103 protein-coding genes, 6 tRNA genes and 1 other RNA gene (2 of these 110 cut by a window edge) are annotated in these 115,343 nt (G+C 43.0%); 60 read left to right on the top strand and 50 right to left on the bottom strand.

What is annotated here, in order from left to right; translation table 11 throughout:
- The 36 genes from dapA to ACFS6H_RS17370 form a co-directional block, all read left to right on the top strand.
- Positions 1 to 28, top strand: partial view of a 4-hydroxy-tetrahydrodipicolinate synthase gene (gene dapA, locus ACFS6H_RS17545; RefSeq protein WP_386102016.1) — the end only. 860 nt of this gene lie to the left of the window's left edge; only the last 28 of its 888 coding nucleotides appear in the window; the start codon falls outside the window, past its left edge; it ends in the stop codon at positions 26 to 28.
- A 234-nt stretch (positions 29 to 262) separates the two neighbouring features.
- Positions 263 to 715, top strand: coding sequence for a DUF4268 domain-containing protein (locus tag ACFS6H_RS17540; protein WP_386102013.1), 453 nt, complete (start codon positions 263 to 265; stop codon positions 713 to 715).
- Between the two features lie 106 nt (positions 716 to 821).
- On the top strand, positions 822 to 2,372 hold the full coding sequence (locus tag ACFS6H_RS17535) for a cation:proton antiporter domain-containing protein (RefSeq protein WP_386102010.1): 1,551 nt from the start codon (positions 822 to 824) through the stop codon (positions 2,370 to 2,372).
- Between the two features lie 249 nt (positions 2,373 to 2,621).
- The gene (locus ACFS6H_RS17530) at positions 2,622 to 3,617 is read left to right on the top strand and encodes an ABC transporter ATP-binding protein (RefSeq protein ID WP_386102007.1); all 996 of its coding nucleotides are present in this window, start codon (positions 2,622 to 2,624) and stop codon (positions 3,615 to 3,617) included.
- A 161-nt stretch (positions 3,618 to 3,778) separates the two neighbouring features.
- Positions 3,779 to 4,165, top strand: a complete 387-nt coding sequence (locus tag ACFS6H_RS17525) for a hypothetical protein (RefSeq protein WP_386102004.1) — start codon at positions 3,779 to 3,781, stop codon at positions 4,163 to 4,165.
- A gap of 163 nt (positions 4,166 to 4,328) precedes the next feature.
- On the top strand, positions 4,329 to 5,147 hold the full coding sequence (gene prmA, locus ACFS6H_RS17520; protein ID WP_386102001.1) for a 50S ribosomal protein L11 methyltransferase: 819 nt from the start codon (positions 4,329 to 4,331) through the stop codon (positions 5,145 to 5,147).
- 96 nt (positions 5,148 to 5,243) lie between these two features.
- Positions 5,244 to 5,906 (top strand): glycerol-3-phosphate 1-O-acyltransferase PlsY, encoded by a 663-nt coding sequence (gene plsY, locus ACFS6H_RS17515; protein ID WP_386101998.1) that lies wholly within the window; start codon positions 5,244 to 5,246, stop codon positions 5,904 to 5,906.
- Positions 5,907 to 6,009: 103 nt separating this feature from the next.
- A complete protein-coding gene (locus ACFS6H_RS17510) occupies positions 6,010 to 6,822 on the top strand; it encodes a M48 family metallopeptidase (protein WP_386101996.1) in 813 nt (270 codons plus the stop codon).
- Positions 6,823 to 6,993: 171 nt separating this feature from the next.
- Entirely contained in the window at positions 6,994 to 7,446 is a 453-nt protein-coding gene (locus ACFS6H_RS17505) for a hypothetical protein (RefSeq protein WP_386101993.1), read from the top strand.
- Between the two features lie 120 nt (positions 7,447 to 7,566).
- Positions 7,567 to 9,588, top strand: coding sequence for a site-specific recombinase (locus ACFS6H_RS17500; protein WP_386101990.1), 2,022 nt, complete (start codon positions 7,567 to 7,569; stop codon positions 9,586 to 9,588).
- A 154-nt stretch (positions 9,589 to 9,742) separates the two neighbouring features.
- Complete coding sequence (gene ftcD / locus ACFS6H_RS17495; RefSeq protein ID WP_386101987.1) at positions 9,743 to 11,419, top strand: glutamate formimidoyltransferase; 1,677 nt, start codon at positions 9,743 to 9,745, stop codon at positions 11,417 to 11,419.
- Between the two features lie 46 nt (positions 11,420 to 11,465).
- Positions 11,466 to 12,524: an arginase family protein gene (locus ACFS6H_RS17490; protein WP_386101984.1), complete on the top strand. Its 1,059-nt coding sequence runs from the start codon at positions 11,466 to 11,468 to the stop codon at positions 12,522 to 12,524.
- 128 nt (positions 12,525 to 12,652) lie between these two features.
- The gene (locus ACFS6H_RS17485; RefSeq protein WP_386101981.1) at positions 12,653 to 13,225 is read left to right on the top strand and encodes a pentapeptide repeat-containing protein; all 573 of its coding nucleotides are present in this window, start codon (positions 12,653 to 12,655) and stop codon (positions 13,223 to 13,225) included.
- Positions 13,226 to 13,505: 280 nt separating this feature from the next.
- Positions 13,506 to 13,578, top strand: a tRNA-Thr gene (locus tag ACFS6H_RS17480).
- A gap of 35 nt (positions 13,579 to 13,613) precedes the next feature.
- A tRNA-Tyr gene (locus ACFS6H_RS17475) sits at positions 13,614 to 13,696 on the top strand.
- 112 nt (positions 13,697 to 13,808) lie between these two features.
- Positions 13,809 to 13,881 (top strand) — tRNA-Gly (locus ACFS6H_RS17470).
- Positions 13,882 to 13,959: 78 nt separating this feature from the next.
- Positions 13,960 to 14,031, top strand: a tRNA-Thr gene (locus tag ACFS6H_RS17465).
- Positions 14,032 to 14,177: 146 nt separating this feature from the next.
- Positions 14,178 to 15,365 carry an elongation factor Tu gene (gene tuf, locus ACFS6H_RS17460; RefSeq protein ID WP_386101978.1) on the top strand — a complete coding sequence of 396 codons (1,188 nt, stop codon included), beginning with the start codon at positions 14,178 to 14,180 and terminating at the stop codon, positions 15,363 to 15,365.
- Positions 15,366 to 15,436: 71 nt separating this feature from the next.
- A tRNA-Trp gene (locus tag ACFS6H_RS17455) sits at positions 15,437 to 15,507 on the top strand.
- A 99-nt stretch (positions 15,508 to 15,606) separates the two neighbouring features.
- Positions 15,607 to 15,801 (top strand): preprotein translocase subunit SecE, encoded by a 195-nt coding sequence (gene secE, locus ACFS6H_RS17450; protein WP_386101975.1) that lies wholly within the window; start codon positions 15,607 to 15,609, stop codon positions 15,799 to 15,801.
- 6 nt (positions 15,802 to 15,807) lie between these two features.
- On the top strand, positions 15,808 to 16,389 hold the full coding sequence (nusG, locus tag ACFS6H_RS17445) for a transcription termination/antitermination protein NusG (RefSeq protein ID WP_386101972.1): 582 nt from the start codon (positions 15,808 to 15,810) through the stop codon (positions 16,387 to 16,389).
- A gap of 97 nt (positions 16,390 to 16,486) precedes the next feature.
- Positions 16,487 to 18,328: an LTA synthase family protein gene (locus ACFS6H_RS17440; protein ID WP_386101969.1), complete on the top strand. Its 1,842-nt coding sequence runs from the start codon at positions 16,487 to 16,489 to the stop codon at positions 18,326 to 18,328.
- 143 nt (positions 18,329 to 18,471) lie between these two features.
- A complete protein-coding gene (locus tag ACFS6H_RS17435) occupies positions 18,472 to 19,410 on the top strand; it encodes a PKD domain-containing protein (protein WP_386101966.1) in 939 nt (312 codons plus the stop codon).
- Positions 19,411 to 19,578: 168 nt separating this feature from the next.
- Complete coding sequence (gene rplK, locus ACFS6H_RS17430) at positions 19,579 to 20,022, top strand: 50S ribosomal protein L11 (protein ID WP_386101963.1); 444 nt, start codon at positions 19,579 to 19,581, stop codon at positions 20,020 to 20,022.
- Positions 20,023 to 20,076: 54 nt separating this feature from the next.
- Positions 20,077 to 20,772 (top strand): 50S ribosomal protein L1, encoded by a 696-nt coding sequence (gene rplA / locus ACFS6H_RS17425; RefSeq protein ID WP_386101960.1) that lies wholly within the window; start codon positions 20,077 to 20,079, stop codon positions 20,770 to 20,772.
- A 69-nt stretch (positions 20,773 to 20,841) separates the two neighbouring features.
- The gene (rplJ, locus tag ACFS6H_RS17420) at positions 20,842 to 21,375 is read left to right on the top strand and encodes a 50S ribosomal protein L10 (RefSeq protein WP_386101957.1); all 534 of its coding nucleotides are present in this window, start codon (positions 20,842 to 20,844) and stop codon (positions 21,373 to 21,375) included.
- A 236-nt stretch (positions 21,376 to 21,611) separates the two neighbouring features.
- Entirely contained in the window at positions 21,612 to 21,986 is a 375-nt protein-coding gene (gene rplL / locus ACFS6H_RS17415) for a 50S ribosomal protein L7/L12 (RefSeq protein ID WP_386101954.1), read from the top strand.
- 169 nt (positions 21,987 to 22,155) lie between these two features.
- On the top strand, positions 22,156 to 22,845 hold the full coding sequence (locus ACFS6H_RS17410; RefSeq protein ID WP_386101951.1) for a porin family protein: 690 nt from the start codon (positions 22,156 to 22,158) through the stop codon (positions 22,843 to 22,845).
- 260 nt (positions 22,846 to 23,105) lie between these two features.
- Positions 23,106 to 25,004 (top strand): DNA topoisomerase IV subunit B, encoded by a 1,899-nt coding sequence (locus ACFS6H_RS17405; RefSeq protein WP_386101948.1) that lies wholly within the window; start codon positions 23,106 to 23,108, stop codon positions 25,002 to 25,004.
- 31 nt (positions 25,005 to 25,035) lie between these two features.
- Complete coding sequence (locus ACFS6H_RS17400; RefSeq protein ID WP_386101945.1) at positions 25,036 to 25,347, top strand: four helix bundle protein; 312 nt, start codon at positions 25,036 to 25,038, stop codon at positions 25,345 to 25,347.
- Positions 25,348 to 25,428: 81 nt separating this feature from the next.
- On the top strand, positions 25,429 to 26,277 hold the full coding sequence (locus tag ACFS6H_RS17395) for a DUF1835 domain-containing protein (RefSeq protein WP_386101942.1): 849 nt from the start codon (positions 25,429 to 25,431) through the stop codon (positions 26,275 to 26,277).
- Positions 26,277 to 26,663 (top strand): SMU1112c/YaeR family gloxylase I-like metalloprotein, encoded by a 387-nt coding sequence (gene gloA2 / locus ACFS6H_RS17390; protein WP_386101939.1) that lies wholly within the window; start codon positions 26,277 to 26,279, stop codon positions 26,661 to 26,663. The genes ACFS6H_RS17395 and gloA2 overlap by 1 nt, the downstream gene beginning before the upstream one ends.
- A gap of 27 nt (positions 26,664 to 26,690) precedes the next feature.
- Positions 26,691 to 27,044, top strand: a complete 354-nt coding sequence (locus tag ACFS6H_RS17385) for a DUF4260 domain-containing protein (protein ID WP_386101936.1) — start codon at positions 26,691 to 26,693, stop codon at positions 27,042 to 27,044.
- A 22-nt stretch (positions 27,045 to 27,066) separates the two neighbouring features.
- Entirely contained in the window at positions 27,067 to 29,583 is a 2,517-nt protein-coding gene (locus tag ACFS6H_RS17380) for a DNA gyrase/topoisomerase IV subunit A (RefSeq protein WP_386101933.1), read from the top strand.
- Between the two features lie 44 nt (positions 29,584 to 29,627).
- Positions 29,628 to 30,272, top strand: a complete 645-nt coding sequence (locus tag ACFS6H_RS17375) for an MgtC/SapB family protein (RefSeq protein WP_386101930.1) — start codon at positions 29,628 to 29,630, stop codon at positions 30,270 to 30,272.
- A 111-nt stretch (positions 30,273 to 30,383) separates the two neighbouring features.
- Positions 30,384 to 31,574 (top strand): serine hydrolase domain-containing protein, encoded by a 1,191-nt coding sequence (locus ACFS6H_RS17370; protein ID WP_386101927.1) that lies wholly within the window; start codon positions 30,384 to 30,386, stop codon positions 31,572 to 31,574.
- 177 nt (positions 31,575 to 31,751) lie between these two features.
- Here ACFS6H_RS17370 and rpe read toward each other — a convergent pair whose 3' ends face one another.
- Together rpe and ACFS6H_RS17360 are read right to left on the bottom strand one after the other, a co-directional pair.
- A complete protein-coding gene (gene rpe / locus ACFS6H_RS17365; protein ID WP_386101924.1) occupies positions 31,752 to 32,399 on the bottom strand; it encodes a ribulose-phosphate 3-epimerase in 648 nt (215 codons plus the stop codon).
- A gap of 232 nt (positions 32,400 to 32,631) precedes the next feature.
- A complete protein-coding gene (locus tag ACFS6H_RS17360; RefSeq protein ID WP_386101921.1) occupies positions 32,632 to 33,639 on the bottom strand; it encodes a tetratricopeptide repeat protein in 1,008 nt (335 codons plus the stop codon).
- A gap of 165 nt (positions 33,640 to 33,804) precedes the next feature.
- Between ACFS6H_RS17360 and ACFS6H_RS17355 the strand changes: the two genes are divergently transcribed.
- Positions 33,805 to 34,914, top strand: coding sequence for a TolB family protein (locus tag ACFS6H_RS17355; RefSeq protein WP_386101918.1), 1,110 nt, complete (start codon positions 33,805 to 33,807; stop codon positions 34,912 to 34,914).
- Between the two features lie 5 nt (positions 34,915 to 34,919).
- Here ACFS6H_RS17355 and ACFS6H_RS17350 read toward each other — a convergent pair whose 3' ends face one another.
- Positions 34,920 to 35,585, bottom strand: coding sequence for a Crp/Fnr family transcriptional regulator (locus ACFS6H_RS17350; RefSeq protein ID WP_386101915.1), 666 nt, complete (start codon positions 35,583 to 35,585; stop codon positions 34,920 to 34,922).
- A 421-nt stretch (positions 35,586 to 36,006) separates the two neighbouring features.
- Between ACFS6H_RS17350 and cphA the strand changes: the two genes are divergently transcribed.
- From cphA to ACFS6H_RS17335, 3 genes are all read left to right on the top strand, one after another.
- Positions 36,007 to 38,652: a cyanophycin synthetase gene (gene cphA / locus ACFS6H_RS17345; protein ID WP_386101912.1), complete on the top strand. Its 2,646-nt coding sequence runs from the start codon at positions 36,007 to 36,009 to the stop codon at positions 38,650 to 38,652.
- Positions 38,653 to 38,781: 129 nt separating this feature from the next.
- A tRNA-Gln gene (locus tag ACFS6H_RS17340) sits at positions 38,782 to 38,852 on the top strand.
- 262 nt (positions 38,853 to 39,114) lie between these two features.
- Positions 39,115 to 40,455 carry an FAD-binding protein gene (locus tag ACFS6H_RS17335; protein WP_386101909.1) on the top strand — a complete coding sequence of 447 codons (1,341 nt, stop codon included), beginning with the start codon at positions 39,115 to 39,117 and terminating at the stop codon, positions 40,453 to 40,455.
- Between the two features lie 69 nt (positions 40,456 to 40,524).
- On the opposite strand, the gene sucD is transcribed toward ACFS6H_RS17335, so the two are convergent.
- The gene (sucD, locus tag ACFS6H_RS17330) at positions 40,525 to 41,400 is read right to left on the bottom strand and encodes a succinate--CoA ligase subunit alpha (protein ID WP_386101906.1); all 876 of its coding nucleotides are present in this window, start codon (positions 41,398 to 41,400) and stop codon (positions 40,525 to 40,527) included.
- A 302-nt stretch (positions 41,401 to 41,702) separates the two neighbouring features.
- Positions 41,703 to 43,679, bottom strand: coding sequence for an ATP-binding cassette domain-containing protein (locus ACFS6H_RS17325; RefSeq protein ID WP_386101903.1), 1,977 nt, complete (start codon positions 43,677 to 43,679; stop codon positions 41,703 to 41,705).
- Positions 43,680 to 43,846: 167 nt separating this feature from the next.
- On the opposite strand from ACFS6H_RS17325, the gene ACFS6H_RS17320 reads away from it, so the two are divergent.
- Positions 43,847 to 44,743 (top strand): cyanophycinase, encoded by an 897-nt coding sequence (locus tag ACFS6H_RS17320; protein WP_386101900.1) that lies wholly within the window; start codon positions 43,847 to 43,849, stop codon positions 44,741 to 44,743.
- A gap of 276 nt (positions 44,744 to 45,019) precedes the next feature.
- Here ACFS6H_RS17320 and ACFS6H_RS17315 read toward each other — a convergent pair whose 3' ends face one another.
- On the bottom strand, positions 45,020 to 47,746 hold the full coding sequence (locus ACFS6H_RS17315; protein ID WP_386101897.1) for a M16 family metallopeptidase: 2,727 nt from the start codon (positions 47,744 to 47,746) through the stop codon (positions 45,020 to 45,022).
- A 249-nt stretch (positions 47,747 to 47,995) separates the two neighbouring features.
- On the opposite strand from ACFS6H_RS17315, the gene rnpB reads away from it, so the two are divergent.
- An RNA gene (rnpB, locus tag ACFS6H_RS17310) (RNase P RNA component class A) lies at positions 47,996 to 48,363 on the top strand.
- A gap of 170 nt (positions 48,364 to 48,533) precedes the next feature.
- Here the strand turns inward: rnpB and ACFS6H_RS17305 are convergent.
- The 19 genes from ACFS6H_RS17305 to ACFS6H_RS17215 all read right to left on the bottom strand — a co-directional run bounded on the left by ACFS6H_RS17305 (position 48,534) and on the right by ACFS6H_RS17215 (position 59,467).
- On the bottom strand, positions 48,534 to 49,454 hold the full coding sequence (locus tag ACFS6H_RS17305; RefSeq protein WP_386101894.1) for a CPBP family glutamic-type intramembrane protease: 921 nt from the start codon (positions 49,452 to 49,454) through the stop codon (positions 48,534 to 48,536).
- A 143-nt stretch (positions 49,455 to 49,597) separates the two neighbouring features.
- A complete protein-coding gene (locus ACFS6H_RS17300) occupies positions 49,598 to 50,134 on the bottom strand; it encodes a hypothetical protein (RefSeq protein WP_386101891.1) in 537 nt (178 codons plus the stop codon).
- A gap of 1 nt (position 50,135) precedes the next feature.
- On the bottom strand, positions 50,136 to 50,375 hold the full coding sequence (locus tag ACFS6H_RS17295) for a hypothetical protein (protein ID WP_386101888.1): 240 nt from the start codon (positions 50,373 to 50,375) through the stop codon (positions 50,136 to 50,138).
- Positions 50,376 to 50,408: 33 nt separating this feature from the next.
- The gene (locus ACFS6H_RS17290; RefSeq protein ID WP_386101885.1) at positions 50,409 to 51,026 is read right to left on the bottom strand and encodes a hypothetical protein; all 618 of its coding nucleotides are present in this window, start codon (positions 51,024 to 51,026) and stop codon (positions 50,409 to 50,411) included.
- 20 nt (positions 51,027 to 51,046) lie between these two features.
- Positions 51,047 to 51,718, bottom strand: coding sequence for a suppressor of fused domain protein (locus tag ACFS6H_RS17285; protein WP_386101882.1), 672 nt, complete (start codon positions 51,716 to 51,718; stop codon positions 51,047 to 51,049).
- A gap of 44 nt (positions 51,719 to 51,762) precedes the next feature.
- Positions 51,763 to 52,104 carry a hypothetical protein gene (locus ACFS6H_RS17280; protein ID WP_386101879.1) on the bottom strand — a complete coding sequence of 114 codons (342 nt, stop codon included), beginning with the start codon at positions 52,102 to 52,104 and terminating at the stop codon, positions 51,763 to 51,765.
- Between the two features lie 3 nt (positions 52,105 to 52,107).
- Entirely contained in the window at positions 52,108 to 52,893 is a 786-nt protein-coding gene (locus ACFS6H_RS17275) for a hypothetical protein (RefSeq protein ID WP_386101876.1), read from the bottom strand.
- A gap of 32 nt (positions 52,894 to 52,925) precedes the next feature.
- Positions 52,926 to 53,648, bottom strand: a complete 723-nt coding sequence (locus ACFS6H_RS17270) for a hypothetical protein (protein WP_386101873.1) — start codon at positions 53,646 to 53,648, stop codon at positions 52,926 to 52,928.
- A gap of 33 nt (positions 53,649 to 53,681) precedes the next feature.
- On the bottom strand, positions 53,682 to 54,521 hold the full coding sequence (locus tag ACFS6H_RS17265) for a hypothetical protein (protein WP_386101870.1): 840 nt from the start codon (positions 54,519 to 54,521) through the stop codon (positions 53,682 to 53,684).
- Positions 54,522 to 54,906: 385 nt separating this feature from the next.
- A complete protein-coding gene (locus ACFS6H_RS17260) occupies positions 54,907 to 55,245 on the bottom strand; it encodes a hypothetical protein (protein WP_386101867.1) in 339 nt (112 codons plus the stop codon).
- Between the two features lie 33 nt (positions 55,246 to 55,278).
- Positions 55,279 to 55,557: a hypothetical protein gene (locus tag ACFS6H_RS17255; protein WP_386101864.1), complete on the bottom strand. Its 279-nt coding sequence runs from the start codon at positions 55,555 to 55,557 to the stop codon at positions 55,279 to 55,281.
- A gap of 16 nt (positions 55,558 to 55,573) precedes the next feature.
- Positions 55,574 to 55,933: a VOC family protein gene (locus tag ACFS6H_RS17250; protein ID WP_386101861.1), complete on the bottom strand. Its 360-nt coding sequence runs from the start codon at positions 55,931 to 55,933 to the stop codon at positions 55,574 to 55,576.
- A 15-nt stretch (positions 55,934 to 55,948) separates the two neighbouring features.
- On the bottom strand, positions 55,949 to 56,254 hold the full coding sequence (locus ACFS6H_RS17245; RefSeq protein ID WP_386101858.1) for a hypothetical protein: 306 nt from the start codon (positions 56,252 to 56,254) through the stop codon (positions 55,949 to 55,951).
- Between the two features lie 6 nt (positions 56,255 to 56,260).
- Positions 56,261 to 56,848: a hypothetical protein gene (locus ACFS6H_RS17240; protein ID WP_386101855.1), complete on the bottom strand. Its 588-nt coding sequence runs from the start codon at positions 56,846 to 56,848 to the stop codon at positions 56,261 to 56,263.
- A gap of 30 nt (positions 56,849 to 56,878) precedes the next feature.
- Positions 56,879 to 57,424, bottom strand: coding sequence for a hypothetical protein (locus ACFS6H_RS17235; protein ID WP_386101852.1), 546 nt, complete (start codon positions 57,422 to 57,424; stop codon positions 56,879 to 56,881).
- A 27-nt stretch (positions 57,425 to 57,451) separates the two neighbouring features.
- Positions 57,452 to 57,880, bottom strand: coding sequence for a hypothetical protein (locus ACFS6H_RS17230; RefSeq protein WP_386101849.1), 429 nt, complete (start codon positions 57,878 to 57,880; stop codon positions 57,452 to 57,454).
- Between the two features lie 4 nt (positions 57,881 to 57,884).
- A complete protein-coding gene (locus ACFS6H_RS17225; RefSeq protein WP_386101846.1) occupies positions 57,885 to 58,403 on the bottom strand; it encodes a hypothetical protein in 519 nt (172 codons plus the stop codon).
- A 61-nt stretch (positions 58,404 to 58,464) separates the two neighbouring features.
- Positions 58,465 to 59,022 (bottom strand): imm11 family protein, encoded by a 558-nt coding sequence (locus ACFS6H_RS17220; protein WP_386101843.1) that lies wholly within the window; start codon positions 59,020 to 59,022, stop codon positions 58,465 to 58,467.
- A gap of 46 nt (positions 59,023 to 59,068) precedes the next feature.
- Complete coding sequence (locus tag ACFS6H_RS17215) at positions 59,069 to 59,467, bottom strand: hypothetical protein (protein WP_386101840.1); 399 nt, start codon at positions 59,465 to 59,467, stop codon at positions 59,069 to 59,071.
- 242 nt (positions 59,468 to 59,709) lie between these two features.
- Between ACFS6H_RS17215 and ACFS6H_RS17210 the strand changes: the two genes are divergently transcribed.
- The gene (locus ACFS6H_RS17210) at positions 59,710 to 61,095 is read left to right on the top strand and encodes a UDP-N-acetylmuramate--L-alanine ligase (RefSeq protein WP_386101837.1); all 1,386 of its coding nucleotides are present in this window, start codon (positions 59,710 to 59,712) and stop codon (positions 61,093 to 61,095) included.
- Here ACFS6H_RS17210 and ACFS6H_RS17205 read toward each other — a convergent pair.
- Complete coding sequence (locus ACFS6H_RS17205; protein ID WP_386101834.1) at positions 61,090 to 61,542, bottom strand: hypothetical protein; 453 nt, start codon at positions 61,540 to 61,542, stop codon at positions 61,090 to 61,092. The two genes, ACFS6H_RS17210 and ACFS6H_RS17205, sit on opposite strands and share 6 nt — an antisense overlap.
- A 241-nt stretch (positions 61,543 to 61,783) precedes the next feature.
- On the opposite strand from ACFS6H_RS17205, the gene ACFS6H_RS17200 reads away from it, so the two are divergent.
- A complete protein-coding gene (locus ACFS6H_RS17200) occupies positions 61,784 to 62,263 on the top strand; it encodes a nucleoside deaminase (RefSeq protein ID WP_386101831.1) in 480 nt (159 codons plus the stop codon).
- A gap of 1 nt (position 62,264) precedes the next feature.
- On the opposite strand, the gene ACFS6H_RS17195 is transcribed toward ACFS6H_RS17200, so the two are convergent.
- Both ACFS6H_RS17195 and ACFS6H_RS17190 read right to left on the bottom strand, forming a co-directional pair.
- Entirely contained in the window at positions 62,265 to 62,633 is a 369-nt protein-coding gene (locus ACFS6H_RS17195; RefSeq protein WP_386101828.1) for a hypothetical protein, read from the bottom strand.
- Positions 62,633 to 63,220 carry an RNA polymerase sigma factor gene (locus ACFS6H_RS17190; protein ID WP_386101825.1) on the bottom strand — a complete coding sequence of 196 codons (588 nt, stop codon included), beginning with the start codon at positions 63,218 to 63,220 and terminating at the stop codon, positions 62,633 to 62,635. The genes ACFS6H_RS17195 and ACFS6H_RS17190 overlap by 1 nt, the downstream gene beginning before the upstream one ends.
- A gap of 140 nt (positions 63,221 to 63,360) precedes the next feature.
- Here ACFS6H_RS17190 and ACFS6H_RS17185 point away from each other — a divergent pair, with 140 nt between their 5' ends.
- Entirely contained in the window at positions 63,361 to 64,143 is a 783-nt protein-coding gene (locus ACFS6H_RS17185) for a C40 family peptidase (protein WP_386101822.1), read from the top strand.
- A 155-nt stretch (positions 64,144 to 64,298) separates the two neighbouring features.
- Here the strand turns inward: ACFS6H_RS17185 and ACFS6H_RS17180 are convergent, their stop codons facing one another.
- The 8 genes from ACFS6H_RS17180 to ACFS6H_RS17145 form a co-directional block, all read right to left on the bottom strand.
- The gene (locus ACFS6H_RS17180) at positions 64,299 to 65,276 is read right to left on the bottom strand and encodes a PhoH family protein (protein ID WP_386101815.1); all 978 of its coding nucleotides are present in this window, start codon (positions 65,274 to 65,276) and stop codon (positions 64,299 to 64,301) included.
- A gap of 291 nt (positions 65,277 to 65,567) precedes the next feature.
- On the bottom strand, positions 65,568 to 65,876 hold the full coding sequence (locus ACFS6H_RS17175; protein WP_386101812.1) for an HD domain-containing protein: 309 nt from the start codon (positions 65,874 to 65,876) through the stop codon (positions 65,568 to 65,570).
- Between the two features lie 340 nt (positions 65,877 to 66,216).
- Positions 66,217 to 66,822: a hypothetical protein gene (locus tag ACFS6H_RS17170; RefSeq protein ID WP_386101809.1), complete on the bottom strand. Its 606-nt coding sequence runs from the start codon at positions 66,820 to 66,822 to the stop codon at positions 66,217 to 66,219.
- 10 nt (positions 66,823 to 66,832) lie between these two features.
- Positions 66,833 to 67,351 carry a hypothetical protein gene (locus ACFS6H_RS17165; RefSeq protein ID WP_386101806.1) on the bottom strand — a complete coding sequence of 173 codons (519 nt, stop codon included), beginning with the start codon at positions 67,349 to 67,351 and terminating at the stop codon, positions 66,833 to 66,835.
- A 33-nt stretch (positions 67,352 to 67,384) separates the two neighbouring features.
- Positions 67,385 to 67,855 (bottom strand): DUF2059 domain-containing protein, encoded by a 471-nt coding sequence (locus tag ACFS6H_RS17160; protein ID WP_386101803.1) that lies wholly within the window; start codon positions 67,853 to 67,855, stop codon positions 67,385 to 67,387.
- 33 nt (positions 67,856 to 67,888) lie between these two features.
- Entirely contained in the window at positions 67,889 to 68,578 is a 690-nt protein-coding gene (locus ACFS6H_RS17155) for a hypothetical protein (protein WP_386101800.1), read from the bottom strand.
- Between the two features lie 60 nt (positions 68,579 to 68,638).
- Positions 68,639 to 69,160: an SRPBCC family protein gene (locus ACFS6H_RS17150; RefSeq protein ID WP_386101797.1), complete on the bottom strand. Its 522-nt coding sequence runs from the start codon at positions 69,158 to 69,160 to the stop codon at positions 68,639 to 68,641.
- A 97-nt stretch (positions 69,161 to 69,257) separates the two neighbouring features.
- Positions 69,258 to 71,741, bottom strand: coding sequence for a TonB-dependent receptor (locus ACFS6H_RS17145; protein WP_386101794.1), 2,484 nt, complete (start codon positions 71,739 to 71,741; stop codon positions 69,258 to 69,260).
- Positions 71,742 to 72,046: 305 nt separating this feature from the next.
- On the opposite strand from ACFS6H_RS17145, the gene ACFS6H_RS17140 reads away from it, so the two are divergent.
- Complete coding sequence (locus tag ACFS6H_RS17140; RefSeq protein ID WP_386101791.1) at positions 72,047 to 72,622, top strand: methyltransferase domain-containing protein; 576 nt, start codon at positions 72,047 to 72,049, stop codon at positions 72,620 to 72,622.
- A gap of 53 nt (positions 72,623 to 72,675) precedes the next feature.
- On the opposite strand, the gene kduI is transcribed toward ACFS6H_RS17140, so the two are convergent.
- The 4 genes from kduI to ppk1 form a co-directional block, all read right to left on the bottom strand.
- Positions 72,676 to 73,506 (bottom strand): 5-dehydro-4-deoxy-D-glucuronate isomerase, encoded by an 831-nt coding sequence (kduI, locus tag ACFS6H_RS17135; RefSeq protein ID WP_386101788.1) that lies wholly within the window; start codon positions 73,504 to 73,506, stop codon positions 72,676 to 72,678.
- 327 nt (positions 73,507 to 73,833) lie between these two features.
- Entirely contained in the window at positions 73,834 to 74,658 is an 825-nt protein-coding gene (gene panB, locus ACFS6H_RS17130; protein WP_386101785.1) for a 3-methyl-2-oxobutanoate hydroxymethyltransferase, read from the bottom strand.
- A gap of 52 nt (positions 74,659 to 74,710) precedes the next feature.
- Positions 74,711 to 75,589, bottom strand: a complete 879-nt coding sequence (locus ACFS6H_RS17125) for a Ppx/GppA phosphatase family protein (protein ID WP_386101782.1) — start codon at positions 75,587 to 75,589, stop codon at positions 74,711 to 74,713.
- Positions 75,570 to 77,657, bottom strand: coding sequence for a polyphosphate kinase 1 (gene ppk1, locus ACFS6H_RS17120; RefSeq protein WP_386101779.1), 2,088 nt, complete (start codon positions 77,655 to 77,657; stop codon positions 75,570 to 75,572). Before ppk1 ends, ACFS6H_RS17125 begins: the two co-directional genes overlap by 20 nt.
- A gap of 338 nt (positions 77,658 to 77,995) precedes the next feature.
- Between ppk1 and ACFS6H_RS17115 the strand changes: the two genes are divergently transcribed.
- The 6 genes from ACFS6H_RS17115 (at position 77,996) to ACFS6H_RS17090 (ending at position 87,580) form a co-directional block, all read left to right on the top strand.
- Entirely contained in the window at positions 77,996 to 79,201 is a 1,206-nt protein-coding gene (locus ACFS6H_RS17115; protein ID WP_386101776.1) for a redoxin domain-containing protein, read from the top strand.
- A 187-nt stretch (positions 79,202 to 79,388) separates the two neighbouring features.
- A complete protein-coding gene (locus tag ACFS6H_RS17110; protein WP_386101773.1) occupies positions 79,389 to 80,300 on the top strand; it encodes an SDR family oxidoreductase in 912 nt (303 codons plus the stop codon).
- A 609-nt stretch (positions 80,301 to 80,909) separates the two neighbouring features.
- Positions 80,910 to 83,609, top strand: coding sequence for an Ig-like domain-containing protein (locus ACFS6H_RS17105; protein WP_386101770.1), 2,700 nt, complete (start codon positions 80,910 to 80,912; stop codon positions 83,607 to 83,609).
- A 150-nt stretch (positions 83,610 to 83,759) separates the two neighbouring features.
- The gene (ku, locus tag ACFS6H_RS17100; protein ID WP_386101767.1) at positions 83,760 to 84,536 is read left to right on the top strand and encodes a non-homologous end joining protein Ku; all 777 of its coding nucleotides are present in this window, start codon (positions 83,760 to 83,762) and stop codon (positions 84,534 to 84,536) included.
- Between the two features lie 15 nt (positions 84,537 to 84,551).
- Positions 84,552 to 87,101 carry a DNA ligase D gene (gene ligD / locus ACFS6H_RS17095; RefSeq protein ID WP_386101764.1) on the top strand — a complete coding sequence of 850 codons (2,550 nt, stop codon included), beginning with the start codon at positions 84,552 to 84,554 and terminating at the stop codon, positions 87,099 to 87,101.
- 215 nt (positions 87,102 to 87,316) lie between these two features.
- Entirely contained in the window at positions 87,317 to 87,580 is a 264-nt protein-coding gene (locus ACFS6H_RS17090) for a CBU_0592 family membrane protein (RefSeq protein WP_386101761.1), read from the top strand.
- Here the strand turns inward: ACFS6H_RS17090 and ACFS6H_RS17085 are convergent.
- The gene (locus ACFS6H_RS17085) at positions 87,549 to 88,163 is read right to left on the bottom strand and encodes a TetR/AcrR family transcriptional regulator (protein ID WP_386101758.1); all 615 of its coding nucleotides are present in this window, start codon (positions 88,161 to 88,163) and stop codon (positions 87,549 to 87,551) included. The genes ACFS6H_RS17090 and ACFS6H_RS17085 overlap by 32 nt on opposite strands.
- 287 nt (positions 88,164 to 88,450) lie before the next feature.
- Between ACFS6H_RS17085 and ACFS6H_RS17080 the strand changes: the two genes are divergently transcribed.
- From ACFS6H_RS17080 to ACFS6H_RS17055, 6 genes are all read left to right on the top strand, one after another.
- Positions 88,451 to 91,555 (top strand): SusC/RagA family TonB-linked outer membrane protein, encoded by a 3,105-nt coding sequence (locus ACFS6H_RS17080; protein ID WP_386101755.1) that lies wholly within the window; start codon positions 88,451 to 88,453, stop codon positions 91,553 to 91,555.
- Positions 91,556 to 91,585: 30 nt separating this feature from the next.
- Positions 91,586 to 93,067, top strand: coding sequence for a SusD/RagB family nutrient-binding outer membrane lipoprotein (locus ACFS6H_RS17075; protein ID WP_386101752.1), 1,482 nt, complete (start codon positions 91,586 to 91,588; stop codon positions 93,065 to 93,067).
- Positions 93,068 to 93,202: 135 nt separating this feature from the next.
- The gene (locus ACFS6H_RS17070; protein WP_386101749.1) at positions 93,203 to 94,429 is read left to right on the top strand and encodes an alkaline phosphatase family protein; all 1,227 of its coding nucleotides are present in this window, start codon (positions 93,203 to 93,205) and stop codon (positions 94,427 to 94,429) included.
- A 586-nt stretch (positions 94,430 to 95,015) separates the two neighbouring features.
- On the top strand, positions 95,016 to 95,597 hold the full coding sequence (locus tag ACFS6H_RS17065; protein WP_386101746.1) for an RNA polymerase sigma factor: 582 nt from the start codon (positions 95,016 to 95,018) through the stop codon (positions 95,595 to 95,597).
- A 2-nt stretch (positions 95,598 to 95,599) separates the two neighbouring features.
- Complete coding sequence (locus ACFS6H_RS17060; protein ID WP_386101743.1) at positions 95,600 to 96,775, top strand: FecR family protein; 1,176 nt, start codon at positions 95,600 to 95,602, stop codon at positions 96,773 to 96,775.
- 27 nt (positions 96,776 to 96,802) lie between these two features.
- Positions 96,803 to 100,423, top strand: coding sequence for a SusC/RagA family TonB-linked outer membrane protein (locus tag ACFS6H_RS17055; protein WP_386103589.1), 3,621 nt, complete (start codon positions 96,803 to 96,805; stop codon positions 100,421 to 100,423).
- 152 nt (positions 100,424 to 100,575) lie between these two features.
- On the opposite strand, the gene ACFS6H_RS17050 is transcribed toward ACFS6H_RS17055, so the two are convergent.
- The 4 genes from ACFS6H_RS17050 to ACFS6H_RS17035 form a co-directional block, all read right to left on the bottom strand.
- The gene (locus tag ACFS6H_RS17050; RefSeq protein ID WP_386101740.1) at positions 100,576 to 103,743 is read right to left on the bottom strand and encodes a M1 family aminopeptidase; all 3,168 of its coding nucleotides are present in this window, start codon (positions 103,741 to 103,743) and stop codon (positions 100,576 to 100,578) included.
- A gap of 3 nt (positions 103,744 to 103,746) precedes the next feature.
- Positions 103,747 to 104,619 carry an ABC transporter ATP-binding protein gene (locus ACFS6H_RS17045; RefSeq protein WP_386101737.1) on the bottom strand — a complete coding sequence of 291 codons (873 nt, stop codon included), beginning with the start codon at positions 104,617 to 104,619 and terminating at the stop codon, positions 103,747 to 103,749.
- A gap of 76 nt (positions 104,620 to 104,695) precedes the next feature.
- Positions 104,696 to 104,902: a helix-turn-helix domain-containing protein gene (locus tag ACFS6H_RS17040; protein ID WP_386101734.1), complete on the bottom strand. Its 207-nt coding sequence runs from the start codon at positions 104,900 to 104,902 to the stop codon at positions 104,696 to 104,698.
- 1 nt (position 104,903) lies between these two features.
- Positions 104,904 to 105,422: a DUF2975 domain-containing protein gene (locus ACFS6H_RS17035; protein ID WP_386101731.1), complete on the bottom strand. Its 519-nt coding sequence runs from the start codon at positions 105,420 to 105,422 to the stop codon at positions 104,904 to 104,906.
- A 412-nt stretch (positions 105,423 to 105,834) separates the two neighbouring features.
- On the opposite strand from ACFS6H_RS17035, the gene ACFS6H_RS17030 reads away from it, so the two are divergent.
- Positions 105,835 to 107,259, top strand: a complete 1,425-nt coding sequence (locus tag ACFS6H_RS17030; RefSeq protein ID WP_386101729.1) for a serine hydrolase domain-containing protein — start codon at positions 105,835 to 105,837, stop codon at positions 107,257 to 107,259.
- 189 nt (positions 107,260 to 107,448) lie between these two features.
- Positions 107,449 to 109,734, top strand: coding sequence for a family 20 glycosylhydrolase (locus ACFS6H_RS17025; protein WP_386101726.1), 2,286 nt, complete (start codon positions 107,449 to 107,451; stop codon positions 109,732 to 109,734).
- Positions 109,735 to 110,067: 333 nt separating this feature from the next.
- Here the strand turns inward: ACFS6H_RS17025 and ACFS6H_RS17020 are convergent, their stop codons facing one another.
- The 5 genes in view from ACFS6H_RS17020 to ACFS6H_RS17000 are tightly spaced (at most 50 nt apart) and all read right to left on the bottom strand, a layout consistent with a single transcriptional unit that may run on beyond the window.
- Positions 110,068 to 111,492 carry a BT_3987 domain-containing protein gene (locus tag ACFS6H_RS17020; protein WP_386101723.1) on the bottom strand — a complete coding sequence of 475 codons (1,425 nt, stop codon included), beginning with the start codon at positions 111,490 to 111,492 and terminating at the stop codon, positions 110,068 to 110,070.
- A gap of 50 nt (positions 111,493 to 111,542) precedes the next feature.
- Entirely contained in the window at positions 111,543 to 112,673 is a 1,131-nt protein-coding gene (locus tag ACFS6H_RS17015) for a DUF1735 and LamG domain-containing protein (protein WP_386101720.1), read from the bottom strand.
- 41 nt (positions 112,674 to 112,714) lie between these two features.
- Complete coding sequence (locus tag ACFS6H_RS17010) at positions 112,715 to 113,716, bottom strand: glycoside hydrolase family 18 (RefSeq protein ID WP_386101717.1); 1,002 nt, start codon at positions 113,714 to 113,716, stop codon at positions 112,715 to 112,717.
- 29 nt (positions 113,717 to 113,745) lie between these two features.
- Positions 113,746 to 114,882, bottom strand: coding sequence for a DUF1735 and LamG domain-containing protein (locus ACFS6H_RS17005; protein WP_386101714.1), 1,137 nt, complete (start codon positions 114,880 to 114,882; stop codon positions 113,746 to 113,748).
- A gap of 36 nt (positions 114,883 to 114,918) precedes the next feature.
- Positions 114,919 to 115,343 carry the end of a SusD/RagB family nutrient-binding outer membrane lipoprotein gene (locus tag ACFS6H_RS17000; RefSeq protein ID WP_386101711.1) on the bottom strand. The gene runs 1,237 nt beyond the window's last position, so 425 of the gene's 1,662 nt are visible here — the last part of the coding sequence; its start codon lies beyond the right edge, outside the window; the stop codon is at positions 114,919 to 114,921.

Here is a 115,343-nt window from a genome sequence, read left to right as displayed (position 1 = left end):
AGAAGCATTGGTAAAAGCAGTATTATAAACTTAGCAATGTCCCAAGAGGTAATACACAATTACAAAAACTAAAATAAAGCCCAGGCATCCGCCGCCCCATTTGTAGGCAGCTGCGCCCGCCAGTAATGTTTTAAGCCAATTTTGCATAAGATTATTTTTGATTAAGTTAAGCTATTCAAATAAAATGCCAATTGCAATAACCGGGCTTAAAGGCTTGCGTGAAGATAAATTACCTTTATAATACAGTTAACGGTAACCGGGTATGTATACGAAACAGGAAGCCTCGCTAATTAAAAAGAAATTCTGGACCAGTTTTGGCCGCTACCTGCAGCCGGTGCCCAATGCCGAAGGTGAAAACATTAACTGGCTTAACTATAAAACCGGCATTCGCGATATTTTCTTTCGTATGGATGTGGATGCTGTATCGGCACAAATTGCCATCGAGATCAAACATACGGTCAATAGCCTGGACAATCGGTATTATGAACAGTTACTGGCCATGCGCACGATGCTGGAAAACACGCTGGGAGAAACCTGGCAATGGCAACCGGAGGTACAGGATGAATTTGGTGCTGTTTTAAGCCGTGTATATACCACTAAGCCGGGCGTTAATATTTTTAAAGAATCAGATTGGCCGGCCATTATCACCTTCTTAAAACCAAGGATCATTGCCCTGGATGAATTCTGGTTACAGGTAAAAGATGTATTCAGCTAAGTTTTTATTACGGCTAAAGTTTATATTTATAGGGCAATGTTGACAGTACAACAATTGCCCTGTTTTTTTGTTGTACCTCCATTATTTTTATTTAACCCCTGACACAATGGAAATCCTTTTTATCGCTATCGCCTTTGTCATCGGCTTTTTATTTTACAAAATAGGGCTACCGCCCTTACTGGGTTTCCTTACCGGGGGCTTTGTACTATCCGTATACGGTTATCAAAGCACTCATGCCCTGGACGAACTGGCGCATAGTGGCGTGATCTTTTTGTTATTTACATTAGGGTTAAAAATAAGGCTCAAAAACTTTTTGCAACCGGAGGTGGCCGTGTCCGGGCTCTTGCAAATAATCATCAGTGTGGCTTTACTCTTTGGCCTCTTCACACTTATCGGCATCAATGCAGGCTTTAGTACCAGTCAGACCATTTTACTGGGTATTCTCCTGGGTGTAGCCAGTACGGTTATAGCCGCCAAAGGGCTCGAAGATAAAGGAGAGCTTGATTCTTACCACGGTCGTTTGGCCATTGGTATCCTGGTAATGGAAGATATCATTCTCATTGGTATACTGGCATTTACCGGCTTAAAAGCGCCTTCACCCTGGGCACTCACTTTACTCTTGCTACCCTTGTTAAAACCGGTATTGGTAAGGGTGTTGCGCTTAATTAAAAATGATGAACTGGTGCTTTTATATGGTATTTTAATGGCTTTTGGAGGCGCCGCCTTATTTGAGTATGTTGGTTTGGGGGGCGAACTGGGGGCTTTTTGTTTTGGTGTACTGCATGCCGGTGAAGAAAAAGCCGGCGAGGTTTCCAAAAAGTTATGGTCGCTACGCGAAGCCTTCCTTACCGTATTCTTCTTAAAAATAGGTTTAACAGGTTTGCCTTCCTGGACCGATCTCCTGTATGCTATGATACTGGTAATCATCCTGCCATTTCGCGTAGCCATTTTCTTTAGTATACTATCCTTATTCCGTCTGCGTGCCAGAACCAGTTTCCTTACGGCAACCTCCCTGGCCAGTTTTAGTGAATTTGCTATCATCACAGGTGCCGTGGCTGTTACAGTAGGTTTATTACCGCCTTCCATGCTCATTACTTTAACCACCGTGGTGGCTTTCTCCTTTTTGGTAGGAGCACCTATTAATGCAAAGGCCAATCAACTGTTTAACAAACTGGAACCACTGCTTACTAAATTCGAAAGCAAGCGTTCCCGCAGCGATGCCGAACCTGTTAATATAGGTATTGCAAACTATCTCATCGTAGGCATGGGACGTGCAGGCACTTCTTCATACGACTACTTCCAGGAGAGAGGATTAAAAGTAGTAGGGTTTGATACCGACCCCGATGTGCTGGCCACCCAGCGTTCCAAAAAACGCCGGGTACTATATGGCGATGCTACCAGTAAATTGCTCTGGCAAAATCTTGATATTCAGCAGTTGCAGGGGGTAGTGGTCACCATTCCTGAAGAAGAAGCTAAAATGAATGTAGTGGAAGCCTTAAGGGCCCGTGGTTTCGAAGGGCATATCAGTGTAATGGTCGATTCGGAATCGCAGGCAAAACAACTCAAAAGCATTGGCGTAAATACCATCTGCAGCCCTTTGGTACAGGCAGGTGTGGAACTGGCCGAAAAAGTAGTGGCGGTATATAAAGCCGCCTGATAAAAGAGCATGCAGAAACAGGGGCTGTCAGCTGCAGGAACAATACCCGGCAGCAGTCCCGGCTTTTCGCTGCAAGTCCGGCACAACCCCTTGCACCCGCCTTCACCGGGCTTTCCGCTGCAATCCGGCAGCCCGTCATCAGTTCTTTGCTTTCAGCTTTGTGCTTTTAGCTCTTTGCTTTCAAATTCATCATTCATCATTCATAACTCATAATTTATAATTCATCATTCTCTCAGTAAGTTTGCACCAATGGATGAAATACTAAGGGTACAACAATTAACAAAACTGCTGGATGGCCAACCCATTGTACAGGATGTTAGTTTTGTACTATACAAGGGGCAAAAAATGGCTATCGCAGGTGAAACGGGCTCGGGTAAAAGCAGCCTGCTTAAAATGATCACCGGTTATATACAACCAGATAGCGGACAAACCTTATTTAAAAACAAAAGGGTGGAAGGGCCGCTGGAAAAACTGCTGCCCGGTCATCCGGGAATTGCCTACCTGAGTCAATACTTTGAACTCCGTAACAACTATACCGTATCCGAAGAACTGAGTTATACCAACCAGCTTAGCGATGCAGAGGCGGATACTATCTATCATATCTGCCAGATCGGGCACCTGTTACAGCGCCGTACCAACCAATTATCCGGTGGCGAAAAACAACGCATAGCACTGGCCAGGCAACTGGTAAAAAAGCCTGAGCTGCTGGTGCTCGATGAACCTTTTTCCAACCTGGACAGTATACATAAAAACACCATAAAAAATGTATTGCATAATATAACCGCCAGGTTGGGTATTACCACTTTATTGGTATCACACGATGCGGCCGATGTACTTTCCTGGGCCGATGAACTCTTGTTGATGAAAGATGGCAAAATGATACAGCAGGGCAAACCGGAACAGGTGTACAATCAACCGCTTAACCTGTACTGCGCGGGTTTATTGGGTGCGTATAACCTCATTACAAATCACAATACGGCTTTTACACAACTACAACAGCTTAACTGGCTTACGGGCAGCTTTATCCTCAGGCCCGAATACCTCTCTTTACAGCTAAAGAACCAGGAATTTGTAGTAGAAGGTAAAGTAGCCGGTATTCTTTTTTTGGGTAGCCATTACCTGGTACAGGTAACCGTGGCCGGTGAAACCTTGCTCAGTTACTGTATGGCCACAGACCTACCGGCTATTGGTTCAGTGGTCCGGGCAGGCTTTTCTTCCGGTAATATTGCCTTTATCAGTGAATAGCTGCCATTTCACCTTTAACGTATTGACGAAAATGGAAAATTGGTGCATTATTTGCTGCAAAATAATATTATCAGGTCTCAAAAAACGGTTGTAAATTACAGTTGCCATTTTCATTCACTTTCTGGGGATTTTAGTTTTTTAAACCTTTAAATCTATCTTCCATGATGAAAGCTACTGCGCAGTTAACGGAGGAATGTCGTCAATGGCGTTTTACGCTCAGGCATCTGCGTGATCAGTTCACCAATCACACCCACAAACTGGAAAAAAAAGTACTGGAAAAAAACCGGCGTTTGGCCATGTGGGAGGTGGAACACCTCTATAACCAGTTTTACATCCAGCTGATCAACATTCACGATCTCAAAAAAGTCATTAAACGTCATGCGGATAATATCAGCAAACAATCCATGCGGGGTGTATTGCGTGATGATACGGTAGCCTTGCACTGTTTTTTAACCAACGATGTGGAACGGTTGCAACATCGGTTAAAATCGATCAGTGATGAGTTTAAAATGTTTTTACGCAACTACCCGCCCGCTATATATGCTTAAAATATTTTTATGGTACGGCTGCATGTGCATTAAGTTTTATTAGGCTTTTGTTTCTATCCTCCCGTACACCTTTATCAGCCGCCCCCGGGCGGCTGATTTATTTTTTACTAAACACTAACGGTATGGTGTGGTATAAAATAACGTACTTCGCACAAATACATTTATGGCTTTTTATTACGAAGTACAGTTTAATAATATCTCTGCTGAAAACAGCGAAATCCTGATAGCCCTTTTATCGGCAACCAATACCAATGGCATTGAAGAACTGGATAACAGTTTAAAAGTATTTTTTAACGAAGCCGATTTTAAGGAAGAGGAAATTGCCGGAATGGCCGGAACCGTGCAGGCGGCCTATGAGGTTAAAAAAGTGGAAGAAGAAAACTGGAACCGTTTGTGGGAGTCTAACTTCAATCCTGTTACAGTAGAAAACTGGGTGGCGGTTCGTGCCGACTTTCACGAGCCTATCACCAACGTGGTACATGAAATAGTTATTACACCCAAAATGAGTTTTGGTACCGGCCATCATGCCACTACCTATATGATGCTGGAACAAATGCAGCAACTGGAAATGACCGGCAAAAAAGTATTTGACTTTGGCACCGGAACCGGTGTGTTGGCTATCCTGGCACACAAAATGGGCGCTACCGATATTACAGCAGTAGATTATGATGAATGGAGTATTGAAAATACCCGGGAAAACATCACCCGTAATCATACCGGGGGAATTAAACTCATTAAATCCGATACAGCCGAGCTGGACCAGCGTTTTGATGTAATACTGGCCAACATCAATAAAAACGTTATCCTAGATAATATGGAGATACTGGCCCGTGAACTGGAGCCCGGTGGTACCATCTTCTTCAGCGGTTTACTGATAGAGGACGAGCAGGATATTGTGACCGCCGCTCAAAAACAGGGCTTGCAGTTAGTGAAAATTGCCGAAAGGAATAAGTGGTTATTTATCAATATGTTAAAGCCATAGTGGAGAACTAGTATTAATTAATTGTTACCCGGTGGCAGGTTTTCTTTACCTTTGTCCTTCAACTCTTTACCAAAAAGTAATAGATTCCGGTTTCTTATGAATGGGCTTTTATTAATATTATTGGCATATCTGATCGGGAGTATCCCTACTTCTGTATGGGTTAGTAAACACTTTTTCAAAATTGATATTCGTGAGTATGGCAGCGGTAATGCCGGCGCCACCAATACCTACAGGGTATTAGGTCCCAAATGGGGTACCATTGTTATGATCGTGGATATGCTTAAGGGCATGCTGGCGGTAAAGCTGGCTTTCCTGGCTCCGGAGCTGCTGGATCATGAAACACGTTTTCTCAACCTGCAGATAGCCTTAGGCCTGGCTGCCGTACTGGGGCATATATTTCCTATCTGGGCCGATTTCCGCGGCGGTAAAGGGGTGGCTACCTTATTTGGCCTGGTGGTAGGCATTTCACCCTGGACAGCCTTAGGTTGTTCCGGCGTGTTTCTCCTGGTGCTTTATCTTACCCGCTTTGTATCCCTCAGTTCTATCTTGGCAAGTGTGGCATTTCCCATTTTTATCCTCATCATCTTTAACGTGGATAATCCTGTTTACAGGGTATTTGCCATTGCTGTGGCCTTAATGGTGATCCTTACACACCAGAAAAATATTACCCGCCTGTTAAAAGGTGCCGAGAGTAAAGTGCCTATTTTTAAAAAAAGAGATAAACGCAGGCAACGTCGCAGAGGGGATATGTCGTCCTGACTTCCTGTAATTACATTATTTTTGTTCCAGCCCTTACTAAGCCAAATACTCTAAACAAATTATTGGTATAGAGATTGATTTGCTAAAAGTAAAAAACAAACCCATGATAAGGATAATTTTCGCAGTATTTGCTGCTGCAACAATAGTGATTGGCTGCTCAACCAATGCGGTTACCGGGCGAAGCCAGATGAAACTATTACCGGAATCAGAACTACAATCGATGGCTGTAACGGAGTACCAGAGCTTCCTGTCCAGCAACAAAGTGATAAGCAGTGCTACCAGTAAGGATGCCGAGATGGTGAACAGGGTAGGCCAGCGTATTACGCAGGCCGTAAAGCAATACTATGCACAAAAAGGCTTATCGGCCGAACTGGATGGCTATAACTGGGAATATAAGCTGGTTGACAGCAAGGACGTAAACGCCTGGTGTATGCCCGGAGGTAAAATTGTGGTGTATACAGGTTTATTACCTATTACACAAAATGAGGCCGCTTTGGCCGCAGTAATGGGTCATGAGGTATCACATGCGTTGTTTAATCATGGTAACGAACGTATGAGCCAGGGTATGGTACAACAGGGTTTGGGTTCGGCATTGAGTGTTGCCCTCTCTAATAAACCGGCGGCCACACAAAACCTGTTTATGACAGCTTTTGGTATTGGTTCAAACGTATTGGGTGTATTACCTTTTTCGCGTAAACATGAGCTGGAAGCCGATCGTTATGGTCTTATCTGGACTGCTATGGCCGGTTATAACCCACAGGAAGCCATTAACTTATGGAAAAGAATGGAAGCAGCAGGCGGTGGCCAGGGACAGCCCGAGTTTTTAAGTACCCACCCGAGTGAGGGAAAACGTATCCAGGAGCTGGAAAAACACATGCCTGAGGCCTTACAATACTACAGACCGGTGTCAAAATAAGTGGCTTTTTTGCTGCCCCATCCCCTTTACAAGCACTGTAAAGGGGATTTTTATTGGCCTTACCCCAACAATACCACGTTTTTTTACTAACTTTGCACTCCCGACAAATGGAAACACAGTGTGGACAGGGTTTCGGCGTGTTCTTTTTAAACCTAAAAATGGCTTTACAGTATGCTTCCAACGGTTTTTGAAAAATTACAACTGGCAGACGAAAAGAATCTATTAATTCAGGGTTTACCTTCTTCAATCGAAAAACAATTCAGCAAGTTATCTTTCGCAAAAAACATGACTCCGCTGCTGAAAAACAGGAAAATTGACTTTGCTCTTGTTTTTGCAGTAAATGAAAATCAGCTCAATGGTATTTTAAAGGATGTTATGCCATCTTTAAAAGGCGAGTCCAAATTCTGGGTAGCTTATCCTAAAGCAACTTCAAAAATTGTTACCGATTTAAACAGGGAATGTAGCTGGAACAGGTTAACCTGCGAAGGGTACGAAAGTATTGAAAGAATAGAGTTAGATCATGTGTGGAGTGCCATGCGTTTTGTAAAAGGTGAACTGGAGCGTTCGGTAGAAACAGTTATCACGCGTAAGAGAGAAGCGGCACCGGTGAGTGCAGACGAGTAATTAACCTCAAAAAAATTGAATACAAATAGGCTGTCTGATAAAGGCAGCCTATTTTTTTTCTTATCTTTTCCGGTAACGGCTTATAATTGACCGGTAGGCATAAAAACTTATTTTTGTAACATGCTGATAAGAAAAAAGAAAACTCCTCATTTTTTTGACGTTGTTGTAACAGATGCAGATAGTATTGTATTAACGAACAGGGAAGAAGGGATTAACTTTTTAGTATCTTTTTTCAAAACCGTCAGGCCCGCCCGGAACGAAGAATATGAAACGGCCAACAATAAACTGCAGCTGGCCATGGTGGCGCTGGAGCAGCATAAAGTACTCAAACAAAAACTGCAAAGGGCCATCCTCTTACTCCTGATCAACACAAACCTTAATAAGGCACTCACTGAAAGCGGGGTTCCCCTGGCGGAGGGTTTCTGGCAGGAGCTGTTCGACCGGCTAAAACATAAAATGCTGCCGGCTATACAGGATCCTGATGATTTTCTCTATGTGATTGACAGGGTGTTTTATAAATCGGACGATTTTAAGTGGGTGGAAGCGATCACGCAGGAAAACTGGATCAGGTTTTTTACCATCATTCAAATGCCCATTGGTGTGCGGGATAAACGCCTGCAACAGCATGTAATGGCAGCCATGCGTATCCTGTCTTTCCAGGTGGCCCAAACAGGGCTCGAAAAAGAAGTGGCCGCTTATATTCCCGCAACGGAAACAGGGCAGGAAAGCCCTTTTGTAAAACAAAGTTTTTTAATACATGACCTGCAGGAAAAATTAACGCAGGATAGTGATAATGCCACAATTACTCATTGCTGTGCGTTGATCAAGGATGTGATACAGCAGTGTGCAAAGAACATTGATTATATACGCAGCCAGCAATCCACCAAGGGGGCCAGTTTACGGCAAACCTATACCTTGCTTATACTAAGTACCCGTTTACAAAGGATACTTATTTTAAACGATGTGCTCGACCGGGATGATCATTTTGATGTGGGCCGTTTTGTAGACCTGTTTAAGGTATTGGTAAGGAACGAGAACCGGAAAAACAGTATCCGTGAATTTGTTTCGCAGGGCATTGGCTACCTGGCTTACCAGATTGCCGAACATAAAGGTGATAAAGGTGGAAAGTATATTACTAGTACGGCCAAAGAATACCGTAAAATGGTTATCAGTGCCATGTGGGGTGGTTTTATCATCTGTTTTATCGCCGTATTTAAAAACCTGTTGGGCAAACTGGCTTTAGCACCCTTCTGGCAGGGCTTTATGTACAGTGTTAATTACAGTGCAGGTTTTATTGCTATTGAGGAAACAGGCTCTACACTGGCTACCAAACAACCCGCTTTTACGGCCAGTGCGGTGGCAGCATCTCTGGATACCAAAAAACAATCCAATCGCCCTGATTTAAATAACCTGGCCATTACGGTGGCAAAAGTATCCAGGAGCCAGATAGCTTCTTTCTTCGGTAACCTGGTCATTGTATTTCCGGGTACTTTTTTACTGGCCTGGTTATATCATCTTTCATTCAATACAAAAATTGCCGATGGCGATGCGGCTTACCAGTTATTGAGGGACCAGCATCCCTGGGAAAGTCTTTCCCTGTTATATGCCTGCAATACGGGCTTCTTTTTATTTGTAAGCGGCATTATAGCCGGTTATGTACAAAACAAAATAAGGTATGGCCGTATTGGCGAAAGGCTGGTGATGCACCCCATACTGCGTTTATCGATGGCGGAGAACCGGAGAAAAAAATTAGCTGCTTATATTGAAAAACATTCCGGGGCATTGGTGGGCAGTATAGCCCTTGGTTTTTTCCTGGGCATGGCAGGCATATTTGGCAAGGTATTCGGCATTCCTTTCGATATCAGGCATATCACCATATCGGCCGGTAACAGTGCTATTGGTGTGTATGGCGTAGGATTTGAAAATATAGCCTGGCAATACCTGCTGGTAGTGTTTTTAGGGGTACTGGCCATTGGCTTTGTAAACTTCTTAAGCAGTTTTGCCTTTGCTTTTTATGTAGCAGTAAAATCGAGAGGTATTCACCTGAAAGACTATCCGCAATTCATCGGTATTTTATGGCGTTACTTTATACATTTTCCTTCTCACTTTATTCTTCCTCCCAGAAACAAAGCCAATTCATAATTCATCAGTTCATATTCATAATTTATAATTCATAATTCCTCGTTCATAATTCTCTTTCTATTTTTGATTTTCTCTTACAATTTTGCTACCTTGTCTATTACCGGTTTTACCTGTAAAAAACCGCTTCAAACGATTTGCTCACAAAAAACAATCTATGCAGCCCATTATCGAGTGCGTTCCCAATTTTAGCGAAGGAGTTAACCTGCAAATAATAAAACAAATAACAGATGAAATTGAATCGGTAGAAGGTGTTCGGTTACTGAATGTGGACCCCGGTAAAGCAACCAACCGCACAGTGGTAACTTTTGTTGGCGAACCAGGTGCTGTGATAGAGGCCGCATTTTTAGCGATAAAAAAAGCGGGAGAATTAATTGATATGAGCAAACACAGCGGCGAACATCCGCGTATGGGCGCTACCGATGTTTGCCCTTTAATTCCCATAGCCAATATTACCATGGAAGAAACGACCCGTTATGCGCAACAACTGGCCAAAAGGGTAGGCGAGGAGTTAAACCTTCCGGTATATTTATATGAAGCGGCCCAGTCCAACCCTGCCCGTAAAAACTTATCAGTGATCCGTGCCGGTGAATATGAAGGCTTTTTCAAAAAAATAAAACAACCCGAATGGGCGCCCGATTTTGGTCCTGCCGAATTTGATGCCAAACGGGGTGGTACCGTTATAGGCGCACGTGATTTTTTAGTGGCGTATAATGTAAATCTTAACACTACTTCTACCCGCAGGGCCAATGCCATTGCATTTGATATCCGTGAAGCAGGGCGGGTAAAAAGAGAGAACGGTAAAGTGGTAACCGATGAAGCCGGTAAACCGGTAAACATTCCCGGTAGTTTAAAATCGGTAAAAGCCATTGGCTGGTATATTGAAGAGTATGGCATTGCCCAGATATCCATTAACCTGACTAACCTGAATATTACCCCCATTCATATAGCTTTTGATGAAACCTGCAAAAAAGCCGATGCCCGTGGCATAAGGGTTACCGGCAGTGAATTGGTTGGCCTTGTACCGTTGAAAGCATTACTGGATGCCGGTAAATATTTTTTACAAAAACAACAACGTTCTGTTGGTGTAAGCGAAAAGGAACTGATAAAAATTGCTGTAAAATCTTTGGGGCTGGACGAGCTAAGCCCTTTTAAACCCGAGGAAAGAATAATAGAATATATACTGGCCAGGCCGGAAGACAGCAGGCTGATCAATATGACCGTTGCCGGTTTTGCCGATGAAACGGCGAGTGAAAGCCCGGCCCCTGGCGGTGGCTCTATTGCCGCATATATGGGGGCTTTAGGCGCAGCGCTGGCCACTATGGTGGCAAACCTGTCATCGCATAAAAAAGGGTGGGATGAGCGTTGGCAGGAGTTTAGTGACTGGGCCGAAAAAGGTGAAACCGCTAAAGCACAGTTATTAAAACTGGTGGATGAAGATACGGCTGCCTTTAATAAAATCATGAACGCATTTGGTTTGCCCAAGGCAACGGAAGAGGAAAAAAAGGCCCGCACTGCTGCTATACAGGAAGCTACTAAATACGCTATTGAAGTGCCCTTAAAAGTAATGCAGGTGGCGTATGGCTCCATGGAACTGATAAAGGCTATGGCCGATACCGGCAATCCTAATTCTGTATCCGATGCCGGGGTGGGAGCCTTGTGTGCCCGTAGCGCCGTATTAGGCGCTTTTATGAATGTACGTATCAATGCAGCAGGCTATGATGATAAAACATTTGTACAGGAAGTGTTGAAACAGGGCCAGGCCATTGAACAACAGGCCATACAGGCCGAGCAGGAAATTTTACAGGTTGTCAATCAAAAAATTGGCCTGTAGCCTAACGGTGCAAACAATCGTCCACTAACATTATAAAAAACTACCCATGCAACATTTAAAATTGTACAGCAAGCAGGATGTATTATCGTTAACACTGGTAAAAAAATTTGAAACAAGGGTAGGAGAGCGGGTGCAGGCTTTGCCCGATCATACAACGGCGCCGGGCGATGCCCTGGCAGCCAGTAATGCCAAATACGTGGTAATAGGTATACCGGAAAGTATTGGTATCAGGGCCAACCATAGTACGGCTTTTGCCGATACATGGTGGGTTTCGTTCCTTCAATACTTTGTTAACCTGCAAAGCAATGATTTTTTTGACGGCAGTGATGTACTGATCCTCGGGCATTTTGATTTTGGCGATATACAATACCTGATTGATATTAATGCCAAAGGAACTGAGGAAAAGTTAGCAGCTTACCGCCATGCCGTACAAACGGTGAACGAAGAAGTTGAGGAAGTGATCAAACAAATTACAGCCGCCGGCAAAATACCCATTGTACTGGGAGGGGGGCACAACAATACTTATCCGTTAATTAAGGGCGCAGCAAAAGGCTGGCTGAAGTCGGGTAAACTGGCCCTGGCGCAGATCAACTGTATTAATATGGATACGCATAGCCGTTATCATGCTATGGAAGGGCATCATAGCGGTAACCCCATTCGTTATGCCGAAGAGGATGGTTACCTGCAGCGTTACTGTGTAGTGGGAATGCAGGAAAAACAGTTACCACAAAATGTATGGAACGATATGGTGAATAATCCTTTTATGGATTGCGTAACTTTCGAGGATATTTTTATCAACGAAAAACGAAGCTTTATACAGGCCGTGGATCATGCTACCGAATTTACTGCTGATACGTTAACGGGTATTGATATTGACCTGGATTCCATTCAAACCAATGCCTGCAATACCGGTATTTATGCCAACCATGCCCGCCGTTTTGTGGCCTACAGTGCTATGGTCAGTCAACCGGCCTATTTGTTTATCTGCGGCACTATTCCGCAGCAGCAGGGCACTTTAGATACTTCGGGGCCGGCTTCACTGGCCGCCTACCTGGTGGCCGATTTTGTACAGGCCCGCAACGAGTTAAAGAACGAAAATAAATAAGGAGTTTATCTTTCCAGCTCTGAAAGCCCGAACTTCCTGAACCTGCAGCGTTTCTTTTCCAAAAAGTAATTATGTTTGCCATGATGGTACCGGTGTATTAAAACCAACCCGGTACCATCCTGTTTACAATGAGTACCAATTATATTGAAGATCAGGTTTTTGAAAAGATCAATTACACGGTTGCGCCCTTACCCAGGGCAGAATATGATAACTGTACTTTTAAGAACTGTGATTTTACGCAGTCCAACTTATCCCAGATAGCATTTACCGAATGTGAATTTGACACCTGTAACCTGAGCCTGGCTTTACTGGGGCAGACAGCTTTTAAAGATGTAAAATTTAAGAATTGCAAAATGCTGGGTTTACATTTTGAGCATTGCAGCGACTTTTTATTTGAAGTGGGTTTTGAAAAATGCCAGTTGAACATGTCGGTGTTTTACCAGCGTAAAATGCCGAAAACGATCTTTGACCAGTGTACACTGAGCGAAGTTGATTTTACCGAAGCCAATATAAGTGAGGCGGTATTTACGGGCTGCGATCTGTCGGGGGCTATGTTTGACCGTACCAACCTGGAAAAAGCGGACCTGGGTACGGCATTCGGGTACACCCTTGACCCTGAGAAAAACAAAATAAAAAAGGCAAAATTTTCGGTGCAGGGAGCCATGGGCCTGCTGGCCAAATACGATATAAGGGTGGTGTAAAAATGGTACGTTGTAATAAAAAACTTACAGCAAAGGGGTACTTATTCACAACACGTTGATAACAAACAAAAAAAAAGTTTATTTAAAGTTTTTGCAATTATCAAATTCCCTTACCTTTGCCTTCCCAAAAACGACGGTACTGTCCGTAAGAAGGGAAAAAACTAAAGTTCTTTAAATTCTTTATACACCGAAAATAGCTCAGTTGGTAGAGCATCCCGGTTAACCACCGGGGAGGTCGCTTGTTCGATTTTTCTACTGATTGCTGTTAAATAGGTTAACCGCCGAAATAGCTCAGTTGGTAGAGCAACTGATTTGTAATCAGTAGGTCGCTGGTTCGACTCCAGTTTTCGGCTCTAAGGTATGGTTAGCAATAACGATACTTTGGTTTGGGTAGATGGCCGAGTGGTTAAAGGCGACAGACTGTAAATCTGTTCTCTTCGGAGTACGGAGGTTCGAATCCTTCTCTGCCCACGATCAATTAGCTAATTAGCAGATCTGCTAATTAGCTAATTTTATAAAGTTCTTTCTAAAAACAGACATGTTAGTACGTTGGTTAATAACCTGTATGATCATGGATATGTAAGCGGGAGTAGCTCATTTGGTAGAGCGGTAGCCTTCCAAGCTTCAGGTGGCCGGTTCGAGCCCGGTCTCCCGCTCTGGTAAATGACCACAAACAGTGATTGATGCTGAAAGATGTACATCAGTATAGCAACGGTCAGTGATCCAAGCAAAAAGCCGTTGTAGCTCAGTGGTAGAGCACTTCCTTGGTAGGGAAGAGGTCGTGAGTTCGATTCTCACTAACGGCTCTACTCTTGTTAAGGGATGGGTACCAACTGCTGAAGAGCGAACAGAACCCTGAACGGAGCGTCGCAAGTAAAGCTGATAGTAGTAATGCTGGCGGCTAAAACATAAATTTTTTATTTAGTTAAAACACAACTCAAAAACCGATAAAATGGCAAAAGAGACCTTTAAGAGGGAAAAACCTCACGTAAACATTGGTACCATTGGTCACGTTGACCACGGTAAAACCACTTTGACTGCTGCTATCACAGAGATCCTTGCGAAAAAAGGATTGGCGCAGGCAAAAAAATATGATGATATTGATGGAGCTCCTGAAGAAAAAGAGAGAGGTATTACTATCAATACTGCTCACGTAGAGTATGAAACTGCTAATCGTCACTATGCACACGTTGACTGTCCTGGTCACGCTGACTATGTGAAAAATATGATCACTGGTGCTGCTCAGATGGACGGTGCTATCTTAGTGGTAGCTGCTACTGACGGTCCTATGCCTCAAACTAAAGAACACATCCTTTTGGCTGCACAGGTTGGTGTACCTAAAATGGTTGTATTTTTAAATAAAGTTGACCTGGTTGATGACGAAGAGTTATTAGAGCTGGTTGAAATTGAAGTTCGTGAAGAGTTATCTAAGCGTGGCTTTGATGGTGACAATACTCCGGTTATCCGTGGTGCTGCTGCCGGTGCTTTATCTGGCGACGAAAAATGGATCAAATCTATCGAAGAGTTAATGGATGCAGTTGATAACTGGATTCCTTTACCTCCCCGCCCGGTTGATCTGCCTTTCCTGATGAGTGTTGAGGACGTATTCTCTATCACTGGTCGTGGTACTGTTGCTACAGGTCGTATCGAAAGAGGTCGTATCAAAACCGGTGATCCTGTTGAGATCGTAGGTTTAATTGAAAACCCTCTGAACTCTACTGTAACTGGTGTTGAGATGTTCCGTAAAATTCTTGACGAAGGTGAAGCTGGTGACAACGCAGGTTTATTATTACGTGGTATTGAGAAAACCCAGATCCGTCGTGGTATGGTAATCGTAAAACCAGGTTCTATTACTCCTCACACTGAGTTTAAAGGTGAAGTTTACGTATTAAGCAAAGACGAAGGTGGTCGTCACACTCCTTTCTTTAACAAATACCGTCCTCAGTTCTACTTCCGTACAACTGACGTAACTGGTGAAGTTAAATTAAACGAAGGAACTGAGATGGTTATGCCTGGTGATAACACTAGCATCAACGTTACCTTAATTCAGCCAATCGCAATGGAAAAAGGTTTGAAATTTGCGATTCGTGAAGGTGGACGTACAGTAGGTGCCGGTCAGGTTACCGAAATCATCAAGTAATTATTTGATATAATTCTTTGAAATAATCAATTAGCTAATTAGCAAATTTGCTAATTAGCTAATTGAATTTTACGGGCATGGTGCAACGGTAGCATACGGGTCTCCAAAACCTTTGATCTGGGTTCGAATCCTAGTGCCCGTGCGGATTGATGTTTATTGTTTAAAGTTTAATGTTTCAGTTGCTGAACTTTATGTATTTTTCACTTTAAACCTTAAACCTTAGACTTTAAACCTAATAGGAATGACAAAAATTGTTAATTATTTTAAGGACAGTTACAAGGAGCTTACTGAAAAAGTAACCTGGCCAAACTGGGATCAGTTACAGCAGTCAACCATGATTGTGCTGGTTGCTACCATCATTATCACAGCTATGATCTGGGTGATGGACTTTTTAACCGGTGGAGCATTGAATTTTGTTTATAAACAACTTTTCTAATTTGTAATGGAAGGAACTACTCAACATACACAACCAGCCGAACAAGAAACCAAGTGGTTTGTGCTACGGGTGGTTAGTGGTAAAGAACGTAAAGTAAAAGAACTTTTAGATAAGGAGATATCCCGTGGTGGCTGGAGTGAAATGGTAAAACAGGTTTTTTTACCTGTAGAGAAAGTGTATAAGGTAGCCAACGGTAAAAAAGTAATGCGTGAGCGTAACTATTACCCCGGTTATGTAATGGTAGAGGTAGTAGAGGGAAAATTATCCGATGACCTGCGTGATATGATCCGTGGTACTAACAGTGTTATTCACTTTTTAGGTAAAGATGATCCTATTGCATTGCGTAAGGCAGAGGTAAATAAGATGTTAGGTAAGATGGACGAGATGGCTGAGGCCGGTGGTGTTAGCATGAGTGAGCCTTTCATTGTTGGCGAAACCATTAAAATTATTGAAGGTCCGTTTAACGACTTTAATGGTGTAATTGAAGAGGTGAATGATGAGAAGAAAAAATTAAAAGTTACCGTAAAAATATTTGGCCGTTCAACTCCTGTAGAATTAAACTACATGCAGGTTGAAAAACTGAATTAGCCATATTGATTTTTCGTTTTCAAAAGCCATCCATAATTTTGGATGGCTTTTGAATTTTAAGCTGAATTGTTTGCCATAAAACAACTGCATTGTATTAATGAAAGATAAACTGAAGTTCCTGCTGCTGTACTTTTTGGTATGGCTGGTTATATTCTTTTTAGCCAGGTTGGTTTTTGTAGTATATAACCCGACACTTGCAAAAGAAGCGGGGGTTGCCAATATAGCACTGAGTTTTTTTTACGGGCTCCGGATGGATGCCTCAGCCACCGCCTATTTAATAGCTCCTGTATGCCTGATGGTGCTGTTGTCGCTGGTAATACCTTATTTTAATAACATAAAGCCGTATAAAGTATACAGTTTTATCGTGTTCTTACTGGTATCGTTTATTGTTTTATCCGATGGCTCCCTGTATGAAGCCTGGGGCTTCAGGATTGATGATGATATACTGGTATTTTTGGCAAATCCCAAGGAAGTGTATGCTTCTATCAGTCACCTGCCGCTGTTCTGGATCACTTTATTTTTCATTGCCATAGTAGCCCTTTGCTGGTACGGCTTTAAAAAGGTGCTGACATATATTTTTTTTCCGCCGCAATACCGGTTCAGGTGGGTTACAGCGCTTGTATTGCTGGCAGTAACCGTTTCGTTAATTATTCCTATACGTGGCGGCTTACAACTGGCGCCTATGAACCAGAGTTCCGTTTACTTTTCTACCAATAGTTTCGCCAATCACAGTGCCATTAATGCAGTATGGAATTTTGTACAGAGTACCGTTAAACAAAATGACCTGCAGGAGGAGAGTTACCATTTTATGGGTGATACCCAGATAGCGGCTTTAACCGATAGTTTATATGCCGCTAAAGGTGAACAGGAATACTGGATCAATACAAGGCCCGGAGCCCCGGTGAATGTATTACTGATCATTTGGGAAAGTTTTACCGAAAAAGCCATTCATGCAAAGGTAAATGGTGAAGAGGTTACCCCTAATTTTAACCGGCTGAAACAGGAAGGTATATATTTCAGTAATATATACGCCAGTGGTGACCGCACTTCTAAAGGCGTACCGGCTATTTTAAGCGGTTACCCGGCTTTGCCCGTAGGCTCGGTGATCCAGAATCCGGCCAAATCAAACAAACTACAGTTACTATCCGGTTTATATAAGCAAAGAGGGTACAGCACACCTTTCTTTTACGGCGGTGAGCCGGAATTTGCCAATATTAAATCCTACCTGCTGCATGGTGGTTATAATCCTATTATTGATAAATCGGCCTTTGCTGCCGCTGATATGAACTCCAAGTGGGGCGCTCATGATGGGGTGGTGGCACAGCGGGTATTACTGGAGCTGCAAAGGATCAATAAACCATTTTTCGGAACCTGGCTTACACTTTCCAGTCACGAACCTTTTGAAACGCCGGTGCCTACAGTTATTCATGGCGAGGATATAACTAATAAATTCCTGAACTCCCTGCATTATACGGATGCGGTGATCGGTGATTTTATTGAACAGTGTAAAAAGCAGGCCTGGTGGAATAATACCGTTATCGTAATGATCGGTGATCATGGCCATCCAAAACCCGAAACCGGCCACCGGGCCGATAATTTCAGAACCCCGATGTTGTGGTTAGGTGGTGCGTTAAAGCAAACCAATAAGGTAGTAACACATGTAGGGTCACAAATTGACCTGGCTACTACTTTGTCCTCGCAGTTCGGCATTGGTAAAGGCCTGTTTCCTTTCAGTAAAAACCTGGCCGACTCAACAGCGCTGCACTGGGCTTCGTTCAATTATAAAGACGGACTGGGTTTTGCCACCGATTCATCACGCTTGATATTTGATATCGTAGCCAAACGTATTGTGGAATCGATAGGGGATGCTTCTGATAGAAACCTGCAGCCGGCCAAAGCCATCTTCCAGAAAATGTATGAGGATTATTTGAAGAAATAGGATTTGTATTAAACAAATGTTAAAATCATTTTACTCAACCGTTATAAAATAGGTTTAACCGGTAAAAACAATAAAATTCTCCTGCGTATGTTTGAACATCTTATTCTAAATTATTAGTTTTGTTATACTTATAAAATACCACCATGAATTTCAAGCACATCATTCTTACCATCAGTACCGCTATTGTATTCTTTTCGTGTCAGAAAGAAAATGATTACCTGAACAACAGTGTTCCTGTTGCAAATGCAGGAGCCTCGCAAACAATTACCTTACCCACCAACACTGTTACCGTGAACGGCTCGGGCGCCGACGCCGATGGTGAGGTGGTGGCCTATTTATGGAGCCAGGTAAACGGGCCGAAAGAAACGGTTATTGTTAACCCCGGATCACCCTCTACAGTTATTAAAGATCTGGTAGCCGGTACCTATACTTTTCAATTAATGGTTACCGATGATGGCGGAGCCACCGGCGTTGATACCCTGAAAGTAAATGTACTGAACCCCGAAACCACCATTACTACGCTTACGTTAGCTCCCCGGAATAGTCCGGGTGATATAAAACTCGTGAATTATGATGGTGCGGACGAAACCTCGCCTGTAAGTCCCGACATTGCACTTGTAGCCTGGACAAAAAACGGCCGTCCTTACTCTGCAAGAGGCATATTAAAATTTGATTTAAGCAGTATTCCTGCTACAGCTACCATTGTTAGTGCAAAACTCCAGTTGTTTTCTTATCCGCCGCCCGTTTTAAACGGGAACTTGGTTGATGCGAATTATGGTGCCAATAACTCCTTTGCCGTACAGCAGGCTAGTGCCAGTTGGACTTATCCGGGTTTAACCTGGTTTAATCAGCCTGCCGGTAATACCGCTAACCAGGTAATAGTACCGTCAACCACTTCATCCAGCCTTGACGTGAATGTTGATGTAAAAAATATAGTGGCTTCAATGGTTAGTAATAACGCCAATTATGGCTTTTTACTGAAACTGGTAAATGAAACAATCTTAACAAGCCGCCTATTTGTTTCCAGTCATTCGCCTATTAACCAAACCAAGGTTCCTAAACTGGTGATTGAGTATCAATAAGGCCGTATTTAAAAGAATTTTTATAAAAATTGGGGGTGCAATAGGTTTTTTCTTACCTTTGCACCCCCAATTAGTTCTTTCGATACCTGTTGTAAACAGGCTGTGAGGAATTTGGGAGACCCGTTTCCAATTGGAATGGGTCGCTTGAACCAATAAATCTAAAACGAAATGGCAAAAGAAATCAGTGGCTATGTGAAGCTACAGTGTAAAGGAGGCCAGGCTAATCCAGCACCTCCCATCGGTCCGGCTCTAGGTTCCAAAGGTGTTAACATCATGGAATTCTGTAAGCAATTCAATGCAAGAACGCAGGACAAACCAGGTAAAATACTTCCTGTATTAATTACCGTATTCTCCGACAAAAGCTTTGAGTTTGTTATTAAAACTCCTCCCGCAGCAATTCAGCTGATGGAAGCTGCTAAAATTCAAAAAGGTTCTAAAGAAAGCAACCGTGCGAAAGTAGGCAAAGTAAACTGGGAGCAAATTGAGGCAATTGCTAAAGACAAAATGCCCGATTTAAACTGTTTTACTGTAGAAAGCGCCATGAAAATGGTAGCCGGTACTGCCCGCAGTATGGGTCTTAACGTGGAAGGTAAAGCACCTTGGGAAAACTAAGCATACGCTTGGTTCACACAACCAGTAACAAGAACTTTTTAAAACGAATTTATCATGGCATTCATTAGCAAAAAAAGAAAAGCTGTTAACGGAAAAGTTAACGCTGATAAAGCTTACTCACTTAAAGATGCTTCTTCTTTAGTGAAAGAAATCAACACCGCCAAATTTGACGCTTCTGTTGATTTACACGTACGTTTAGGCGTAGATCCTAAAAAAGCCGACCAGGCTATCCGCGGTACAGTAACCTTACCTCACGGTACCGGTAAAACCAAAAGAGTACTGGTTCTTTGTACTCCTGATAAAGAAGCGGCTGCTCAGGAAGCAGGTGCTGATTATGTAGGTCTGGACGAATTTGTAACCAAAATTGAAGGTGGCTGGACAGATATCGATGTAATCATCGCTACACCTGCCGTAATGCCTAAAATTGGTAAATTAGGTAAAGTATTAGGTCCTCGTAACTTAATGCCAAACCCTAAAACCGGTACAGTAACTAACGATGTGGCTGCTGCCGTTAACGAAGTAAAAGGTGGTAAAATCGCTTTTAAAGTTGACAAAACCGGTATCATTCACGCTTCTATCGGCCGTGTAAGTTTTTCACCCGAGAAAATCGTAGAAAACAGCCAGGAGTTTATCAACGCTATCATTAAAGCAAAACCTGCAACTGCCAAAGGTACTTACCTGAAAGGCATTAGCATGGCCAGCTCTATGAGCCCTGGCATTGCTGTTGATACAAAAGCATTTATTCACTAAGATTGTTGCCGTTCAATGCATGTTGAACACAACAAACCTCATTAACAGAACAGTCAAAATCTTAATAAAATGACTAAGCAAGAAAAAAACGAAGTGATTGAATTGCTGAAAGGCAAATTCTCTCAATACAATAACTTCTACGTTACCGATACTGAATCGTTAACTGTTGAGCAGGTAGGTAAATTACGCCGCGCCTGTTTTGACAAACAGGTAGAAATGAAGGTGGCTAAAAACACCCTGATCAAAAAAGCTTTGGAATCTATCGACGCTGAAAAATACAGTGGTGTATACGATTCATTAAATAAAGTAACGGCTTTATTGTTTTCTGAAAACCCTAAAGAACCGGCTTTAATTTTAAGTGCTTTCCGCAAAGAAGGTAACAAAACCAAACCTGAGTTAAAAGCTGCGTTCATCAATGGTGATGTGTACAGTGGTGATGAAAACCTGGTTACACTGACCAAAATCAAAACCAAAAACGAGCTTATCGGCGAAGTTATCGGTTTGTTACAATCTCCTGCAAAACGTGTACTGGCTGCTTTATTGCACCACCACGAGCAAAAAGAAGGCGCTGCTGCAACAACAGAAGCGGCTCCGGCAGAGTAATTTTTGTTACCGGCTTCAGTTCCCTGGTGGAGCTGAGGTTGCGACGCTCCGTTTATCGTTCCGTTCCCTGGTCAACAGGTAATGGTTATATAAACAAGAGGTGTCAGGCAAAATAAAATAATTAATCCGCTTATCCCTGGCGGATTTGAAAGGCCTTCGGGCCGGTTAGGGAGAACAAATTTTTTTAAACCCTCCGCCGGAGTGATAAACAATGAAGGCGGAAAAAATTTTACAAAATGGCAGACGTAAAAGCATTAGCAGAGAGCCTTGTAGCTCTTACAGTTAAAGAAGTACAGGAATTAGCTGATTTCTTAAAATCAGAATACGGTATCGAGCCTGCAGCAGCAGCAGTTGTAGTAGCAGCTGGTGGTGATGGCGGTGGTGCAGCAGCTGAAGAAAAAACTGCATTCGACGTAATCCTGAAAAACGGTGGTGCTTCTAAATTAAACGTAGTTAAATTGGTTAAAGACTTAACCGGTTTAGGTCTTAAAGAAGCTAAAGAGTTAGTAGATACTGCTCCTAAGCCTGTTAAAGAAGGTGTATCTAAAGCAGAAGCTGAAGATATCGCTGCTAAGCTGAAAGAAGCTGGTGCAGAAGTTGAAATCGCTTAATTATAGCTTATTCAACATATACAAACCCGTTCAGTTACTGAACGGGTTTTGTTTTTACAGGGCTTTTACGATGGGGATATAACTGTATAACTATTTTATTAACAAGCAATAAGACTTCTTCCCATCTTGCTGCTTCTTTACTACATTTGGCCAAACTTTTAACGGTTGTATGAGTATATTGTTAAAACAGTTATTACTAATTGGCTGTATCATTATTTCCACTACGTTACTGGCTCAAACCCACCCATGGCGTTTAGGTGTTAACGCCGGCTTAAACCTTTCCCGGGGCCATGAGAAGGCCGATTATATCCTGGCCGCCGGATCCGTAAAACCGGGCTTCCAGGCAGGTGCTACGGCCTCTTATACGGTTTGGAAGGGATTGTATGTAGAATCTGGTATGAGCATTACGACCAAAGGCATTAAACATGCTAAAGCAGATACATGGATCGGGGGAACCAATCCACCCATAACCTTCACCAATAGTTCGCTCAACTTACTATACCTGCAATTACCGGTCCGGCTGGGTTATGATATTACTATTTACCGGGAACTAAGTGCAACAGTTCATGCAGGCGCCTACCTGGCTTATGGTATTGCCGGTAAACACACGGTAAAAACAACCACTACCCGTAATGCCATGGAAGATACCAGGATTAAAACAAACAGTTTCAGCAGTGATGGTTATAAGAGGTTTGACAACGGTTTAAGCTTTGGCGGCGGGCTGCGGTATAAAAAATACACCTTATCGGTTGTATATGAACCGGGCTTACAGAATATCGGGCGTTCGCCGGCAAATACCACCAATACATACGAATACTATAACCGTAACCTGGGCATAATGGCAGGCTACCTGTTTTAAGGTATTTTAGCCGGGACAACTGCTGTCTGCATTAATAATCAACCCATGTTTTTCCACAAAAGTTGATAACTAAAATTGTTAGCATTTGGGGCGTATTTATTATATTTGCCTGATTGACCCGGTGTAACCATTCCCGGCGAAATATAGTACGGGCAAAGGTTTGGAAGAAATAATGAGTGTGGGCCGGCTCAGCGGCCGGAAAGAAGAAAAAGTATATAAAACCAGGTTGAAAAACCTTTACATAATTTAGAAACGACGATATGGCAAAAGAACAAGAAGCTGGAATGTTTAGTTACAACGAAGACAGTATCAAGAGCCTGGACTGGAAAGAACATATACGGTTAAGGCCGGGTATGTATATTGGTAAACTGGGCGATGGCTCATCACCGGATGATGGTATATATGTACTGGTAAAAGAGGTGGTGGATAACTGTATTGACGAATACACCATGGGGCATGGTAAGTCCGTAGAGATCAGTATTGACAATAAGCAGGTAACGGTGCGTGACTATGGCCGTGGTATTCCGTTGGGTAAAGTGGTGGATGTGGTAAGTAAGATCAATACAGGTGCCAAATACGATAGCAAAGCCTTCCAGAAATCAGTGGGTTTAAATGGTGTGGGTACCAAGGCTGTAAATGCCTTAAGCAACTACTTTAAGGTAACCGCAGTAAGGGAGGGTAAGGAAAAGACCGCCGAATTTGAACGCGGACAATTAACCAGGGAACATAAGGAAACCGCAACCAAAGAATCAAATGGTACCATGGTAACCTTTGTTCCGGACGATACCATCTTCAAAAACTTTAAGTTTCATCCTGAGTTTTTGGAAAACCAGATATGGAACTACTGTTTCTTAAATGCAGGGTTGAAATTTGTATTTAACGGTAAAAGCTATATCAGTAAAAATGGTTTGCTGGACCTGCTGCAAAAGAAAACGAATGAAGATGAGATACGTTATCCCATTATTCATTTAAAAGGCAACGATATTGAGCTGGCCATTACCCATAATAACGATTATGGCGAGGATCTTTACAGCTTTGTAAACGGTCAGCATACTACCCAGGGTGGTACGCACCAGCAGGCTTTCAGGGAAGCCTATGTGAAAACCATCCGTGATTTCTTTAAGAAAGATTATGATGCCTCAGATATCCGTACGGGTATTGTGGCAGCGATCTCGGTAAGGGTAGTAGAGCCGGTATTTGAGTCACAGACCAAAACAAAACTGGGATCTACCAATGTGGATATAAACGGCCCGAGTATGCGCCAGTTCATGATGGACTTTTTGACAAAGGAGTTAGATAACTACCTGCACAAAAATCCAACGCTGGCCGAAGCGTTAAAAAAACGGATCGAGCAAAGCGAACGCGAACGTAAGGATATGGCCGGTATTAAAAAACTGGCTAATGAAAGAGCAAAAAAAGCTAACCTGCATAATAAAAAACTGCGCGACTGCCGCTATCACCTGAACGATGAACCACCGGTTAAAAACAGGGAAGAATTTATTGCCCGCCAGCAGGAGACCACCATATTTATTACGGAGGGTGATAGTGCAAGCGGATCTATTACCAAATCGAGAAATGTAGATACCCAGGCGGTGTTCAGTTTACGAGGTAAGCCGTTGAACAGTTATGGTCTTACCAAAAAAGTAGTATACGAAAATGAGGAGTTCAACTTACTGCAGCATGCCCTGAATATCGAAGAAGGGATGGAAGGCCTGCGTTTCAACAATATTGTGATCGCTACCGATGCCGATGTGGACGGTATGCACATCCGTTTACTGTTAATGACCTTCTTCTTACAGTTTTTCCCCGATCTGGTAAAACATGGTAAGGTATATGTGCTGGAAACACCTTTATTCCGGGTGCGGAACAAACAGGAAACCATCTATTGTTTTGATGAAGCGGAGAAACAAAAAGCCATCAAAAAATTAGGTGGCAAGCCCGAGATCACCCGCTTTAAAGGTCTGGGTGAGATCAGTCCTAACGAATTTGCCCAGTTCATTGGCGAGGACATGCGTAAACAGATGATGCGTGTGGAGGAAGGCGATCATATCCAGCAATTATTGGAGTATTACATGGGTAAGAACACCATGGACAGGCAGGAATTTATTATCAATAACCTGAAGGTGGAGATTGATGAAGCAGTAGAAGAGGCTAATTAGCAATTAAAAATTAGTAATTAATAATTGCGTTATGAAGGACGATAACGTTATTGCCAATAAATCTTATGCATTTGGGTTAAGAATAATTAAACTCTATTTGCATTTGAAATCAAATAAAGTTGATCTGGCATTATGTTCCCAGCTTTTACGATGTGGGACTTCCATTGGTGCGAATGTGGAAGAAGCAATGGGAGGATCGTCAAAAAAAGATTTTAAACATAAACTGGAAATAGCTTACCGGGAAGCGAGGGAAACTAAATATTGGTTGAGATTATTAAATGATGCCGCAATGCTTGAAAATAAGCTGGCATTATCATTAATAACTGATTGCGATGAACTGTAAAGATCCTGACAGCTATTTTAAATACTGTCAAAGAAAAAGGAGATTGAATTATTAATTCTTAATTACTAATTATTAATTAGAATGATACACATTGTTTTTAACGAATCAGAAGTAGCCTTAATGCAGCAGGTGATAACACTGGATGAAACGCTTGCCGGCGATGTGGTACAGATCAAGGATGACTATGCGGTTGGGCCCATACAGGCCATTTATGAAGCCGAGGGTTACCAGTTACGCCGGGATTGGTGGAAACAGTTACTGGAGAACTCACCCTATGCGGAGCAGACGGATATTGTGGATGATAAACTGACCGTGCATAACCTGAAAAAACGCCTGGATGAAAATCCGGAGGAACACATATGGTTGTGGATGGGACAGAACCAGCATGATGTATGCGGGTACTACTGGCTGATGCCGCAGTTTAAGGAATACCAGGGGCGGATCATGGTGTTGTATATGAATAACCTGCCTTTTATTAACGAAAAAGGACAAATATTCTATCCTTCCTGGTTACACGAAATTCAGCCTTCTGAATTTTTAAAGGCAAAAAAATTATGCAGGCCCATTACCTTAAGTGAGTTTGAGGTAGACCCCGATGAATGGAAAAAACTAACAGAGGATAATGCTATTGTACGTTCGTTGGAAGGCGGTAAAAAAATTGCCAATCAGCCCGAAACATTCTATGATGCGGAAATATTGAAAAATATTACAGCAGAATGGCAAAAATCCTGGCGGGTGTTGAGCAATACCTTAAACCGTATGAAGATCAAAACGGGTGATGTGTTCATTATGTGGCGTTTAAAAACACTTATTGCTGAAGGTAAGGTGGAAGCGAATGGTGATGTGAACAAAGGCTGGAAGGATTTTGATGTAAAACTGGCCGGTACAGCAAAAACAGAGGCTGCAGCCAGCGCGGAAATTGCCGGGTAATGTTTATTACAGCTGTTCACCATATTGCCATTATCACTACCAACTACCAGGTTAGTAAAACATTTTACACCGAAGTTCTGGGGTTTAGCATCATAGCAGAAACCTACCGGGCTGAAAGGGATTCGTACAAACTGGACCTGGCCATTAACGGCCTGTACCAAATTGAGCTTTTCTCTTTCCCCGAAGCCAAGGAAAGAGCATCTTACCCGGAAGCAAAAGGATTAAGGCACCTGGCTTTTGCCGTAACGGATATTAAGGCGGTCTTCGGGCATTTGCAGCAAAAAGGTATAACACCGCAACCTATACGTGTTGACGGGTTGACCGGTAAAAAGTTCTTTTTCTTTTATGACCCGGATGGACAGCCATTGGAAATGTATGAGCAGTAAAATTTTATTTGTAAATAAACCAATACAATGAAAAAACTGGTTCAACTGGAAGAATTGGCCATGTGGGTAGCCAGCGCTTATGTGCTCTACCGGCTACAAGCTGATTGGTGGTGGTACCTGTTGCTGTTGCTGGGGCCAGACATCAGTATGATCGGTTATGCAGCCGGTAATAAAACAGGCGGCATCATCTACAACCTGTTTCATCATAAAGCTATTGCTGTAGCTGTAATGATAGGTGGGTGGATACTGGGTAATACAACTGTTCTTTGTATAGGATTGGTACTGTTCGGCCACTCATCCATGGACAGGTTATTCGGGTATGGATTAAAATTACGAGAAGGGTTTAAGTTTACCCACTTGGGTGAAATAGGTAAGAAATAATTAAAATATTTAGCGGAAAATAATGAGTGCTTCAAAAAATAAAGCGGTATTAGTAACCGAGAACAAATCAGGATTATATGGCCAGTACCAGAACTGGTTTTTAGACTATGCTTCCTATGTAATACTGGAAAGGGCCGTACCAGCCATTGAGGATGGATTAAAACCCGTACAGCGTCGTATACTTCATGCCATGAAGGAAATGGATGATGGCCGGTACAATAAGGTAGCCAATATCATTGGACAGGCCATGCAATATCACCCGCATGGTGATGCCAGTATTGGTGATGCACTGGTGAACATGGGGCAAAAGGACCTGCTGATCGATACCCAGGGTAACTGGGGCGATGTACGTACCGGTGATGATGCGGCAGCCCCCCGTTATATTGAGGCCCGTTTGAGCAAATTTGCCTTAGATGTAGCGTTTAATAATAAAACCACGGAATGGCAGGTAAGTTACGATGGCCGTAAAAACGAGCCCGTGACCCTTCCCATGAAATTCCCTTTGCTGCTGGCACAGGGAGCCGATGGTATTGCGGTAGGCTTGTCTACAAAAATTTTACCCCATAACTTTTGTGAATTAATTGAGGCTTCCATCAAATGCCTGCGCGGTAAAAAATTTGAACTGTTCCCCGATTTCCAGACCGGTGGTATGGTGGATGTTGCCGATTATAATCAGGGTAAACGCGGCGGTAAAGTAAAAGTAAGGGCCGTTATCGAAGAGGTCGATAAAAAAACACTGGCTATACGCAGTGTGCCTTATGGTGTTACCACCTCTACTTTAATGGATAGTATAGTAAAAGCCAATGACCAGGGAAAAATAAAAATTAAAAAAGTAACCGATACTACTGCCGCCAATGTAGAAATATTGGTTGATCTTGCTCCGGGCATCTCCGCCGATATTACGATTGATGCCTTATACAAATTCACCGATTGTGAGGTCTCTATTTCGCCCAATGCCTGTGTGATCGTGGACCAGAGGCCGGTATTCTTAACCGTGAATGAACTGCTGAACATCTCTACAGAAAATACAAAAAGTTTACTGGAGAAGGAATTGCAGATCAAACTGGCCGAGTTACAGGAAAAATGGCATTTTACTTCGCTGGAAAAAATCTTCTTTGAAGAAAAGATATATAAGGAATTAGAAAAGAAACATGAAACCTGGGACAAGGTGCTGGAAGCTATTGCCAAAGCCTTTGTACCGTTTACCAAACAGCTGAAACGTGATATTACCCGTGAAGATATTGTGAAGCTCACGGAAAAACCGGTTCGCCGTATTTACAAACTGGATATTGACGACCTGATCAACCAGATCAAAGGCCTGGAAGCCGAGATCAAACAGGTAAAACATGACCTGGCCAACCTGGTTGATTTTGCGGTGGCCTACTATGATAACCTGCTGAAAAAATATGGTAAAGGACGTGAACGTAAAACCGAGATCAAACAGTTTGAAGTGATCGAAGCCAAGTTTGTGGCCATTGCCAATACCAAGCTGTACATTAACAGGGAAGAAGGCTTTATCGGTACCGGTCTGAAAAAAGACGAACTGTTATTTGAATGTTCTGACCTGGATGATATCATTGTATTTACCAAGCGTGGTATGATGAAGGTGGTGAAAGTGCAGGATAAAGTGTTCATTGGTAAAGATATTATTCACGCGGCCGTATTCCAGAAAAATGATGAGCGTACTACTTATAACATGATCTATGCCGATGGTAAAGGTGGAGTGAGTTATGCCAAACGTTTCAATGTTACCGGTGTAACCCGTGATAAAGAATATGACCTGACCAAGGGTGATGATAAGAGCAAGGTACTGTACTTTACCGTTAATCCTAATGGTGAGGCGGAAGTGGTAAAAATATTACTCACCCCCGGCTCTTCTGCCCGGAACAAAGAGTTTGATTTTTACTTCGAAGAATTGGGTATCAAAGGCCGTAGCAGCATGGGGAACCAGGTAACCAAATACCCCATCAAATCGGTTAAATTCAAAGAAGCCGGGCGTGCAACCTTAAGTGGTAAAAAGCTTTGGTTTGATGATAAGTTCGGCCGCCTGAATACCGAGGAAAAAGGAACTTTATTAGGCAGTTTTGAACCGGATGACCGTTTGCTGGTGATCTTCCGTGATGGTAACTATATGATCACCGACCAGGAGATGACCCAGCGTTTTGATACGGAGAATATTGTGCTGATCGAACGTTTTGATGCCGATAAAGTAATTACGGCTATCTACCTGGATAAAAAGAACCTGCAGTTCAATGTAAAACGTTTTAAGATCGAGACCACCACGTTGAAGAACAAATTCATGTTCATTAAAGACGGGGATGGTAACTATGTAGAAGCTGTTTCTACTGCACCAGAGCCGGTATTAGCGGTTCAGTCGGGCAGGGGCGACCAGGTAAGAAAGGCCAAATTCAAAGTAGCCAAAATGACCGATGTCATGGGCTGGAAAGCGGTAGGCGCCAAGTTGGTAGATTATACCAAGACTGTACAGATGGAATGGATACAAGAAGAGACCAATAAAAACCAAACGGAGCTGTTTTAATAAAACTGGCGTCTTTATTGTGTTGAAAAGATAAAATATAGAATATGGCCGATCAATGGGAGATATGGGATGTGTATAAAGCCCTGTTTGCGTTAGCTGCGGGCATTATACTGGGCCTGGAAAGAGAGTTAAAGGATAAGTCGGCCGGGTTAAAGACCATTACGGTCATTTGCCTGGGATCGGCCTTATTCGCCATTCTTTCTTATCGTATTGGTGGTGAGAACGAACCTACCCGGATCGCCTCCTATATTGTAAGCGGTATCGGTTTTATCGGCGCCGGCGTAATTTTCAAGGATGCGGTCAATGTTTCCGGACTCACCACCGCAGGCATTATCTGGCTGGCAGCTGCGGTTGGCACTTCCATTGGCTTTGGCGAGTTTTACCTGGCTGCAACTTTTATGGCAGCCTCCCTGTTGATCGTGTATTTAAGTCCTTTCTTAAACAAGGTATTCAAAACCAAAAAACAAACACGTATCATCAGTTTTGTTATTAATAAGGCCGACAGACAGATAAAACAACATATCTACCGGGATATTAAACAACAGGGTATTCTGTTGGAGGAGCGCAGGATTGAAATGAAAGAACACCAGCTCATCGTTTCAGCCGAGATCATTATTGCGACACATGCCGTTGGCCGGCTGGAGAATTATTTAATAGAAAACGATCTCATCATATCATTTTCACTGTAATAACTGGTTTAACCAGGACAATATAAAAAACGGGGTAATCGCCTCGTTTTTTTATTTACGTTTTTTGATGACAAATTTACCGGGGCTACGATGTAAGTAAAAAGCCTCTTTATGACTACCCGTTCAACCGCAACTTACCTGTTCCTCTTTTTTATTTTTATTGGCCTGAGTAGCTGCTCTAAGAAAAAATCACAAGGACCTGGTGAACCGGGTCCGCCCGCCACACAAAAAGATATTGCCAGCGTGGATAATGCCCTCACCAGCTTTATGACCACCTATAATATGCCCGGCGCCAGCCTGGCCATTTCAAAAAACGGTAAACTGGTCTATGCCAAGGGTTATGGCTTTGCTGATAAGGAAGCCAATGAAGCCGTAACCACCAGGCACCGTTTCCGGCTGGCCAGCCTGTCTAAAACCTATACCGGTGCCGCTATAATGAAACTGGTGCAGGAGGGCAAACTAACATTGGATACAAAAGTATTCGGCACAGGCGCTATATTGGGTACGGAGTATGGAAACGGCACTTACAATACCAATGTTAGTAATATAAAAGTGCGTGACCTGTTACAAAATACAACGGGCTCCTGGGGCGCCAATACCGGTGGTGATGTCATTGATCAGAATGCTGCTTATACCAATACACAATTATTGAACTGGATATTAACTACCAGGAGCAACCCCAAAGCACCCGGCACCTTTTATGACTATTCCAATGTGGGCTTTTTTATTGCCGGAAGGGTGATTGAAAAAATCTCCGGTAAATCGTATATCAATTATATCAAACAGGATCTGTTGCCGGCCACCGGCGCAACTGAAACGGATATAGCGGCTAAAACACTGGCAGAAAGAAAAACAAATGAAGTAAAATACTACGGGCAGGGTACGGAATCTTCTTACCCTTACGTAATTGCGTTTCCCCGGCGCGATGCCGATGGTGGCCTGATCGCTTCGGCAAGCGATGTACTAAAACTCATCACTTCCATTGATGGCTTCAATACGCGTGCTGATATCTTAAACAATGCCTCCGTTACGGCCATGACAACACCGCCATCTTTTTCTACCTATGCCCAGGGTATTGCCATCTGGAAAGAACAAAACCTTTGGTTTAACTATGGCAGCTTACCGGGTACCCGCACTGGTTTTATGAAACATAACACCGATGGTATGTGCGTTGCCTTGTTATTTAATTCAAGGCCACCGGCAGGTGCCAGCGAAAATGTTTTTGCCGGCGCTATGCAAAACCTGATGTTGAACTTTTTAAATGGCAATCATAACTGGCAGGAAAACCTGGACCAGTTTTAATAAAATTTTTTGTTTACCGGCTGCAGTACCCTGGGCATCAACTGTTGCGTCGCACACTTGTACACCTGTAACTTTATTTAGCATTAAGATGCATCACATACATATAGTCACATTAAACCATCCTGTATAACAAAAGCCGCTGTAAAGCGGCTTTTGTTTATTAGTATATACCGAATATTAAAGTTTGCTCAAGGCAGCAATGGTGGCAATGGGATCAACGGATTTGAATACTGAGCTTCCTGCTACCAGCACATCTGCACCTGCTTCCACTATCTGTGCCGCATTTTCCAGGGTTACCCCACCGTCTACTTCAATCAGGGTTGGCAGGCTCCGGTCAGTTATCAGCTGACGCAGGTCCCTGATCTTTGTAAGCGAGTGAGGGATAAATGACTGCCCGCCGAAACCTGGGTTCACGCTCATGATGCATACAATATCAATATCATGTAAAACATCGTTTAACAGGGACACGGGTGTATGGGGATTAATGGCCACACCGGCTTTCATACCCAGGCTTTTTATCTGCTGCAGGTTTCTGTGTAAATGAGTGCAGGCTTCAATATGTACGGTTAAATGGTCGGCGCCTGCATTGCTGAAAGCTTCCGCATAATTCTCCGGGTTCTCTATCATCAAATGCACATCGCAAACCTTGGTGGTTGCCTTCCGGAAAAAATCGATCAGCATGGGGCCAAAGCTGATATTAGGTACAAAACGGCCGTCCATCACATCCAGGTGATACCAGTCGGCTACACTTTTGTTTAACATATCACATTCCGCCTGCAGGTTAATAAAATTGGCTGCTAAAAGGGAAGGGGCTACAATTGCCATGCTTTTTTATTTACAAAGTAAATGGTTTTGGAGGAATAGTTCATGGTTCATTGGAAGGTTCAAGAAGTTCAAGGTTCAAGCGTTCAAAGGTTCAAGGGCCCATAACAGTTCAATGTTAATGGTTATTGGTTAAGAAAGTTTAAGAAGTTCAAGGTTCAAAAGTTCAAGAGGTTAGGGAATCGCAAAATAATTCATAATTCATAATTCTTAATTCCTAAATCCTACTTCCTAACTACTTCACCGCTTCCGCCGCCTGTTTAGCCTCTGTAAAAGTTTTATCTAACTGGTAAGCTTTGTTGTAATAATCTTTTGCCTGTACTTTATCGCCGTTGCTTTCATAGGTTTTGCCGATCCAGAAATAAGCATCGGGAAAAGAAGGGGAGATGGTATTGGCCAGTTGGAAGGTTTTTAAAGCCTCGGCATTTTTTTTAGCGCCTAACAATATCTTGCCTTTTTCAATATAGGCGTTCAGGTAATTATAATCTACCGTAAGGGCCTGGTTAAATAAGGCCAGCGCTTTATCATTCTGTTGCTGGTTCACATAATACAGGCCTTTCACGTAATAGGGATTGGCGGAAGTTTTTTCTTTATCCAGGCCAATTAAGATATCGGCCAGCGTAAGCGCCTTACTGTTATTTGTTTCGGCATATTGATAGGACAACATGTTGATGATCTCCTTATTCTGCGGAGCCAGACTATAGGCTTTCTCCAGTACAGCAATAGCGCCTGCAGTATCCTGTTTACGTTGTAGCAGATCGTTTTTCAGCAGTAAGGCTTCCAGTTCATGTGGGTAATTGTTCAGTAAGCTGTCAAGCGTGGTCAGCGCATTATTAATATCGCCCTTTGCATCATAGGCATAAGCAAGCGTAAGCGGTAATAATTTACTGTTGTTTATTTTTTGGCGGGCCTGTAATAAAAAATGAATGGAGGAATCAGGGTTTGTCTCCAGCATTAAATTACCCACCGCCAAAGCATACTTTTCTTCACCGCTTAATTCCCATGCTTTTTTAAAATCCTTTAAAGCCAGTTCGGGTAATTCGTTTTTATTTAACAAGCCTCCCCGGCGGGCATACAGGGCAACATTCCCGGGGTCATCTTTTATACTGTCCGTGATCTCTTTATAAGGCGGGTTACCTAAAGTGGCCTGGTAAGGACTAACGGCTTCATTATTATTACAGGCAGGCAGCAAAAACATACAGGTGAAGCCGATCAGTAAATATAGGGGGCTGTAAAATTTCATATCAGGTAATTGTTACTATAACGCCTAAAGCGGTGAAACATTTTAAGCCGCAAAAATATAGTGCTTTACCTATAAAACCACCCCATAATTTAACCGGCATGACAAAATTGTGACAATACTGGTTTTCAGAGGAATTAACTTTGCAGCCCACAAATTCACATTGTTATGCTTAAACGTCTGTTTCTACTGGCCGTAGTGGCTGCTGCTATCAGTTTTGTTGCTTTCCGTTCTGTTTCCAATGCCCCGCAACAAGCTGGTGTGGCTGTTAATGATACTGTATTATATCCCGAAGAACATCATTTCAAAAATATCCAACAATTAACTTTTGGTGGCGATAATGCCGAGGCTTACTGGAGTTATGACAGCAAATACCTGGTATTTCAGCGCACCAGTCCCAAAGATGGTATTGCCTGTGACCAGATATTTATTGGTAAAGTACCGCAGAAGGCCGGCGAAAAGTTCGAGTATAAAATGGTGAGTAGCGGTAAAGGCCGTACTACCTGTGCCTTTTTTACAAAGGACAATAAACATATTATTTACGCCTCTACCCATTTAGGCGATACAGCCTGCCCGCCGGTACCTGACCGTGCCAAATATGGCAACAAATATATCTGGCCCTTGTATAGCAGCTACGATATTTTTATGGCCGACCTGAATGGTAAGATCGTTAAACAATTAACCCATTCAAAAGGCTATGATGCCGAAGCTACATTAAGTCCTGATGGTAAAAAAATGATCTATACCAGCGATAAGGATGGCGACCTGGAACTATATATCATGGACCTGAAAACCGGTAAGGAAAAACGTATTACCCATACTTTAGGATATGATGGCGGTGCCTGGTTCAGCCCCGATGGTAAAAAACTGATCTGGCGTGCTTCCCGTCCTAAAACAGATGCAGAAATAAAAGAGTATAAAGAACTATTGGCCCAGGGCCTGGTAGCACCTACCAATATGGAAATATTTGTGGCCAATGCCGACGGATCAGGTATCAAACAGGTTTCCAGCTTTGGACAGGCTAACTGGGCGCCTACTTTTATGCCCGACAGTAAACGCATTATTTTCGCCTCTAATCATGAGTACAAACGCGGCTTTCCCTTTAACCTGTACACTATCAATGAAGATGGTACCGGCATTACCAAGATAAGCCGTGATAAAGGCTTTGATGCTTTTCCGATGTTTAGCCCCGATGGAAAAAAGATTGCTTTCTCAAGTAACCGTAACAACGGCGGAACCCGCGATACCAATGTATTTGTAGCCGATTGGCAGGAATAAATGATTCAGGAAACGCTTGGCTGTTTACGTTTGTAACTACTACGGATACGGCTGAGCGTTTCCTGTTTTACACCCAGGAAAGAGGCCACGTTTTGTAATAAAAAGCGGTTAAATACTTCGGGTTTCATTTTAAGCAGGTACTCGTATTTGTTCTTGGTGGGCATTTTCAACAGCATGTTATGCTCATTAACGGCCGAAATTACATTCACCATGATCTTCATAAAAGCCCTGGAAAAATCAAGATTGGTCTGGATAAAATTGCTGAAATCCTCGTAGCTTACTTCCAGTGCAATGGTGTCTTCGGTAAACTTCATGTTCAGTGAAGTAGGTTGCTGGTGTAAAAAGCTGCGCAGGTCGGTAAAGAAATCCTCTTCGGTCAACAGCATCACGATATTATTTTTGCCATCATCCTCCACATAAAAAGCTTCCACTGCACCATAAATAATAAAACCCAGCTTGGTGCTTATCTCATTTTGCTGCAGGAAGTAAGTATTCCTTTTATAAATACGCGGTTTAAAATAAGAAATAGCGGTGGCGATCTTCCTGGAATCTGTTACGCCATAATGTTTAAATAATTCTGTAAGATATTTTTGGCCATTTTCAATAGGTTGTTCCTGAATGGTGGAGAGCCTTACAGACGGGTTGAAGTTTCTGACAAAAAAGTTAGCCATGTATTGTGTATAGGTTAGACAGTTCAGAGGGATTGTTATACTAATCAAGTGGAAAATTATATAAATAAATTTTAATTTGATTAAATGACATATGGTTTTTGACAATTGTCAAATGCAACTCCAACGCTTATATAATCAAATAGTTATGCAATCGTTTGAATTTGTTTTGCAATCGGTTTATATGTAATAACAAGTTATCGATTTTGTGATTTACTTTTTTAAAAAGACATCCCGAAAGCTGTTAATAAATAGAGAAATTTTGCTGTGCACCTGTATCATCACCTCCGGTTTTTTATCATCATGCAGGGGTTTGTTCATAGTGATTGCTGTATATCTTCAATCACTCTTTCACCAATTTAATGGTTCAAAATTGGCAGGCTGATCAAAAAAAACTAACTTCCAAACCTTAACTACTGCAACAATGAAAATACTAGAGATTAAGATTTTAAGAGGTCCGAATTACTGGAGTGTGCGTCGTCCCAAGTTGATACAAATGAGAATTGACCTGGAGGAGATGGAGCAGCAGCCTACCAATAAAATTCCCGGCTTCAGGGAAAGGCTGGAAGCATTATTACCCACTTTATATGAACATCGCTGCAGCGAAGGCGTGCCGGGAGGGTTCTTCAGCCGTGTGGATGAAGGTACCTGGATGGGACATGTGATCGAACATATAGCCCTGGAGATCCAATCGCTGGCAGGCATGAACTGCGGCTTTGGCCGTACCCGCAGCACCGGTGAAAAGGAAGGCATTTATCATGTGGTATTTGATTATATGGAAGAAGATGCCGGTTATTATGCGGCTAAAGCCGCCTTCCGCATTGCCGAAGCATTAATTGCGGGTGAAGCTTATGACCTGGAAGCCGATATCCAGGAAATGCGGGAGATCAGAGAAGATACACGCTTAGGCCCCTCTACCGGTTGTATTGTGGAAGAAGCGGCAAAACGCGGCATTCCTTATATCCGTTTAAACAAACAAAGCCTGGTGCAGTTAGGGTATGGCGTTAACCAGAAACGCATCCGTGCTACCATTGCCTCCACCACGGGTAATATAGCAGTAGATATTGCCTGCGATAAAGAAGAAACAAAATCATTGCTGGAAGCGGCCGAAATACCGGTACCCCGGGGTACTGTTATCCGTACTGAAGCCGGCTTACAGGAAGCCGTTGAAAAATATGGTTATCCGTTAGTAATAAAACCAATAGATGGCAATCATGGTAAAGGTAATACTACCAATATCACCACCTGGGAACAGGCCACCAAAGCGCTGGAAGCCGCTAAACAATATGGCCGTAGTGTGATTGTAGAAAAGTTTATTACGGGGTACGATTTCCGCTGCCTGGTCATTAACTACAAATTTGTCTGCGCTGCTTTACGTACACCGGCTGCCGTAACCGGAGATGGTGAGCATACCATACAATGGCTGATCGACGAAACCAATAAAGATCCGCGCCGTGGTTTTGGTCATGAAAAAGTGCTGACCCAGATCACTATTGACCAGTTTACACAGAAAATGCTGGATGAAAAAAACTACACTTTAGACACTGTTCCTGCAAAAGATGAACTGGTATTATTAAAACCTACCGCTAACTTATCAACCGGCGGAACTTCCACCGATGTTACGGATGAAGTACACCCGGCTAATATCTTCATGTGCGAACGTATCGCCAAGATCATTGGCCTGGACATTTGTGGTATTGATATCATGGCCAAAGACCTGCGTACACCTGTTGCGGAAAATGGTGGCGCTATCCTGGAAGTAAATGCGGCGCCCGGCTTCCGTATGCATATTGAGCCGGCTGTTGGTTTACCACGCAACGTTGCCGAGCCTGTGGTGGATATGTTATTCCCACGCGGCAGTGCCGGGCGTATACCCATTATTGCCGTTACAGGTACCAATGGTAAAACCACCACTACCCGTTTAATTGCGCATATAGCCAAGAGCGCTAATAAAAAAGTAGGGTATACTACCAGCGATGGCGTATACATTCAAAACCAACTGATGATGAAAGGCGACTGTACCGGCCCTGTTTCATCAACCTTTGTATTAAAAGATCCTACCGTTGATTTTGCCGTATTGGAATGTGCCCGCGGCGGTTTATTAAAATCCGGCCTGGCTTTTCAAAACTGTGATGTAGCCGTAGTAACCAATGTAGCAGCCGATCATATGGGCCTGGGAGGCATCAATACACTCGAGCAAATGGCCAAGGTAAAAGCGGTGGTACCTGAAACGGTATTCCCACATGGTTATGCCGTATTAAATGCCGATGATGACCTGGTGTATGCCATGAAAGAGGGGTTGAAATGTAATATTGCCCTGTTCAGTATGGATGAAAATAACCCCCGCATTAAAAAACATTGCGCAAAGGGTGGGCTGGCCACGGTTTTTGAGAACGGGTATATCACCATTATGAAAGGTACCTGGAAAATAAGGGTATTACCGGTAAAAGATATCCCGCTTACCTATGAAGGTAAAGCGGTGCATAATATTGCCAACTGTTTGCCGGCAGTACTGTCATCCTACTTGTACCGTGATATTACCATTGAGGATATCCGCTCGGCGTTGATCTCCTTTATTCCTTCTTCAACGCTTACACCAGGTAGGCTCAACTTTTTCCATTTTAAAAACTATACCATCCTGGCGGACTTTGCCCATAACCCGCATGGTCTGAAATTATTGTGTGAGTTTGTCAACAAACTGGATTACCCGCACTATGTTGGGGTGATCAGCGGAACAGGCGACAGGCGTGATGAAGATATCCGGGAACTGGGCGAGATATCCGCACAATACTTTAACGAGATCATTATCCGTTGTGATAAAAACCTGAGGGGGCGTACTGCCGATGAGATCATCGGTTTGCTGAAAGAAGGGATTGAAAAAGTAAATCCAAACCTGCCCGTTATCACTATTGCCAATGAAAACGAGGCACTGGAATATATTTATGCTAATCCCAAACAGGGCGCTTTATATACCATCATGTGTGATGTGGTAGCAGGTGCCCTGGACAAAATAAAACAGTTGAAAGACAGGGAAGAGCAGGAGGGCCCCATTGTTGCGCAACCTGCTTAATATCAACCCGCTTTAGCCGGTCACCATGCAAAAAAAGATGAAGTTTTTTTATAAATATTTATAAAATCCTTTGGCAGGAATTGATGCTTCCCCTATTTTTGCACTCCAATTGAAAAATTGGTTACGGATTGACCCATGGTGTAATGGTAACACTACTGATTTTGGTTCAGTCATTTAAGGTTCGAATCCTTATGGGTCAACAAAAAGAGGTGCAGATTTTCTGACACCTCTTTTTTGTTTTGGTTACCAGCTGCATTACCCTGATGGGGCTGTGGTTGCGTCGCACACTTCGGCTGCAGCAACACTGATCGGCAGTTTAAACCTATTCCTCGCTCCTCATTCATAATTCCTCATTCATAATTCATAACGCATAATTCCTCATTACACTAACACCCATAGCGATATTCGCTTAACTTTGTGCTCCATTATTGTAACCCTAATCAACCTTTCCTTCAAACCATCATGTCATTAACGCAACAAGAAACTTTAGCAGGCTGGGGGAATTATCCGTTTTCATCGTCTTACACTATACATCCTACCGAAGTACAAGAGTGGCAGCAGGCCGTACAGCAGGGTAATTTTATTGCAAGGGGTTTAGGCCGCAGTTATGCCGACCAGGCTACCAATAAAAACCATGTGGTAGGCATTGCTACTAAAATGAACCGCTTTTTACATTGGGATGCACAGCAGGGTATTTTACAATGTGAGGCCGGTGTAAGCCTGGAGGAAATTATCACGGTGTTCGCACCCCAGGGCTGGTTGCCGATGATCTGCCCGGGGACAAAATTTGTAACTATTGGCGGGGCCATAGCAAACGATATTCATGGTAAAGCGCATCATGTGGACGGCTCTTTCATGAACTGTGTACTATCCTTCACCATATTGCTGGCTAACGGGGAAATTGTGACCGCATCACGTACAGAAAATGCTGACCTGTTTATTGCCAACTTTGGCGGCCTGGGTTTACTGGGGGTTATACTTACTGCTACTTTACAGTTACGTAAAATTGAGACCACTTATTTCCGGCAGCAATCGGTAAAGGTGAAAAACCTGGATGAGATGCTGGCCGCTTTGGAAAAATATGCGCATTACAACTATTCCGTTGCCTGGATAGATTCACTGGCAAAAGGGGATCAATTAGGTCGTGGTGTACTTACGGTGGGCAATGCCGCCAGCCTGGCCGAACTGCCGCCGGCTTTGCAGCAAAAGCCTTTACAGCTGCATAAAAAATCGGTTCTACAGGTGCCGTTCTTTTTGCCGGGTTTTGTGTTGAACAATTTTACGGTCCGGATACTAAACAAGGTCATTGGTTTTGTACAAAACTCTCCCAAAGAGTTTATCCATTACGAAAAATTCTTCTTCCCTTTGGATGCTATTCATCACTGGAACCGTGGTTATGGTAAAAGGGGGTTTATACAATACCAGTTTGTTATACCCGAAGCGGGTGGTGAGCAAACCCTGCGGACCATTATGGAGATGATCGCTAAAAGTGGTTGTACACCTTTTCTGAACGTGTTTAAAAAAATGGGGCAGGGGCAGGGGATATTATCCTTTCCTTTTGCCGGTTATACCCTGGCTATTGATTTCCCGGTAACCAAAGGCTTAAAAGCCTTTACCGAAAAACTGGATAAAGTAGTGCTGGATGCGGGTGGCCGTTTATACCTGGGTAAAGATGCCATGCTGGAGCCGGCCATGTTTCAGCAGATGTACCCGCAGTTTACAGAATGGCTGGCCATTAAACAAAAATATGATCCTGAGAATAAATTTACCTCGGATATTGGCAGGAGACTGCAATTAAGCTGATAAGTATTACACAAATAACTGGCAGTATTGCCAAAAAAGAACCCCTCGTTTGAGGGGTTTCTTTTTAATTTATTTTCCTAACACTTCTGCCATTTTTTTACCAATGTCAGCAGGGCTTTTTACCACATGAATACCGCATTCGCTCATGATCTTCATTTTTGCTTCTGCGGTGTCATCAGCGCCACCTACAATCGCACCGGCATGACCCATACGACGGCCGGGAGGGGCAGTTTGACCGGCAATAAAGCCTACAACCGGCTTACGGTTGCCATCAGCTTTGATCCAGTTAGCTGCTTCTGCTTCCATACCACCACCGATCTCACCGATCATTACGATGGCATCGGTTTCAGGATCGTTCATTAATAATTCAACTGCTTCTTTGGTAGGAGTACCAATGATAGGGTCACCACCAATACCAATAGCGGTAGAAATACCTAAACCGGCTTTGGCTACCTGGTCGGCTGCTTCGTAAGTAAGTGTACCTGATTTTGATACAATACCGATACGGCCCTGTTTAAATACAAAGCCCGGCATGATACCCACTTTACACTCACCGGCAGTAATAACGCCAGGGCAGTTAGGGCCTATTAAACGGGTTGTTTTACCCTGTAAATAATTTTTAACTTTTACCATATCCTGAACAGGAATGCCCTCAGTGATACAAACCACTAATTCAATACCCGCTTCAGCCGCTTCCATAATAGCATCGGCAGCAAATGCAGGCGGTACAAAAATGATACTTACATTGGCACCAACTTTTGCAACAGCATCTGCTACGGTGTTAAAAATAGGACGGTCCAAATGTGTTCCACCACCTTTACCGGGGGTAACGCCACCAACAACCTGTGTGCCGTACTCAATCATTTGAGTAGCATGGAAAGTACCTTCGGTACCGGTAAAGCCTTGTACGATAACTTTTGAATTTTTATTGACAAGAACACTCATGTAGATATGTATTTTGGGTGAAAAAGTGGTGCAAAATTAAGGGTAAATGAGCAATTAGACAATTTGGGCTGTACACAATTTGACAATTTGATAATGAGCCAGTTAAATTGTAAGGGTTTGGGGACAAAAATGGACCTGAAGACAGTATTTTATCCATAAAAGGGCATACATCAACCACGGAGTTGCACAGAGGTTGTTCACAGATTGGCACAGAGAAAAACCTGCTTTTATGCAGTGACATTAACTTTTATTCTGTAGCATAAAAAAGCCCTCCATAGAGGGCTTTAAGCGGGGAATATGTTTTACCCTTCCAGTTCTACAATCTTCTCAAAAATTTGTTCATACTCTTTGTTCAGTGTCTGTAGCTGGGCGGCTATATTATTGTAAGCCGTTTCAGTTTGTAAAAACTTGCTTTTATCGGCATAGGTTTCCGGGTCGCTCATGCTTTTTTCCAGCTGATTTTTTTCGGCCTGTAATTGCTCAATTTTTTCTTCCAGCTGTTTAAAAATACGCTGTTGTTTCTGCAACTCCTTTTTCAGCTCTTTATTAATGGGCTGACCTGCGTTTGCCTGCGGTTCAGGTGTGGCAACAGGTGCCGGTTGCGGCGCTGGTTTTTTAGCCGGGGCCTCGGTAACCGCGGGTTTATTTTTTTGTGCCTGTTGCTCGGCCTGTTGCTGTTTGGCCATGCGTTCTTTCCAGGCTACCCATTCGTCATAAGGGCCTTTAAATTCCTTGATCTCGTTATCAACGATCTCCCAGATCTTATTCGCCGTTTTGGAAATAAAATAACGGTCGTGGCTTACCAGTATCAGGCTCCCTTCATATTTTTTCAGGGCATCGATCAGCAGGTCGCAGCTATGCATATCCAGGTGGTTGGTAGGCTCATCCAGCATCAGGAAGTTGGCCTTGCTTACCATGGTCTTGGCCAGGGCAACACGGGCTTTTTCACCACCGCTTAATACTTTAATTTTTTTATCGGCATCATCACCACTGAACAGGAAACAACCCAGCAAAGTACGCAGTTCCACATCGGTCATCTGGCTGCCGCATTCTTTCATTTCATCCAGTATGGTATTGTTCACGTTTAATACTTCCAGCTGGTGCTGCGCATAAAAGCTTTCTTCCACATTATGGCCCCATTTACGTTCACCTTCAAAACTCTCCACATCGGCTATAATACGCAACAGGGTCGATTTTCCCTTACCGTTTGCCCCGATCAGGGCAATTTTATCACCGCGTTCAATTTCGGCCTTGGCTTCATTTAAAATTACATTGTCGCCAAACTGTTTGTGCAGCTTATCCAGTTCAACAATCACTTTCCCCGGGGTTTTATCTACCCGGAAGTTGATACGGATATTGGGCCTTTCAATACTGGCCTCCTCGATACGCTCCAGTTTGTCCAGCTTTTTCATAATACTCTGCGCCATGGCCGCCTTGCTGGCTTTGGCCCGGAAACGTTCCACCAGTCTTTCATTCTGGCGGATATAATCCTGCTGGTTCTCGTAGGCTTTCTGCTGAAGATCCAGCCTTACCGCTTTTTCAGTTTCATAAAACTCGTAGTTACCATTGTAAATATGCAGGGTTTGCTGGTACAGCTCCACAATCTTGGTCACCATGCGGTTCAGGAAGTATTTATCGTGGCTCACGATCACTACCGATCCCTGGTAATGCAGCAAATACTTTTCCAGCCATTCGATGGAGGGGAGGTCTAAGTGGTTGGTAGGCTCATCCAGTAATAAGAGGTCGGGCTGCTGTAAGATCATTTTTGCCAGTAATACCCGCATACGCCAGCCACCGCTAAAGCTTTTATAGGGGCGTTGCAGGTCGGCATTACTAAAGCCCAGGCCCTGTAATATCTCCTCTGTTTTATGATGAATATTGTAACCACCCAGGGTTTCCAGCTCGTGCAGCCTGTCAGTATACTCTATCAGGATTTTTTCGTCCCCGGTACGTTCCAGCTCTTTGCCTATTTCTTCAATCTCCTTTTCCAGTTGTATTACCCGTTCAAAAGCCGAGAGGGCCACCTCAAAAATGCTGTCATTGGTATCAAAACTCAGGAGGTCCTGGTGTAAATAACCGATAGATGTGGTGCGGCTGCGCTCCACAGTACCCGAGGAGGGTGTATATTGACCTACCAATAACTTTAAAAGGGTTGATTTCCCGGTTCCGTTGTACCCGATCAGACCAATTCTTTCACCCGGTTGTATATGCCATGTTGTATCTTCAATAATAGCCCTGGCACCAAATTCAAACGTAACGTTTTGTAATCCTGCTAACATGCTGCAAAATTAGCAGTTTCCCTTCATTTGTAAATGGTCCTGTTGAAGAAACTCCCTTGTAAAAACGGATGGTTTGCGTTTGATCAACAGTTTTCAGCTGTGTAATTAAAACTTTTCCATTTTTTGGGTTTTCCTTTACATTTGTCACTTACTAACTAATCCATTGCATGAGTACACCTAAAGGAAAGTTGATAGCAATAGGTGGTGCCGAGGATAAGGGCACCGACCTGGAAAAAGGAGAGATACAAAGGAGTAACCTTAATTTTTTTGAACTGGGTATATTAAAACGTGTGGTAACGGAAGCCGGCGGACCTGCTTCACGTATTGAAGTAATAACTACCGCTTCCACCATCCCCTATGAAGTGGGTGAAAATTACCTGGACGCTTTTGGTAAAATAGGTTGCACCAATGTTGGTGTGATGCATATACGCAACCGTGCCGATACGGCCAATCCCGATTTTTTAGAACGCATAAAAGTCTGCGATGCCGTGATGTTCAGTGGTGGTAACCAGTTGCGCCTGAGCGCTACAGATGGTGGTACCGAGTTTTTGCGCATCATGAAAGACCGTTACCAGAACGACGAAAACTTTATTATAGCCGGCACCAGCGCCGGCGCCATGGCCATGAGCAATACCATGATCTACGAAGGCAATGCCGCCAGGGCGCATTTAAAAGGCGAAGTAAAAATAACCACGGGCTTAGGGTTTATTCACTCGCTTATTATAGACTCACATTTTGAAAAGCGCGGCCGTTTCGGGCGCCTGGCCCAGGCTGTAGCGGCTAACCCCGGCTGTATTGGCGTGGGACTGAGCGAGGATACCGGGATGATCATTACCGAAGGCAATAAAATGCAGGCCATCGGCAGCGGATTGGTAGTGGTGATTGACGGACATGATATTTTACATTCCAATATAGCCGATATACCGGATGGCAACCCCATCAGTATTGAGAACCTGAAGGTACATTTCTGTGAAAGCGGCAACGGGTACCTGATCAGCGAACGTAAATTTTTACCCGAAGCGGCAGAAGGTGCGTTGATCAAGAAACAGGTGGATGTGGAGTAGTGTAATGAATCATTAGTAGTTAATAATTAATAGTAAGGAACCGGACCAGGGTCCTTTTTTTATTATGCCGGCTTTAGTAATACTGCTGATCGTTCCTTGCGACGCTCCTTTCAGCAGTACCAATGCTTATGAGCTTTTATGTTTTGCTGAATAGTATTACCGGACGTACAAGTGTGCGACGCAACCATAGTTGAATAAAGCGGTGCAGCCGGTAACAAAAAAATCAAACCCCTTTCTTACTGGAAAGGGGTTTGAAGTATATAAAGGATTCAGTAATTAAAATCCTTTTTTCTTAAAGTCACCCGAGTTGATGAGGATAAGTTTCTTTTTATCGAAGTATTTTTTCAATGCCTCGTTTACAGCTTTTAACTCCAGCGCTTTTATCTTGTTCTCCATTTGAGTATACTCATCCAGGCTACGGCCCTGGCGCATGTACCGGTTAATGATAGCGGCCAGTACATTATTCATGCCTAAGGAAGTACGCTGTTGTTCTAACCAGCTTTCAATGGATTTGGAAAGCTCTTCCTGGGTAAAGCCGGCACTGATGGCCTTATCAATTTCCTGGTTTAAGGCCGAGTCCAGGCGGTCTTTATAATCGGGGTTATATGCTGCATACAAGCCCCATACGCCACCTGGTTGGTCATAATCAATATCCAGGTAACTGCCGGCTCCATAACTCATGCCCTCATTTTCACGCAGGCGTTGCGGTATACGTGACGATAAGAAAGAGCCGCCACCTAATAATTCGTTGGCCATATACACTGCCGGGTAGTCGCTGCTTTTTTCGGTAATGTTCAGGTTAATACCTCCCATTAACTGGGCATTGGTTTTATCGGTTACCGGTACACTGGCATTTGTGCCGCTCACATCAAAATACTGGCGTTTTATTTCTTTAAATGCGGCCTTGCTTTTCCAGTTGCCTAATGTTTTCTTCAACGCAGCCGTGATAACAGGTTTGTCAATTTCACCTACAAAAGTGCTATTGGAATTATTGGCGCCATAAAAGTTATTGTAAAAACTTTTTACATCCTCCGGTTTTACAGCTGCCAGTGCGGCCAGTGATTCCTGGGTGGTATTGGTATAAAAAGGATGTCCCTTAGGATATTTGGTAGACAGCTGCATTAATTTTTCGTATGCCAGCTGACCAGGCTCCTGGGCATTGCTTTCGTACTGTGTTTGTAAGGCCAGTTTTTCTTTTTCAAACTCCTCTTTATCAAATTTTGGATTATGTAACAGATCGTCCAGCAGGGTTAGTGCTTTGGATAAATTGGCTTTGTCGGTGCTGATAGAAACATTTACCCGGCCTGCAGAAGCATAAAAATTAATGTCCGTTTTTATCCTGTCCAGTTCTTCTTTAATTTGCTTCTTGGTCTTGGTAGTGGTGCCGTTTTTCAGCATACGGGCGGTTAAGGCAGCTACCAGTTCCTTGTTGGCCAGGCTGTTCTCGTCACCATACTGTAACACAATGGTACCGTTTATTTTGTCACCCTTTGTAGGTTTAAACAGCAGGGCATACTTGCCGCCGTTTGCTAATTTGCCGTATTCCGTATTTTTTTTGATGTTGGGAATAGTGGCCTCAAAAGCTGCTTTCTGTTCCCCAACTTCTTTGCCTTTATAATCTTTTAACAGGGCGGCAATATCCGGGGTTTCGTTTACAATGGTCCTGTCCGGTACACCCGATGGTACGAAATAGCCCACTGTGCGGTTGCTGGGTTTATAATACCTGGCAGCTATTGCTTTTACATGATCAGGTGTCAGCTTTTCCAGTTGGTCACGGTAGTGGAACCATAAACGCCAGTCGCCGGCGCCTACAATTTCGGTAAGCATAATAGCCAGCTCAATAGAGTTATTGGTGGTATTGGAAAAACGTTTCAGCAGGTTGTTTTTTGCATTGGTAACATCCTCATCGGTAATGGGAATATTTTTAATATTGTTCACTACTTCAAAGAATGCTGCTTTGGCACTGTCCAGGTTCTTATCTTTTGGTATCTGAACCTGCAACATGCTAAAGCCCGGGTCGTGCAGGGGTAATACAAAATTAGAAACACTGGTAGCCAGTTTTTTCTCTACCAGGGCCTTGTATAATTTACCGGAAGGGTTGTTGGTAATAATATTCAGGAAAGCTTCGTTGGCGGCAAAATCGTTATCTGCTGCAGGGGGTGTATGGTAACCCGCAATCAGGTACTGCACATCGCCATTGCGTTGTAAGAGCACCTCTCTTTGTCCGTCCTGGGCAGGCTCCACCGTATAGGTAGGCTGTAAAACGCGTGCAGGGCGGGGTATAGGGCCAAAGTATTGTTGCACATAATCCAGGGCCTTGGCCTCATCAAATTTACCGGCGATCATGATAATGGCATTATCGGGCTGGTAGTATTTTTTATAAAATGCTTTTAAATTCTCTGCTTTAACACGCTCAATATCCTCCTTGCTGCCAATGGTACTGCTGCCATAGTTATGCCAGAGGTACATGGACGAAACCACTCTTTCAAATAAAACACCGCCGGGGTCGTTCTCATTAATTTCGAACTCGTTCCTTACTACACTGAACTCCTTGGCCAGTTCGGTAGCCAGTATTTTGGAGTTCACCATACGGTCGGCCTCCATATCAATGGCCCAGCGCAGGTTTTCATCGCTGGCCGATAATACTTCATAATAATTGGTGCGGTCGTACCAGGTAGTACCATTGGCAAAAGCGCCTTTATCGGCAATGGCTTTTTTTATGTCCTCAAACTTTTCGCATTGTTTGAATAACATATGCTCCAGCAGGTGGGCCATGCCTTTTTCGCCATACCCTTCGTGACGTGAACCTACTTTGTATACAATGTTGATGGCGATATTGGTCTGGCTGGGATCGGGTATCAATAAAATACGCAGGCCATTATCCAATTCGTATTCTTTTAAGCCCTCAACAGCCGTAATAAACTTTGGTTTGTTCTGCGCAGCGGTGGTGATACCGGCCATTAGTAAGGCCATAAAGGCAAACAGCTTGGTCAAATTTTTCATACCGGGAATTTTAAATAAAATAGTGTTTTGTTAAAGAATCAGGTTAAAAATTACTGCAGCAAAGCAGGTTGCATATAGGTTAACATATGGATAAAGAAGTATTGGTAGTATTGGATGATACTGGTTCTAAGATAATGCAAAGCAGCTTATTTAAGCTAAAATTTCGGATAAGCGGGAAAAAAAATGGCAGCAAAGGCTGGTTTTTATCACGGGTGGGTCATTTGCGGCGAAGTAGGTATCTTTGCGGACGCTACAAGCCGGGTTATCGCTTTTTTGCTTGCAAAAGGGAGGAAAGTCCGGACAGCATAGGGTAATGTACCGGTTAACAGCCGGCTGCCAGTAATGGTAAGAGAGAGTGCCACAGAAAATTACGGCCTTTGTGCAAACAGGGGTTACGGTGAAAACGTGAGGTAAGAGCTCACGGCGCTGGTTGGTAACAACCGGGGCGGGTAAACCTTGCATGCTGAAATGCCACGTAAACTATCGGTAAGAGCGACCCGCTCATGTTTGCAGCAATGCAATGCGATAGAGGGTAGGCAGATTGAGTCCAGCAGTAATGCTGAGAACAGATAAATGATAACCCACGACAGAATCCGGCTTACAGGCTTGTAGTTTTTTTCTTATGCTTAAAGCTGAAAGCTAAAGGCCAAACGCTAAAAGCAGAACGTCTAACGCTAAACGCGTAATTCACCATTCATAACTCATCATTCATAACTCATCATTCATAACTCATAATTCATAATTCAAAAATCTTAAATCTTAAATCAAAAATCTTAAATCCCTCCCCCTACATCCTCATCAACCCCCAATACCCTCCCAGTTCCATCAGCCAGGCAATACCCACATGCACCAGTAAACCGCCTAAAACCGAGCGTGTATTAAACACAATGATGCCTAATAATAAACCTCCAAAATAGGAACTGATACATTCGGCCATGGGTTTGCCAAAATGAATGGTACAATAAAAGCAGGCCATGGGAATAATGGCATTCGGCCCGGCCCATTTCATAAAAGCCAGGATGAGAAAACCCCGGAAAAAAAGTTCAATACTGATAAAATCACTGCCATAGGACAGCTCAAATAATAATTTCTGCCACCAGCTTAATTGCGCTACGCCCTCAATACCGGCGATCATTTTTATTTTGGGATAGGTATGTAAAAAATCGGGTTGAAAAGATGCCCAGGTGATCAGCGGGAGCATGATCAGCAACATCAGGATATAGGGCTTCCAGTTCATCTCCCTTGTCTTAATACCATAAAAATTTTGTGTATCCCTTACCAGTCCCGATTTCCAGACTATAAATAAACAGGCAATGATAAATAATAACAACACCGGCCAGTATAATACCTGGTTCCAGTAACGGTTATAAAACAGGTTGTCTGTAATATGCGTGAATGTTACCCATTCCATTTTAAAGGCAAAGATGGCAGGGGCAATGAATAATAATACCAGGAATTTCGGCTTTCGTAAAAAGGATTGTTTTTGCCATAGGGCAATGATCAGGTAGGGCAGGGCAAAGGCGGCCAGGGATAGTATATACCGGTAAAAAAAAGCAGTGATTACGGATGATTGCCTGGCAATAAACCGGTCGATACCAGCATGGTAATTTAAAAAAACGGCAATGCCTAACAGTACGGTGCAGGTAATAAAACTGGCTATATGTAAACTCCTGGCATACTGACCAATGTACCCGAAAATCTGCTTCATGTGTTAAAAATAAACAGAAGAGAGAGAATTAGGTAATTTGGTAATCAGATAATTTGAAAATGAGATAATGATTGCTCCTTTTATAAATAGTCCAGCTTTTAAACCAGTATCGAAAAAGGTTCTCTGTTGCAGTTATTTTATTCTTATTCCCGGATCATATCACGGATAAAGTCTTTTGCAGAACCCATACCATGATGATCAGCATCATTGGCCAGGAATAAAAGTGTTGACAGGATTTTTTTCACATCTATATTGTTTTGGAATGCTTCTTTGGTACAATCTTTAAGTGCCAGTATCCAATCCCTGCTATCGACGCCCAGGTCGGTAAGTATAAAGAGCGTAACTGTCTTGCTGAAATTTACCTCCGTGTTGCAATGGGTGTATATTGTCAGGTGGTTTTTTAAAATTGTTGTTTGGCGGATCTCCTGCAGGATGTAATCCCTTGCCTGCTTGTTCCCGATGAGCGGAAATTCCTTTGCCAGTAAGTTGGCGCAATTAAGTATATGAGGTTTATTTCTTTCGCCAAAGATCTCCATTTTGCGCATTGCCAGTTGTTCCCAGTCCGGGCTATTTATGTCGATTTTCTCATCCAGGATCGGGGCATCTTCGTTTAACCTGGCCTCGGTTTGCTGAATACTATTAATTAATCTTTGGTATGGTTCATGTTGACCTGGTAACATCTTATTCTATAATTAAGCGTAGATTTCTTTGTAAAAACGCTTCTTCTAAAAAAGCATACAATTCTTCCTCACTGAGGTTAGGATAACCTTCATTTTCCTTCCAATGCAGCGAGTTTTTGTAAAGTACATATTCAGCTATTTCAGGAGCTTGTTTAGGCAGCATGGCTTCTCCTTTTATGCTTAATAAATGTCCGTTAACTTCAATGTCAACGCTGCCCCTGTCTATTTTTATTATTTTCATAAATACTCTTGTAATAAACAATAAGCCCATAATTTAAAATCCATAGTGTTCTATATATTTATCCCTGAACATAAAAGCCTCTGAGCTTTCATCGACAACGAAATTCACTATTTGTTTTTCCACTCCTCCGCTGTCGCCGCTATATTGCTGCGCATCAAATGATGCCGGGAAAGGGAATTGATTAATGGCTTCGAAGTCCATTTGCTGTTTGGCACTGTCCAGTTCCTCTTTACTTATTTTTTTAAAACTTTCTACCAGGTAGGAGCCAAACATATCGTACACAAGGTGAGCGTATTCAGCCGGTGTGATCAGCTCGTTAAAATGGTTGGAGTAACCGAATATTGATACTTCCTTTGTTGTTATTCCTTTGTATTTCCTGTCGCGGAATGCGGGTTTGAATTTTACCGTATCTGTATTGTAAACCGAATCATAGAAAAATTTATGGGTTTTCCTGATCGTGTCAAAGTATAATGTGAATTCATAATTCCCTTTTTGCATTAGTTTTTTCGGCAACAACAGATGAGTATGTATAAAATCGAAAACCAAGTTCGCAATCTGACCGTCCACACGTGGTCTTTTGAATAAAATAGCTGCTCTTGACATGCCCTCATCATCATTTATGCTCCAGAATCTTTCGATGGTTACTTTCATGTTTTTGGTGTTTTGTTGTGTTATACAAGGTGTTTACGCTGGTTATCAAACATCTCGGCTACATCACCGGCAGCCAGTAAGTCGAAAAATTTACTATAACCATTTTCAATTTTATAGGCCAGTTCATTTTGGTATAGGGGGAACAGGCTATAGATATTGATGGTTCTGTCGCCCACGGTTACCTGCATAAATTCCTCATCAAAAGTAGCCGACGGCAATAAAATGCAGCCGGTAAAAGAAGTATTCTCGTCGTATGGATCGGCTATATTGTTCCATGCCTGTAAAGTATGGCCCTCGGTTAAAAAAGTATCCTGGTGATGCGGGAACCGCGCCATATCTTTCATCATACCGATTATCCAGTCATGCTTATCCCCGCTGGGATATACTTTGCCGAATTCCACGCTTTTGGGCAGTATTAGCATGAGCTCAGCAAAAGCATAGTTTTCCCTGTTCTCAATACTTTCAGGGACCTGCATTTCCAGTAAGCTCATACCCACCGTGATCAGCAGGTTAAAGTCCCTGTCCTTCGGCCGGATAAAATAAACATCCAAATGAAAGTCCAGTGACAGCATCTCATGGAAAACGGTCATTTCATCACTGTCGAAATACTCATCCAGGTGCTTTTCCAGCGCTTCTATATTTTCATAATAATGCTCTCTGTCGTGTATTTTTTGCGTTAATTCCTTGTCCATATTTCTTACAGGGTTAATTAAATAATATTCGGTAGGTTCGATCGCTAGTCATTCAAAAAAGTGTCCTTACTACGTTGGTTATCATCAGCCTGCTCATAGTTTTTAATATGCGTACTTATTTTTTCATATATTCTTAAGTGACAGTTAACCAACAGTTTCTTTTTATTGCTGAATATGAAAACTAATTCTTCCGGTGTATATTCGAGCGTAATATTTTTAATGTACTCCATTCCCTTGAATGAAAATGAAGCGCCTGAAATATTAAAATTGATCTTTTCCGAAATAAAATCAATGGAACCGCAGGGGCTATCTTTGTTTTCTATGTAGCAGATCAGTTGTTTATTACTTATGATCTCAGTTGATTTAATTTCGATTGCTGGTTGCATAAGTTACTGACCGGTTATTTTTACTTTATAATATTCATATTCATTACCTTCCTCTTTGTATCGGGTGACCAATCCGAAGTAGAGGGTAAAATCATCTGTCCAGAACTCTTTTTCTACCACACAAAGCCATTTATTAAATTGCTTTTCAAAAGGTTTATTGAGTTCTACTATTTTTTGAAATTTATTTTGTTTTTTTTCCTGTAGGAAATGTTCAAAACATTCCTGCCCTTCAAAAACCTTGTTCAGCCTGTATTTACCGGTAGGGGAGGTTGTCACAAGACCGGGGTTGCCTGTATCATAAGTCTCTTTTCCGGTAGACAGATCAAAACTCCTGTCGGTGGTATGTCCGCATTCAAGCAGCAGAATATCTTCTGCCGGGAAATAAGCCTGGAAACTACATTCATCCAACTGGTCTTTATCGCCTGAAGTGGTCCCGTTACGGAAATTTATTTTTTTTACGCCCAGGTAATCGCCCAATGCTGCAAATTCTACAATTCCCGCTAATTGTTTTTGTACCAGCTTAAAATCTGTGATCTTCTCAACCGGTTTATTCACTTTCGCCTGTTGTTGAGCGGAGGCAAATTGTTGCGCATTGATTTTTTCTATTTGTACTTCCGTTTTAACCGGGGTGGGATTTGATTGGACACCCGGTTGCTCTTCAATAGTTTTGTTGTTGATGGTGTCTTTGGTCTCCGGTGCTGTATTCGTTTTTACTTCCTGTCCACACGAGACCAAAAACATTGATAAGAGAATAGTTGCGGATATTTTTTTAAATAGTTTTCTTTTCATATTAAGTGTGCTCTTATTGTTTTTCACAAATATTATAAGGATTTTAATATGGGTAGCGCATTCAAAAGCTTTTCCTGCTGTCCATTTTCTAAATATCGCGGCAGGATATGTAATTTCTGTAATTTTTTCAGGCCTAACAATGGCGTGATATCATAATTCTTTTTTTCAACATTTAAGATAAAAGCCAGGTATTTTAAATTGGTAAGTTTTGCTATTGGCTCCATACTTTTTACGGCTTGCCCTGTTCCGCTCATTTTGCCGTGGTCCAAGTATAGTTCTTCCAGGTTGGTTAAGGATGACAGGGGTGTTAAATCGTACAGGTTGTTTAATTCGTAAATGTACAGGGTTTTTAAATGGGTCAGTCCTTGTAGGAAGTTGATATTTTCTACTTTTTTAATGCCCGAAAGAATTAAGACTTCCAGGTTCTGTAAGCCTGCCAGATCAGGAATTTCATTTTGTTTGTTTACGCTGATATGCAGGTATTTCAGGTTAGGCAATGTTGAAAATACGGCCAGGCGTTCTTCATCCATTTCACCCAGACTGATGGCTTCAATATTGGGATTACCTTTTAAAGCGGCGAGATTGGTGTAAGCCAGCTTGAACTTTTTAAGCGGTGTAGAAAGTTCCAATATTTTCGTGTCTGCAGGAATTGTAGATAAATCAAAAATTCCGCTTACTGTTCCTTCCAGTACACCTAAATGGGCAAAGCCGGCAACCGGGCTTTTCTGTTCTGTCAAATAATTATTCCAATTCATTTTTTCTTTCTTTAAGCATACTCTTGTTTAGTATTAGCAGGGGAACCACCAGTGCATAAAATCTACTTTTCCATTTTTGAAAAATAGTTTGATATGCCCGTCAGCAATACCTTCTTTGTCTTCTCTTAGTTGAATCACCCAGCGGTTTCCTTCTTTGTCCATTCCCCGCCTTTCGTTTACAGCGGTGGGGAATAATTGTTTTATATTATTCATCGTGGTATTGGCATCTATCCTGGTTCCTTTATAGGTAATGAAGTTGCCATTTGAGAACGAGAACTCATCTACAGCCACCCGGTCCTTACTGGTTTCAAAGCGGGATCCGTCTTTGTACAAATATTTATCATCCGGGGCTTCGGTATCAAAAATGGTGATGCAGGGCGCTTCAGCTGACAGCAACTGTATGCTGTCGGGTTTGCCGAAAACTTTTTCAAATTCGGCCATTGTAAAAAATCTTTTCAGCTTCCCGTTAAACCTGATATCAGCTTCCAGCATCACATCTCTTTGTTCATTGTCCATGCCGGGTTTCGCAATAGCCCCGGTATTGCCACATAAGGCAAACAGGTCCTGTTGCTGCAAAAGGGTAGTGTCATACTGTAAAACCAAAGGTTTATCTGGGTCATTGGTAATATCAGTCAGCTTATTGGTTTGCCGGTAGAGTTCTAACCAGCCTACGGCGTTTTCTGTGAGTTTCTTAATAGCCGGGTCATCCGAAATATCACTGATCACATACAATTTAATCCTTGCTTTATCGGTTGTGAGGTATTCAAGGCTAGCCTTTACAAGCGTATCGCTGAAATGGGCAAATGCAACAGCATTACTTGATTTTACAATGGCGGACAGAAGTTCTTCGCAGGATAGCGTTGTATGTTGCATAACAACAGCTGTTTTCTGAACACCGGAACTATCTGCTGCGGGGGATGCTTTGTCAGATGTTCCCCCACATGAACACAAGGTAACGAACATAAAAAATATGACTATTCTTATCATATTGAATTTGGTGTTTAAATTTTGTCTTACTAAATGAACTAAAAAATTATCTTACCTGGCATCAGCTTTTATTTCTAACTGGTTCCCGAATATTTTTTTCAAATGATCTGTGAAGTTACCAGGTAATATTAAGTGCTCAATGTCAATAGTTATCTCACTACCTGAAACATGCAATATCATTGCAGTATTACTGATTGATATTTATGTGTAACAATTTACACATTGGTCGCCATTACAGTCAATAAAAATATCTTCCGGAGGTTTTAGTTTTTCAGCATCCATTATTGCTTACTAACACATTCATCGCTCTTGTTAATTTCTCAAAATCATCGGCCTCGTGGTTTACTACAAATTTTAAACCAGGAAAGTTGCGTTCAACAATTGGCTTCTCTATCGTAACATGCAGTGCCTTTGCGGTTGATTCATAGCCGAAATCGTTTTTGTCTGTACTTACATAATTAACCTGGTCGTTTAGCTCAATTTCTATCTCGTTTTCATATGTTAAAGAAAAAAGAGAAAGATACCGATCGTCATCGACAAAAGTGATGCTGACGAACTCATCCCAGTTGTCCTCAGCGCTGTAAATAATTTTTTTACTGTCAAATACCATGAACGTTTATTTATTATTTTTTTGATGAGTAGCTTACAGATCCATCCGCATTAACATTGTTCTCAACCTTTTTTGCAGTTTGGGATCATCCACGCAATCAACCGGGCGCAGGTTATCCAGGGCTGGTATTTTTTTGTTGATCCATTCCAGGGATGAATTTCCCAATATGCCTGCTATTACAATAGCAACGGACCGGTCTTTAAATATACTTTCCAGTTTGTTTGCTATAGCAGAGTCGGGTATATTCCTGTACAGGTCCGAAAACAGGATCCAGTCTTCCTCTCCCGGGTAATACTGTTCTAAATAAATCATGGCATGGCATTTTATGTTACTCCTCAAATAATAAGAACTTATTGCCTGATGGGTCCTCCAGGGCTATACTTTTACCTAAAGGATATTCAAAAACGGTGGTGCTTAATAAACGCCCCGGTGTGGTGAATGCCTTCCCTTTTAATGTATCAAATAGTGCATCACAGTTGTCCGTCTGCAGTTCAAAAAGGTATTCTTCCGTGAAAGGAACGGTCCCGGTTGTCAATAAAAGCATAAAACCCGGATTGTTTTTGGCCATTAAAGCAATGCTGCCCATACCATAATCCTGGTAAAAATCAAAAAGCTCCAGGTCTTTACAATAAAACAATTCCGAATCTTTAATGGAATTTGTTTTTAACCGAAGTATTGCCTTCATCATCAGGTATTGGTTATATTAATAATCATCTATCAAAACCACGTTGCGGTTGTAAAACACTTTATAATATTGTTCAATCAGGCCAACCACTCTTTTTCTTTCTTTGGGACTCATCTTTTTTTCAATACTATCCCATTTTTTTACCGAACGGGTAAAAATGGCGCCGTGTTCCGCATCTATCGTACAGATCAAACCTTTATCATTTTCCATAAAGAGCAGGTTTTCACCCCTTCCTAACACACGTATACCGTAACGGTTACCTGCTTCGTCGGTAACCCGGTGTATGTCTTCTCTTTTCATTAGTTCTTCGAGGTAGGTATCCATTGTTTTTTATTTTGACAGGAGTAATGCTTTCTGTTTATAATAAAGTTTGGAACATCTCCCGGAAAAATCAAAATAAACAGCATCACTAAACTCCGACAGGTATATCTTATTAAACCGCATTTTAGTTTTAATAGTAGGGATTTTTATTAATTCCCCTTTTTCATTATTGGCCAGGTGATCATAATAATTCCAGTCACCGATATAATCGCCGGTCAGCAGGTTAACGCTTGATTCACCGCTGCCATCATTGTTGGCCGGTCCAAATTCGTAACGGCTCATACCGATCAGCCGGATTTTTTTGGTTTTTGTATCGAACCGGAACTGGGCATGATACCCGGCGCGCATCCAGTGATTATAAAATTCAAAACCGTTTTTGGTGGCACTTATACCGCTTTGCTCGTTTAATACCTCTATTGGGTGACTTTTCACGGGCTTGTATTGTAACGAGGAAAGCCGGCATATAATAACCAACGCTTCGAGGTCTACATAAACGGTATCGTTCTTCCCGTCAAAATCAATGTCTTTGACAAGTTTGTCCTGGGCATTTACCTGAATAAAAAATAGTAAAAGAAGTATGGAGACTAAAGTTTTCATAAAAGTTTAAGATTGCCGCAGCATATAAATTTAAAGTGCCGTAAAGTCAACATTGTTATACCTTTCCTGGTAAACCGAAGTGGATAATGGTTTGTTGCTTTCCATTGTACTCAATATTTCAAGCTGGAACGCCAGTTCCTGTTCCTGTAAATTATTCCAGTATCCGGGTTCATCTGAAAAATTCTCATAATAATCCAGGGTATTAATTACGCCGGTAAATAAACTTACAAGGTTTGCCGCATCGGTATCCGCTACTGCATTATCCAACGCTTCCAGTATAAAAATATCCAGGGCTTCTGGTTCTTCGTAATCATCGGCATACTCGTCCATCTCCGCATTCGTTTTAGCAATGGCTGTTTGATAGCTTTCCAGGTTCCCGTTAACTATATCAGCAGTTAACTGGTCTTTGGTAATACTGATCTTAATATATTTCTTAATCACGGCTTCAAATCCGGGTAACTGGTAATAAAAACCCATAACGGCCGGCTTCAGGTCTTTTAATTGTGCTGCGGTTAAACGGTCACATACAGTTTGTAAATTTTCTGTATGCTGCTTAATCTGTTTTACGATATCCATTTTTTATTATTATTCAGTTCATCAACATTACATATCAATACTCAGATCCTCGATAGCTAATGAATAGTCGGTCTGAACGGTAATAGCGTTTTTTAAAAATATCTTCGGCGAAACAAAAATGAGCAGGAGATCATCTTCGAAAAAATGAAATTCACTGATAGCGAGATCCTCCTTTAAGTCAACATACTCCTGCATTTTTAATTCACCTTCATAGGCGCTTTCTGTAATTTCCTTCGCAACCTCTTCTGTAATCCTTGCCATTTCATTTGTATAAAACAAGGTCCCGAGGATTTGTTTACTTTTCTCCAAAAGCTGTGCATAGTCGTTTTCTGACTTGTCAGGCTCGTCAAGCAATAATGTTGCCGGAAAGCTTTTTTTGAGAAGCTCAATATAAAAAACCACCTTCAGGCTGTCTGCTGTTCTATCTTCGCTTATTATCCGTATTTTTTCCTGCATACTGTTATTTTTCAATCAATAATTCCTGTGCCTGTTTTAATGTTTCAGCATTATTGGTCATACAGGTCAGGGTGCCTGTCTCATTTTGAATATATATCACAGATTTTATTTCTTTCCCTATCCATATTTTATTGGGGTAGGAGAAAGGGTTAAAAAACTGGTCCCAGTGTTTTTTTACAGGAACATATATGCCGTAACCGGTGAACAGTTTAGTAAGCTTGTTGTTTGCGTGTACTGATACCCAGTTAACATATTCAGTAAGGAGCAGGGTACTGAGGTCAAATTCGTAAGAAGCCCAATCCTGCTCTTCCGAGATGGATACAATTGGGTCATCCTGCTGCATTTCACTTTTCTTCACCATAAATAAATCTGCATTGCGGCTGCTGAGCCTGAACTGAATGGTATCATCGTTTTCTTCCCGGAATGTAAAGAAAGGATGGTCATAAACATTCATAAACGGCTGCACTGCATCAAAGTAAGTAGTTGCAGTACTGTTATTTTCCACCAAATTGTTTGCAAACAAGGTTTGATAAATACTATTGAGTCTGTGTTGAAATTCCAGAATGGTCATTGCTGTTTTTTGTTTACTTTTTAAATCCCACGCTATTAATTTTAGCGGCTTCAACCTGCTGTTTAAATATATCCGAAACAACAATTTTATTATCTTCTGCGGAACGGACAATGTGGTACTCATACCCGTATTCTTCCAAAGGAGTTGTCTTTAAAGAAGATTTGGAAAATTTTAAAGAACCGTCAACAGGGTGTTTGGTATATACGGATGTATTCAAATCATAACAATCCACGGTATTAAAAATGTTGACAGCATAATAGCTGGTATTGCTCAATCCTTTATAAGTGAACGTTGCGGGGAATACCTGCACATCGTTTTTAGCAATCGCTATTATCAGATCCTTGAATCGTTCGCTGAATAATACACCGCCGCCAACGGTTTCAATTATATCAAGGCTTAACAAATCTTCATAGGATACCTTGCTGTTGCCCGCATCTTCATATACCAGGGGTGCGGCAGGAGGTTCAGTAATAAACCTGCCCACAGCCAGCCAGGAGCCATTTGTTTTATTGGAAAGACTAAATTTAAGCGGGTAATTTAGCTTACTCTTAAATACAAGAAAGTAGTTCATCGTTTGCGGTGTTTAATAAAGATCATTGATCTTTATTTTAGTATAACTATTTTATTCTTTTAAAAATTCTTTTTTCAATACTGCCGGTTCTTTGGATATTACCTTTTTCGTCCTGGCTTACCAGCTGTGTGCTCAACTGTAGTTTTCCGTTTAACACTTGCATTTCTATATAATCATTTTGTCCCGGCTGCCCTGGAATAACCAATACCTTATCTTTTACGGTAGCCTGGAAATTCCTGGCAGGGGCTTCTCCGCTGCCAATATCCGTAAACAGGGCATAATTTTTTCCGGGTTCAAATTTTATTATTACCGTATTGCTTTGATATTTGGTTGTGTACTGCCAGGTTCCCTCAAATGCCGATTTAATATTTTCGGGGATAGTAGTTGTTTGTGCAAAGGAAAATCCGGCTGAAAGGAAAAATAGAGTAAATAATAGTGTTTTCATCAGTTGCTGTTTTCGGGTCGGGTTAGATAAACTTATGAATTATTTTGCAGGATAACCTGTCTAGTTCATAAAAAATACCTGTTTAAAAATAATGTTTTTTCCTTTAAATCATGCACTGAAATCATATAAGATCAGTGCAGTACCATTACTGGTGATAACAACAGATAAAAACAGTGAAATTAAAATTGCGGAAATCTGCGTTCTTTTTTTAGCATCTGCTTTTTCTCACTTAATATTGCCCTATGAATATTGATCTGTCAGTAGTGAAACAACCTTTTTTTATTGGTGTGGCGGGTGCCGGAATGAGTGCGATTGCCCAGTATTTACAGGGTACAGGTATGCAGGTGTCAGGCAGCGATCGTTTTTTTGCGGCCGGTGCTGCAAATGATGTACAGCAAAAACTGGAGCAGGAGGGTATACAATGTTTTGTACAGGATGGCTCAGGTATTACTCATGCCACCGACCTGGTAGTAGTATCCACTGCCGTAGAAGATACCGTGGCGGAAGTGCAAAAGGCAAAGGCATTGAATATTTCCATTATTAAACGTTCGGAATTACTGGCCCTGATAGCAACCACTAAAAAAACTATTGCCGTGGGTGGTACCAGCGGTAAAAGCACTACCAGCGCTATGTTATTTGATATACTGGAGGCGGCCGGCCTTGGCCCCGGTATTATCAGCGGTGCGGGCCTGGTGAGTTTGATCAAACAAGGCAAAATAGGTAATGCCAAAGTGGGCAAGGGCGATTGGCTGGTGATTGAAGCCGATGAAAGCGACGGTTCTATTGTACAATATAAACCAGCTATCGGGTTGTTGTTAAATGTAGATAAGGATCATAAAGAGATAGATGTACTGATGGACGTGTTCAATACCTTTAAACAGAACAGTGCTGTTTTTATCGTGAACCAGGGCAATGCTTATGCCAAAACCTTGTCGGTGAACGGTGACCATGATTTTGTGTCTGCTGATACAGCTAATGCACAGACGGTGGGTTATACTGCTGCTAATTATACCCAGCAGGGCTTTGTAAGCCGTTTTACTATTAATAATCATCCTTTTGTTTTACAGATAGCCGGTAAGCACAATATGGAAAATGCGCTGGCAGCTGTTGCGGTGGCCGGTCACCTGGGTGTTAGCCTGGATGTGGCAGCCGCTGCGTTAAGTCAATACGAAGGTATTTACCGCCGTAACCAGGTATTGGGTAAAAAAGGCGGTGTATGGGTGGTAGATGATTTTGCCCATAACCCGGTAAAATGTGCCGCAGCCATTGCATCCTGCCAGCCGGTAGCTGCCAAGGTAATTGCCTGGTTTCAGCCACACGGTTACGGGCCTACCCGTTTTTTACGGAATGATTTTGTAGAAGAGATATCCAAAACATTACGCCCGCAGGACGAAATATGGATGAGCGAGATATTTTATGCGGGTGGCACGGCCACCAAAGATATTTCCGCCGCCGACCTGATCAACGATATTAAGGCAAAGGGAAAGCATGCTTATTTTGTTGAGCACAGGAACGACCTGCTGCAACAATTACGTTCGCATTTTACCGATGATTGTGTATTGCTGTTAATGGGAGCCCGGGACCCATCCCTGGAAGCCTTTGCCAAAGAAGTGTGGCAACAGTTATGAAGCCAGGCTTACCCGCTCCGGCGCATATAAACACAGGCAGAATACCATTAATAAGCTGTCACCGGTAGGAGAGGTAACGGCTGTTTTATCAATATTATAAGTGGCAATAGGGGCCTGTTCAGCAATATTATAAATGTTTACCGCCGTTTCGGAGTTGTTGATATGCTCGGCATTTACATAATAGCGGGTGTCGCCCACACTTACAAACTTCTTGTTGTTCTCATTGCCGATGCGGCCGATGGTCTGCCCGTACTCATCACGCAAAACCACTTTGTTTTTAAAGAAACCCTCTTTGCGCAATAAAAACACACGTCTTTCGCCCATTTCAAAATTCACTCTAGCTGCATTTGACGAGGAATGAAAATCCAGAGTCAGCAGTTTTTTGCCATTACTCAATAAAGTAAAAACAGAATCGCCAAACGCTGAGGTAATTTTTTGCCAGATCATAACAATCAGTTTAAACAGGCAAATGAAGTTGGTTTGAAAAGTTGATTAAGGGTCTTTGTCTGAACCTCAATACTTTATAAAACATTTACCTGCAGTTTGAGGATGTAAAAATTGGGAAAAACAGCCGTATTAATTAGCACAATGATAAAACTTAACAATTTGGTCATAATTAAATAACATTGGTTGTGCATAAATAATGCATTCAGTAAAAATGCCGACCTTTGCCATAATTTTAAACGATATGCTCACACCCATAGAAGCGCAGTTTTTAGCCCGTGCCATAGCATTATCCCGTTCAGGGATGGAGAACAATGAAGGTGGTCCTTTCGGATCGGTGGTGGTACTCAATAATAAAATTATCGGCGAGGGTAATAATAAAGTAACCTCGCTTAATGATCCTACGGCCCATGCTGAGGTGGTGGCCATCCGCAATGCCTGTAATCACATGGGCAGTTACCAGTTAACGGATTGTGATATTTATACCAGCTGTGAGCCCTGTCCTATGTGCCTGGGTGCTATTTACTGGGCACGCCCGCGCCGGGTAATTTATGCCAATACCCGTAATGAGGCCGCAGCCATTGCTTTTGATGATGCCTTTATTTATGATGAGATCAATGCCACACTGGCCGACCGGAAGATACCTTTCCTGCATGTGCCGGATGCAGCGGCCCTGGCTGTATTTGAACAATGGGTAAAAAGGGAAGGCAAGAAGGAGTATTAAACTACTGTCCCTTTGTTTTTAAATAATGGATAACAAAGTAAGCCAGCACCACCAGCATTAGTACCATGAATACGGCAATATAGATCCAGGCCTGGTCTTTGATCTCCAGTTTTTTGCGGAATGCTTTTTTCTTAGCCGTTTTTTTCTTTAACTCGTAGTTCAGCATCTCCACGGTGTGGTTGATATGCTGTTTGTTTTGTATGGCCTGTAAACCTTCCAGGGCTTCATTCTCAAAATCATTATCCAGCAACTGCTCTTCCAGCAAATGTTTGTCATTGGCCGATAGCTTGTCGTTCAGGTACATCAATAGCTGTTCCTGGTCAATATCTTTAGATAAATTGGATAATATGTCTTTTAAGTCTTTTGACATTATGGTTTATGCGTTTGCTCCTTTAGTTTTTTCTCTATCAGTATTTTAAGGTTACGTTTACCGTTCTGAATATAACTTTTTACCTGCAGTAAATTGTAGCCGGTGATCTCCGCTACATCCTGGTAGCTTTTCTTCTCCAGGTAAAACAAAGTTACACATTGCTTTTGCTCTGCATTCAATTCCTGCAGGGATTCCTCCATTAAATTCAGGGTAAGGTCATTTTGCAGTAATTCCTGCGTATCTGTCCCTGTATCCTGCAGTAATTCGGCTTTTTCCGTTAAGCTAACGGGCGCTTTACCGTTTTTCTCCCTCAGTTTCATTAAACAGTGGTTTTTGGCCACCATGTATAACCAGGATTTAAAATAATCAACCTTGTATTTGTGCAGCTCCTGTATCACTTTTAAAAAAACCTGTTGTACGGCATCCTTGGCCTCATCCTCTTCCTGTAAATACTTCATGCACACACCCAGCAATAAGAGGGTATAGCGTTGCAGCAAAATGCCCAACCACTCATTATCGTGATCCTGGTTAAACTTTGCCAGCAACTCCTGGTCGCTTAAATGCCTGTATTTATCAGTTGCACCCAAATGCTGATCTTTTAAATATCAAAAATAACAGAATGTACGTAAACCGGTACATTAAGTTGGTTTCTGTTTATATGATGCAATATTTCTTATTTTTCATATCTACATAACATCTAAATGATAATTTTGTACAAATTACTTTAATGGAATATGCAATTGTGACGGTACCGGCCGCTCCTGTAAGAAGAAAGCCCAAACACCAGGCCGAAATGGTGAACCAGTTATTATTTGGTGAAGCGGTAAAAATATTGAAAGCAAAAAACAGCACCTGGATAAAAGTAAGAAGCCTGTATGATGATTATGAAGGCTGGCTGACCTATCACATGATATACCCCGTTAAAAAAAGTATTGCTGAAAATCCTGTGCATTTCGTGAGCACCGATCTGCTGGCAGCCATTACGGTAAAAGATGTACAAATGCATATTCCGGCAGGCTCCAGTTTACGTGTTGATGCACCGGAGGCTTTGCCGGAAGGGGAAAGGTTCCCGTTCTTTAACGGCACCGTGGTTAATACTGATAATGCAGTACCAAGCACCGAACTGGTCCTGGCCTATACCAAAAAATGGTTAAATGCGCCTTATATGTGGGGTGGACGTACGCCCTTGGGCGTTGACTGCAGCGGCTTTGCGCAGGTTATTTATAAACAAATGGGTATTAAATTACCCCGCGATGCCTGGCAGCAGGCACAGGGTGGACAAACCATTAAAAAATTAAAGGATGCCACCACCGGTGACCTGGCATTTTTTGATGATAAGGATGAGATCGTACATGTGGGTATCTTACTAAGTCCTACCGATATTATTCACGCGGCCGGTAAAGTGCGTATTGATACCATTGATAAAGACGGCATCATTAATGTGGATACCGGTAAACGTACCCATTCCTTAAGAGCCATCAAACGTTTCTGGGGTACAGTTAATCAATAATTTTTCAGGTGCCGGCGGTGGAATTGCTATTGATCGTCCCTTGCGACGCTCCATTCAGCTGCAGGAATACTGATGAGCAAAAAATAGCCGTAGTACTTACGCACTACGGCTGTATGTAAACGTTTTGGTATAAAGAACAAAACATTACAATTCACTTACTGGGGGCGCTGATCGCTGGTCCTTTCATGCTCGGCATTATAGGCTTTGAGGATATGTTTTACCAGGCGGTGCCTTACCACATCTTCCTCATCCAGTTCAATATGGCCAATGCCATCTATATTACGCAAAATACGTACCGCAGTTTGTAAACCGCTCCGCTGGTTACGCGGAAGGTCCACCTGGGTCATATCGCCGGTAATAATAGCTTTGGCGTTAGCGCCGATACGGGTTAAGAACATTTTTAACTGCAGATCGGTGGCATTCTGCGCCTCGTCCAGGATAATAAAGGCATTATCCAGTGTACGGCCGCGCATATAGGCCAGGGGCGCAATTTCAATGGTCCTGGTGGTCATATAATAGCCCAGCTTATCGGCAGGTATCATATCATCCAGGGCATCGTATAAAGGCCTTAAATACGGGTCGATCTTTTCCTTCAGGTCACCGGGTAAAAAACCAAGGCTTTCACCGGCTTCCACCGCCGGGCGGGTAAGGATGATCTTTTTAACGGCCTTGTTTTTTAAAGCCCTTACGGCTAAGGCTACTGCGGTATAAGTTTTACCGGTACCGGCAGGGCCAATGGCGAATACGATATCGTTTTTATCAGCTTCCACCACCATTTTTTTCTGGTTGGCCGTACGGGCACGTACTGATTTGCCGTTGGGACCAAATACCAATACCTCGTTAGGGTTTCTTTCTACAAAATTGTCTACCACTTCGGCATCATCGCCGCCTAACACCTGTTCAAAATAATTGTCGCTCATATGACCGTTACGTTCCAGGTAAGAAACGATCAGTTCGATCTTCTCACGGGCTGTACCGATCTGTTCGGGGGATCCGCTTAACTTTAATTGTGTACCGCGGGATAAAATTTTAAGTAATGGGAATTTCTTTTTTAAGAGGTCGAGTTTGCCGTTGTTTACACCAAAAAATTCAATGGGATTAACGGTTTCCAGGTTAATAATCGCGTCAGTCAATGTTGTATCAGTTTTAATACTGCCTCGTGCTTAAGCAAACAGCATTTATTTTATAAAACCGGCAAGGGTAACCGGACTTTTAGTTAGCGTCTTTAGCTTATTGCCAAAGCTTACCCTTTGTATCCAAATTTAATTTATTTAGTCCGTAATTTCCTAGTACAACTTATGCACAAATGTTAATTTATTTTTAAACGGTTACAGGCTTTTGGCATGGGAGAGAATAGGAGGGGAATTTTACATACATTAACAAACCAGGTAACGATTTGTTTACGTCACACTGTTAGTAATATATTAAAGTAGTGTCCATTCCCGCTGCAGGTTTGCACGGGCAGGTGCTTCCAGTAAGCCAAAAAAGTGATTGGTTTTAAAAATACGGTCCATGGATAAAAAATGCTGCAACACTTTTTTACGTCCGGGATTGTATAAAAAATCCGGGTACATGGCATATTCCTTTCTTACATTTTTATAATAAGTTTCATATACCTCCCAGGGCTGGCCCAGTATGGACAGATCAGCATCGGTGAAATAATTGGTATCGGGGTCGGTGGATGCCTGGTGAGCTTTGGTAGCTAGTATCTGTGCCGCACAATTACTGATCATACTATCATTTACCCCGGCCTGTTGCAGGCGTTGCTGTGCCAGTGCGGCGCTCTTTGCTTCATTGTCCGACCGGTGTGGCAGGTAAATAATATCGTGGTAAAACAGGGTAAATAAAACCGTATCCCAGCTTTTGATTGCTTCCTGTACGGGTTGTAATTGCGCAAAAAGATGTTCCAGGTGCTGCAGGTTGTGGTAATGTCTCTTTTTTCCCGAATAGTTTTTTTCTATCTCGGCCCATAGTTCGTTAACCAGGGTTTTATTGCTGGTGTATGTTGATAATAATTGTATGAATAATGTCTGCAGCTAAATTTAGTTATTTCAATTTTACGTAAAGTTAATTTTATTGTGACGGAAGCCTGAGAACTCTTGCAGGGAAGATTGTTGTTAGCCGGTCTAATAGCTGTATGAAAGTCTTATGATAGTCATCATGGTACCTGAAAGGGTTATGATAATATAAATACTTATAATAACTGTTGGTGGAGATTTCCAGGGTATAACCAATGCCATCGGCTGTATTATCCCTGAAGCCGGGTATGGCAACCTGCGTGGGAAGTATTTTAATCTTACTTAAAAAAGATGTGATATGTTGAACTGTATCTCCCGGGATTTGTTTTGCGGTTAAGAAAAGGCTGTCAAGCCCGCCATCATTTATGTAAAATTGGTAATTGTCCGCCTCCCAGTTACCGGCTGTATATCGTAGTATAAAAAGATTCCTTCTTGTCCATATTCCGGAGCACCATAATCTTAATTCAAAGCTGTCAACACCATTAAAAATAGGGGGCAGGTTCAGCATTTCACTCAACTCTCTACTATGATTTAGTGCCTGGTTTTTGATAAAAGCCGAATCGCCTGTGATCTGTTCAAACTTCTTTCCTTTTTCACCAGGCGTTCTCATGGTACAGGAATAGCAAAGAAATAGCAGGGATATCACTATTATACATTTCATAAAATTTTAGTTATGCATTATCAATTGCCGGCAGGTCCCAACGGGTCAATTCTTCTTTTACAGTTTTATTCAGCTTATTAATCCATAGAATTAAAAGGACGGCAACGATATTTACACTTAATTTTAATGTATCTTCTCCCGTCATGGTGTTAACAGTTACTGACGATATACCGGCACTGAAATTAAACTCAAGTGAATCTGTCATCACCAATCCGGCAAATACACTCACGCCTGCGGTATAGCTAAAAGTAAAGCCAGGTAGCGCAAAACTTAATACCTGTAGTACCTGGTTCAGTAAAGAATGTTTTAAGGCATTCCTCTTTGTCTGGATACAACTTATTCCACAAAAAATAGAGTAACCAAAAAGGGCCAGGATAAATATATAAATTATAATAAGCGTAATATTAAAGACAGGAGTCTGAAATATAGCCCACAAAATCATTAATGCACCAATAGCGCCTCCCGCAATTTGATAAACACCTAATTTTAATAATGCCGAGATCGTTTCCTTTGAAAGCCATTTTTCCATAAGTAAAAGTGATGATTTGGTTTGGTTTGTTTGTTAAGGTTTGAATTGTTCCTGTATTGTTTCTGCCGCTTTTAACGATTGTAACATGATGACAGGGAAGCTGCCAGCCATCTTTTGTCCTGCCGGGGTTTTGTAAAACTGTACCATGGTATTTACTTCTGCGTAACTGAACTGTTTCCGGTATATCCAGGTAATGGCATTGTCCAGCCATTTTTTGCCGTTACCGGTGGTGAAAAAAGCTTCCAGTTTATCCAGTTCTTCTTTATTGGCATTTTCTTTTGTTCTCTCTTCCGCAATTTTATAGGCCACGGCTTCCGTAATATTAAAACCACCTCTTAGTTTTCGGAGTTCAGTTATTTTTTTAGTCAGTTTATCGGCTGGCACGGTCGTGGTGTCTAATTGATAAGCCTTTATTTCGGTCATTAACTTTTCAAAGATACCGGCATCCTGTGCCTGAGTGCTCATGCTAAAAAGAACGGCCAAAATAATTAAGATTTTTTTCATGTTCGTTATTTTATGATTGAACAATAGGAGTGATTATTTAGCCCAACTGAATAATGCATCATCTGTCAGGTATTGTTTAGCAATATCAAAATGTTTATTAAATATGTGTTTGATTATCCCGGCCACCTCGTTTTTATTTACGCTATAAGGCGTCCGGCGAATATCGTTGTAGTTTTCGCTTACCATTTTTTTCGTAAGTTCCTTTACTGTTTTCAGTTCGATGTTTTTGCCGGTTTTATCTGCTATATAAATGGCGGTTACAAATAGTATAAGGCCTGATAACGCCATCTTCCAGTCAAAGAAAAAGGTAATACAGGATGCTAGGACGCCGATAAAAAAAATGTTAGCTAACCATCCCGGATATGTTAACATATTAAGCTGGAAACCTAACTCGCTTTGAAGTTTTTTGACCTGTCGGCGACGATGGGAGTAGGGGAAAATGTCTGCCAAACTGCTTTCAGGAATGATTGTATTTTTATCCATTCCTTGCACTTTATGAATAGCCTGCCGGATTTTATAGAAGGCCTGTTGTGAAGTGCAATCTTCTTTCTGTGGTTTTTGTATATGATCCGAGACCACTGCACAGAAATCCCCAAAGGTACGTACAGAGAAGAAAGCTTTTCTCTCAAAGCGTATAGCAAAGGATTTTTCAAGTTTGGGAACAATGTCGAAAATATCTTCATCCTCGTAGTCATCCAGCTTTATTTCATCTGTAATGGCCATTTGCAGCATGTTTATAACCCAAATATACTTTTATAAATAATATTAATGATAGCTTCGATTTCAGTATACCTGATGTTGTTGCGGCCAGGGTAGCCCTTTACCTGTTTCGCAATATAATTTCAAGCTCCATAAAAACCGGCCCCAGGTGTAATTACATTCGGCAAACATGGGTGTGTACTCTTTCCAGTTATCATGGTGAAAATGTAAGAGCGTTAAGGTATTGGCCGGTTGTTGTTCGGCCTGCCCGCTCATCTCGGCGTACAAATTTTGTAAGATTGTTTTATTTACTGCAGTCAATTCAAAACGGATATCTGTACCAATCCATTCAGCTGCACCGGCAATACATAACCAGGTTACCAGTTGTGTGGGCTGCAGACCGGTAATCTTCATTTCTTTGTAATAGTCAGGGCCAAAATTAAAACGGGCGATACTGTCTTTCTCCGGGCTGGCGATCACTTCCGGCGTCCACCAGGCTGCTAAACCTTCCTGGCTGTTAATGGCGTGGTACACCTTTTCAGCTGTTGCAGCAATAAGTAATGTGTGACGGATATGTGGCATGGCATTGAATGAATGTCTACACAAGATACGTTAGAATAAATTGATGCAGGCATAGGCAGGCTCTCTGCAGTACTCTGTGAAACACCTCTGTTAACCTCTGTGCGACTAACCAAGTAAAATACTACCAGCGGGCTACAATTTTAAAGTTAATCAGCCTTGGTGTAAGACGATTCGGCATGAGATAAGTAGTATTGGAAAAATCCTTGATAAGCAGGTAGGAGATGGTATTATCCCGGTCAATGATATTAAATACTTCCAGTGTGGCCCAGATATTATCAAAGCTTTTGAATGGACTATGGCTGCGGCGTTTGCTGCGATCGCTGTCCAGTAACTGGTAACTGAAACCAATATCGGCACGGATGTATTCCGGTATCTGCATGGCATTACGGTATTTTACACTGCCGGGAATATTATAAGGCAGGTTGGTACCATACAATAAGTTGAGGTACATTTTCAGGTTTTTATTGGTAGCCAGATAGTCCTGGAAAAACATGCCAAAAGTGATGAGCCTGTCAGTAGGGCGGCGTAACCAGCCCTGGTTCACGGTTACACTGTCAATGGGGTTGTTGTTATTATCGAGGGTATAGTTTTTATAGGTATCGCCTTCAATGTCCTCACGGGTGCGCATAAAACCGATGCTGATCCAGCTTTCGGCATCTTTTACCAGCTCGCCGTACAACCGCGACTCAATACCTACGGCATAGGCTTTGGCCATGTTCTCACCAAAGTAACGCACCCTTACATTGTCAATATCATAGGGTACTACATCGGTCATGTGTTTGTAGTAAGCTTCCACTGTCCAGCGCAGGGGCCGGTTCCAGCCGGTAAAGTTATAATCAAAGCCCAGCACGCCCTGCCAGCTTTTCTGCGCTTTTAAGTTGGTATTAACGGTTCCGTCGTACCTGCGTAATTCCCGGTAAAACGGTGGCTGGTGATAGGCACCTGCCGCAGCACGGATGACAATATCCTTCTGCCAGTTGGGCTTCCAGCTGGCGCCGATACGGGGCGATAATAAAAACTCCCTGTTTAAACTGTTATAATTAAAACGCAGACCGGCGGAGAGGGTGAATGATTGCAGCGAATCGCCGAATAAAATATTGTCCTGCACGTAACCGGAGTATTTATTGATATCGAGATCGGCCCTGGAATTAATTACCTTGGTTAACTGGATCGTATTGGGGTTATAGGGCAGTGAATAGCCGGCTGAATCCTGGTATTCCCATTCGTTCATTTTATCGTTGATCAGTGTTTTATCGTAAGCCAGTCCCCATTGTACAGCATGTTTGTTGATGGTGTAATTGCCCTTATGCGAAAAGTTCCAGTTTTTAATGTTTAAGGTATTGCGGGAATAGTTATGAAAAATACCGGCCCCTAAAGGATTGACAATGGTACCGAAAGTGGGTTGGGTCTCATCAAAATCACGGTCGCCAAATAAATAGGCACCTGCAATATCAATATTCTCGGTTTCGTCGTTCTCAAAACGCGAAGCCATCCATTTTAGTTTTAAGTTTTTATGGACAGTATTGGTGGCCGATATGCCCACCATATTGGTAGTGTATTGGTCCTTCTCCTGGCCCTCAAAGTATACATCCAACCCGAGGTTGGCCGTAAAATAAGGAGTGAAAACGGAGGTTGTTAACTGGCTGTAAGCAGGTTGCAAATAAAATTTACTGCGGGAAAAGTTGGTAAATAATTCGGTCTGCCATTTTTTTGATACCTGGTAGTTGACCAGCAATTGCATATCGGCCGAGGAAGGAACATAGTTCCCCTGTGTTTCCTGGCGGCTTAAGAGGTTACGGTTACTGCGGTTACGTACACCAAATAAGTAAGTGAGCCGGTTATTGATACCCGTGCCTTCGAGGTGCAGACCCTGTTCCAGGATGCCGACATAGGCTGAGCCTCCGAATTTTTTGGGTGTTTTGTATTGGATATCCAGCACGCTGCTCATTTTATCACCATACTTACTGGAAAAGCCGCCGTTATAAAAGTTGATATTGCGTACCAGCTCGGGATTAATAAAACTTAATCCTTCCTGCTGGCCGTTACGGATGAGGTAGGGACGAAAGACCTCGAAGTCGTTTACATAGATCAGGTTCTCATCAAAGCTGCCGCCACGTACCGAGTATTGCGACGTAAGCTCGTTATTACTGCCTACAATAATTTTGATCATATTTTCCACCCCGGTGGTAACGGATGGCAGGTTGATGATGGATTTGGGGTTTAGTCTTACCAACCCTGCTTCGCGACGTTCCCGCTGATCACTCACCACTATTTCCTGCAACACGTTCTCCCGTTTATGTAAAATAATGGTGATGGTCTCTTCTTCGCTGGGACTGAGTAAAAAGTTTTTTTGAATGGGATGGTAGGCCGTGTGACTGAATACCAGGGCAAATGCTTTATCGGCAAGGGTGGTGATACGGAAGGTGCCGGAATCAGATGTGGTTTGCCCGGTCTGCTGACCCAATATCACTACAGAAACGCCTGCAACAGGTTGCTCATTCTCATCAATAACAATACCGCTGACAACAGCTGTTTTCTTTTGACCAAAGACAACAATGTGCAGTAAGAGTAAGCAGCATAAGGCAAAAATGTTGCGACAATTCATGGGTGGCGTAACCGGTTTAACAGCAATATTACACAATAAAATACTATTGCTAAAAATGGAGTAATTTGCCGGCGGGTTGGGGAGGAAAGTCAGGAAGTCCGGAAGTCGAAAAGTCTGGAAGTCAGAAAGACGTGAAGACTGGAAGTGGGGGAGTAAAGCAACAGGCAATGAGCAATTGGCAATGAGCAACAGAACGGTTGAATGTGCAAGAGGCGTTTTACTTGCTAATTGTGCATTGTCCATTTTCCATTTTCAACTGTCACTTGTCAATTGTCTATTGTCCATTGTAAAAACCTTCAGCTAATTTGAAAATTATTAATAACGATAAGGAACTGGATGCGCTTTTCCCCGATTGGGCGAGGGCTTTGTCGGGCAGGCACTGGTCGCCGATGCATGTGGCAGCCAGGGCTGCGGATTTTTTAGCGGTACAACCGGGCACAAAAGTGCTGGATATAGGCAGCGGGGTGGGGAAGTTTTGCCTCACCGGTGCCATGTTTCACCCGGCCGTTAATTTTTATGGTGTGGAGTTCAGGGAAAACCTGGTTGCAGTAGCCAATGACTGCGCCAATACCATAGGGTTGACCAATGTTTATTTTGAAGCCCGGGATATTAATACCGTAGACCTCGGGAATTATGATCATTTTTATTTCTATAATTCCTTTTACGAGAATATAGCGGTAGATGAAAGGATAGATGAAAAAGTAGCCCAATCTATAAGCCTGTATAAACATTACCAGGCTTACCTGTTACGACAGCTGGAGAAATTACCTTCGGCCACCAGGCTGGCCACCTTTTACGGTAACGATACGTATATACCCCGTCATTATCATGTGGTAGGCACTTATATGGATGAGTTGCTGAAGTTCTGGATAAAATTATAATAAAAACGGCGTGTAAAATACACGCCATTTTTATGATGATCAGTTTGATAAACCTATTGTAGTTCGGTAGTAGGCACCGGGTCCATATCGGTAAATACCAGGTTTTCGCCGGCCATGGCCCAGATAAAGGAGTAGTTGGCAGTGGCCGTACCACTGTGTATGCTCCAGCTGGGTGATAAAATAGCCTGTTCGTTATTCAGGAAAATATGACGTGTTTCGTGGGGTTGTCCCATGAAATGAATGATGCGCTGATTTTCCGGTAAGTCAAAGTAGAAATAACTTTCCATGCGCCTGTCGTGTAAATGCGGAGGCATGGTGTTCCAGATACTTCCGGCTTTAAAGGAGGTTACCCCTAATACCAGCTGACAGCTCCTGATACCATCCAGGTGAATGTATTTGTTGATCACGCGGTGGTTATTGTTCTCCAGGCTTCCCAGTTCGGCCGGTAAGGCCTCTGAAGGCTTCATTAAACGGGTGGGGTATTCCATATGCGCCGGGCAGGAAAATAAAATATACTTGGCCGGATCGGCGGCGTCCTTGCTGGCAAATATCACTTCCTGTTTGCCTTTGCCAATGTACAGGCAATCTTTCTTTTCCAAGTCAAATGTTTCACCATCAACCGTAATGGTACCATTACCGGCAATATTGATAATGCCTATTTCACGGCGTTCTAAAAAGTAATCGGCTTTCAGGTTGTCGTAAGTCTCCAGTTTTAAAGTAGTGGTCACCGGGGTAGCGGCGCCTACAATCATACGGTCGTAATGGGTGTATACACATTCAATTTTATCGGGTGCTACCAGGTTCTCCAATAAAAATTTATCCCTGATCTGTTGGGTAGTATAGTTCACAAAATCTTCGGGATGTACTTGATGCAAGACTTTCATGTCGTTATTTTTTAGCGTGATAATATTGCTGTTATCGTTGTGCGCAAATGTAAGCCTAAAGTTTTTTGTAAGGCTGCTGAACGGGTTGTAAATAGGAGGAATTGAGGAAATATAATTCCGGGAACGTTGCCGGAAGGGCTTTGTAATTAATAATTAATAATTAATAATTGGGATTTATCATTGTATGGGAAACGCGGACAATGCCCAATAGTATTACTGCAGTACAAGTGTGCGACGCAACCAGGGCCCGGTCAGGGGAGGGACGGTGGTAAACAAAAAATTATATCAATGCAACTGCTAAAGTTCCTGCAGTGTTTTGGGTTATTCTTAAACGTACTGTTCATTATCGTTGGGGAAATCGTTGCTCTTAACGTCGGTAATATATTGCTGTACTGCAGCTGTTACCTGCTCGTTCAGGTTGAGGTACTGGCGCAGGAAACGTGGTTTGAACTCGGTATTAATGCCCAGCATATCGTGCATCACCAATACCTGGCCATCGCAATATTTACCACCACCGATACCAATGGTGGGTATATCCAGGCTTTCCGATACTTCCTTAGCCAGCAGGGCCGGGATTTTTTCCAGTACAATGGCATAAGCACCGGCTTCCTGTAATAATAAAGCATCACGCTTCAGTTTATCGGCTTCGGCTTTTTCGGTGGCCCTTACTACATAAGTGCCGAATTTATTGATGGATTGCGGTGTGAGACCCAGGTGCCCCATAACAGGGATGCCGGCACTCACAATTTTTTTAACCGATTCAATGATCTCTTCACCACCTTCCAGTTTAACCGTATGCGCACCGCTTTCTTTCATAATGCGGACAGCAGAGGCAAGCGCAATTTCGGAGTTGGACTGGTAGTAGCCGAAGGGAATGTCTACCACAATGAGCGAACGTTCGCGGGCACGTACCACACTTTGCGCATGATAGATCATCTGGTCCAGCGTAATGGGCAGGGTAGTGGTATTACCGGCCATTACGTTACTGGCGCTGTCGCCCACCAATATCACATCAATGCCGGCATGGTCAAATATCTGTGCAAAGGAAAAGTCATAGGCTGTGATCATCGAGATCTTTTCACCGGCCGCTTTCATTTTTTGCAATGTATTGGTAGTGACCTTTTTTGCCGGTTGGGCTGCGCCTTGTTGCATAACAGTGTTTGTGTTGTGATAGAATGAAACGCAAAAGTAAGTGTTCTGGGTATTATTTTACCTGGTCGTACAAATGTTGTATCAAACCATCGGCCAGACCAATTTTGGGAACAAATATCTCGGTGCTGTCGGCCCAGCGCATTACATTAATATAAATTAATAGGGCAGGCACAATTACATCTGCACGGTCTTCCCGCATTTTAAACAAACGCATTCTTTCCGATAGGGATAAGATACTGAACTCACGGTAATAGTCCTTCAACAGGTCAAGCGGTAATGACTTGCCATCTTTTCTTTTGGACATGGAAAATACCTTGTTGATGTTGCCGCCGGTACCGATCGCAGTTACTTTATGATAACCCCTGGTGTTTTTCTTTATAAATTCCTTCATATCATCCCATTGTTTATCGGCTACCTGTTGTTTTAACAAACGGATGGTGCCGATGTTGAAGGATTCCTTAAAAACCAGTTTACCGTCGGAAAAGAAAGTGAGCTCGGTACTGCCGCCGCCTACATCAATATACAGGTAGGAGTCGTCTTTTGACATATTCTCGGCCACGTGGTTCTCGTAGATGAAAGAGGCTTCCTGCTGGCCGGAGATCACTTCTATTTTAATGCCGGTTTTATTATAGACTTTATCTATGATCGCTGCCCCGTTTTTTGCATCCCGCATGGCGGAAGTGGCACAGGCTTTTAAATGGCTGACGCCATATACATCCATTAATAATTTATAGGATTGTATGGTTTTAACGATGTTCTCCACTTTACGGGTACTGATCTCGCCGGTATCAAATACATCAAAGCCCAAACGTAAAGGCACCCTTACGAGGGCCAGCTTGTTGAACACCGGTGCGGCAGGGTTAAATGTTTGTACATCTGTGATCAATAACCTTGCGGCATTACTGCCAATATCAATTGCTGCCAGTATCACTTGTTATATTCGCTTTTTTAATGAGATAATTATAGGTTTCCACCTGCGAACGCCATTTACGTTTACCGGCGGTAACATATTCATTGGTTAAATCATTGTTCAAGCGCCTTGCTTTTACATTGTCCTTTAACTGAATCTGTAAAATATCTGTCAGTTCTTTTTTTAAGGAAGCATTGTGCACAGGGCAGCAAGCTTCAATACGATGATCAAGATTCCGGCGCATCCAATCGGCCGAAGATAAATAAACTTTTTGTTTACCCTTATTATGAAATACAAATACCCTGGCATGCTCTAAGTACTCATCAACAATGCTGATGGCTTCTACCGGGTATTTAAACTTATTATTCTCGGTAACAAAACAGAAAATACCCCGTACGATCAGCTGTATTTTTACCCCGGCACGGGCTGCTTCATGCAGTTTTGCGATCATTTTTTCATCTGACAGCGAGTTCATTTTCAGTAAAATGCCGGCAGGCTTGTTTTTCTGTGCCTGTTTTATTTCTTCATCGATCAGTTTTACCATTTCCTGACGCATATAACCCGGGCTGGGCACTACCGTTTTGCATAATTTTAAAACACCGGCATTTTGTTTGGGGGCCAGCAGGTATTGAAATATACGGTTGGCGTCGGTCATGATCTTGGCATTGGCTGTCAGCAGGCAATGGTCGCCATAGATCCGGGCTGTTTTTTCGTTCATATTGCCGGTACTTACAAAGCCATAATGTTTGAGTTTGCCATTCATTTTTTTACTGATCACGCATAATTTGGCATGTACTTTCAGTTTGGGTATCTCTATCAATACTTTTACGCCTACTTCTTCCAGCCTGTCTTTCCATTCCAGGTTGGCCTCTTCATCAAAACGGGCCCTTAGTTCCAGCATCACGATCACTTCCTTACCATTACGGGCTGCATTGATGAGGGCGTTCACAATTTTTGATTGCGAGGCCAGCCGGTAACAGGTAATTTTAATTGTGGTCACATCGGGGTCAAAAGCTGCTTCCCTTATCAGGTCGATAATGGGGGCAAAAGAGTGATAGGGGAAATGTAAGAGCACATCTCTTTTGTGTATCACTTCCGTAACCCGGTTGTCAACAAAGAGGGGGTGATCAAAAGGTTTATTCCGTTTATTTTTTACGGCAAAGACCTGGGGCGGAAAATCCATAAAATGCCTGAAATTATGGATACGTCCACCGGGTATCAGGTTGTCCTTACGGCTCAGGTTAAGCCGGCGGATGAGGTATTCCAGTAAGCCTGTATCAATCTCCCGGTCGTATACAAAACGCACCGGTTTGCCCAGGCGCCTGTTCTTTAATCCTTTTTTGAGTTTTTGAATGATATTGGTCGATACATCATTGTCTATATCAATTTCCGCGTCGCGGGTCATTTTAAAAATATAGGCCTGGTATTCGTTAAAGCCAAAATATTGAAATATATCCGGCAGGTTAAACCGTATGGCATCTTCCAGCAACATGATATGTTGTTCGCCTTCGGGTGAAGGTAGTAATATGAAACGGCCCAGTACTTTACTGGGAATTTCTATGAGGGCATATTTTTTCTGGAGTTCATCTTCTTTTTTACGCATCACAACGGCCAGGTAAATGGACTTGTCCCTTAAAGCCGGGAATTCTTTAATGTTCTCTATCATCAGGGGAATAACGTTGGGACTTATCTCCTCATCATAATAATCCCGTATAAAAGCCTGCTGGGCCTCGTTTAATTCGTTCTCCTGTTTCAGGAAGACCTTCTGCCGGTGCATGTCTTTTTGTATATCCAGCCAGATGCGGTTAAAATCTTCCTGTTGCTGTAATACGGTCAGCTGTATCTGGTCTAATATAGCCTGGGGGTTTTGTTCCAGGTGCATATTGGCCTTGGCGCCTACTGCCAGCATGCGGTTAAGGGTAGCTACGCGTACACGGAAAAATTCATCCAGGTTATTAGAGAATATACCAAGGAAGCGGATCCTTTCAATAAGCGGAACTGTTTTATCACCGGCTTCCTGTAATACACGGGCGTTGAAGGATAACCAGCTGATATCGCGTGCAATAATTTTAGGCTTGTGGTGTGTCATAATTTTAAGCTATATACAAAAATAGCCAACGGATTGGGTTGCCTATGTTAAGTTTTTGATATTGTTCCGGTTAGTTACAAAACCAGGGTATACAAGTTACTGAAATAATTGACAATGGACAATTGGCTATGGACAATGGCCGATCTACAATCGGGAAATAACAATATGCAAATAGTGTTCCTTTTGTATTAAACCGTTCTGCTGTTAGGTAAAATTTTTGAAAGCGTATGTATAACAGGCCCTTTTTATGGTTGTATAATTAATTAGTCTACTTATTTTGTAGACTAATTAAAACCTGTTATTTTTGCCGGCATATTCTATTTATTAAATCAACCAATATGACAAAAACTGCATTCCGGGTTTTATTATCAGGTGTGGCCATTATGTCTTTACAAGCTGCACAGGCGATCGACAATGATCCGGGTAAAGGCAAGAAAACAAAAGCACCCAAAGAAAATGTAACAGTAGCTATTGATCTAAGCGGTCTGTCGTACCCGGCAGAAAAAGTGTTTTTTACTTATTATAATTCGCTTACCAAAGTACGTTATAATGACAGTATAGTAGTGGGGAATGAGAAGCAGGTAGTGTTTAAAACCTGGCTGGATGAACCTGTACTTGGACAGTTAAGGGTAGAGCCGGCTGAGAAAAAAACGCCGGTAAAAGGGCAGCGTATTGTTCCGGATAACCTGAGTGTGTTTTTTGAACAGGGGAAAATTAATGTGCTGGTAAAAGATTCCATCAAAAATGCAGCCGTATCCGGCTCTAAGGCCCACCAGGAATACCTGGATATTAAATCACAGGTAGCCGATTATGACCCTGCGTTTGCGGTATTATATGAGCAGAGTTCACAACACCGTAAAGAAAAAGATGAAGCAGGGGAGAAACTGGTCCGTAAGCAGATTGATTCCTTAAATGATGTGATCAGGGAAAAAGTGTACAAAGCGTATATTAAAACAAAGGGTAAGCAGTCGCCGGTAGCTATATATGCGTTATCGCAATACAGTGGTTATGCAATTGATGCAGATAAAGTGGAACCGGTTTATGCTTTATTAGGCCCCGCTGTAAAAAATACTCCCTCTGGTAAAATATTTAAACAAAGGATCGCCACTGCCAGGCAATTAGCCATTGGCAAACCGGCTATTCCTTTTTCGCAGGCCGATACCTCGGGCACCCCGGTGAGTTTAGCATCTTTTAAAGGCAAATATGTATTGATTGATTTCTGGGCAAGCTGGTGTGGTCCCTGCCGGGCAGAGAACCCCAATGTGGTAGCCGCTTTTCAGCAATATAAAAACAAGGATTTTACTGTATTGGGCATTTCACTGGATCGCCCCGGACAAAAAGATAAATGGTTAAAAGCCATTCATGATGATCAGCTGGATTGGACACATGTTTCGGATCTGCAATTCTGGGATAATGAGGTTGCTAAATTGTATGATATCAAAGCCATACCTCAGAATTTATTGCTGGATAAAGAAGGTAAGATCATTGCTAAAAATATCAGGGGCGAAGAATTAACCGCAACCCTGGCTGAAATACTGGAATAATAAGACAGGTTATCGTCACACATGAGAATATATACCGTTAGGTAAGGCCGTTCTTAAAAAGAGCGGCCTTTTTATATACATGTACTTTAGTTGGAATGAAGTTTGTATAAATACATATGCAGTGATAATTATGCTGCATTTACAAGCTGCCACCATCCATTAAATGATATATTTAAATATATGGTGTATGAAAAAGCAGGCAAAGAAAAATACAAAAGCGGCAAAAGATCCCAGGACAAAATATCCCCAACCTCCTTTCCCCAAACAAAAACAGGAATTTCCCGGTGTGGAAGCTGCCATGAAACCGCTGGCCGATCATGGTCAGGAGACCTATAAAGGTTCAGGCAAATTAAAAGGTAAAAAAGCGATCATTACCGGCGGCGATTCAGGTATCGGGAAAGCGGTAGCCATAGCATTTGCCCGCGAAGGAGCCGATGTACTGATTAGTTACCTGAATGACCGTGAAGATGAAGATGCAACCGATACGGCTCAATATGTGGAGGATGCAGGCCGGGAGTGCATACTGGTGAAGGGTGATATTACCAGCGAAAAGCATTGTAAAAAAATTGTAGCCACTGCCGTTAAAGCATGGGGCAGGGTGGATATACTGGTGAATAACGCCGCCTTTCAAATGGCCAGGAAATCATTGCAGGATATTCCTTCGGCGGAATGGGAACATACTTTTGCCGTGAACATACACAGCATGTTTTATTTATGTAAAGCTGCCGAACCGCATATGAAGCCGGGCAGCTGTATCATTAATACTACTTCGGTCAATGCCTATCATCCTTCTGATGACCTGTTGCCTTATGCCGCTACCAAAGCGGCCATACAGAACTTTACGGCCAATTTAAGCCAGATATTTTTGAGTAATAATAAAGGTATAAGGGTGAACGCGGTGGCCCCCGGCCCGGTATGGACACCCCTGATCCCGTCGACCAAATGGCAGGATGCGGATATATTTGGTGAAAACACGCCGGTAGGCAGGCCGGGACAGCCGGCAGAAATAGCTCCTTCCTTTGTATTCCTGGCGGCCGATGAAAGCAGCTATGTATCCGGTGCAACTATCCCGGCAACCGGGGGCAGGATCACTATTTAAATGGTCGGTTAATTGAATAACAACAAATGTTATTTACTAATTAGTTATTATAAGATGTGTAACATTCATGATCTTATAAATGGTAAAAATGTTAAATAAGATGACATATGTCAACTGATTGACTGTTTTTAGTACAAAATTTTATAATAGTGTTTTGTATCTTTGCAGCATAACAGATCATGGTATTTTTATGATCTGCCCGGCTCATCCCCGGGTTAACCGTCCAATATTTTTTTATATGAACAATCAATTATGCGTGGCACGTACCTCTTTGAGGTCGTTGCAGCATTTATTTTTTTATTCCCTTTACCACATTCCCTTTATTCATTCTTTAGGAAACACTGCGTTTGCAAGGTATACTGCTGCCGCTACTTCAAAGAACCAGGGATAATATTTTACCGGAATGGTCAATAACCCCGGCGTAGATAGGTAAAACTATGTACAGGGATTGTTATGCCTGTTCCTGTAAGGACAAAAGTCTATTCAATCCATTTCATAATTTAAAACAGGACATGACAGTAACCGCAACCACACAATCATTTTACGCTGATCAGGCAAATGTTTTCCTGATACAGGTAACTGTTTATGCCTGTTCTTAAAACAAGTATCATGATGAGATCTTTATGTATGTTTTTATTATTGTTGTTTATTGGAGCCTGTGCAACGGCCCAGCCAACTATCAGTAATTTTACTCCAAAGTCCGCAGCGCCCGGGATGTCCATCACTATTACCGGTACAAACTTTACCACAGCTACTAATGTCCGTTTAGGTGGTACTACAGCGGCATTCACCGTTAATTCAGCTACACAGATCACGGCTACAGTACCGGTAACGGCATCGGGTACAGTGATGGTAACTAATCCTGCCGGCTCTGCCAGCAGCAGTGGTTTTATTTATGTTCCTACTTCCGAGATCATGACTGACTTCGGTGGCTTCTGGCGTGCGAGAGCCAGTAATCCGCAAACCAATAATCCTGATAACAGTCATCATTTGCTGGGCTTTACACATAATGGTGTTACCTATTCCACGGGTGTTGATAACAGTAAACTGACCAATAACAGTATCAGTTTTGTACCGGCTACTTTTAAAGCACTGCCGGTGGCTGCTATTGCCGGTGTGGCTTCGGGCTCAGGCTCCACCTATATTTCACTGGCATCAAAAGTAGATGGCTCGGCCACCAGCGCTTACGTAGCCGGTGTATCGTCTTATACTATAAAAAAAGCCCTGATCGATGGTGTTAACGGGCTGGATATGGGTACAGGCGTAACCAACCTTCCTTCCACCGCTACCATGACCTTCCAGATCTATAATATTGATGCCACGAAGGCATCGGATGCAGAGCCGGACCTGATACTGACACAGATCGCTTCTCCTACCTCTTCCAACGATATATTTACCTTTCTGGATGCAGCCGGTAATATGGTAGGTAATTCTTTTACGCAGGATATGACACTTCTGCCAAGATTTGGTACCTATGTCCTGGATCTTTTCACCATGGCGGCCGGTGTTCCCTATAATGCCGCCAGGCCTTATGATGTAGCGAACAGCGGTACCAATACCACAAGAGATATCCGCCTGGTAAGTCTTAACCTGTCCAGCTTTGGTATTGATGCTTCCAATGCATCCAGTGTACGTGCTTTACAAATTACGCCCAGCGGTAACAGCGATTATGCTTTTATAGGTTATAATACCGCATCTATTAACCTGCCTCCCAATGCTGCCTTAAGTACGGAGACCTCGGTTACCAGGATATGTACCGGCGGTACGGCCAGCCTGGAAGTAATAGGTACACCTGCGGCCGGTGGCGCTTTAAGTTATACCTGGGAGGAATCAACAAATGGGGGCGCTACCTGGCATACGGTTACCAATGGTGGCAACTATTCAGGAGCTACTACCGACCGTTTAATGGTGGCCAATGCCACAGTTGGATATAATTACCGGGCTTCGGTGCATGAGGTAGGAAATGGTAATGCCGGTATCAGCGGTGTGTTCACCATAACTGCAGCAGCCGGTACCAGGGCAAGTGCTGTTTCCATCTCCGGGGGTGGCACGGTGTGTGTGAATACCTCTGCGCAGTTCACTTCCAGCGTTACAGGCGGCAGCAATCTTATTTATCAATGGCAAAGTAATGCTTCAGGAACTTACCAGGATATTCCCGGTGCTAATAACTCCGTTGAAATCCCCAATACAGCTGCCACAGGAACAACCAGCTATCGCTTACTGGTATCTCCGGGTGCAGGTTGCCCCGGTGATCTTTCCAATGTCATCAGTTTAACAGTGAATGGTATATCTTCTACCACTGCAGTAGAACGTTGCGGCACCGGCGCTGTTACCTTATCGGCAACAGCTACTTCCGGCACCGTATCCTGGTACAATGTTGAATCGGGTGGTACAGCACAGGCTACAACCAACAATTATTCCATTCCTTCCCTGGCCACCACTACCACTTACTATGCAGCTGCAACAGGCTGTTCGCAACGTGTACCTGTTGTTGCAACGGTAAACCCGGCAAGTGCAGCGGGCGGTATATCGTCTATGGCCGGTAATGATCCGGGTACTACTGTATTCACACTCAACAGCCATACCGGCAATGTAACCAAATGGCAATCCTCTACTGATAATTTCAATACGGTTATTACCGATATTGCCCAAACACAGGCACAAATAGTAGTGAATAATCCACCACAGTTAACACGTTACCGTGCAGTGGTGCAAAGTGGTAATTGTCCCTCTGTGTTCTCTGCCAGTTCAGCCGCTATTATTACCCTGCCTATCCGCGCCAATAGTTTAAAACTGTCCGAAAGAGGCAGTACGGTAGAACTGCAATGGGAAACCATCGATCAGCAGGGAGCAGTAGCTTATGAAATAGAAAAATCAATAGATGGCATTCAATTTGTTACTATTGGTACAGTACAGCCGCAGGCCAGCCAGTTATACCAATGGGTGGATGTAAACCCGGGTACCGGTACAGTAGCGTACAGGATAAAAGAATTAAGATTATCGGGTACTGTTTATTATAGTAATACGGCTTCCATCCGTTTATTATATGCTACCGGTTTTTCCGTTTATCCTAATCCCGTAAAAGGAGGCCAGCTGAATGTTCGCCTGCAAAACAGGGTGACAGGTAAATACCAGCTGGTATTATATGCCACAACAGGGCAAACGATATACAGTGGTAATATCAGTCATATTAACGGTGCGTCTGTTCATACTGTTACTTTACAAAAAACTGTTCCGGCAGGCGTATATCACCTGATGTTGCTTTCTCCGGACGGGTTAAAAGAACACAGTACCATACTGGTACAATAAAGAAAATGATCCCGGTTACTGATAAAAGACTGTTCCTTAAGTGGGGCAGTCTTTTTTATTTACCAGTTAGCCGGTATATACCATCCGGGTATTGATCATTTATAATTGGTACGGTTTTTTAGGCATATAGGTTTCAACAACACCAATATCATGAAAGCAATATGGACCGGCGCTATTGGATTTGGGTTGGTAAACATTCCGGTAAAAATGTTCAGTGCCATAGAGGAGAGTGATCTGGACCTGGACATGCTGGATAAAAAAGACCTTGCCAATATCAAGTATAAAAGGGCAAATGAAAATACCGGCAGGGAAGTGGCCTGGAGCAGTATTGTAAAGGGTTACAAACTCGATGACCGTTATATTGTGGTGGAAGATAAAGACTTTGAAAAAGCACGCCCGGAAAAATCAAAAACCCTCACGATCGACGCCTTTGTAAAGGAAGAGGAGATCGACAGCGTATACTTTGAAACACCTTATTATCTCAAGCCCCAGAAAGACGGGGAAGCTCCTTTTAATTTATTGACAGCCGCACTTAAAAAAACGGGTAAAGTGGGTATGGGCACTTTTGTAATGCGCAGTAAAGAAGTATTGGGCATACTACGGGTTTATAATGATGTGCTCATCTTCCAGCGTATCAGGTATGCTGCAGAGATCAGGAATACGGCAGACCTGAAAATTGCCAAAAAACGTATCAAGCCGGGCGAACTGAAAATGGCCGTTTCGCTGGTAGACCAGTTGACCAGGAAGTTTGATCCGGCAGCTTATAAAAATACTTACCGCGCCGCTTTAATGAAAATAATCAGGGCCAAAGCAAAAGGTAAAAAAATGCCTGTCACTAAAATGAAAGTGGTACACAGTACGGCGAGGGATCTTATGTCACAGCTCAAAGCAAGTCTTTCTGCTTCCAAAACAAAAAAAGCTTCATAATATAAATAGCCTTTTATGCCGTTGGAAAAATATAAACAAAAACGAAACTTCAAACGTACAACGGAGCCCAAAGGAAAAAAAGAAAAAAGTGGTGACCGCAAACTTCGTTTTGTGGTGCAACGCCATGCGGCCAGCCGGTTGCATTATGATTTCCGCCTGGAGATGGAAGGCGTTTTAAAGAGCTGGGCCGTACCGAAAGGCCCTTCCTTGAATCCCGATGATAAACGGCTTGCCATGATGGTAGAAGATCACCCCTATGCCTACCGTGAATTTGAAGGCACTATTCCCGAGGGTAATTATGGGGCAGGTGAGGTAGAGATATGGGATGAAGGTACTTATGAAGCCATGGAAAAGAAGGCCGGTAAAAAAGAGGAGACCCTCTTACTGGCCGGGCTGAAAAGTGGCTCTCTTAAATTTGAACTGCATGGCAGAAAACTGAAAGGTTCATTTGCCCTGGTGCAAATGAAGACCGGTGAAAAGAACGCCTGGTTACTCATTAAACACAAGGACAAATATGCGGTTACTAAAAAATACGATGCCGAAGACCTCACTCCCAAACGGTCAAAAGTAACTGCCAGGGTAGCGGCGAAAAAAAATACTGCTGTTAAGAAACAGCCTGCAGCACCACCCGTTACGGGTAAAAAAAACTATGATCCGCTTTTGTTAAAGGAAAAAAAACTAACCCAATATATCAAACCCATGCTGGCTACGGCCGGTGAGCAGGCTTTTGACGATGAGGATTGGCTTTTTGAAATAAAGTGGGATGGCTACCGGGCTGTTGCCGAGTTGGGTAAAAATAAAAAACTCTATTCGCGTAATGGACTTTCATTTGAGCAAAAGTTCGCTCCTGTTTTTGAACAGTTGTCAATGCAATCCGAAACCATGGTGATCGATGGGGAAGTGGTAGTATATAATGAAAAGGGGCTTCCCGATTTCCAGGCACTTCAGCATTACCAGGCAGGTGGTCCTAATGCAATTGCTTACCAGGTATTTGATCTTATTAGTTTACATGGTAAGGATACCACTTCGCTTTCCCTGGTACAAAGAAAAGAATTATTGAAGGAAGCATTGATTGAGACCGACCTGGTCAGGTATTGTGATCATGTACAGGGCCAGGGCAAAAAGTTTTTCCGGGCATTACAGCAAAACAATATGGAGGGCATGATCGCTAAGCGGGCCGATAGTATTTACCAGCCCGGTGTACGCAGTAAGGACTGGCTTAAAATAAAACACCAGCTTACCGAAGAGGTATATATTGTAGGGTATACAGAACCAAGGGGGGCACGTAACCAGTTCGGAGCATTGATACTGGCGCAGGAAAACAAAAAAGGTAAGCTCACCTATTGCGGTCATGTAGGTACAGGCTTCGATGAACGTTCTATTGATGAGTTATTCCGCGTATTACAAACATTAGTGGTAACCAAATGCCCGTTGGATGAAACACCCCCAACCAATACCCCGGCTACCTGGGTGAGGCCGCAACTGGTATGTACCATTAAATTTACCCACCGTACCCGCAGCGGCATCTTCCGGCATCCCGTTTTTATGGGACTTCGTCCTGATAAATCGACCTTTATGACAAAAACACGAAAAAAGCAGCCTGCAACAAAAACAGCGGTTAAAAAGACAAAAGATAGGGCTGAAGATACCGGCACTGATAAGATGGTACAGGTTGGTGGTCACCGGGTAAAGCTGACCAACCCCGGTAAAATATACTGGCCGGATGAAGGGTATACCAAGGGAGACCTTGTTGCCTATTATAACGAGGTTTACCGTTATATTCTTCCTTACCTGAAAAACCGGCCTGAAAGTTTAAACCGTTTTCCCAACGGTATTACAGGCGATAGTTTTTATCATAAGGATGCGGGCGATACGGCCCCTGGTTGGGTGGATACGGTGAAGCTGTATTCAGAGAGTACCCAAAAAGATATTGAATATATTTTGTGTAACAACAAAGCTACTTTATTATACCTGGCCAACCTGGGCTGTATTGATATGAATCCCTGGAACAGCACGGTCAGTAAAATTGATCATCCGACTTATCTTATCCTGGACCTTGATCCTTCTGATAAAAACGATTTTGATGATGTGATAGAGGTAGCCAATGCCACTAAAGAAATACTGGATAAAACAGGGGCAGATAGTTTTTGCAAAACATCCGGCGCTACAGGATTACATGTATATGTGCCCATGAACAATAAATATACCTACGAACAGGTAAAAGACTTTGCCCACCTGCTGGCCATGCAGGTAAATAACCTGTTGCCTGACCTTACTACCCTGGAACGCAGTTTACAGAAAAGAAGTAAACATAAAATATATGTCGATTACCTGCAGAACCGGAAAGGGCAAACCATTGCCAGTGCGTATAGCGTGCGGCCAAAACCCGCTGCTCCGGTATCAGCACCGCTGCTTTGGAAAGAGGTGGAAAAAGGTTTATATCCTGAGCAATTTACTATCAAAACCATGCCGGGCCGGCTGGCTAAAATGGGCGATATTTTTAAGAAGGTGCTGGGCAAAGGCATCAACCTGGAAAAATGCCTGGCGGATATGGAAAAATTATGAGCCGGTGACTTTTTTAACGGAATGGCGGGCAGGTTAAGGATGAGCGTTCCGGTGGCCTGCCCGGAAAAATCAGGTATAAATGAGTATGTCAGGAAGACTGTTTCATGAATATTTTTATAATCTTAATATAAAAAACAGTAAATTAATAAGCCATTCCCTGTAGTTTTATGTAACTGTTTGACAAAACTGCATGTGATCAGTATAAAAGTTTACCTATGCCCTTTGCAATTATTCCTGTTATTTACCCGGTATTAGGGTGGATAGGCACCATCTCTTATCTTTTAGCCTACCTGTTATTAAGTATAAGAAAATTGCAGGCCGATCAGCCGGTCTATCATTGGCTGAATGTGTTAGGTGCGGTGGGTTTAACAGCCAACGCCTTATACTATGCCGATCTGCCCAATGTGGTGGTGAATATTTTCTGGGGTGTAATTGCCGTTACGGCCATTATCGTTTTAACCCGGAAGAAGAAAGGTTAAGTTGTAAGAGGGCCTGTTGTTTATAACTGGCCAGTTTTTGCTGGTATTCTTTTTTATTCCTTACCAGGCTCAGGTAATAATAGGCGCCGTCTACGATCACAAAAATAATATCGGCTGTTAGCGCCGGGTTGGCTACCGACAGTACGCCACGTTCATTACACTCTTCGATAATATTTTTTAAATTGGTATGCAGGCTGTCCAATACCACTTTATACTTCTCTTTTACTTTTTTATCGCGGAAAACAAGTGCATAACAACTATAGGCAACACTGTCGTCAAATAAAGTGTTCCATTTATGCGAAAAAATATTGTCAATAATATGTAATAACCTTTTTCCGGGATCGTGCTGGTAAGCGGGCGGGGTTTTAAATATCAATACATATTTGTCCAGTATATATTCAATTAACCCGTACACCAATGCTTCTTTTGTATTAAAGTAATGTATAACCAGGCTGGGGTTAATATGAATAAGCGTAGCGGTTTTGGCAATAGAAGCGTTTTCCAGTCCTTCCTTTTTAGCCACTTTATAAAAGGCTTCTATAATTTCTTTCTGGCGGGATGCCTTGATACTTTTTCGTCCCATAAATACTTGTGCACGTTTGTTACAAAGATAAGTGTTGGTTGAATGATCATTCAATAAAACAAAATTTAACAATAAGAAAATCTTGCAATGCCATGAAACTCAATGGTAAGTTATTTTGGGTAATGCCTGCGTTAATAAATTGTAACCCTTGTATTACGGGAATAATAATTAATTGAATGATCGTTCAATCAATTATTATTAACCCTAATTTTGTTTTGACCAATTTAATCAGCTTTCATCATCTTATCTATCGCAATCAACAGGATCAACGCTTAAAAATTTCAACTATGAAATCATTAACAGGGATTGTTTTTTTACTATTACTGTGCTGCCGGGTAAGCGCACAGGACAAAACCGTTACCGGCAGGGTACGTTCCGCAGCAGATAGCAGCGTGCTCAGCGGTGTATCGGTAACTGTCAGTGGCTCGGCCCGTGGTACTGCTACCAACAGTGAAGGACGTTTTAGTTTAAACGTATCTTCCGGCGCCACTCTTATATTTTCCTACCTGGGTTATGAGAACCAGGAAGTAAAAGCCGGCGGCAACGGCGAATTGAATATATGGCTGCAGCCTTCCAATGCCAATGAGTTAAATGAAGTAGTGGTAACTACGGCCCTGGGTATTAAAAAGCAACAGAAAACACTGGGTTATGCCGTACAGGAAGTAAGTGGCGACGTAATGGCCAAAACCAAAACCCCCACGGCGCTCGGCGCTTTAACGGGGAGGGTAGCGGGGCTGAATATTAATAATACCACCGACCTGTTCCGAAACCCGGGTATTTCTTTGCGCGGAAGAACGCCATTGATCGTTATTGATGGTATTCCTGATCCGGATGCTGACCCCTATAAGATCAGTGCCGATGATATTGAAAGTGTAAGCGTATTAAAAGGCACAGCCGCAGCGGCTTTATATGGTGCGCTGGGTGTGAATGGTGCTATACTGTATACTACCAAAAAAGGAGCAAAGGGTAGAGTAAGCGTGGAGCTTAACTCTTCCACCATGTTCCAGACAAGTTATACGGTAATACCAAAAGTGCAGACCACTTACGGCAACGGCGACCAGGGCAAATATGCGTATGTAAACGGCTCGGGTGGTGGCACCGAAGGCGGTGGCTGGATATGGGGGCCTAAACTGGACCAGCGTGTTACCGGTACGCCCAGCGGTTATTTCGAAACCACACAGTATGACAGTCCAATAGACCCAATAACCGGGCAACGTATTAAAACCCCTTTCTTATCAAGAGGAAAAGACAATATTAAAAACTTTTTCCGGACCGGTATCCTGTCTACCAACAGTGTAGCCGCATCTATTGGTACCGAGAAAGGCGCTTTCCGCGTATCGGCCAACCATATTACCCAAAAAGGGGTGGTGCCGAATACGGGCTTAAACAATACCTCCTTTTCTATAGGCGGTAACTACCAGCTGGCACCCCGTTTAAGTATGGATGGTAAACTGACCTATAACAGGGAGTATTCAGATAACTACCCGACGGTGGGTTATGGTCCGCCCAACTATTTATATAACCTGATCCTGTGGATCGGTCCGGATATTGATATCCGCGACCTGGAGAATTACTGGATGCCTGGCAGGGAAGGTTTGCAGCAACGTAACTATAACTTATCCTGGTATAATAACCCGCATTTTGTGGCCAATGAATACCTGAATGCCTATAAACGAAATAACAGCTTTGGCCAGGTAACTTTCGATTATAAAATATCAGACGATTTTACCGTGAAGTTCAGGAACGGCTTTAACCAGTACTCCACCAATGCCTCTATACAGGAGCCTTACAGTTATGTGGCGTACAGTTATATTTCGAGGGGTAATTTCTCCACTGATAATACCAATTACCTGGATATTACTTCGGACCTGATACTGAATTACAAACACAGTTTTGGTAAAAACCTGAAACTGAATGTAACCGCGGGCGGTAGCAATGCTTACAGGCGGTTTGAATCGGTGTATACTTCTACCGACGGGTTAACGATTCCCGGGTTTTATGCCCTGAGCAACTCCATTAACCCATTAAAGGGATCTAACCTGTTGCGTGAGCGCAGAACGGCCAGCGCCTTTGGTATGCTGGATGTGGAAACACTGGGTTTCCTGTACCTCTCTTTCACCGGGCGTTATGATAAAACCTCAACCTTACCTATAAAAAATAACGGATATTTCTATCCATCTGCCGGCGTATCAGCAGTTTTATCCGATGTACTGAGCTTGCCTGAAACCATCTCTTTCTTAAAAGTAAGAGGGGCCTGGGCCAAAGTAAATACCGGTTTTATCAGTAACAGCGATCCCTATGCGCACCTGACCACTTACAGTATCGGGCCTAAATGGAATAATGTGCCTTCACTGGTTTGGCCATCTACCTTTATTTCTCCCGACCTGGTACCCTCAACAGTAATGTCGGGTGAATATGGTGTAGCAGTGGGCCTGCTTAAAAACCGGTTGAACCTGGACGTAACTTATTTCCGCAATAAAGATTATAACAACTTTGCCAATATCTATCCTTCACAGGGTAGCGGTTATACCAATATTTTAACCAATGCCAATGTATATATCCGTAAAGGATGGGAGATGATGCTGAGCGGCACACCATTTAAAGGGAAAGATTTTAGCTGGGATGCCAGTATTAATTTCAGCAATGTACACCGCTGGTTAAAAGATGCTACAGATAATCCTGATGGTTATATCGGCCAGGTAAAAGAAGGCCAGCGAATGGACAGGATCTATATTACCGAAGCCATGGCGCCTGACGGACAGGCTATTTACAATGCCAATGGTATGCAGGCTGTTTCTCCTTATGGCCAGTACTTTGGTAACAGCGATGCCAACTGGATATATGGTGTGCAGAATACCTTTAACTATAAAAACTTCTCCCTTAGCTTTTCATTCGATGGCCGTTTAGGTGGCCTGATCTATTCCACTACCAATCAGAAAATGTGGTGGGGTGGCTCGGCCAAAGGTACCGTAACACAATACCGTGATGATGCCAATGCCGGTAACAGTACCTATGTAGGCCCTGGCGTGGTAGTGACCTCAGGGAGCGTAACCTATGATGCTTACGGTAATATTTTATCGGATACCCGCAAGTTTGCACCGAATACAAGAGCCGTGAACTATATCAGCTTTATGCAGACCACCAGCGGCGGCATGCTGAATAATTATCACTATTACAGCGGCACTTATTTAAAAATGCGTGACCTGGTATTAACGTATAATGTACCGGCCAGGTGGGTGAAAAATGTATTTAAATCGGCATCGGTTTCACTGATAGGCAATAACCTTTTCATTCTTTCTAAAATACCGAATGTTGATCCTGATGCAGAATCTGATAACCTGCAAACACCCTCTATGCGCAGCATTGGTGTGAACCTGAACCTGAAGTTCTAAACCCCAACTGACTATCATAAAATAAATACAATGAAACAATATACCTCATTATGTATGTTATTACTGCTGGCGGTGCTCTCGTCCTGTAATAAGTTTGAAGATTACCAGCTCAATCCCAATAATCCCACGGTAGCCGATCCTTCCTTATTGTTACCGGCTATTGAGCGGAATGCTTTTTCAACCATTTCGGCCGATGCAGCCCTGGCCTCGCGTTACCTGGTATATACCCAGGGTGCCAGTAACTCCCAGTACTATGGCTGGCAGCGCAGTGGCATGGGTTACAGCAATATTGCACAGGTGGTAAAAATGGAACAGGAAGCTGCCCGTGTAGGTAAACTGAACTACCGTTATATCGGCAAATTCTTCCGTTCTTATTTTGTAGTGGGCATGACCCAGACATTCGGCGATATCCCTTATTCGAAAATGATGCAGGCCATTGCCAATAATAATGTTACGGATACACAGGCCATTCGTCCTGCATATGATAAACAGGAAGATATTTACCTGGGCGTATTGAATGACCTGAAGATCGCATCAGACTCTTTATCGGCCACTGAAACAGCCATTGGCGGCGACCTGGTGTATGGCGGTAGTATTGACAAATGGAAAAGACTGATCAATTCCTACACCCTGCGTGTACTGATGAGCCTTTCTAAAAAAGAGTCGGTTGCTTCCTTAAATATCAAACAACGCTTTAACGAGATTGTGTCTAACCCGGCAAAATATCCTTTGATAAGCAATAATACCGAGAACGGAAAATTCACTTATTATGATATTACCGGCAACCAGTATCCTTATTTTAATAATAATTCCATGAAAACAGATTATTACCTGGACAGTACTTTTGTACAGATATTGAAAGACCTGCAGGACCCCCGGTTGTTCGTGTTTGGAAAACCAAAACCTTCGGCCACATTACCTGCTACGGATTTTAATGCCTATGATGGTTTGTTGGGTAGTGCTGCACTGGCTTATAATACCGCCAAGAGAGGTGCAGGTAATGCTTCGCAAATACATGACCGTTATTCTTACCAGGCCATTAATGAGCCCAGCCTGTTAATGAGTTATGCCGAAGTACAGTTTTTGCTGGCCGAGGCAGTGGTAAGAGGCTGGATCACCGGTGATGCCAATACTTTTTATAAAAATGGTATCCAGGCTTCCCTGAACTTCTCCAATTTTAATAATGCCTATACGGCAACGGCTATCACTAGCTACCTGGGACAACCTGTAATCAACTTACAGACTGGTAAAGAGATCGAGCAGATCATTACCCAGAAATATATCAGTATGTTCATGAATACCGGCTGGCAGCCTTTTTATGAACAACGCAGAACCGGCTTCCCTGCTTTTGAAACTTCAGGCGCCGGTATTTTAAATGGCGGAAAAATTCCGAAACGCTGGATGTATCCTACTGATGAGTACAACAATAACCGGGTGAATGTAGAAGAAGCTGTAAAAAGACAATACAGCGGCGACGATGATATTAATGGCGTAATGTGGCTGATACAGTAAACAGATAACAAATGAATAGTTAACTGGCTGCGGGTTGATCAACCCGCAGCCAGTTGCATTAAAAATTTTTACACCCAAAGGCATTCATTTAATTTCACGAAAGTGAAACAGGAGATGCGTAAAAAATGATTCTTTATGAAACAATGGTTTATCGTATGGTTATTAAGCGCAGGGCTGCAGTTACAGGCGCAAAAGGCTAAAAAAGCGGTCTTTGTTATTGTTGATGGTATATCGGCCGATGTAATGGAGAAGCAGCCGACCCCCAACCTGGATAAGATTGCCGGCAAACACGGTTATACCCGGGCGCATGTAGGCGGCGAGAAAGGTGGTTATTCGCAAACACCCACTATTTCGGCAGTGGGGTATAACAGTTTACTGACCGGTACCTGGGTTAATAAACACAATGTGTGGGATAACAATATTAAAGCGCCTAATTATAACTATTGGACCATCTTCCGTTTTTTCAGGGAACAATACCCGCAAAAAAAGACCGCTGTATTCTCCAGCTGGCTGGACAACCGTACAAAACTGGTAGGAGAGGGCCTGCCTCAAACCGGTAAACTAATGCTGACCCATCATTTTGACGGGCTGGAGCTGGATACCATTCAATACCCGCATGATGCCAATCGTGATTTTATGCAACGTATTGATGAGGCCGTGGTGGACCAGGCATCAGCTTATATAAAAAAGGAAGCGCCGGATCTTTCCTGGGTATACCTGGAGTATACCGATGATATGGGGCATAAATTTGGTGATGGCCCGGAGTATTACAGGGCCATATCGTTAATGGATAAACAGATGGGCCGTTTGTGGGATGCGATCAATTACCGTAAAACCAAATTCAGGGAAGACTGGGTGATCTATATCACCACCGATCACGGTCGCGATGCAAACACCGGCAAACACCATGGCGGTCAGTCGGACAGGGAAAGAAGTACCTGGATCGTAAGCAATGCAAAAGGCCTGACCGATTATTATAAAAACGGCAACCCGGGTATAGTAGATATTATGCCTACACTGGCTTCTTTTTTAGGTGTGCAGATACCCCGTGAGCAACTGATGGAAATTGATGGCCTGTCTTTGACCGGCCAGCTGTCGGTCATTAATGCCGGCGCAAAACTGAAGGATGGAAAACTGGTGATAAACTGGAAAGCCCTGCAGCAAAAGGGTGATGCCAAAATATGGGTAACCCATACCAATTTGTTTAAGGAAGGCGGTAAAGATCAGTATGAACTGAAAGCCACCGTACCCCTTGCTGAGGAAAAAGCAATAATTGATGTATCGGCCAACCCGCAAAGCTTTTATAAAATAGTAATAGAAACACGCGGTAATTTTTTAAACCGCTGGGTAATAGTAAAATAATTCCTGGAATACCTGTTTTAAAGGCCGGCTGTATAGCCGGCTTTTTTAGTTATTTCCCATAGGATTTGTATGGCGCATACCATTTATACAACCCACAGGCCGGAAAAACAGCCAGGATGCTGTTCATTTACAATTTATTATGATGTAAACCACTACTGTTGATATACAGTCTTCAATAAAAAAGACATATTATAAAAAAATGTATATCTTGTTTTCCGCTTATGGGACAGGATATGATATAAACTCGGAAACGCAGTATGGATCTAAAGTTGGCCGGCTACCGGCAAAAATTTGAAGATTCATTTATTGTACTCCAATTTTTAATTCTAATTGTCTTATAAACTTAAGGCTCACTAAACTGATGAAGCAATAAGCTGGCAAACCGGCCCTGGGATGTATTTATAATTGATTATCAATTGTATAGCGCCGGGGTTGTGATCATACTTTTTAACTGACCAGTTTTAATACCGTCATTACAGGGATGGTGTGCCACTATTTTTAAAAATTTTTTCCTTTTTCTGCGTATGATTTGGCTGCTCATGTCTCTACTTATAAGGATTACAGGAAATTTCCAGGTTTCGGCTGCATGATAACATACACACACTGCGACGATCAGGGATTGTTGGTGGGCCTCGAAAAGGGGGACGAGGGGGCGTTTACGGCTATCTATAAACGTTACTGGAAACCTATGTACTTCCTGGCCTGTAAACGGATACAGCAGGAGGAAGAGGCAAGGGAAATTATCCAGGAAGTGTTTTATACGCTCTGGAGTAAACGGGCTATATTGAAAATAGATAACCTGCAGGGATACCTGGCATCCATGGTGAGGTATGCCGTATACCGGGCTTTATCAAAAGAAAAACGAAAAAAGGAATATTTACTAAAGGAAAGGTCAAAAGAAACAAACACCATTCCGATAGATATTGATAATAAACAATTGCTTGATCTGTTGAATAATTATACTGAAAAATTGCCTGAAAAGTACAGAATTGTTTTTTTACACCACAAGCTGCTGGATGAACCTATTGAGTCGGTTGCCCATAAAATGGGTATCTCTCCCAGGACGGCAGAAGGATACGTAGCTAGGGTAATGTCATTGATAAGAACTTATTATCAAAAGGTTTCGGTGCTGATTATTGTGTTAAGCGAAGTGTTTTTAAAAAAATGATTATGGCTGATTTTAAAAAAGTGGTATTAAGTAAAGAAGAACTGGCTGTATTGGCTGACAAGTACCTGAATAACCAGGCTACCGAAGAGGAAGCTAAACTATTGCATGCCTGGTACCAGCAGACCGATGAGGAAGAGCTTGCGCTTGTGATCACTACGCAAACGATGCCGGTGGATAAACTGGAGGAGGAAATGCTGGATGATGTAAAGAAAAGGATCAGGGCCGATAAGCATAAAAAGGTATTCCGTATCAACTGGTGGCAGGCAGCGGCCGTTTTTATATTATTGCTGGGAGCGGGTGTAACCTATACCTGGTTAAACAATACCTCAAAACCACTGGCAGAGGCGGAGAAAAATAAACCGGTGAATGATATCGCCCCCGGTAAAAACGGGGCCATACTCACTTTGCCCGGTAATAAGGAGATTGTACTGGATGAAATGGGCAATGGTAAAGTAACCACGGAAAGCCCGGTAAGCATTGTAAAGGAAGGAGATGCCATTACCTATGTTTTTGGTGCCTCTGCGGCTAATGAAAAAGTTGAATACCATACTGTCAGCACGCCCAGGAGCCGGCAGTTTAAAATAAAACTACCCGATGGTACCGAGGTAATGCTGGATGCGGCATCCTCTGTTTATTTTCCCACAGCTTTTACCGGGAAGGAAAGAAGGGTACAGGTAACCGGCCAGGTTTACTTTAACGTAACAAGGGATGTTACCCGGCCTTTTATTGTGGATAACGGAGAGATGGAGGTAGAAGTACTGGGCACCGAGTTTAATATCTGTTCTTATACAGAGGAAGAACAAAAAATGGTAACGCTTTTACACGGTTCAGTAAAAGTAAGTAACCGGGAAAATAAAAAAACAAATGTACTTTTACCAGGCCAGCAGGCAAAGATGGATAGGGCTAATAATATGGCCGTTTTAACCGGTGTTGACCTGCAGGAAGTAATGGCATGGAAGGATGGCGCTTTCCAGTTCAACGATACTAAACTGTCAACAGTTATGAATGCGCTGAGCCGCTGGTATGATGTGGATATCGTTTTTAAAAACGCGAATGCTGACAGGTTGTTCAACGGCCGTATCAGCCGGTCACTGCACCTGAACCAGGTATTGGAAATTCTTAAATTCAGCGATGTGAATTTTGAACTGGATGGTAAAAAACTGATACTATTGCCCTAAGTTATAATTAATAAAACTAAACGCTTGGTGAGAAACACTGGTCCGCAGCCGGAACGATGTAAGCGCCAGACCAGGAATATGGTTTGGATGCTGTTGATGTTGCTGCTGTCGGGGTATTCATTAATGGCAAGGCAGGAACAGGGCATTACCTTAATGGAGAAAGATGTTTCCCTGGATGTATTACTGAAGAAAATTGAAATACAAACCGATTACAGTTTCTGGTACGAGAGCAAAGTGCTTAAAACGGCCCGGAAAGTGACCATCAATGTGCACAATGCTCCCATAGCAAAAGTGCTGGAGATATGTTTTGCCGATCAGCCGCTGACTTACGAAATAATTGGAAAGACCATTGTGATCCGAAAAAAAAAAGCCGGTAATCCACGGGTAACCGACCAGGTACAGGCGGGCCCTCTTATGGATATACGATGTTCGATCAGGAATGAAAAAGGTGAACCGCTGGCGGGTGTCAATATCCGTATCAAAGGAACCTTCCAGGGAACAGTCACCAATGAACAGGGTGTTTTTACCTTGCCCGGTATTTCCCGTAATGCCATTTTGGAAATGTCTATTGCCGGGTATAAAACCAGGTTATATAAAGTAGAGGACGAAACCAATATTAATATTATACTGGAGCAGGAAGTGCGTACTATGGATGATGTAGTGGTAACCGGCTTCCAGAAAATTGATAAGAAAAAATTTACCGGCTCAGTGGTACAGGTGGATAAGGAACTGATCAACCGTTCGGGTTATATGGATGTCTCCAAAATGTTGCAGGGCGCAGCCGCCGGGGTAAGTGTACAAAGTCCTTCCGGTACTTTTGGCGCCACTCCTAAAATACGTATCCGTGGTAATGCTTCTATCAGTGCCAACCAGGAACCCTTGTATGTATTAAACGGTGTACCTATCAGTGCGCCGGCAAATATTTCCGTTAACCAGCTATATTCCGGTGACCCGGCCAGTTTATTGAGCTCTGTTATCGCCGGACTGAATGCCAACGATATTGAAGATATATTTATTTTAAAAGACGGTTCGGCAACCGCCTTATATGGTACCAGGGCTGCCAACGGTATTATTTCCATTACCACCAAAAAAGGCGCAAAGGGTACACTGGCGGTTAACCTGAGCTCAGCAGTATCTATTGGTGTAAAGCCCGATATCACCCGGTTTAATTTAATGAACTCCAGCCAGCAGATAGACCTGGCCCGCGACCTGTTTAATTACGGGTATCTCTCTATCCTGAACTATCCTTCCAGCACCGGCGCATTTACTGATGCATACTTCAGGTATGCGGAAAACAGGATCACGAGGGACCAGTTTAACCAGGAAGTATACGAGGCAAAATATGCCAACACAAACTGGTTTGATATACTGTTCCGGAACAATGTGCTCCAGGAACATTCACTCTCTTTGTCCGGTGGCAATGATAAAGCGGCCTACTATCTTTCGGGTAGTTACGCGGCGGATAACGGGGCGGCTATAGGTTATAATAATAAACGGTATACGGCTGATATGCGCATGATATTTAACCTGTCCAGGAAACTTACGCTGGATATGGATCTCAATGCCAGTTTTCGTAACCAGATGGCCCCCGGTACTTATAACAGCACCATGTTCAATGGCGATCTCACACGTCCCTTTGAAACAAACCCTGCTATTTATGCCAGTACCACCAGCCGGGCCATGAGTCCTTATAACAGTGACGGCTCTTATAAATACTACCGTAATAATTATGCGCCCTTTAATATCCTGGAGGAGTTAAAGGAAAATTTTATAAAGATCAATAACCAGGGCATAGCTATTGTGGTAAAGCCGGCCTATAAACTGGGCAAAAACCTTACACTGGAGACCTTGTTATCTTTCAGGAAAAACTCCTCGCAGTTAAATCACACTGCAACTGAGTACTCTAATGTGGCCGAGGCTTATCGTGCCAGTTATAATGATGTGATACGAAGTTTAAATACTTATTTGTTCAGGGATTTAAATAATCCTAACTCCATTCCCGAAACCATTTTACCCAGGGGTGGTATCTTAGATGTGTTCAGTAATAATGGTACGGAATTATATGGAAGGGCTACATTGGACTATAAGGTGAGCTTTTCTGACCGGCACCGTGTGGCTTTGTTTGGCGGCGTTGACCTGCGCTCATCTGACAATGCCAGTTCCAATACAAGGGGTTACGGTTATATGTACTATGGCGGCCACATTATTTCTCCCAGTCCTTTGGCTATGACCGCTGCCATAAGAAACGACGACCGTTATTACAATGAAAACAAGATCACTGAAAGGGCAGTGGGTGGTTTTGTAAACGGGCAGTACACGTTTAATAACCGTTATAATGTTGATTTTACCCTGAGGGCTGATGCCAGTAATGTATTCGGCTCTTCAGTAAGGTCTAAATACCTGCCCAACTACAATGTGGGCTTGTCCTGGAATGTGGACAGGGAAGGGTTCTTTCAGCGATTAAATAAAGGCGGCAAAATTGATTATATCACGTTAAGGGCCAGTTATGCGCTTCGTGGTAATGCTTACCAGACCTCGCCTATGCTGAATGCCCGTTTTTATAATGCGATCCGTTTTGACGGGGTCAACAGCGAGATCGGTATAAGGGTATTGGCGCCTGAATTATATAACCTGGCCTGGGAGAAAGATTATATCACCAATATTGGACTGGATATGTCTTTCTTAAAACGCTTTAATGTGATCGCAGAATTTTATTCCAGGAAAAATAAAGACCTGATCGCTCACAGCAGTATGCCGCTGGAAGAAGGTTTTACTACCAAAGTCATCAACTGGGCATCCATGTCCAACAAGGGATTTGATCTCACGTTCAATGTATCCAATATCCTGAACACTAAAAAATTGAGGTGGGGAGCAGGACTGATCTACAGTTATGTAAAGAACAGGATGCTGGATGGCGTATTACAATCGCCCTTGCTTACAAATGTTACCAAGCCCGAGGGCTTTGGCAAGATCGGTAAACCTTTATACGGCCTGTATGCTTATAATTTTGTGGGGCTTGATAACAATGGCCAGCCGTTGTTCTCAACAGGTGGTAAAGATGGACGAACCATCAATGGTATTGTGCTGTCAAGTACCAACGATTCCCTGGTTTCGTACATGGGACCAAGGGAACCCACTACTACGGGTTCGGTCAGCAATTCCTTTGGTTACGGGCCTTTTGAACTGAGGATATTCTTTACTTACAGTTACGGTAATAAAGTATTCCGTTCGCCCATGGTGCAACGTAACTATGCCGACCACCTGGCCGCAGCGCAGGATATTGATGCCCGCTGGCGATCATCGGGCGATGAACTCATTACAAATGTTCCGGGCCTGGTATCCAATATTCAGGCGGCTTATCTGTCCTCGGCGGGTATTCAGAACGAGTTTGCCTATAACAGGAGTAATGCCATGGTGGTAAATGCAAATGTATTAAGATTAAATGAGGTGATGTTCTCTTACGAGCTCAGCTCAAAACTATTGCAGCGCAGCGGTATCATCAAAAGCGTACGCCTCATGGCTTCTGCCAATAATATCTATTACTGGGCCGATAAAAGATTAAGAGGGGTTGATCCCGAAACCCTGATCACGGGAGTAAGTTTACCTAATCCTAAAAGTTATTCATTCAGGCTAATGGCACATTTTTAATATTACCGGGTAAATACTGTCATCACTATAACCGGTAATAAGTTTTTCTCAGCAGTGTGAGTTGCAAAATAAGGAGGGCCTTTCCAGGCCCTCTGCTGTTTCCATGATAATCGTATATGGTGTAATGGTCTTTACATTTCAGTAAAATAAACCTAAGGCTTTTGAAAAAGGTCCCTGATCCTGTTATGATACTGTATCTCACTGATCTTTAAAAACTCTTCTATAAGATCCGTAGATACAGGCACCGGCTGCGGGTATTGATGGGCCTGTAAAAAATTACGCAGTGCTGCATTCACTTTGTCTTCACCGATCAGTTCGCTTAACTCAACCATTACCAATGCTCCTTTGGAATAGGAGAGTGGCGCATTACCGGCCGCCACTTTATATAGGGGCTGCGGACCGGAAAAACCTTTCTCCGCATCATAAATTTGCCGGTGTACCTCTAACCGCTCTTTCATTTTCTCAGCTCCGTGTACTTTTTTATATACCATCATTTCCGTATACATGGCCAGGGTTTCGGTAAGCATGGCAGCGCCTTCCCGGTTATCGGGTGCAATGGCCTGGTTTCCCCACCAGAAATGAGCGATCTCATGTCCCGCCAGTTCATTGATCACATCCTGTTTCCGGTCCGTCTGTATGTTTGCCTGGAACAAAACATTCTCTGTCATAAAGATCACGCCGGGATAAGCGGTTGCGGCAAAGCCTTTGGTATAGGCCGATACTTCGGCAAAACTCAGGGTACGGAAAGGGTAAGGACCAAAGTTCTGCTGGCAGTAAGCCAGGGTAGCTTTTATATTATTCATAAGCGGCGCTACATTTTGATGATGTGCCGGATGATAATATATATAAATGGGGACCTGTTCAAACCGGCCGGTACTCACGGCATAGTTAGCCGAACTGATGGCAAACCGGAAGGGAACAGGCTGTATGGGGCGATACCGGGCATACTGCCGCTGGTTATCCTGCCAGCGGTTAACCGGTTCACCCGTACCAATAGGGGTTTGTGTGGCGGATGTGCCAATGGTCATATCCAGCTGTATAAAATGGTGACTGGTCCTTGGATCATCCAGTGTCAGTTCACCGGTGGCTTTACCTAATGCATACTGTTTTCTTACAGCTTCGTCACTTAATTCATAGTCGGGCTGGTAACCCGGTTGCGGGTAATAACGGCTGATACGCATAAAAGAACCATTTTCCATCATTGCATTCATGGGTGAATGACCGTTAACCGCATACCATTTATAGGATAAAGTGAAATCAAGCACAGCAGTGTCGCCGTTCAGCAGCGGTTGGAAAAGAGGTATCACGCTTACTTTTTCTTTTATCATGGTATGTTGCTGCCCCTGTATATATGTTGCTTTCAATATGGACAGGTCAGGATGAAAGTTCATCAATACCTGCTCCACAGGTTTATCTTTTTCATTCTTTAATGTGTACCGGCCTTTAATGGTGTATGACTGCTGATCAGGATAAAGTTCAATGGTAGTAATAACCGATGTAATAACGGGTTGTGGTAGCGATTGAAAAGAACGGTACTGCTTCTCGTACTGTACAGCCTGTTCTACCTGTTCCTGCGCAGGTATTTTATGGTAACCGGTATTATGCTGCCTTGCCGCAAAAACACCCGCTGTAATTACCGGTAAAATCAATAACCAGGATAATGATGGTTGTAACAGGGAACGGCGTGAACTGTTGACCAGCTTTATGAGTAACAATACCAAAGCAGCACCAAATAAAAGCCTGTATAAAAAGGAGGGCAGGTAAATACTATAGCCATTAAAATCGCTGTAACTAACCGGCAGGGTAGAGAAGAAACGTAATAAAGGATAAGGCAACAGTTTTTGTGCTATGGTGCCGATAGACAGGAAAGCCAGTAATAATGATACCGTAAGCGCCACGTACTTATTACGGATAACATGGTTGATAACAAGTACAGCCCCGGTAAACAATACCAGCGGCAGGGTAGTAAAAACAAACACACCACCGTAAGCCGACCAGTTTATTTGTGTATAATCATAGGCCCATTGAAATATAAGTGCCAATACCACTAACAGACTGGTAAAACAAATCAGCAGGATACTGCAGGACAACCAATGACTGGTTAATTTGGTATTGCTGAAAAGAGTAGTATGCTCAATAACCGAAAAACCGGAAGCCTTACTGCGCCAGTACACATCATTGGCAAAATAAACAATCAGTAGTAAACCCAGGAAATGGAAGTTCTCAATAATGGTGGTTGCCATTAAACCGGAACGGGCATACAACTGTGGCAAACGAATGCCTTTTTCTATTTCGGCGTATAACTCCATGCCTACAAAAAACAATAATAACAGCGTTACCACTACAAACGAAATACTCTTAAACAGGTAGGTCAGGTCTTTTTTCATAAAAGAAAAAAGAGCGTTTACCCGGGCCATGGCGCCGGTAGCCGGGTTGATGCGGGGCAAAACGGTTGCAGTAAATGAGGGCAGGCGGATAACCGTTTCATCCGTTTTCTTTTTGCCCGCCTGCCTGCTGCCGAAGGAGAAAAAACGGTGAGTAACCCATAACAGTATCACGGATAAAACAATAAACAACAGGCGGTTGATCAATAAATGGCCCACCGGCCAAACCAGTTGGGTATTTCTTTGCGAAACAGTAAAATCTTTGGCTGCATAAAAATAAGCGGATAAGCCGAACGGATCTGATAAGGCGGATAACTGTTGTGCAGACAATGATTGTGGTGTACTGCCGGCCATAAAGGGGGCATTGGAGAATAACAATACCACCATATATAAAATATACAGTAATAAGCCACCGGTTATCACCAGCATTTTACGCCGCGATAATAAAGCGATGCTGTACAGTACGGTGCAGGTAAACAGGGTATTAATAACACCAAACAATACCAGCGGGTACAGGTAGTACATAAAAGTAACGGGTTCAAAGTGGCTGCCGCTGCGCATATACTGTCCTATGGCAAAACCCAGGATCATACAACAAAAACAGGTAAAGGTCAGCAGGAAAAAGGCCATAAACCTTTCCTTCAGGTATGCTTGTTTCTTTACGGGGGTGGTAAACAAAATAGTATCAAAACGGTTATCCCATTCTTTAAACAACAGTTGCCCCGAGAGCACGGTGGCTATGAAAATAATGGCCAGGCTTAAAAAGCCGGTCATAAAGCCAACGGTATATGATCCGTCCAGGCGTATATCCTGGCCCGGGCTCATATTAAATTTTGAGCCGGTAAAAACGCCGAGCAGGACAAGTAATAACAGGATCGCATAACTGGTATAACTGCGGCGATAGGTTTTTATGTCAAATGACAATATGTTTTGCATGGGTTATGATTTTGTTTGTAATACATTAAAGTATACATGTTCCAGTGCCGGGGTAAGCGGTTGAAAACCGGCCGGGGTATCCTGCTCGTACACCGTTATGTGCATACGCCGGGCTATTAACTGCCTGCTGATGATACGGTACTGCTGTGCATACTGTTCAATATCTGCCAGGGCTATCTCCCGGCTCCATATACGTCCTGCCAATTCCTGTATCAGCTGGCCGGGTTTTCCATGCGCCAATACCATACCGTTATTCATAATGGCCATTTCGGCACATAAATGCCTTACATCTTCTACCAGGTGGGTGGACAGGATCACAATAATATCTTCGCTTATCTCGTTCAGCAACATATTAAACCGGTTCCGTTCTTCCGGGTCAAGGCCTGCCGTAGGCTCATCTACAATAATAATACGGGGATTACCCAGCAAAGCCTGTGCTACGCCAAACCTTTGGCGCATGCCGCCTGAAAAAGTAGCTACTTCTTTATAACGTTGGGCAGTTAAATTCACCCGGTCCAGTAAATAGCCTATCTGCTGTTTACGCTCGCTGGCATGCACAATACCTTTTAAGCGGGCCAGGTGGTCAAGTAACTGCCAGGCGCTGATCTTTGGATATACGCCAAAATCCTGCGGTAAAAAGCCCAGGTATTGCTGCAGGTAGCGCGGATCCTGTATTACATCCTTACCATTAAAACTGATCTGCCCCGATTGTGGCCGCTGCAAACCCACAATGGTTTTCATTAAAGATGATTTACCGGCCCCGTTAGGCCCTAGCAGGCCAAACATGCCATTGGTAATATGCAGGTTCACCTCTTGCAATGCCTTTACCCCGTTTTTATAGGTAAGGGAAAGATCGTGTATGGAAATTGTGTTCATATAAATTTACATTTTGGGCAATACAATGCCCGGCGATGTTGCCATCGTGTTTTTTTAAGGTGATATGTTAAGTTGATTATGCTTCCTGGTATTCGAGTATATCCCCGGGCTGGCACTGTAATATCTCACAGATCTTCTCCAGCGTATCAAAACGGATGCCTTTGGCCTTACCTGTTTTCAGCACAGACAGGTTAGCAGGGGTAATGTCCAGCCGCTCTGCCAGTTCCTTGCTTTGCATTTTACGTTTTGCCAGCATAACATCTATGTTTACAATAATGGGCATATCAGATAAATAAGTCTTGTTCGTTTTGTAAGTTTAAACCCTGTTTAAAAATAGCCGATAAAAAATAAGCAAATACGCCCAGCAGCATATGTACCAATATCAGTCCCCATACAATAGCTTCTACCGGTACAAACAACAGGCTGATAAGCGTAGCAATACCCGGTACAAACAGGTTGTACAGGTAAAACTGCTGCAGGCTGGTTATATGGGGGGGTATAAATAAACGGGGCTGATAGAATATACGGAACACCCGGGCCGTTAATAAAAAAAACAAACCATAAAACAACAGTACCGATAAAAAGGAACTGAGAATATACGGTAAGTTATTATCTACATTCAAAAAAGGCGTGGAGGTGAACGGGTAATTAATATGCAGGTACTTCCCTTCACCATAAGGTGTAATGCCTGTACCTGTTACCAGGCAAATGGCGGAGTACAACACGATCAGTAAATACCCGAAGGCCAAAGCCTGGCACAGATAAGTAAGCAGCCGGGAGATGATTTTAACACGAACATTCATAGCGTAAAACTAATTTATTACACAAAAATAGTAATTAATTATTGTTTTACGATAATTAATTAAAAATATTTTCAATTCTCCTTCCGGTTTATCCGTTAACAAACATGCAGCACCAGGCATTGAAGGGTATATAGTAAGTTGGTTATGAACGGCAGTTTTTCATAGCAGCTTCGTTGCGTCGCACACTTCAACGGCAGTAATACTATGGGCAGGAGTGTATCTTACCGGTTACACTTACCATATATATACAACATCAGCATAAGCATTAGCATGTCTTTAAAAAATGTTAAACTCACAAGGAGAAAGGGTTTTTTAAAATTAAAATACGACAGTCTTCGTATATTGGTGCCCGGTAAGTTTTTCCCTGGAAAGGCTATTATTTTAAAACAGGTAATTAAAAAAAAGTCAGCTTATGAGCACAATGCGGTCCGTATCAATGATGATCTTATTTACGTTAATGGTGTGTACATACACTTTTGGGCAAGGAAAACGAAAGGCGGCACAACTGGATAGTATTTTTTCTGTGTTACACCAGCAGCAGCAGTTTAACGGGGTGGTGCTGATTACAGAGAAAGGCAAAGTAATTTACAAAAAAGGGTTTGGCATAAGGAATGAAAAAACAAAAGCGCTCAATAACAGCCGTACACAGTTTGAACTGGCCTCCTGTACCAAACAATTCACGGCCGGGGCTATCGTGCTGTTGCACCGCCAGGGTAAACTGCAGTATACCGATAAAATAACGCAATACATACCCGAGTTGCAACATTGGGATGCAGTGACCATTAACGACCTGCTGCATCATACCAGTGGTGTGGGAGAGTTTTTAGTGGATATGCAAACGGGATGGGATAAGAACGGGATCGTTACTAACGAGGATGTGATCAGCTTTTATGCTGCCCGGAAAGATACCCTTCAATTTGCTCCGCAAAGCCGGCACCGTTATAATAATACCAACTATGTACTGCTGGCTACTATTATTGAACGGGTATCGGGCAAAGATTTTGGTACTTACCTGGCCGAAAATATTTTCAAGCCATTGAAAATGAAACACACCCTGGTGTATAACAGCAGGCTGTCTCCCAAAAAAATGAAAAAACGGGCCACCGGTTATGTCTGGGAAAAAGGCTCATTCGCTAAAGTAACAGGCGAGCACCCCGGCTATGCGGATAGTATGGTGTACTACCTGGACGGAGCTGTAGGTGCTGCTAAAGTTACCAGTACAGTGGATGATATTTTAAAATGGGTAAATGCGCTAAAGACAAACAGTTTTTTTACACCGGCGGAGTTTGAGCAAATGACTGCTGTTACAAAAACCAGCAGCGGTAAAAATATTCCCTACGGCTTTGGGCTGGATGTATCAAAAGGTGAAAATAAATTTTCTTACGGGCATACCGGCAGCTGGGATGGTTATGTATCATTTATCTACCATAACCAGCTTAAGGACCGGACCATGATCATTTTACAGAACTTTAAACTGGGTGTGTATCCCTTTGATAATATTGTACAGGTGCTGGAAGAACAGCCCCTGGTAGTAGAATACAAAAAGAAAATTACGGTGCCCGAAGGCGTGGTGAGCAGGTATGCCGGCACTTTTATCGATGAAAAGAACCCGGAAGAAGAACATATGATCACCTATAAAGAGGGTCACCTTTTCTATAATACCAAAAGGGTAAAATGGGATATGCGTTTCTTCCCCGTTTCGGAAAATGAGTTCCAGGGTATCAGGCAGGGCGGGGTAGATGGGGTACTGCGTTTTACCAGTCTGCCTAACGGTGAATTAAAAATGGAAATGCTGGAATACGGAACAGTGATCGGCTCCGGCATATTGAAAAATTAAATTTTATTTTAATATAAGAAGTGTAGCGCTTATCCCGGTTCTATATCGCGGTAAGCGCTATGCTTTTTTCACCTAGTTTTGTTCCGGTGAAATATTATCGTGGTAATGATGATCCCCCCGATTGCCCTTGCTTATACGTTATTAGCAGGTAATACTTTTATAACGATTAAATGTAAATACCGGAACACTATGCTGAAATCCTTCCCCGTCTTTATCGGCCTGTTTATATTCACACAGTTTGCCGTACAGGCACAACAAACTACGGCAGCACTCAACCTGGTGCCTATACCACAAACCATGGTTGTTTCAAATGGCGGTTACCGGTTACCTGTTACCGGCATCAGTTATTACACTGCAGCTAAAGGATCAACAAAGGCAGAAAGTTTTGCCGGTAAATCATTGTTCGGGGGCAGTAATAAAAAAACAACCAACCCGCAAAACGCTAACCTGCAGTTATTAATACGTGCGGGCCTGGATAAGGAGGGTTATGAACTGGTGATTACCAAGAAAGGGATTGTACTGACCGCCTCAACGGATGCAGGACTTTTATACGGCCTGCAAACTTTACAACAGATGTATTTGCTGGCCGTAACCAATAATAGCAATGTATTACCCGCGGTCACCATTAAAGATCACCCGGCATTTGCCTGGCGGGGCGTTGAGCTGGATGTGGCCCGGCATTTCTTCTCCAAACAATATCTCTACAAATTTATTGACCTCCTGTCGGCCTATAAATTCAACAAACTGCATTTACACCTCACCGATGACCAGGGCTGGCGGATAGAAATAAAAAAATATCCTAAGCTAACGGAACAGGGAGCCTGGCGTACATATAATAACCATGATTCGGCCTTATTACAAAAGGCAATAGAAAATCCCGATTTTGAATTGCCCGCCGAACACATGCGTGAAAAGGACGGTCAGCAGGTTTACGGCGGCTTTTATACGCAACAGGATATCCGTGATATTGTACGGTATGCCGGCAGCAAAAATATTGAAGTGATACCCGAGATAGATATGCCCGGGCATATGCTTGTGGCTACACGTGCGTACCCCGAATTACTGCTGGATAATGGTGCAGCCGGGTGGGGCGAACAGTTCTCTGTTCCGGTTTGTCCCTGTAAGGAAAGCACTTATACTTTTATGCAAAATGTGTTAACGGAAGTTATGGCGCTCTTCCCTTCCAGATACATTCATATCGGTGCCGATGAAGTGGAAAAAACAAGCTGGAAACAATCGGCCTTATGCCAGGAGTGGATGCGTAAACAAAACACGAATGACCTGCATGAGCTGCAGAGTTATTTTGTACTGCGGATGAATAAATTTATCCGGTCAAAAGGTAAACTGGCTATCGGCTGGGATGAAATACTGGATGGCCCTTCCGACCCTTCCATGACAGTGATGTACTGGCGGGGCTGGGAAAAGAAAGCGCCTGCTACGGCTGTACAACGTGGGCATAAAGTCATTATGACGCCTACCAACCCCATGTATTTCGATTATCTGCCCAACAGCAGTACCCTGGAAACGGTTTACCGGTTTAATGTAATACCGGCCGATATGCCGGCTGATAAAAAGCAACTGGTATTAGGTGGACAGGCAAACGTGTGGACAGAAATGATACCGTCTCGTGAAAGACTGGAGTTTATGATACTGCCGCGCTTGAGTGCATTGGCAGAAAGAGTATGGACCAATAAAGATCTTTATGACAGCTACCAGCAAAGACTGATCAGCCATTACGGTATCTGGGATAAAAAAGACCTGCGTTACCGTATGCCCGATCTCAGCGGCTTTGCCGATGAGCAGGTGCTGGTAGATGGTAAGTCGGTATTAACGGTAAATAACCCGCTGCCGGGAACCAGGGTGCATTATACGGTGGATGGCAGTACACCCACTGCTTCCAGCCCGGTTTTACAGCAAAGCTTAAGCCTTACCGACACCGGCCGCATCCGTTTTGCCACTATATCCGGTGCCGGCGCAAAAAGTGAACTGTACCAGGTAAGAATTAAAAATGGCCGGTGGATAAAAAGTATGGATCTGGCTAACACCCATAAACAGCCTGGCCTTGCGGTGAGTTTTTATAATGGTGTATTTGCCAATACCACGAAGATGGCCGGGGAAGTGATCAGAAAACAAACCATTACCAATGTACACCTGGCCGATACGATTAAGATGCCCGCCTTTGGCGCACGGATCAGGGGGCTGATACAGGTGCCGCAAAAAGGCATCTATAGTTTTTACTTTACCTGTGATGATGGTGGTGTGCTGAAAATTGGTGACCAGCTTGTAGTGGATAATGACGGCCAGCATGCACCCGTAATGAAAAGCGGGCAGGTAGCGCTGGAAGCCGGGTATCATCCTTTTTATATTGATTTTATTGAAGCGGGTGGGGGCTTTACACTTAAACTGCAATACAGTGTGAACGGTTCACCGGTACAGCCTCTCCCGGATAGCTGGTTTTATAATAGCGGGCAATAATATTTATAAGTTTACGATAAACCATTACGGTTTAAAAAAGGTCTGCCGCTTACCGGCTGACCTTTTTATGTAAAAGCCCCGCATAGATTTATTGCAATATTTTATTTACTGAATAGCTGCGGTATCATCGTTCCATGAGGTGATCACCAATGAATATATTCAGGGATGTATGTGGTATAAAAAAAGGCGACTGAAGTCGCCCTGACTGTTAAAGATGGCAAACTGCAATGCCATAAACAGGGAGCCTGTAAAACAAGCTCACCTGCCGGCTAAAACAAAATGATAAAGATGCTGGTGTTTTTTAAAGAGGTTACACTAACGGCCTGTGATTAATTATTCTACTGCATTCAGTTCTGCCATACCCGCATAACGTCCGTCGGTGGTTTTGGTGATATTAAATTTGAAATACCTGGCTGTAACCGGCGTAACAAACCTTACTGTTTTAATGTCCGGGTTGTCGGCGGTAGAGCCACTGCCGGTAGCGGTACCAAAATATCTTCCTTCCAGTTTCCATGTGGTGCCGTTATTACTGGAATACACTTCCATATTAATAAAGTCATCCGGACGATATTCGTAGCTGGGTACAATAGGGAAACCTTTTACAGTTTTGCTTGTTCCCATATCCAGTTCCACCCAGGCAGGCATATTTCCATCCGAATCCCAGGCACTGCCATTATCACCATCCAGTATACGGCCTACCTCATTACCCGGGTAGTTGCCACTGGCAGAAACATTCCATGCCGTGCGGTTTATGGCCGTACCCGTAAGGCCACTATTGGCCGGATCAATATTGTTTTCAAAAACGGAAATCTGAATGTATACTACTTTTTTTGTTTCATCGGCGGGTATATCCACTGACTGGTTTTTGGCCGTTTTTAATTGTACGGGTAGCAGGTAATCAATTCCTGGTTGAAACAATTGAAGGTTGGGTAAACTGATCGTAAAACTGTCGGCACTGTTCATCATATTTTCAGGTATGTTCACCGTGGATTTCTGAAACTGGTAAGAAGAGGCCGGCGGCAGTACATAATTTTTACCTGTTTGCTGGCTATAGGCTGCCAGCAGCGATGGCGCTTCTTCTGCCGTTATTTGCGAATTGCCTGTTAACTGTTCATTTAAACTGCCTTTCAAATAAAGCGCATTGGGGCCGGTAACCACATTGTTTGCTTTATTTAATACAAGTGAGATGGTATTGGTATTGGTCCATGAACTGATACCGGCTTTGATCACTTTTAACTGTGTCTTTAAAAAAATGATATTCCGGGAGCCACTTACCGGCACTTCATTATTGGCATTTTTGATCACCACAGGTATAATATAACTGGTGCCTGCCGTTAGCAGGCCGGCATTTGTCAGTTCAACCTGTGCGGCAGCAGCCGATGCTGTTTGCCCGGCGGGTATGGTTATTACACCGTTTTGCCGGAGGGTAAATGCTCCTGCAGGTAGCTTTGCAGAAGGGGTAGTGAGTTTATTGATACTGTCATATACCCGTATCAGGGATGTATCAATGGAAACATTTACCTGTATATCCCTGTCAACAGCCCGGGAAAGTAACACAGGGAAAGAAGTACCGGGCCCGGCAACTACCTGTGTGCCGATCACATTAAAATTACCCTGTATCACATTATAGGCCAGGGTACCCGGTGCTGCATATACATGTAATTCGGAAGTATTGAATGAATCGCCTTTTTTACAGGCGTTCAACAGGAATAAACAAGTGGCTGCTGCCAGTAAATATATACGTTTGATGAGTTGCATGAGGATAGTTTTATATAAGCAAGTAAATTTTTTGTGGTTGTCAGGTTCGGTTAATTACAACGTACATTCGGAATCCAGGTAATGGCCCGGTTGGCAATGGCATCATAACCATGGCCACTGATATCGGTAACTGTATTACCTGTGCTTTCGTTGAATTTCCAGTAAGCCAGCAGGCCGTTGCTGGCAGGATCAACCACACACATGCCATTATTGATCTCTGCTTGCGTCAGCGCCCTGGTCCAAACCCTTGCTTCACTGATGGCGCCGTTTAACAGTCTACCGTTAGCGGAACGGCCTATCTGGAACCCGTCTGACCAGGTATTGGTCAGGTCAACCGTGCGCACCGCATCTTTGGTGGCTGCTAATTCACCGTTCACATATACCCTCAACTGGCTTCCGTTATATACCGCCGCAAGGTGGTACCAGGTGCCGGTTGAAAATTCGGTGCTTACATTGGTAGCCGTAGGCCCGCCGGCCACCTGCAACTGGTTAGGCTTTACGGTTACATCGCCAAAACGTAATAAAAAGGTTTCTTCAATGCCCATAACACTACTGATAAAAGGAGAGCTGGCCTGGAAGCTATTCACCATGATCCGGGCCTCTAAACTCAGGTTGGTCAGGGATTTTAAGGCGTCTCCTCCTTTGGCAAAATCTACTTTAAGATAATTGTTGGTAAGAGAAGCCACTGTAGCAATAATAACCTTGTTAATAATGATGTACAAGGTTTTTGATGCCTCCAGCACGGATGTGTTGCCCCCGGAAACAGATTGAATACGCACGGGTATCATATAGGATTTCCCATCTTCAAAACCGGCGGCAGAAGTGATCTTTAAGCTTACTTTATCAGAGATATTGGTTCCGGCCGCAATAGTTTGGGTTTCGGCGCTCAACTCATAACTATTTTCAGGAAGGGGAGAGAATTGTTTGTTATTCTCCTCGTTGTAGGCATTAATGAGTGTATTATCCGTTATCACTTTAATGCTTACCGGTGATGATACCGGTTTGGAGGATTTGGAGAGTATGACAAATTCACCTCCCGTATTTTCCACTGTCAGTGTGGTAACATTGTTGGTCTCTGCTGCAGCAAGGTAGACCACGTTTTTATTGAGGTCATTTTTCTTACAGGCATATATGGATATTAACAGAAGAAAAAAGACCGGTATATAATTTACGTATTTCATATAAAAAATATGCTTGGTTATCTTATTACTGGTGGTATGACTTATTTTGCTGCGGGATTCATGATCTGGATGGCCCGCCTGGTATAATAATAGTCAGGCGTTAAAGCGTATTCATATTCGGTGTGATAGGAACCGATGCCTCCCTTCCGGCCACCTGATGGTTGCCAGTAAGCAAAGCCGAATAAAGAGGGGACCGTACCGCGTACAGGATCACTAAAATTTACACCACCTGACCGCCAGTGGTCTTCGAAGTTCTCACAGGGAACGAACTTCTCCGGTGGGCATTCGCCAAGCCCATAGGTTAACAGTCTTGAACTCAGGTTAGCTCCTGAGCTTGAATTATATGCCTGTTGCATAAAATAGTTGTAATACGGCTCTACTCCCTTTTCACTGTACCCGTCAATGATCAATAAGTTTTCAGTACCGGATTTTGGTCCCATATATTTTCCTAATTCCTGGAACAGTTTAAATACATATTGATTGCTACCATCAGGTGAGTCAAAAGAAGTACCAAATATTGCATTCCTTTCTGAAGCTTCGCTGGGTTCATAATCCAGGTCAAAGCCATCTAACTGGTAGAGAGCGATGGTATCTGCCATTGCTTTGGCAACTTTCTCTATGGCCAGCATTTTATCATTCAGGAAGAGTGTGTTGTCGTTTTTTTTCATCAAACTTTCAACCCCACTGCCAAACATGCACCAAACAAACTTTATCCCTTTTAATGACCGGTTTTTTTGCAAAAGTTGATGATTATGACTACCCAGAGGCGGGTAGCCTCCCCACAGACTCACAATATCAACGCTGTCCGGAATGGCATCGTAGATACCTGCAAAACTGGGATTCCCCGGGCCTCCTGTTCCACCAAACCAGCCAAAGTATATCTGGTGTGGCGATGCTTTATAGGCCCTGAGATTGGCAAAGTAATCATTGGAACGTTTCAGTTGAATGTCTACGTCCAATGCTTTAGGTTCATTTTGTTTTGTACAGGCCGTTACCAAAACAATGATTATAAAAACAGGTATAAGATTTAAAAACTTATTCATGATGATACTGTTTAAAAATGATAAATTAATTATTCCGGGCACCGTATACCTTGTACCCATGCATTGGTACCGGTAAACCTTCCTGTATGTCCTTTGGTGGTAGCATCGGCAACAGTGTTACCCTGCCCATCGTTAAATTTCCAATAACCATATAAGCCGGGTGCAGCGGGGTTAACCGCACAGAAACTACCTGCTATTTCGGCCTGGGTCCTTGCTTTGGTCCAGAACCGTAACTCCTGTACATGCATGGGATGGCGTCCGCTGCCTCCGAAAAACATGGACTCCAGGTTAAAACTTACATTACCCGGTGTAGGCGTGGTGGCATCTAAGCGCCCGTCTACATAAATTTTAAAAGTACCGGCGGCACCATCCAGCACATAAGCTATATGATACCAGCGGTTGCTGGTAAATTCAGTGAGTGAAGCGGGTTGAATGCCGGCATATTTGATCTGGAGCTGGTTGGGTTTTATTACCACATCGCCAAACCGCGAATATATTTCCGAAGGATAGGCAGAGAACAACGTCATATTATTATAAAAACTGTTGGTTACTTTCACCCGGAACTCGGCTGTAAATGCCGTGAGGTTTTTTATAGGATCCGGAATATCGAATGCCAGGTTACTGATACGCGAAACATCTAAAGCCGGGTTGATCAATACCCGGTTAATAATAACATAAGCTACACGGGAAGCTGCTATTGCAGAAATGTTGCCGGCGCGTGGATTTACCGTCACCGGTATCATAAACAGGTCGCCATCGGAAACACTGTTATCCAGTGGCTTTACCAGTATATTGACGGAGTCGGATATACTGCTTCCTTTACGGATAACGGAGGTAGTGGACGACAGGCTGTAAAACCTCGGGGGCAGTGGTTTATAAGCGGTGCCCCATTTTTGGTTATAAGCATCCACCAGGGCCGTATCCACCTCAAAGCTCAAAGGAATATCAGCTTCTGCCAGTATGGAAGCACTGGCTGTTAAACGATAACTGCCGCCATTCTGGTCAACAGACATATTCCGGATATTGTTACCCGTTAAATCAGGATCACTGATAAAAATGCCGGTATTGTTTATATCATTTTTGGTACAGCCCCAGCCAAACAGCACTACTGCCAGGAGGATGCCCCAACGATTATATAAATTGGTTGTATGAGTTATGAGTATCATTTTTCTGATTAATTGTATAAGTCCGGAGTATTATGTCTAACGGGGAATATTGGTGTTTTTATCCCACCATAACCGGGTGCCACCGTTATCTGGTCCTCCCAACAGGGAAATGCCTTTTATGATCTGTACCGGGTTCTGGTTATACTGCGCCTGCGGGTAAGGAAGCCGGCGGGCCTGGAATAAAGTAATCACGTTGCCGGAACTCCTGTTTTGCAATACGGGTAAAATGCGTGGAAAGCCTGTGCGCCGGTATTCGGCCCAGCCTTCGGGCCCGTTCAGGTATAAGGCGATCCATTTCTGCATGATGATGCGGTGTAACTTGGTTTGAAAATTGGCCGCCTCATCCCATTTAATGGTCCATTTGGTAACACCGGTAACAGCTCCGGTACTGGCATAATCTAAATCAGTGCTGGTTCCTCCCGGTGCAGGATCAACATATTTAACCGGTAGCGCTGCATCGT

Origin of the sequence: Terrimonas rubra (assembly GCF_042686025.1) — a bacterium.
GTDB lineage: Bacteria > Bacteroidota > Bacteroidia > Chitinophagales > Chitinophagaceae > Terrimonas > Terrimonas rubra.
Note: the sequence above shows the minus strand (reverse complement) of the source record. Positions and strands in the feature narration are given on the sequence as shown.

What these genes read in the sequence shown, in the direction of transcription:
- ACFS6H_RS17235 (WP_386101852.1), bottom strand. Translation starts at nt 57,424, where the DNA reads ATGGATATCGTAAAACAGATTAAGCAGCATACAGAAAATTTACAAACT.
- ACFS6H_RS17270 (WP_386101873.1), bottom strand. Translation starts at nt 53,648, where the DNA reads ATGAATTGGAATAATTATTTGACAGAACAGAAAAGCCCGGTTGCCGGC.
- ACFS6H_RS17245 (WP_386101858.1), bottom strand. Translation starts at nt 56,254, where the DNA reads ATGGATACCTACCTCGAAGAACTAATGAAAAGAGAAGACATACACCGG.
- ACFS6H_RS17160 (WP_386101803.1), bottom strand. Translation starts at nt 67,855, where the DNA reads ATGAAAAAAATCTTAATTATTTTGGCCGTTCTTTTTAGCATGAGCACT.
- plsY (WP_386101998.1), top strand. Translation starts at nt 5,244, where the DNA reads ATGAATGGGCTTTTATTAATATTATTGGCATATCTGATCGGGAGTATC.
- ACFS6H_RS17325 (WP_386101903.1), bottom strand. Translation starts at nt 43,679, where the DNA reads ATGTTAGCAGGATTACAAAACGTTACGTTTGAATTTGGTGCCAGGGCT.
- ACFS6H_RS17195 (WP_386101828.1), bottom strand. Translation starts at nt 62,633, where the DNA reads ATGTCAAAAGACTTAAAAGACATATTATCCAATTTATCTAAAGATATT.
- ACFS6H_RS17305 (WP_386101894.1), bottom strand. Translation starts at nt 49,454, where the DNA reads ATGAAGCAGATTTTCGGGTACATTGGTCAGTATGCCAGGAGTTTACAT.
- ACFS6H_RS17075 (WP_386101752.1), top strand. Translation starts at nt 91,586, where the DNA reads ATGAAACAATATACCTCATTATGTATGTTATTACTGCTGGCGGTGCTC.
- ACFS6H_RS17080 (WP_386101755.1), top strand. Translation starts at nt 88,451, where the DNA reads ATGAAATCATTAACAGGGATTGTTTTTTTACTATTACTGTGCTGCCGG.
- kduI (WP_386101788.1), bottom strand. Translation starts at nt 73,506, where the DNA reads ATGAAAGTCTTGCATCAAGTACATCCCGAAGATTTTGTGAACTATACT.
- ACFS6H_RS17360 (WP_386101921.1), bottom strand. Translation starts at nt 33,639, where the DNA reads ATGAAATTTTACAGCCCCCTATATTTACTGATCGGCTTCACCTGTATG.
- ACFS6H_RS17065 (WP_386101746.1), top strand. Translation starts at nt 95,016, where the DNA reads ATGATAACATACACACACTGCGACGATCAGGGATTGTTGGTGGGCCTC.
- tuf (WP_386101978.1), top strand. Translation starts at nt 14,178, where the DNA reads ATGGCAAAAGAGACCTTTAAGAGGGAAAAACCTCACGTAAACATTGGT.
- ACFS6H_RS17115 (WP_386101776.1), top strand. Translation starts at nt 77,996, where the DNA reads ATGACAAAAACTGCATTCCGGGTTTTATTATCAGGTGTGGCCATTATG.
- ACFS6H_RS17010 (WP_386101717.1), bottom strand. Translation starts at nt 113,716, where the DNA reads ATGAATAAGTTTTTAAATCTTATACCTGTTTTTATAATCATTGTTTTG.
- nusG (WP_386101972.1), top strand. Translation starts at nt 15,808, where the DNA reads ATGGAAGGAACTACTCAACATACACAACCAGCCGAACAAGAAACCAAG.
- ACFS6H_RS17090 (WP_386101761.1), top strand. Translation starts at nt 87,317, where the DNA reads ATGCCCTTTGCAATTATTCCTGTTATTTACCCGGTATTAGGGTGGATA.
- ACFS6H_RS17255 (WP_386101864.1), bottom strand. Translation starts at nt 55,557, where the DNA reads ATGATTTATTTAGAACAGTATTACCCGGGAGAGGAAGACTGGATCCTG.
- ACFS6H_RS17200 (WP_386101831.1), top strand. Translation starts at nt 61,784, where the DNA reads ATGCTCACACCCATAGAAGCGCAGTTTTTAGCCCGTGCCATAGCATTA.
- ACFS6H_RS17185 (WP_386101822.1), top strand. Translation starts at nt 63,361, where the DNA reads ATGGAATATGCAATTGTGACGGTACCGGCCGCTCCTGTAAGAAGAAAG.
- ACFS6H_RS17165 (WP_386101806.1), bottom strand. Translation starts at nt 67,351, where the DNA reads ATGGAAAAATGGCTTTCAAAGGAAACGATCTCGGCATTATTAAAATTA.
- rplJ (WP_386101957.1), top strand. Translation starts at nt 20,842, where the DNA reads ATGACTAAGCAAGAAAAAAACGAAGTGATTGAATTGCTGAAAGGCAAA.
- ACFS6H_RS17025 (WP_386101726.1), top strand. Translation starts at nt 107,449, where the DNA reads ATGCTGAAATCCTTCCCCGTCTTTATCGGCCTGTTTATATTCACACAG.
- ACFS6H_RS17085 (WP_386101758.1), bottom strand. Translation starts at nt 88,163, where the DNA reads ATGGGACGAAAAAGTATCAAGGCATCCCGCCAGAAAGAAATTATAGAA.
- ACFS6H_RS17525 (WP_386102004.1), top strand. Translation starts at nt 3,779, where the DNA reads ATGATGAAAGCTACTGCGCAGTTAACGGAGGAATGTCGTCAATGGCGT.
- ACFS6H_RS17295 (WP_386101888.1), bottom strand. Translation starts at nt 50,375, where the DNA reads ATGAAAATAATAAAAATAGACAGGGGCAGCGTTGACATTGAAGTTAAC.
- sucD (WP_386101906.1), bottom strand. Translation starts at nt 41,400, where the DNA reads ATGAGTGTTCTTGTCAATAAAAATTCAAAAGTTATCGTACAAGGCTTT.
- ACFS6H_RS17020 (WP_386101723.1), bottom strand. Translation starts at nt 111,492, where the DNA reads ATGCAACTCATCAAACGTATATATTTACTGGCAGCAGCCACTTGTTTA.
- panB (WP_386101785.1), bottom strand. Translation starts at nt 74,658, where the DNA reads ATGCAACAAGGCGCAGCCCAACCGGCAAAAAAGGTCACTACCAATACA.
- ACFS6H_RS17540 (WP_386102013.1), top strand. Translation starts at nt 263, where the DNA reads ATGTATACGAAACAGGAAGCCTCGCTAATTAAAAAGAAATTCTGGACC.
- gloA2 (WP_386101939.1), top strand. Translation starts at nt 26,277, where the DNA reads ATGTTTATTACAGCTGTTCACCATATTGCCATTATCACTACCAACTAC.
- ACFS6H_RS17030 (WP_386101729.1), top strand. Translation starts at nt 105,835, where the DNA reads ATGAGCACAATGCGGTCCGTATCAATGATGATCTTATTTACGTTAATG.
- ACFS6H_RS17405 (WP_386101948.1), top strand. Translation starts at nt 23,106, where the DNA reads ATGGCAAAAGAACAAGAAGCTGGAATGTTTAGTTACAACGAAGACAGT.
- ACFS6H_RS17265 (WP_386101870.1), bottom strand. Translation starts at nt 54,521, where the DNA reads ATGCAACATACAACGCTATCCTGCGAAGAACTTCTGTCCGCCATTGTA.
- ACFS6H_RS17350 (WP_386101915.1), bottom strand. Translation starts at nt 35,585, where the DNA reads ATGGCTAACTTTTTTGTCAGAAACTTCAACCCGTCTGTAAGGCTCTCC.
- ACFS6H_RS17315 (WP_386101897.1), bottom strand. Translation starts at nt 47,746, where the DNA reads ATGAAAAATTTGACCAAGCTGTTTGCCTTTATGGCCTTACTAATGGCC.
- ACFS6H_RS17155 (WP_386101800.1), bottom strand. Translation starts at nt 68,578, where the DNA reads ATGGCCATTACAGATGAAATAAAGCTGGATGACTACGAGGATGAAGAT.
- ACFS6H_RS17275 (WP_386101876.1), bottom strand. Translation starts at nt 52,893, where the DNA reads ATGAAAAGAAAACTATTTAAAAAAATATCCGCAACTATTCTCTTATCA.
- ACFS6H_RS17400 (WP_386101945.1), top strand. Translation starts at nt 25,036, where the DNA reads ATGAAGGACGATAACGTTATTGCCAATAAATCTTATGCATTTGGGTTA.
- ACFS6H_RS17070 (WP_386101749.1), top strand. Translation starts at nt 93,203, where the DNA reads ATGAAACAATGGTTTATCGTATGGTTATTAAGCGCAGGGCTGCAGTTA.
- ACFS6H_RS17320 (WP_386101900.1), top strand. Translation starts at nt 43,847, where the DNA reads ATGAGTACACCTAAAGGAAAGTTGATAGCAATAGGTGGTGCCGAGGAT.
- ACFS6H_RS17380 (WP_386101933.1), top strand. Translation starts at nt 27,067, where the DNA reads ATGAGTGCTTCAAAAAATAAAGCGGTATTAGTAACCGAGAACAAATCA.
- ACFS6H_RS17485 (WP_386101981.1), top strand. Translation starts at nt 12,653, where the DNA reads ATGAGTACCAATTATATTGAAGATCAGGTTTTTGAAAAGATCAATTAC.
- secE (WP_386101975.1), top strand. Translation starts at nt 15,607, where the DNA reads ATGACAAAAATTGTTAATTATTTTAAGGACAGTTACAAGGAGCTTACT.
- prmA (WP_386102001.1), top strand. Translation starts at nt 4,329, where the DNA reads ATGGCTTTTTATTACGAAGTACAGTTTAATAATATCTCTGCTGAAAAC.
- ACFS6H_RS17490 (WP_386101984.1), top strand. Translation starts at nt 11,466, where the DNA reads ATGCAACATTTAAAATTGTACAGCAAGCAGGATGTATTATCGTTAACA.
- rpe (WP_386101924.1), bottom strand. Translation starts at nt 32,399, where the DNA reads ATGGCAATTGTAGCCCCTTCCCTTTTAGCAGCCAATTTTATTAACCTG.
- ACFS6H_RS17435 (WP_386101966.1), top strand. Translation starts at nt 18,472, where the DNA reads ATGAATTTCAAGCACATCATTCTTACCATCAGTACCGCTATTGTATTC.
- ACFS6H_RS17250 (WP_386101861.1), bottom strand. Translation starts at nt 55,933, where the DNA reads ATGATGAAGGCAATACTTCGGTTAAAAACAAATTCCATTAAAGATTCG.
- ppk1 (WP_386101779.1), bottom strand. Translation starts at nt 77,657, where the DNA reads ATGACACACCACAAGCCTAAAATTATTGCACGCGATATCAGCTGGTTA.
- ACFS6H_RS17355 (WP_386101918.1), top strand. Translation starts at nt 33,805, where the DNA reads ATGCTTAAACGTCTGTTTCTACTGGCCGTAGTGGCTGCTGCTATCAGT.
- ku (WP_386101767.1), top strand. Translation starts at nt 83,760, where the DNA reads ATGAAAGCAATATGGACCGGCGCTATTGGATTTGGGTTGGTAAACATT.
- ACFS6H_RS17240 (WP_386101855.1), bottom strand. Translation starts at nt 56,848, where the DNA reads ATGAAAACTTTAGTCTCCATACTTCTTTTACTATTTTTTATTCAGGTA.
- ACFS6H_RS17015 (WP_386101720.1), bottom strand. Translation starts at nt 112,673, where the DNA reads ATGAAATACGTAAATTATATACCGGTCTTTTTTCTTCTGTTAATATCC.
- ACFS6H_RS17230 (WP_386101849.1), bottom strand. Translation starts at nt 57,880, where the DNA reads ATGCAGGAAAAAATACGGATAATAAGCGAAGATAGAACAGCAGACAGC.
- ligD (WP_386101764.1), top strand. Translation starts at nt 84,552, where the DNA reads ATGCCGTTGGAAAAATATAAACAAAAACGAAACTTCAAACGTACAACG.
- ACFS6H_RS17220 (WP_386101843.1), bottom strand. Translation starts at nt 59,022, where the DNA reads ATGAACTACTTTCTTGTATTTAAGAGTAAGCTAAATTACCCGCTTAAA.
- rplL (WP_386101954.1), top strand. Translation starts at nt 21,612, where the DNA reads ATGGCAGACGTAAAAGCATTAGCAGAGAGCCTTGTAGCTCTTACAGTT.
- ftcD (WP_386101987.1), top strand. Translation starts at nt 9,743, where the DNA reads ATGCAGCCCATTATCGAGTGCGTTCCCAATTTTAGCGAAGGAGTTAAC.
- ACFS6H_RS17335 (WP_386101909.1), top strand. Translation starts at nt 39,115, where the DNA reads ATGTCATTAACGCAACAAGAAACTTTAGCAGGCTGGGGGAATTATCCG.
- ACFS6H_RS17535 (WP_386102010.1), top strand. Translation starts at nt 822, where the DNA reads ATGGAAATCCTTTTTATCGCTATCGCCTTTGTCATCGGCTTTTTATTT.
- ACFS6H_RS17505 (WP_386101993.1), top strand. Translation starts at nt 6,994, where the DNA reads ATGCTTCCAACGGTTTTTGAAAAATTACAACTGGCAGACGAAAAGAAT.
- ACFS6H_RS17110 (WP_386101773.1), top strand. Translation starts at nt 79,389, where the DNA reads ATGAAAAAGCAGGCAAAGAAAAATACAAAAGCGGCAAAAGATCCCAGG.
- ACFS6H_RS17385 (WP_386101936.1), top strand. Translation starts at nt 26,691, where the DNA reads ATGAAAAAACTGGTTCAACTGGAAGAATTGGCCATGTGGGTAGCCAGC.
- ACFS6H_RS17280 (WP_386101879.1), bottom strand. Translation starts at nt 52,104, where the DNA reads ATGCAACCAGCAATCGAAATTAAATCAACTGAGATCATAAGTAATAAA.
- ACFS6H_RS17145 (WP_386101794.1), bottom strand. Translation starts at nt 71,741, where the DNA reads ATGAATTGTCGCAACATTTTTGCCTTATGCTGCTTACTCTTACTGCAC.
- ACFS6H_RS17440 (WP_386101969.1), top strand. Translation starts at nt 16,487, where the DNA reads ATGAAAGATAAACTGAAGTTCCTGCTGCTGTACTTTTTGGTATGGCTG.
- ACFS6H_RS17260 (WP_386101867.1), bottom strand. Translation starts at nt 55,245, where the DNA reads ATGGTATTTGACAGTAAAAAAATTATTTACAGCGCTGAGGACAACTGG.
- ACFS6H_RS17370 (WP_386101927.1), top strand. Translation starts at nt 30,384, where the DNA reads ATGACTACCCGTTCAACCGCAACTTACCTGTTCCTCTTTTTTATTTTT.
- rplK (WP_386101963.1), top strand. Translation starts at nt 19,579, where the DNA reads ATGGCAAAAGAAATCAGTGGCTATGTGAAGCTACAGTGTAAAGGAGGC.
- ACFS6H_RS17290 (WP_386101885.1), bottom strand. Translation starts at nt 51,026, where the DNA reads ATGAAAGTAACCATCGAAAGATTCTGGAGCATAAATGATGATGAGGGC.
- ACFS6H_RS17500 (WP_386101990.1), top strand. Translation starts at nt 7,567, where the DNA reads ATGCTGATAAGAAAAAAGAAAACTCCTCATTTTTTTGACGTTGTTGTA.
- ACFS6H_RS17050 (WP_386101740.1), bottom strand. Translation starts at nt 103,743, where the DNA reads ATGCAAAACATATTGTCATTTGACATAAAAACCTATCGCCGCAGTTAT.
- ACFS6H_RS17285 (WP_386101882.1), bottom strand. Translation starts at nt 51,718, where the DNA reads ATGGACAAGGAATTAACGCAAAAAATACACGACAGAGAGCATTATTAT.
- ACFS6H_RS17395 (WP_386101942.1), top strand. Translation starts at nt 25,429, where the DNA reads ATGATACACATTGTTTTTAACGAATCAGAAGTAGCCTTAATGCAGCAG.
- ACFS6H_RS17035 (WP_386101731.1), bottom strand. Translation starts at nt 105,422, where the DNA reads ATGAATGTTCGTGTTAAAATCATCTCCCGGCTGCTTACTTATCTGTGC.
- ACFS6H_RS17205 (WP_386101834.1), bottom strand. Translation starts at nt 61,542, where the DNA reads ATGATCTGGCAAAAAATTACCTCAGCGTTTGGCGATTCTGTTTTTACT.
- ACFS6H_RS17510 (WP_386101996.1), top strand. Translation starts at nt 6,010, where the DNA reads ATGATAAGGATAATTTTCGCAGTATTTGCTGCTGCAACAATAGTGATT.
- cphA (WP_386101912.1), top strand. Translation starts at nt 36,007, where the DNA reads ATGAAAATACTAGAGATTAAGATTTTAAGAGGTCCGAATTACTGGAGT.
- ACFS6H_RS17040 (WP_386101734.1), bottom strand. Translation starts at nt 104,902, where the DNA reads ATGCCCATTATTGTAAACATAGATGTTATGCTGGCAAAACGTAAAATG.
- ACFS6H_RS17300 (WP_386101891.1), bottom strand. Translation starts at nt 50,134, where the DNA reads ATGTTACCAGGTCAACATGAACCATACCAAAGATTAATTAATAGTATT.
- ACFS6H_RS17105 (WP_386101770.1), top strand. Translation starts at nt 80,910, where the DNA reads ATGATGAGATCTTTATGTATGTTTTTATTATTGTTGTTTATTGGAGCC.
- ACFS6H_RS17410 (WP_386101951.1), top strand. Translation starts at nt 22,156, where the DNA reads ATGAGTATATTGTTAAAACAGTTATTACTAATTGGCTGTATCATTATT.
- ACFS6H_RS17530 (WP_386102007.1), top strand. Translation starts at nt 2,622, where the DNA reads ATGGATGAAATACTAAGGGTACAACAATTAACAAAACTGCTGGATGGC.
- ACFS6H_RS17045 (WP_386101737.1), bottom strand. Translation starts at nt 104,619, where the DNA reads ATGAACACAATTTCCATACACGATCTTTCCCTTACCTATAAAAACGGG.
- ACFS6H_RS17375 (WP_386101930.1), top strand. Translation starts at nt 29,628, where the DNA reads ATGGCCGATCAATGGGAGATATGGGATGTGTATAAAGCCCTGTTTGCG.
- ACFS6H_RS17005 (WP_386101714.1), bottom strand. Translation starts at nt 114,882, where the DNA reads ATGATACTCATAACTCATACAACCAATTTATATAATCGTTGGGGCATC.
- rplA (WP_386101960.1), top strand. Translation starts at nt 20,077, where the DNA reads ATGGCATTCATTAGCAAAAAAAGAAAAGCTGTTAACGGAAAAGTTAAC.
- ACFS6H_RS17060 (WP_386101743.1), top strand. Translation starts at nt 95,600, where the DNA reads ATGGCTGATTTTAAAAAAGTGGTATTAAGTAAAGAAGAACTGGCTGTA.
- ACFS6H_RS17215 (WP_386101840.1), bottom strand. Translation starts at nt 59,467, where the DNA reads ATGAAAACACTATTATTTACTCTATTTTTCCTTTCAGCCGGATTTTCC.
- ACFS6H_RS17210 (WP_386101837.1), top strand. Translation starts at nt 59,710, where the DNA reads ATGAATATTGATCTGTCAGTAGTGAAACAACCTTTTTTTATTGGTGTG.
- ACFS6H_RS17170 (WP_386101809.1), bottom strand. Translation starts at nt 66,822, where the DNA reads ATGAAATGTATAATAGTGATATCCCTGCTATTTCTTTGCTATTCCTGT.
- ACFS6H_RS17175 (WP_386101812.1), bottom strand. Translation starts at nt 65,876, where the DNA reads ATGATCAGTAATTGTGCGGCACAGATACTAGCTACCAAAGCTCACCAG.